At 68.8% G+C, this 115343-nt stretch carries 96 protein-coding genes, 3 tRNA genes and 1 pseudogene (2 of these 100 cut by a window edge); 60 read left to right on the forward strand and 40 right to left on the reverse strand.

All coding sequences use genetic code 11. The features are described 5' to 3' along the window. The 3 genes from ACFOES_RS05360 to purM form a co-directional block, all read right to left on the reverse strand. Nucleotides 1–25 carry the 5' end (the start) of a sigma-54-dependent Fis family transcriptional regulator gene (locus tag ACFOES_RS05360; protein WP_377832164.1) on the reverse strand. 1517 nt of this gene lie to the left of the window's left edge, so only the first 25 of its 1542 coding nucleotides appear in the window; the start codon lies at nt 23–25; the stop codon falls past the left edge of the window. Nucleotides 26–669: 644 nt separating this feature from the next. After that, a complete protein-coding gene (purN, locus tag ACFOES_RS05365; RefSeq protein ID WP_377832166.1) occupies nt 670–1260 on the reverse strand; it encodes a phosphoribosylglycinamide formyltransferase in 591 nt (196 codons plus the stop codon). Next, entirely contained in the window at nt 1257–2303 is a 1047-nt protein-coding gene (gene purM, locus ACFOES_RS05370) for a phosphoribosylformylglycinamidine cyclo-ligase (RefSeq protein ID WP_377832167.1), read from the reverse strand. Before purM ends, purN begins: the two co-directional genes overlap by 4 nt. A gap of 116 nt (nt 2304–2419) precedes the next feature. On the opposite strand from purM, the gene ACFOES_RS05375 reads away from it, so the two are divergent. Next, nucleotides 2420–2496, forward strand: a tRNA-Ile gene (locus tag ACFOES_RS05375). A 204-nt stretch (nt 2497–2700) separates the two neighbouring features. Here the strand turns inward: ACFOES_RS05375 and ACFOES_RS05380 are convergent. Continuing rightward, nucleotides 2701–3486 (reverse strand): alpha/beta family hydrolase, encoded by a 786-nt coding sequence (locus ACFOES_RS05380; protein ID WP_377832168.1) that lies wholly within the window; start codon nt 3484–3486, stop codon nt 2701–2703. Nucleotides 3487–3691: 205 nt separating this feature from the next. Between ACFOES_RS05380 and ACFOES_RS05385 the strand changes: the two genes are divergently transcribed. After that, nucleotides 3692–4345 carry an SOS response-associated peptidase gene (locus ACFOES_RS05385; RefSeq protein WP_377832169.1) on the forward strand — a complete coding sequence of 218 codons (654 nt, stop codon included), beginning with the start codon at nt 3692–3694 and terminating at the stop codon, nt 4343–4345. A 5-nt stretch (nt 4346–4350) separates the two neighbouring features. Here ACFOES_RS05385 and ACFOES_RS05390 read toward each other — a convergent pair whose 3' ends face one another. The 4 genes from ACFOES_RS05390 to ACFOES_RS05405 are packed head-to-tail and all read right to left on the reverse strand — an operon-like array spanning nt 4351 to nt 7645. Continuing rightward, nucleotides 4351–5049: a glycosyltransferase family 2 protein gene (locus ACFOES_RS05390; RefSeq protein ID WP_377832170.1), complete on the reverse strand. Its 699-nt coding sequence runs from the start codon at nt 5047–5049 to the stop codon at nt 4351–4353. After that, nucleotides 5046–5618, reverse strand: a complete 573-nt coding sequence (locus ACFOES_RS05395) for a DedA family protein (protein ID WP_377832171.1) — start codon at nt 5616–5618, stop codon at nt 5046–5048. The genes ACFOES_RS05390 and ACFOES_RS05395 overlap by 4 nt, the downstream gene beginning before the upstream one ends. A 10-nt stretch (nt 5619–5628) precedes the next feature. Then, nucleotides 5629–6771, reverse strand: coding sequence for a ceramide glucosyltransferase (locus ACFOES_RS05400; protein ID WP_377832172.1), 1143 nt, complete (start codon nt 6769–6771; stop codon nt 5629–5631). A 1-nt stretch (nt 6772) separates the two neighbouring features. Further along, entirely contained in the window at nt 6773–7645 is an 873-nt protein-coding gene (locus tag ACFOES_RS05405) for a UDP-2,3-diacylglucosamine diphosphatase (RefSeq protein ID WP_377832173.1), read from the reverse strand. Between the two features lie 455 nt (nt 7646–8100). Between ACFOES_RS05405 and ACFOES_RS05410 the strand changes: the two genes are divergently transcribed. After that, nucleotides 8101–9447, forward strand: a complete 1347-nt coding sequence (locus ACFOES_RS05410) for an efflux RND transporter periplasmic adaptor subunit (RefSeq protein WP_377832174.1) — start codon at nt 8101–8103, stop codon at nt 9445–9447. Beyond that, nucleotides 9444–12536, forward strand: a complete 3093-nt coding sequence (locus ACFOES_RS05415; protein WP_377832175.1) for an efflux RND transporter permease subunit — start codon at nt 9444–9446, stop codon at nt 12534–12536. Before ACFOES_RS05410 ends, ACFOES_RS05415 begins: the two co-directional genes overlap by 4 nt. Before the next feature lie 223 nt (nt 12537–12759). On the opposite strand, the gene ACFOES_RS05420 is transcribed toward ACFOES_RS05415, so the two are convergent. From ACFOES_RS05420 to ACFOES_RS05430, 3 genes are read right to left on the reverse strand one after another with little or no spacing between them, the layout of a single operon-like run. Further along, nucleotides 12760–13491 (reverse strand): GntR family transcriptional regulator, encoded by a 732-nt coding sequence (locus ACFOES_RS05420; RefSeq protein WP_377832176.1) that lies wholly within the window; start codon nt 13489–13491, stop codon nt 12760–12762. A 10-nt stretch (nt 13492–13501) separates the two neighbouring features. Continuing rightward, nucleotides 13502–14662, reverse strand: a complete 1161-nt coding sequence (gene argE / locus ACFOES_RS05425; RefSeq protein WP_377832177.1) for an acetylornithine deacetylase — start codon at nt 14660–14662, stop codon at nt 13502–13504. Nucleotides 14663–14667: 5 nt separating this feature from the next. Further along, a complete protein-coding gene (locus ACFOES_RS05430; protein WP_377832178.1) occupies nt 14668–15867 on the reverse strand; it encodes a M24 family metallopeptidase in 1200 nt (399 codons plus the stop codon). A gap of 197 nt (nt 15868–16064) precedes the next feature. Between ACFOES_RS05430 and ehuB the strand changes: the two genes are divergently transcribed. The 10 genes from ehuB to ACFOES_RS05480 all read left to right on the forward strand — a co-directional run bounded on the left by ehuB (nt 16065) and on the right by ACFOES_RS05480 (nt 25973). Then, on the forward strand, nt 16065–16910 hold the full coding sequence (gene ehuB / locus ACFOES_RS05435; RefSeq protein ID WP_377832179.1) for an ectoine/hydroxyectoine ABC transporter substrate-binding protein EhuB: 846 nt from the start codon (nt 16065–16067) through the stop codon (nt 16908–16910). Nucleotides 16911–16999: 89 nt separating this feature from the next. Further along, nucleotides 17000–17665, forward strand: a complete 666-nt coding sequence (gene ehuC, locus ACFOES_RS05440) for an ectoine/hydroxyectoine ABC transporter permease subunit EhuC (RefSeq protein WP_377832180.1) — start codon at nt 17000–17002, stop codon at nt 17663–17665. A 3-nt stretch (nt 17666–17668) separates the two neighbouring features. Continuing rightward, a complete protein-coding gene (ehuD, locus tag ACFOES_RS05445; RefSeq protein WP_377832181.1) occupies nt 17669–18340 on the forward strand; it encodes an ectoine/hydroxyectoine ABC transporter permease subunit EhuD in 672 nt (223 codons plus the stop codon). Beyond that, nucleotides 18340–19155: an ectoine/hydroxyectoine ABC transporter ATP-binding protein EhuA gene (gene ehuA, locus ACFOES_RS05450; RefSeq protein WP_377832182.1), complete on the forward strand. Its 816-nt coding sequence runs from the start codon at nt 18340–18342 to the stop codon at nt 19153–19155. The genes ehuD and ehuA overlap by 1 nt, the downstream gene beginning before the upstream one ends. Nucleotides 19156–19297: 142 nt before the next feature. Further along, nucleotides 19298–20305 (forward strand): hydroxyectoine utilization dehydratase EutB, encoded by a 1008-nt coding sequence (gene eutB, locus ACFOES_RS05455; protein WP_377832183.1) that lies wholly within the window; start codon nt 19298–19300, stop codon nt 20303–20305. After that, the gene (locus ACFOES_RS05460) at nt 20295–21281 is read left to right on the forward strand and encodes a cyclodeaminase (RefSeq protein ID WP_377832184.1); all 987 of its coding nucleotides are present in this window, start codon (nt 20295–20297) and stop codon (nt 21279–21281) included. The genes eutB and ACFOES_RS05460 overlap by 11 nt, the downstream gene beginning before the upstream one ends. A 3-nt stretch (nt 21282–21284) precedes the next feature. After that, nucleotides 21285–22415 (forward strand): M24 family metallopeptidase, encoded by a 1131-nt coding sequence (locus tag ACFOES_RS05465; protein ID WP_377832185.1) that lies wholly within the window; start codon nt 21285–21287, stop codon nt 22413–22415. Further along, a complete protein-coding gene (locus tag ACFOES_RS05470; RefSeq protein WP_377832186.1) occupies nt 22405–22878 on the forward strand; it encodes an Lrp/AsnC family transcriptional regulator in 474 nt (157 codons plus the stop codon). Before ACFOES_RS05465 ends, ACFOES_RS05470 begins: the two co-directional genes overlap by 11 nt. A 211-nt stretch (nt 22879–23089) precedes the next feature. Further along, entirely contained in the window at nt 23090–24565 is a 1476-nt protein-coding gene (locus ACFOES_RS05475) for an NAD-dependent succinate-semialdehyde dehydrogenase (RefSeq protein WP_377832187.1), read from the forward strand. Nucleotides 24566–24599: 34 nt separating this feature from the next. Then, nucleotides 24600–25973 carry an aspartate aminotransferase family protein gene (locus ACFOES_RS05480; protein ID WP_377832188.1) on the forward strand — a complete coding sequence of 458 codons (1374 nt, stop codon included), beginning with the start codon at nt 24600–24602 and terminating at the stop codon, nt 25971–25973. A 98-nt stretch (nt 25974–26071) separates the two neighbouring features. Here ACFOES_RS05480 and ACFOES_RS05485 read toward each other — a convergent pair whose 3' ends face one another. Then, a complete protein-coding gene (locus ACFOES_RS05485; RefSeq protein ID WP_377832189.1) occupies nt 26072–30991 on the reverse strand; it encodes a hypothetical protein in 4920 nt (1639 codons plus the stop codon). A gap of 170 nt (nt 30992–31161) precedes the next feature. Further along, a complete protein-coding gene (locus ACFOES_RS05490) occupies nt 31162–33153 on the reverse strand; it encodes a sensor histidine kinase (protein WP_377832190.1) in 1992 nt (663 codons plus the stop codon). Nucleotides 33154–33205: 52 nt separating this feature from the next. On the opposite strand from ACFOES_RS05490, the gene ACFOES_RS05495 reads away from it, so the two are divergent. From ACFOES_RS05495 to ACFOES_RS05530, 8 genes and pseudogenes are all read left to right on the forward strand, one after another. Beyond that, nucleotides 33206–33820, forward strand: a complete 615-nt coding sequence (locus tag ACFOES_RS05495) for a response regulator (RefSeq protein WP_377832191.1) — start codon at nt 33206–33208, stop codon at nt 33818–33820. 39 nt (nt 33821–33859) lie between these two features. Then, a complete protein-coding gene (locus ACFOES_RS05500; RefSeq protein WP_377832192.1) occupies nt 33860–34207 on the forward strand; it encodes a TraR/DksA family transcriptional regulator in 348 nt (115 codons plus the stop codon). A 434-nt stretch (nt 34208–34641) separates the two neighbouring features. After that, nucleotides 34642–35131, forward strand: a pseudogene (locus ACFOES_RS05505) (transposase); the annotation flags it as partial. A gap of 458 nt (nt 35132–35589) precedes the next feature. After that, nucleotides 35590–36858 carry an ABC transporter substrate-binding protein gene (locus ACFOES_RS05510; RefSeq protein ID WP_377832193.1) on the forward strand — a complete coding sequence of 423 codons (1269 nt, stop codon included), beginning with the start codon at nt 35590–35592 and terminating at the stop codon, nt 36856–36858. A 153-nt stretch (nt 36859–37011) separates the two neighbouring features. Next, nucleotides 37012–37878 carry a branched-chain amino acid ABC transporter permease gene (locus ACFOES_RS05515; protein WP_377832195.1) on the forward strand — a complete coding sequence of 289 codons (867 nt, stop codon included), beginning with the start codon at nt 37012–37014 and terminating at the stop codon, nt 37876–37878. Next, a complete protein-coding gene (locus ACFOES_RS05520; RefSeq protein WP_377832196.1) occupies nt 37878–38834 on the forward strand; it encodes a branched-chain amino acid ABC transporter permease in 957 nt (318 codons plus the stop codon). Before ACFOES_RS05515 ends, ACFOES_RS05520 begins: the two co-directional genes overlap by 1 nt. Continuing rightward, nucleotides 38831–39580, forward strand: coding sequence for an ABC transporter ATP-binding protein (locus tag ACFOES_RS05525; RefSeq protein ID WP_377832197.1), 750 nt, complete (start codon nt 38831–38833; stop codon nt 39578–39580). The genes ACFOES_RS05520 and ACFOES_RS05525 overlap by 4 nt, the downstream gene beginning before the upstream one ends. Then, a complete protein-coding gene (locus ACFOES_RS05530) occupies nt 39577–40299 on the forward strand; it encodes an ABC transporter ATP-binding protein (RefSeq protein WP_377832198.1) in 723 nt (240 codons plus the stop codon). The genes ACFOES_RS05525 and ACFOES_RS05530 overlap by 4 nt, the downstream gene beginning before the upstream one ends. A 429-nt stretch (nt 40300–40728) precedes the next feature. Here ACFOES_RS05530 and ACFOES_RS05535 read toward each other — a convergent pair whose 3' ends face one another. The 11 genes from ACFOES_RS05535 to pdxH all read right to left on the reverse strand — a co-directional run bounded on the left by ACFOES_RS05535 (nt 40729) and on the right by pdxH (nt 55114). Further along, the gene (locus tag ACFOES_RS05535; protein WP_377832199.1) at nt 40729–41106 is read right to left on the reverse strand and encodes a hypothetical protein; all 378 of its coding nucleotides are present in this window, start codon (nt 41104–41106) and stop codon (nt 40729–40731) included. Nucleotides 41107–41500: 394 nt separating this feature from the next. Further along, nucleotides 41501–45178: a vitamin B12-dependent ribonucleotide reductase gene (locus ACFOES_RS05540; RefSeq protein ID WP_377832200.1), complete on the reverse strand. Its 3678-nt coding sequence runs from the start codon at nt 45176–45178 to the stop codon at nt 41501–41503. Between the two features lie 565 nt (nt 45179–45743). Beyond that, on the reverse strand, nt 45744–48980 hold the full coding sequence (locus ACFOES_RS05545; RefSeq protein WP_377832201.1) for an efflux RND transporter permease subunit: 3237 nt from the start codon (nt 48978–48980) through the stop codon (nt 45744–45746). Next, nucleotides 48973–49947, reverse strand: coding sequence for an efflux RND transporter periplasmic adaptor subunit (locus ACFOES_RS05550; protein WP_377832202.1), 975 nt, complete (start codon nt 49945–49947; stop codon nt 48973–48975). The genes ACFOES_RS05545 and ACFOES_RS05550 overlap by 8 nt, the downstream gene beginning before the upstream one ends. A gap of 388 nt (nt 49948–50335) precedes the next feature. Then, nucleotides 50336–51244: a LysR family transcriptional regulator gene (locus tag ACFOES_RS05555; RefSeq protein WP_377832203.1), complete on the reverse strand. Its 909-nt coding sequence runs from the start codon at nt 51242–51244 to the stop codon at nt 50336–50338. Between the two features lie 9 nt (nt 51245–51253). Continuing rightward, nucleotides 51254–52282, reverse strand: a complete 1029-nt coding sequence (locus ACFOES_RS05560) for a YeiH family protein (protein ID WP_377832204.1) — start codon at nt 52280–52282, stop codon at nt 51254–51256. Between the two features lie 205 nt (nt 52283–52487). Then, nucleotides 52488–52718, reverse strand: a complete 231-nt coding sequence (locus ACFOES_RS05565; RefSeq protein WP_377832205.1) for a tetratricopeptide repeat protein — start codon at nt 52716–52718, stop codon at nt 52488–52490. 499 nt (nt 52719–53217) lie between these two features. Continuing rightward, nucleotides 53218–53294: transfer RNA gene (locus tag ACFOES_RS05570), tRNA-Pro, on the reverse strand. An 89-nt stretch (nt 53295–53383) separates the two neighbouring features. Further along, a complete protein-coding gene (locus ACFOES_RS05575) occupies nt 53384–53851 on the reverse strand; it encodes a DUF192 domain-containing protein (RefSeq protein ID WP_377832206.1) in 468 nt (155 codons plus the stop codon). Beyond that, entirely contained in the window at nt 53848–54387 is a 540-nt protein-coding gene (locus tag ACFOES_RS05580; protein ID WP_377832208.1) for a cold-shock protein, read from the reverse strand. Before ACFOES_RS05580 ends, ACFOES_RS05575 begins: the two co-directional genes overlap by 4 nt. Nucleotides 54388–54508: 121 nt before the next feature. Next, nucleotides 54509–55114 (reverse strand): pyridoxamine 5'-phosphate oxidase, encoded by a 606-nt coding sequence (pdxH, locus tag ACFOES_RS05585; RefSeq protein WP_377833008.1) that lies wholly within the window; start codon nt 55112–55114, stop codon nt 54509–54511. A 176-nt stretch (nt 55115–55290) separates the two neighbouring features. Between pdxH and fabI the strand changes: the two genes are divergently transcribed. The 7 genes from fabI to trpE all read left to right on the forward strand — a co-directional run bounded on the left by fabI (nt 55291) and on the right by trpE (nt 62636). Then, complete coding sequence (gene fabI / locus ACFOES_RS05590) at nt 55291–56133, forward strand: enoyl-ACP reductase FabI (protein ID WP_377832209.1); 843 nt, start codon at nt 55291–55293, stop codon at nt 56131–56133. 35 nt (nt 56134–56168) lie between these two features. After that, nucleotides 56169–56765 carry a LysE family translocator gene (locus tag ACFOES_RS05595; protein ID WP_377832210.1) on the forward strand — a complete coding sequence of 199 codons (597 nt, stop codon included), beginning with the start codon at nt 56169–56171 and terminating at the stop codon, nt 56763–56765. Between the two features lie 7 nt (nt 56766–56772). Then, entirely contained in the window at nt 56773–57279 is a 507-nt protein-coding gene (gene gpt, locus ACFOES_RS05600; protein ID WP_377832211.1) for a xanthine phosphoribosyltransferase, read from the forward strand. A gap of 47 nt (nt 57280–57326) precedes the next feature. Further along, on the forward strand, nt 57327–57785 hold the full coding sequence (locus ACFOES_RS05605) for a DUF2127 domain-containing protein (RefSeq protein WP_377832212.1): 459 nt from the start codon (nt 57327–57329) through the stop codon (nt 57783–57785). 178 nt (nt 57786–57963) lie between these two features. Beyond that, nucleotides 57964–59142, forward strand: a complete 1179-nt coding sequence (locus ACFOES_RS05610) for an aminotransferase (RefSeq protein ID WP_377832213.1) — start codon at nt 57964–57966, stop codon at nt 59140–59142. A 67-nt stretch (nt 59143–59209) separates the two neighbouring features. After that, the gene (locus tag ACFOES_RS05615) at nt 59210–61114 is read left to right on the forward strand and encodes a peptidylprolyl isomerase (RefSeq protein WP_377832214.1); all 1905 of its coding nucleotides are present in this window, start codon (nt 59210–59212) and stop codon (nt 61112–61114) included. Between the two features lie 10 nt (nt 61115–61124). Further along, nucleotides 61125–62636 carry an anthranilate synthase component I gene (gene trpE / locus ACFOES_RS05620; RefSeq protein WP_377832215.1) on the forward strand — a complete coding sequence of 504 codons (1512 nt, stop codon included), beginning with the start codon at nt 61125–61127 and terminating at the stop codon, nt 62634–62636. Between the two features lie 71 nt (nt 62637–62707). Here trpE and ACFOES_RS05625 read toward each other — a convergent pair whose 3' ends face one another. Further along, nucleotides 62708–64576, reverse strand: a complete 1869-nt coding sequence (locus ACFOES_RS05625) for a divergent polysaccharide deacetylase family protein (RefSeq protein ID WP_377832216.1) — start codon at nt 64574–64576, stop codon at nt 62708–62710. A gap of 206 nt (nt 64577–64782) precedes the next feature. On the opposite strand from ACFOES_RS05625, the gene ACFOES_RS05630 reads away from it, so the two are divergent. From ACFOES_RS05630 to ACFOES_RS05710, 17 genes are all read left to right on the forward strand, one after another. After that, the gene (locus ACFOES_RS05630) at nt 64783–65364 is read left to right on the forward strand and encodes an anthranilate synthase component II (RefSeq protein ID WP_377832217.1); all 582 of its coding nucleotides are present in this window, start codon (nt 64783–64785) and stop codon (nt 65362–65364) included. After that, nucleotides 65361–66380, forward strand: coding sequence for an anthranilate phosphoribosyltransferase (gene trpD, locus ACFOES_RS05635; protein ID WP_377832218.1), 1020 nt, complete (start codon nt 65361–65363; stop codon nt 66378–66380). Before ACFOES_RS05630 ends, trpD begins: the two co-directional genes overlap by 4 nt. A gap of 116 nt (nt 66381–66496) precedes the next feature. Next, complete coding sequence (gene trpC, locus ACFOES_RS05640) at nt 66497–67309, forward strand: indole-3-glycerol phosphate synthase TrpC (RefSeq protein WP_377832219.1); 813 nt, start codon at nt 66497–66499, stop codon at nt 67307–67309. Further along, nucleotides 67309–67788, forward strand: coding sequence for a cyclic pyranopterin monophosphate synthase MoaC (gene moaC, locus ACFOES_RS05645; protein WP_377832220.1), 480 nt, complete (start codon nt 67309–67311; stop codon nt 67786–67788). Before trpC ends, moaC begins: the two co-directional genes overlap by 1 nt. Further along, nucleotides 67785–68972: a molybdopterin molybdotransferase MoeA gene (locus ACFOES_RS05650; protein ID WP_377832221.1), complete on the forward strand. Its 1188-nt coding sequence runs from the start codon at nt 67785–67787 to the stop codon at nt 68970–68972. The genes moaC and ACFOES_RS05650 overlap by 4 nt, the downstream gene beginning before the upstream one ends. A gap of 121 nt (nt 68973–69093) precedes the next feature. Continuing rightward, on the forward strand, nt 69094–70908 hold the full coding sequence (locus ACFOES_RS05655) for a sensor histidine kinase (RefSeq protein WP_377832222.1): 1815 nt from the start codon (nt 69094–69096) through the stop codon (nt 70906–70908). Then, entirely contained in the window at nt 70905–72134 is a 1230-nt protein-coding gene (locus ACFOES_RS05660) for a sigma-54-dependent transcriptional regulator (protein ID WP_377832223.1), read from the forward strand. Before ACFOES_RS05655 ends, ACFOES_RS05660 begins: the two co-directional genes overlap by 4 nt. A gap of 14 nt (nt 72135–72148) precedes the next feature. After that, complete coding sequence (locus tag ACFOES_RS05665) at nt 72149–72700, forward strand: carboxymuconolactone decarboxylase family protein (RefSeq protein ID WP_377832224.1); 552 nt, start codon at nt 72149–72151, stop codon at nt 72698–72700. A gap of 357 nt (nt 72701–73057) precedes the next feature. Then, nucleotides 73058–74068, forward strand: coding sequence for a TRAP transporter substrate-binding protein (locus ACFOES_RS05670; protein ID WP_377832225.1), 1011 nt, complete (start codon nt 73058–73060; stop codon nt 74066–74068). An 80-nt stretch (nt 74069–74148) separates the two neighbouring features. Continuing rightward, nucleotides 74149–74886 (forward strand): TRAP transporter small permease, encoded by a 738-nt coding sequence (locus ACFOES_RS05675; protein WP_377832226.1) that lies wholly within the window; start codon nt 74149–74151, stop codon nt 74884–74886. A gap of 2 nt (nt 74887–74888) precedes the next feature. Beyond that, nucleotides 74889–76283, forward strand: a complete 1395-nt coding sequence (locus ACFOES_RS05680; protein WP_377832227.1) for a TRAP transporter large permease — start codon at nt 74889–74891, stop codon at nt 76281–76283. Nucleotides 76284–76380: 97 nt separating this feature from the next. Then, on the forward strand, nt 76381–76887 hold the full coding sequence (gene hpaR, locus ACFOES_RS05685) for a homoprotocatechuate degradation operon regulator HpaR (protein WP_377832228.1): 507 nt from the start codon (nt 76381–76383) through the stop codon (nt 76885–76887). A gap of 124 nt (nt 76888–77011) precedes the next feature. Then, nucleotides 77012–79051, forward strand: coding sequence for an oxidoreductase (locus ACFOES_RS05690; RefSeq protein WP_377832229.1), 2040 nt, complete (start codon nt 77012–77014; stop codon nt 79049–79051). A 43-nt stretch (nt 79052–79094) separates the two neighbouring features. Beyond that, on the forward strand, nt 79095–80165 hold the full coding sequence (locus ACFOES_RS05695; protein WP_377832230.1) for a pyridoxal-phosphate dependent enzyme: 1071 nt from the start codon (nt 79095–79097) through the stop codon (nt 80163–80165). After that, nucleotides 80162–81313 carry a M24 family metallopeptidase gene (locus tag ACFOES_RS05700; protein WP_377832231.1) on the forward strand — a complete coding sequence of 384 codons (1152 nt, stop codon included), beginning with the start codon at nt 80162–80164 and terminating at the stop codon, nt 81311–81313. Before ACFOES_RS05695 ends, ACFOES_RS05700 begins: the two co-directional genes overlap by 4 nt. Before the next feature lie 2 nt (nt 81314–81315). Further along, a complete protein-coding gene (locus ACFOES_RS05705; protein ID WP_377832232.1) occupies nt 81316–82122 on the forward strand; it encodes a maleate cis-trans isomerase family protein in 807 nt (268 codons plus the stop codon). Nucleotides 82123–82221: 99 nt separating this feature from the next. Then, nucleotides 82222–82740: a CAP domain-containing protein gene (locus ACFOES_RS05710; protein WP_377832233.1), complete on the forward strand. Its 519-nt coding sequence runs from the start codon at nt 82222–82224 to the stop codon at nt 82738–82740. A gap of 125 nt (nt 82741–82865) precedes the next feature. On the opposite strand, the gene ACFOES_RS05715 is transcribed toward ACFOES_RS05710, so the two are convergent. Beyond that, a complete protein-coding gene (locus tag ACFOES_RS05715; protein ID WP_377832234.1) occupies nt 82866–84191 on the reverse strand; it encodes an ATP-binding protein in 1326 nt (441 codons plus the stop codon). A gap of 137 nt (nt 84192–84328) precedes the next feature. Between ACFOES_RS05715 and ACFOES_RS05720 the strand changes: the two genes are divergently transcribed. The 11 genes from ACFOES_RS05720 to ACFOES_RS05770 all read left to right on the forward strand — a co-directional run bounded on the left by ACFOES_RS05720 (nt 84329) and on the right by ACFOES_RS05770 (nt 95041). Next, the gene (locus tag ACFOES_RS05720) at nt 84329–85270 is read left to right on the forward strand and encodes an MBL fold metallo-hydrolase (RefSeq protein ID WP_377832235.1); all 942 of its coding nucleotides are present in this window, start codon (nt 84329–84331) and stop codon (nt 85268–85270) included. Between the two features lie 82 nt (nt 85271–85352). Next, nucleotides 85353–85427: transfer RNA gene (locus tag ACFOES_RS05725), tRNA-Asn, on the forward strand. Between the two features lie 158 nt (nt 85428–85585). Continuing rightward, nucleotides 85586–86692, forward strand: a complete 1107-nt coding sequence (locus ACFOES_RS05730) for a DUF429 domain-containing protein (RefSeq protein WP_377832236.1) — start codon at nt 85586–85588, stop codon at nt 86690–86692. Nucleotides 86693–86764: 72 nt separating this feature from the next. Further along, on the forward strand, nt 86765–87922 hold the full coding sequence (locus ACFOES_RS05735) for a hypothetical protein (protein ID WP_377832237.1): 1158 nt from the start codon (nt 86765–86767) through the stop codon (nt 87920–87922). 433 nt (nt 87923–88355) lie between these two features. Next, on the forward strand, nt 88356–90119 hold the full coding sequence (locus ACFOES_RS05740; RefSeq protein ID WP_377832238.1) for a peptidase M14: 1764 nt from the start codon (nt 88356–88358) through the stop codon (nt 90117–90119). 266 nt (nt 90120–90385) lie between these two features. Continuing rightward, complete coding sequence (locus ACFOES_RS05745) at nt 90386–91321, forward strand: DnaJ C-terminal domain-containing protein (RefSeq protein WP_377832239.1); 936 nt, start codon at nt 90386–90388, stop codon at nt 91319–91321. Continuing rightward, nucleotides 91318–91656 carry a hypothetical protein gene (locus ACFOES_RS05750; RefSeq protein ID WP_377832240.1) on the forward strand — a complete coding sequence of 113 codons (339 nt, stop codon included), beginning with the start codon at nt 91318–91320 and terminating at the stop codon, nt 91654–91656. Before ACFOES_RS05745 ends, ACFOES_RS05750 begins: the two co-directional genes overlap by 4 nt. 157 nt (nt 91657–91813) lie before the next feature. Next, the gene (locus tag ACFOES_RS05755; RefSeq protein WP_377832241.1) at nt 91814–92125 is read left to right on the forward strand and encodes a hypothetical protein; all 312 of its coding nucleotides are present in this window, start codon (nt 91814–91816) and stop codon (nt 92123–92125) included. 145 nt (nt 92126–92270) lie between these two features. Beyond that, nucleotides 92271–92606 carry a hypothetical protein gene (locus ACFOES_RS05760; RefSeq protein ID WP_377832242.1) on the forward strand — a complete coding sequence of 112 codons (336 nt, stop codon included), beginning with the start codon at nt 92271–92273 and terminating at the stop codon, nt 92604–92606. Nucleotides 92607–92732: 126 nt separating this feature from the next. Next, nucleotides 92733–93461 (forward strand): hypothetical protein, encoded by a 729-nt coding sequence (locus ACFOES_RS05765; protein ID WP_377832243.1) that lies wholly within the window; start codon nt 92733–92735, stop codon nt 93459–93461. Beyond that, nucleotides 93458–95041 (forward strand): type IV secretory system conjugative DNA transfer family protein, encoded by a 1584-nt coding sequence (locus tag ACFOES_RS05770; RefSeq protein ID WP_377832244.1) that lies wholly within the window; start codon nt 93458–93460, stop codon nt 95039–95041. The genes ACFOES_RS05765 and ACFOES_RS05770 overlap by 4 nt, the downstream gene beginning before the upstream one ends. 73 nt (nt 95042–95114) lie before the next feature. Here the strand turns inward: ACFOES_RS05770 and ACFOES_RS05775 are convergent, their stop codons facing one another. The 9 genes from ACFOES_RS05775 to ACFOES_RS05815 all read right to left on the reverse strand — a co-directional run bounded on the left by ACFOES_RS05775 (nt 95115) and on the right by ACFOES_RS05815 (nt 106803). After that, a complete protein-coding gene (locus ACFOES_RS05775; protein ID WP_377832245.1) occupies nt 95115–98951 on the reverse strand; it encodes a KGGVGR-motif variant AAA ATPase in 3837 nt (1278 codons plus the stop codon). A gap of 6 nt (nt 98952–98957) precedes the next feature. Beyond that, on the reverse strand, nt 98958–99992 hold the full coding sequence (locus ACFOES_RS05780) for a hypothetical protein (RefSeq protein WP_377832246.1): 1035 nt from the start codon (nt 99990–99992) through the stop codon (nt 98958–98960). Beyond that, entirely contained in the window at nt 99985–100641 is a 657-nt protein-coding gene (locus tag ACFOES_RS05785; RefSeq protein ID WP_377832247.1) for a hypothetical protein, read from the reverse strand. The genes ACFOES_RS05780 and ACFOES_RS05785 overlap by 8 nt, the downstream gene beginning before the upstream one ends. An 89-nt stretch (nt 100642–100730) precedes the next feature. Further along, entirely contained in the window at nt 100731–101918 is a 1188-nt protein-coding gene (locus ACFOES_RS05790; RefSeq protein ID WP_377832248.1) for a hypothetical protein, read from the reverse strand. A 380-nt stretch (nt 101919–102298) separates the two neighbouring features. Then, nucleotides 102299–103018 (reverse strand): SDR family NAD(P)-dependent oxidoreductase, encoded by a 720-nt coding sequence (locus ACFOES_RS05795; RefSeq protein ID WP_377832249.1) that lies wholly within the window; start codon nt 103016–103018, stop codon nt 102299–102301. After that, nucleotides 103011–103583 (reverse strand): DUF3833 family protein, encoded by a 573-nt coding sequence (locus tag ACFOES_RS05800; protein WP_377832250.1) that lies wholly within the window; start codon nt 103581–103583, stop codon nt 103011–103013. The genes ACFOES_RS05795 and ACFOES_RS05800 overlap by 8 nt, the downstream gene beginning before the upstream one ends. A 27-nt stretch (nt 103584–103610) precedes the next feature. Beyond that, nucleotides 103611–104768 carry a class I SAM-dependent methyltransferase gene (locus ACFOES_RS05805; protein ID WP_377832251.1) on the reverse strand — a complete coding sequence of 386 codons (1158 nt, stop codon included), beginning with the start codon at nt 104766–104768 and terminating at the stop codon, nt 103611–103613. After that, nucleotides 104768–105526 (reverse strand): DUF1365 domain-containing protein, encoded by a 759-nt coding sequence (locus tag ACFOES_RS05810; RefSeq protein WP_377832252.1) that lies wholly within the window; start codon nt 105524–105526, stop codon nt 104768–104770. The genes ACFOES_RS05805 and ACFOES_RS05810 overlap by 1 nt, the downstream gene beginning before the upstream one ends. After that, nucleotides 105523–106803, reverse strand: coding sequence for an NAD(P)/FAD-dependent oxidoreductase (locus tag ACFOES_RS05815; RefSeq protein ID WP_377832253.1), 1281 nt, complete (start codon nt 106801–106803; stop codon nt 105523–105525). The genes ACFOES_RS05810 and ACFOES_RS05815 overlap by 4 nt, the downstream gene beginning before the upstream one ends. 149 nt (nt 106804–106952) lie before the next feature. On the opposite strand from ACFOES_RS05815, the gene ACFOES_RS05820 reads away from it, so the two are divergent. After that, a complete protein-coding gene (locus ACFOES_RS05820; protein WP_377832254.1) occupies nt 106953–107612 on the forward strand; it encodes a sigma-70 family RNA polymerase sigma factor in 660 nt (219 codons plus the stop codon). A gap of 2 nt (nt 107613–107614) precedes the next feature. After that, nucleotides 107615–108256: a ChrR family anti-sigma-E factor gene (locus ACFOES_RS05825; RefSeq protein ID WP_377832255.1), complete on the forward strand. Its 642-nt coding sequence runs from the start codon at nt 107615–107617 to the stop codon at nt 108254–108256. 6 nt (nt 108257–108262) lie between these two features. Here ACFOES_RS05825 and ACFOES_RS05830 read toward each other — a convergent pair whose 3' ends face one another. Together ACFOES_RS05830 and ACFOES_RS05835 are read right to left on the reverse strand one after the other, a co-directional pair. Beyond that, nucleotides 108263–109069 carry an ion transporter gene (locus tag ACFOES_RS05830; protein ID WP_377832256.1) on the reverse strand — a complete coding sequence of 269 codons (807 nt, stop codon included), beginning with the start codon at nt 109067–109069 and terminating at the stop codon, nt 108263–108265. Between the two features lie 172 nt (nt 109070–109241). Continuing rightward, nucleotides 109242–111392 (reverse strand): DEAD/DEAH box helicase, encoded by a 2151-nt coding sequence (locus ACFOES_RS05835; protein ID WP_377832257.1) that lies wholly within the window; start codon nt 111390–111392, stop codon nt 109242–109244. Nucleotides 111393–111597: 205 nt separating this feature from the next. Between ACFOES_RS05835 and ACFOES_RS05840 the strand changes: the two genes are divergently transcribed. After that, nucleotides 111598–112761, forward strand: a complete 1164-nt coding sequence (locus tag ACFOES_RS05840; RefSeq protein WP_377832258.1) for a M20 aminoacylase family protein — start codon at nt 111598–111600, stop codon at nt 112759–112761. 19 nt (nt 112762–112780) lie between these two features. Here ACFOES_RS05840 and ACFOES_RS05845 read toward each other — a convergent pair whose 3' ends face one another. From ACFOES_RS05845 to ACFOES_RS05855, 3 genes are all read right to left on the reverse strand, one after another. After that, a complete protein-coding gene (locus ACFOES_RS05845) occupies nt 112781–113494 on the reverse strand; it encodes a methyltransferase family protein (protein ID WP_377832259.1) in 714 nt (237 codons plus the stop codon). Nucleotides 113495–113666: 172 nt separating this feature from the next. After that, nucleotides 113667–114815 (reverse strand): lipid-A-disaccharide synthase, encoded by a 1149-nt coding sequence (gene lpxB / locus ACFOES_RS05850; RefSeq protein ID WP_377832260.1) that lies wholly within the window; start codon nt 114813–114815, stop codon nt 113667–113669. After that, nucleotides 114812–115343, reverse strand: the 3' portion of a protein-coding gene (locus tag ACFOES_RS05855; RefSeq protein ID WP_377832261.1) for an LpxI family protein. 296 nt of this gene lie beyond the right edge of the window; 532 of the gene's 828 nt are visible here — the last part of the coding sequence; the start codon falls outside the window, past its right edge; its stop codon occupies nt 114812–114814. The genes lpxB and ACFOES_RS05855 overlap by 4 nt, the downstream gene beginning before the upstream one ends.

Consider the following 115343-nt stretch of genomic DNA (forward strand, 5'->3'; position numbering starts at 1 on the left):
GGGCGGAGGTCAGCGGCAGCAGCACCTGTTCGACATCCGACACCAGCAGGGTGCCGCCACCGGCCGCGACCACGCTTTCGAGGGGACCGAGATGGCTGACACCGTCGCCCAGCCTGTCGGCGAAGCATTCGGCGCGCTGGCGGATTTCGCCTTCCTGGAGTCGCAGGACCGGGCGCGAGACGTCCGGGACGAGATGGTAGAGGTCTTCGCACCGCCTCCAAGACGCGGCCAGCAGAGGATGCGGGGGTTTCCGTCCAAGCGGGCCGCCGTTGCCATGGAGCCGTGCCATTCGATGCCCTCCCTGCAGACGCCCTGCCCCCTGCGGACGCGCGGGGACATGCCCGCCCGAAACCGTTCCGCACCGCCGTCCTGGAGCCAAGGCGGGTTGGCAGGCGCGGCTCAGGCTAGCATATCGCCGGCGCGGGTGCATGGATTTCCGGAGCCTCCGGGCCAAGCGGCGCAACCCGGAGCAGATCGGTCCCGGCCGGACCGATCACGATCGCCGGCCGCTCGATGCGACTGCCGGGCGCGGCCCTTCGCGGTGCGGCCGCAGAGGCGGATCGCCCGGGCGCCCGCAGGATCAAGGCCCCGGCACGGCACGGAAACGACGGCCTGTCCTTCCGCTTGGCGCACGCTGCCGGGGCGCCGGCGACAGCGTGCCGGCCCGCGCTAGGGCAGGTAGACTGGCGTCCGGTCGCCCGCGGCGTAGCGGCGCAGCACCGCCGGATAGAGCTTGTGTTCCTGCTCCAGCACCCGGGCGGCGAGCATCTCGGCGGTGTCTCCGGGCCGCACCGGCACCCGGGCCTGGCCGAGGATCGGGCCGCTGTCGAGCACCGAGGTGACCTCGTGCACGGTGCAGCCGGCCTCGGCATCGCCGGCGTCGATGGCGCGCCGATGGGTGTGCAGGCCGGGATATTTCGGCAGCAGCGAGGGGTGGATGTTCAGCATCCGGCCCTCGAAACGGGCGACGAAATCCGGCGTCAGCACGCGCATGAAGCCCGCCAGGCAGACGATGTCCGGCTCGGCCGCCAGCAGCGGCTTGAGCAGCTCGGCCTCGAACGCCGCCCGGTCCTTGCCGAAGGGCCGGTGATCGACCGCCGCGGTCGGAATGCCCATCGCCGCGGCCTTCTTCAGGCCGCCGGCCTGCGGGTCGTTCGACAGCACCAGCACCGGCCGCGCCGGGTGATCGCCCACCATGCTCTCGGCCAGCGCCACCATGTTGGAGCCGCCGCCCGAGATCAGGATGGCGACGCGTTTCACAGAAGCGCCCCGCTGTAGCGCACGCCCTCGCCTTTCACGATCTTGCCCAGCCGCACCACCTGCTCGCCTTCGGCCTGGAAATGCGCCGCCAGCGTGTCGGCCCGGTCGGCGGCGACGACCGCCACCATGCCGATGCCGGCATTGAAGGTCTTGAGCAGCTCGGCCTCGTCGAGCTGCGCCCCCTCGGCCAGCCAGCGGAAGACCGGCGGCAGGTCCCAGCTATCGAGGTCGATCTCGGCCCCCAGCCCCTCGGGCAGCACCCGCGGCAGGTTCTCGGTCAGGCCGCCGCCGGTGATGTGGGCCAGCGCGTGGACGCCGCCGGCGCGGAAGGCGCCGAGCGCCGACTTGACGTAGAGCCGGGTCGGCGTCAGCAGCACCTCGCCCAGCGAGCCCTGGGCGAAGGGCGCCGGCGACTCCCAGCTCAGCCCGGCGCGCTCGATCACCTTGCGCACCAGCGAGAAGCCGTTGGAATGGACGCCCGAGGAAGCGAGGCCGAGCAGCACGTCGCCCTCCTCGACCCCGGCCGGCAGGTCGTGGCCGCGCTCCATCGCGCCGACGGCGAAGCCGGCAAGGTCGAAGTCGCCGCCGTGATACATGCCCGGCATCTCGGCCGTCTCGCCGCCGATCAGGGCGCAGCCCGAAGCGGTGCAGCCCTCGGCGATGCCCTCGATCACCGCCGCCGCCTGGTCGAGCTCGAGCTTGCCGGTGGCGAAATAGTCGAGGAAGAACAGCGGTTCGGCGCCCTGGCAGACGAGGTCGTTGACGCACATCGCGACGAGGTCGATACCGACCTGGCCGACATGGCCGGTGTCGATGGCGATGCGCAGCTTGGTGCCGACGCCGTCGGTCGCCGCCACCAGCACCGGATCGGCATAGCCGGCGGCCTTGAGATCGAACAGCGCGCCGAAGCCGCCCAGCCCGGCCATGGTGCCCGGCCGCGCGCTGCGCTTCGCCGCCGGCTTGATGCGTTCGACAAGTTCGTTGCCGGCGTCGATATCGACCCCGGCCTCGGCATAGGTCAGCCCGGATTTCTTGCTGGTCATGGCGGCCTCGCGGATGGTTTGCGCCCGTCTAGACGATCGCCGCCCGCCGCGCAACGCTCCGCGACGCATCGCGACCGCTTGACCGCCCCGTCCGGTCTGCTAGGGATTGCGCGGCCGGGCCTGTAGCTCAATTGGTTAGAGCAGGGCGCTCATAACGCCTTGGTTGGGGGTTCGAGTCCCTCCGGGCCTACCAATTTGCGGATCGAGCGCGAGAATTTGCCGGCTCTGCCCGGGCGTCGCCTGGCCGTCAGGATGGCCGGCGGCCACGGCAGGCGGCATCGGCTGGAAGGCATGACGCGGCCCCCGAAGACCGGGGGGCACGCCGCCCCAGTCAGCCAATCGGCCCCGCGTCGTGATTTCGACAGCCTTCCTGTTCAGGGCCGAGCCCGGCTCCCCGTCACTCTTGCGGCGGAATTATCCCGCGGCCCAGGACCGGCGGACCGCCCGCGAGCTGCAGAAACCCGGCGATCCTCTCGACGACGGTCCGAAACTCATCGGCCACGGCGCCCTCGTAATCATGGCCGGCATCGACGAATTCGACCGAAACGCAGGGCGACATCCGGCAACGCCCGGCTTCCGCCGCTCCGCCATAGGCATCCTGACGGCCCTGGATGATCAGGAAAGGCGTGTCCAGCGTCGCCAATGGCAGGGTTCTCGCCGCCTCGCGCCTTCGCTCCGGATGCTTGAACGGATAGCCGAAGCAGACAACGCCCCTGAGTGCCGGCATCGGTTCGAGCTGGGCCGCGATCCGGCCGCCGAAGGAATGCGCCAGGACGAATATCCGCGTCTCCGGGCCGAGGCCGTCGGCAAACCGTCGCACGCTGCGGGCACAGAGCCGGGCGGTGACGGCCTCTTTCGACAGCCGGTTGAGGCGGCCGGGCGCAAATCTGAACGGGCGCAAGCCAAGGCTGGCAAAACGCCAGAGCCAGTTGTGAACGGCACCGACCCGGCGTCTGGCGGCGCTTTGCTCCACCTCCATGGCTGGCGGGAGGGCTCTCCTGAAACGCCCGTCCGGATCGAAGCCGAACCGTTCGACAGCCATGCCCCGTTCCTGCAGCGCCCGGATCACCCCGTCCAGCTGCGGCGATTTCTTCGCAGTGTTCTGGCGCCCGATGACGATCAGGACATCTCTGCCGCCGCTGTCCGAACCGGCCCTGTGCGATCGCCCCGCATCCGTGTCCATCACTGCCGCCCCGAACAACCCTGAACCAAGTACCGCCGCCATGATACACCTGCCACGTGCAGCTGCCAGCGCGAGAGTGGCTCCGGAACGGGTGACCACGCGGCATCAAGGCGCAAGGGCGGTTGCGGAGACTGCCGCGAAGGCGGAGCATCGCAGGCAGACGCTCGGCAATTCGGAGAGGCGAAAGGGCGATATGTGCGGACGGATGACCCATGCCGGGCTGACCTGGCGCCAGCTCTGGAACTGGCTGGAATACGGCATCGCCCCCGACGTGCTCGACATCCCGACCAGCTACAACGTGCCGCCGACCGCGCCCGTCCCGGTCATCTTCCGCCAGGACGGCCAGCCGCGGGCCGCGTTGGCGCGCTGGGGGCTGATCCCGGGCTGGTTCCGGAAGGAAACGCGCGAGTGGCGGGCCGCGACCTTCAACGCCCGCTGCGAGGACGTGGCCGGCAAGCCGACCTTCCGCGGCGCCTATCGCCACGGCCGCTGCCTGGTGCCGGCCTCGGGCTATTACGAATGGCAGGCCGGCCAGGACGGCAAGCAGCCCTACTACATCCACCCTGCCGGCAACGCGCCGGCGCTGCTGCTGGCAGGGCTGTTCAGCTCGGTCCGGCTGCCGGATTACGACGGCCTGACCTGCACCGTGCTGACCGAGGCGGCGCGGCCGGAGCTGGCCGGGATCCACGGCCGCACGCCGCTGATGCTGTCGCGCGACGGGGCCGAGGCCTGGCTCGACGGCGCCGAGGTCGAGGCGGTCGAGCGCCTGCCCTCGGCGCTGCTGGACTGGCACCGGGTCGGCCGCGCCGTCGGCTCGGTGCGCAACGACGATCCCGAGCTGATCGAGCCGCTGGCCTAGGCCCCCTACTCCGCCGGCACGTAGCCGACGCGCCGCGCCCGCATGGCGAGGATCTGGCCGACGATCTTCTGCGGCGGCACGGTGCGGAAGATATCGCCCATCATCTTCACATCGGCCCAGATCCCGCGCCACAGCCCGTATTTGGCGTTCTTGTACGGGCTCTTGACGCCGTTCCAGCGGACGACGCAGATCCGGGCCCGCCGGCGCAGGGCGATGGCGTTGAGATGGACCTCGAAGCCGAATTTCGGCAGCACGTCCAGTGCCGCCATCCCCTCTTCCAGCAAGCTGCGCGGCAGCACCCGTTCGCCCGAGATGTAGTCGATCCCGATCAGGTGCCACAGCCTGGGGGCGTTGTCGCGCAGGCTGATCGTCATGTCGGCCTGACCGTGGCGCACCGGCCGGGCCAGCTGGCTGATATGGGCCGGGGTCAGCCCCTGGAGGTCGCCGTCGATCAGCATCAGCAGCGGCGAGGACGCCGCCGCGATCCCGGCGGCCAGCGCCCCGGTCTTGCCGCGGTTGGGGTCGAGCCGGATCAGCCGCACGCCCTCGATCCGTTCGACCACCTCGGCCGTGCCGTCGGTCGAGCCGTCGTCGACGACGATCACCTCGGCCAGCTCCGGGTGGCCGGCGACGGCGCGCAGCACCGGCACGATCCGCGCCGCCTCGTTATAGACCGGGATGATGCAGGAAACCGCTTGCGTCATGTCCAGCGCCTCCGGTGACGGACGACCCACCAGATGCCGCCGAGGATCAGCAGGATCAGCAGCAGGATCGAGCCGCGGAAGATCCAGCCGTCGATCGCGGTATAGGCGAAGCCCAGCGAATAGCCGATGACGGCGAAGAACAGGCTTTTCGGCACCGTGCCCAGCAGGTTGTACCACAGGAACAGGCCGAAATTCATCCGCGAGGCGCCGGCGGCGACCAGCACCAGCATGCCGGCGGAATGGGTCAGCTTGCCGATCACCAGCGTCCGGCCGCCGCGATAGCGGAAATGCGCCGTCAGCGCCTCGAGCCGGTCCTCGGACAGGCCGATCCGGTTGAGCCAGCGCGCCGGCAGGAAGCGCGGTCCGGCCCGGCCGAGCTCGTAGAAGATCGCGTCTCCGACCAGGTCGGCCAGCACCACGACCACGAAGACGGCATAGATGTCCATGTAACCCAGCCGGGCCAGGTAGGAGGCAATCACCGTGACGATCGGCCCTTCCAGCACCGCGATCGGCGCCAGCAGAAGCAGGCCGTGCGTCTGGATCAGGTGAATGACCGTGTCGAGCCCCATGGGACCGCCCTTATTCCGAGGCCGCCGGGGTCAGTCCCGTCGCGTCGGCCTTCGCCATGTGGTTGCCGCGCCAGGTGAAGTCGCGCCCGGCCCAGGCTCCGACCCAGAGCGCCGGCACCATCAGGTCGCGCAGCAGCCAGGCGGCGATGTCGCGCGGACCGGCGGGCCAGCCGGCGCTGCGGGTGAAGAGCCATTCGGCCCCATACCAGAGCACCAGCCCGAGAGGAAGGGCACCGGAGGGCACCGCCCCGAGCGCGACCAGCGCGGTCAGCGCCAGCGCCGGCGGCAGCGCGCCGGTCAGGACCTCGGGGGCGAACAGCAGCGGGAAGCCCAGCCGCCGCACCTTGGCCCAACGCAATTGCCGGCTCCAGACCTCGGCCAGCCGCTTGCGGCCGATCGGCTGGGCGAAGGGCCGCTGCGCCACCCGCACCTTGAGCCCGGCGCCGCGCACCAGCTTGGTCGAGGCGACATCCTCGGCCATCTCGGCCCCCAGCCGTTTCAGCCCGCCGCCGCTCTCGAGCACGTCGCGGCGCCAGAACAGCGTCTTGCCCTGGGCATAGCCGTTGCCCAGCTCATCCGCCGCCAGCTGCCAGCGCGCCTGGTAGCTGTTGAGGAAGCCGGCCTCGAGCGCGGCGGCGAAACCTTCCGGGGCGCTGCCATAGGCCGGCGACGACACCAGCCCGGTGCCCGGGGTCCACACCGCCAGCAGCCGGTCGAGGTAATCGGCGGGCAGCAGCAGGTTGCTGTCGGCCATCACGATCCACTCGGCCCGGGCGGCGTTCCAGCCCTTGACCACGTTATTCAGTTTCGGGTTGCCGCTGATCGCGTCGTCGCCGGTCAGCAGCCGCGCCGGCACCTGCGGGTGTTCGGCGATCAGCCGCTCGACCAGCGGCACCACCGGGTCGTCGGCACGGGCGGCGCAGAAGATCACCTCGTAGTCGGGATAGTCGAGGCGGAAGGACGAGCGCAGCGTCTCCTCGACATGGTTCTCGAGCCCGCAGACCGGCCGCACCAGCGTGATCGGCGGCCGCGCCCCCGAGGGGCTCTCCGGCGCCGCCCGGCGCAGCCGGCGCCCGACCAGCGCGATGCTGGCCAGATGCACGGCAAGGGCGGCGATGCAGAACGCCGCGAGGAAATACGTCATCCAGCTCATCCTAAGTCGCCATCGGCGGGGCGTCCTCGGCCTCGCCCAGCCGCCCTTCGGCGGGCAGTGCGTCGTCCTCCAGCCGCCAGCGCAGCAGCTGCAGCCCGCCATCGGCATTCTCGGCGATGGCGGTGAAACTGTCGATCCAGTCGCCGCAATTGGCGTAGATCACGCCGAAATCGTTGTGCAGCGCCGGCTTGTGGTAATGGCCGCAGATCACCCCGTCCTGATCGTAATCGGCCGCCAGCCGGGCGAGCCGCTTCTCGAACCGGTTGCCGTAGCGGATCAGGGTGTTGAAGCGCAGGATCGCCCGCTCGATGAAGATCAGCTCGTCCATTCCCAGCAGCCGACGGACCCGGTTGACCAGGTTGCTGGTCCCGCGCAGCAGCCCGTCGGCCTGCGCCGCCATCCGCGACAGCCAGCGCGCCCGGCGCATGAAGACGTCGCAGCAATCGCCGTGCAGCACCAGGTAGCGGCGGCCGTCGGCGGCGATGTGGAACGCCTGTTCGGTCACTTCGATGCGGTCGAAATAGGTGCCGTAGTGGCGCCGGAAGAAGGCATCGTGATTGCCCGGCAGGTAGACGATGCGCGCGCCCTCGTCGGCCCGCGCCATCACCGCCTGGATCACCGCGTCATGGGTCGGCGTCCAGTTCGAGCCCATCGGCTGCCAGTTGTCGAAGATGTCGCCGACCAGGTAGATCGTGTCGGCGTCGTTGTGCTCGAGGAATTCCAGGAAAAGATCGGCACGGCAACCGCGGGCGCCCATGTGCAGGTCGGAGACGAAGAGGCTGCGATGGTGGCGCCGCCCGTCCGCGCGCCGCGTCCCGGGCGCCCTGGCCGGGGCCGTGTCCTCCGGGGCCTGCCTGTCCGATGGGTCCGACATGTGATCTTTCACCGCGAAACTTCCTTGCCTGCCGCAACGATGCTGCATTGCGGCACGATTGTCCATTACCTCATGCGCCACACGATTTTGTGACCATCGCGGGTGGCGCCACCAGAAGCGCGAAAGGCGTCCGGGCCTGCGGCGCGCCTGCAACAATCGTTCCAGTCCGAACCTGTCGCTTCGCTGACGCCGGTGCCCTGCGGCACCGCTTCGCCCTAAGCCATCCGTCCTCTCCGCAACCGCTTCGCGCGGCCGAGCTCTCTTCACCTTGGCAGGTGGCAAGGGTTTGTTTCAACCAGATGACGGCTTCCTCACAAATCTGTAATCTTTTCACCCAGGCCGAAGCGCGGGCCGGACGGCGCTTTCCCGGCGCAGTGGCCGGCTGTGACACATTCGCGCTTTTCGTTTCACGATCCCGTGCTTAGCCTGATCCCGTCGCGTCGAATGGAGTCGTCATGTCCCGCCTGATTTCCGCCCTGGGCCGCAGCCTTGCGGTCGCCCTGCCGGTCGCGGCCGGCGTCCTCGCCATCGCCTATGCCGGCGCCCTGCGCGGCGCGCCCGAGACCAAGGAGCGTAGCCGGCCGCCGACGCCCGTACGCGTCGTCACCCTGGCGCCGGTGCCGATGGTGCCGCGCGTTTCGGGCTACGGCACGGTCGCCCCGGCGCGGGAATGGCGCGCGGTCGCCCGGGTCGAGGGCGCGGTGCGGGAGACCTCGCCGCTGCTGGCCAACGGCGATCTGGCACCCGAGGGGACGGTGCTGCTCAAGATCGACGATACCGATCTCAGGCTGTCGCTGGCCCAGACCGACGCCCAGATGAAGGCGCTCGACGTCAAGGACGAAACCCTGAAGGCGACGCTGGCGATCAACTCCGCGGATCTGGAGCTGGCCCGGGCCGAGCTGGCCCGCCAGCAGGACCTGCAGAAGCAGGGGGTGACGACGCAGGCGGCGCTGGACCAGGCGCGGCGGGTCGTGCTGGCGGCGCGGGCCAAGGTGACCGAGGTCGAGAACCAGCTCAAGCTCAACGATGCCGAGCGCGACGTGCTGACCGCGCAGCGGGCGACGGCCGAGCGCAGCCTCGAATTCACCACCGTCACGGCGCCCTACGACCTGCGCATCGGCACCGTCTCGGCCGAGGTCGGGCAATATGTCAGCCGCGGCTCGGTGCTGTTCACGGCCGAGGGCACCGACGCCGCCGAGATCACCGCGCAGTTCCCGATCGGCCGGATGGGACCACTGGTGCGCTCACTGGGTGACGGCAAGACCGTGCTCGACCTCAAGGCCAGGGTGCGGCTGCCGGCGCCGGGCCATGACGTGACCTGGGACGCCAGCGTCGAGCGGGTCGCCGAGGCCATCGACGCCAGGACCCAGAGCGCCAATATCATCCTGCGGGTCGATCAGCCGCAGGCCCAGGCCGCGGCCGGAACGCGGCCGCCGCTGCGGCGCAACATGTTCGTCTCGGTCACCCTGAGCGCGCCGCCGCGACCGGTGCTGGCGGTGCCGGCCGAGGCCGTGCAGGGCGGCTCCGCGCTGGTGGTGACGCCGGAGAACACCCTGGCGCAGAAACAGGTCACGGTCGCCTACACCGTCGACGGCATCGCCGCGATTTCCGGCGGGCTCGAGGAAGGCGACAAGCTGGTGGTGACGGATCCGTCGGTCGCCGTGCCGGGCATGCAGGTCAAGCCGGTCGAGGACACCGAGCTGGCGCAGCGCATCGCCGCGCTCGCCAAGGGCCAGCCCCTCCCGGCCAAGGATGCCAAGCCCGGCAGCAAGGCCGGCAAGGGCGGGAGTGCCGAGGAATGATCCGCCTGTTCGCGGCCCATCCGACCGCCGCCAATATCCTGATGCTGGCGCTGATCGGCCTCGGCCTCGCCGCCGTGCCCGCGCTGCAACGCGACACTTTTCCGGTCGTCGCGCCCTCGGATGTCGAGGTCCGCATCGCCTATCCCGGCGCCTCGCCGGCCGAGGTCGAACGCGGCATCTGCATGGTGGTCGAAGACCCGATCCGGGCGGTCGAGAACCTTGACGAGCTCACCTGCCAGGCGCGCGACAACCTCGCCCTGATCACCGCGACCATCGTCGAGGGCGCCGACATGGACCGCTTCTCGTCCGACGTCAAGGCGGCGGTCGAGGGCGTCACCGGCCTGCCCGACAAGGCCGAAGATCCGGTGGTCCGGGTGGTCGAGCGCACCGCCGCGGTCGCCTCGGTCGCCGTCACCGGGCCGAAGGATCCGGCCACGCTCTACGCCTATGCCGACCAGCTGGCCGAGCAGTTCAAGCGCGACCCGGCGATTTCTCAGGCCAGCGTCGCCGGTTTCTCGGACCGAGAGATCGCCATCGAGGTCTCGGCCGCCGCGCTCGAGGCGCACGGCCTGACCATCGCCGACGTCTCGGCGGCGCTGGCGCGCGGCAGCCTCGACATGCCGGCGGGCACGCTGGAAGGCCCCGGCGGCGATGCCTTGATCCGGTTCTCGGGCGAGAAACGCAGCCCGGCCGAGTTCGCCAAGCTGCCGATCACCGGCTCGGCCCAGGGCGGCGAGGTGCTGCTGGGCGATGTCGCGACCATCACCACCCGCTTCAGCGACCCGCACGAGGCGTCCTATTACGACGGCAAGCGTGCCGCGATCATCAACGTCACCAAGACCGCCAGCCAGGACGCGCTCAAGGTCATGGCGGCGTTGCAGAAGCAACTGGCGACCGCCCGCGACCAGGCGCCCGAGGGCATCACCCTGTCGATCTCGCAGGACAGCACCCAGAACATCGTCGACCGGCTGCGGATCATCACCAGCAACGGCATCCAGGGCCTGGTGCTGGTGCTGGTGGTGATGTGGCTGTTCTTCGGCTTCCGCTTCTCGTTCTGGGTGGCGATGGGGCTGCCGGTGTCGTTCCTCGGCACCGTCTTCGCGATGCAGCTGCTGGGGCTGACGATCAACATGATCACCATGGTGGCGCTGCTGGTCGCCATCGGCCTGCTGATGGACGACGCCATCGTGATCTCGGAAAACATCGTCCGAAGGCGGCAGCAGGGCGAAAGCGGGCTCGAGGCGGCGGTCAACGGCGCCCGGCAGGTCGCGCCCGGCGTCACCGCCTCGTTCCTGACCACGGTGATGATCGTCGGGCCGCTGGGGCTGATGGCGGGCAAGATCGGGGCGGTGCTGAAATTCCTGCCGATCGTGCTGGTGATGACGCTGATCGTCAGCCTGATCGAGGCCTTCTTCATCCTGCCCAACCACCTGCATCACGCGCTCCGGCACGACCGCCGCCCCGGCCTGGTCACCCGCGCGGTCAATGCCGGTTTCGACGGGCTGCGCGACCGGGTCATCGTGCCGATCGCCCGGGCGGCGCTGAAGTTCCGCTATTTCACCCTCGGCATCGCCCTGTTCCTGATCCTGGTCTCGCTCGCGCCGTTCTCGGGCGGGCTGATCAAGTTCCAGAGCTTCCCGACGCTGGAAAGCGACACCGTCGAGGCGCGGCTGCTGCTGGCCCAGGGCGCGCCGCTGGATCTGACCCGGCAGCGCGTCGCCAAGGTCGAGGCGGCGCTGAACAAGCTCAACGCCGAGGAGACGCCGAAACAGCCGGGCGGCCAGCCGCTGGTGGAGAGCATCACGGTCTCCTACGGCGTCAACGCCGACGTGCCGGAAACCGGGCCGCACATGGCGACGGTGAGCGCAAGGCTGCTGCCGGCGGGCGTGCGCTCGACCAGCGTCACCGACGTGCTCGACCAGTGGAAGAAGCTCACCGGGCCGATGCCCGACATGGCGGCGCTGCGCTTCACCGACAAGGAGCGCGGCGTCGGCGGCAAGCCGATCGACATCCGGCTGCAGGGCCCGGATCTGGCGACGCTGGAAACCACCGCCCGCCAGCTGCGCGGCTTCTTCCGCGAATTCGACGGCGTCCGCGACGTCACCTACGACCTGCGGCCGGGCAAGCGCGAATATGTCGTCACCCTGCGCCCCAACGCCGCCACCGCGCTGGGCGTCAGCGCCCAGAGCGTCGCCGGCCAGCTGCGCGCCGCCTTCCGCGGCGATACCGGGCTGCAGGTCCAGGACGGGCTGGGCAAGCTCGACATCGTCGCCCGGCTGACCGCGCCCGACCGCAACACCGCCGCCGATATCGACCGGATCCGCATCGCCGGGCCGGACGGCGCGCTGGTGCCGCTCTCGGCCGTCGCCGACGTGACCGAGACCCGCGGCTATTCCTCGATCACGCGGATCGATGGCGCGCGCACGGTGTCGGTGACCGGCTCGATCAACCCCGCCGTCGCCAATGCGCGCGAGCTGATGGCGGCGATGAAGACCGACTTCCTGCCCAAGCTGGCCGAGACCCATCCCGAGATCCGGGTGGTCGTGGTCGGCGAGGCGAAGGACACCGCCACCACCGGCAGTTCGCTGGGCAAGAACCTGTTGCTGGGCCTGATCGGGGTCTATTTCATCCTCGCCTTCCAGTTCCGCAGCTTCCTCCAGCCGATCGCCGTCTTCGTCGCCATCCCGCTCGGGCTGATCGGGGTGATGTGGGGCCACATGGCGCTGGGCATGCAGCTGTCGCTGCCCAGCCTGGTCGGACTGGCGACGCTGGCCGGCGTGGTGGTGAACGACTCGATCCTGCTGATCGCCTTCATCAAGGAACGGTTCAATGCCGGCGGCGAGATGATCGCCTCGGCCGAGGAGGCCGTGCGCGACCGGTTCCGGGCGATCTTCCTGACCTCGCTGACCACCGTCGTCGGCCTCGGGCCCCTGCTGTTCGAGCAATCGACCCAGGCCCAGTTCCTGCGCCCGATCGTGGCCAGCCTCGCCTTCGGCCTGTCCGGCGCGACCCTGCTGGCGCTGTTCGTGACCCCGGCGGTCTTCGCCATCCTGCACGACCTGCGGCTGATCAAGCGCGAGGAGGAATAGAGGCAGGCATAGGTTGCGGCGCGCTAACGGCGCGGAATCAAGGCGTAGCCGCCGCGCAGCGCCTGCCCGTCCCGGCGGGCTGGCGCTTTGGGGGCCGCGCGCCGACCTCTGGTAGAAGAGGTATATGGCACCATAAAGCGCCCCGCTCGGGCATCGGCCCGCCAGCCCACGGCCAGGCGCCGCACGGCTTGCGTTGCGCGAGGTGAAAGCGCCGGCAACCGCCCTACCCCGCCCCCTCTCCCCCTTCCGCGTTCTGGCGCATGCGGGTGAAGCTCATCGAGATATGGGCGCGGTGGATATGGGCGGCGGCCTCGAGATCGCCGATCCGCAGCGCCCGGACGTAGTCCTCGATCTCGTGGTCGAAGATCTGCATCTCCTCCAGCAGGTCGATGCGCCGGGCCGAGACCGATTGCAGCCAGATCCGGTGGGTCTGGTAGTAGAGCCGGCGGCTGATCTCGCGCAGCGGCTCGTTCGCGGTCAGCTGCATATGCGCCTCGAAGAAATCGATGTTGAGCTGGGCGAAGGCGCGGGCGTCGGGCTGGGCGACCAGCGCCCGGGCCCGGTCGACCAGCGCCTCGAACTCCGCCACCATCGCCGGGCTCGGCGGCACCGGGTCGAGCTTGCCCGGCAGCTCGGCCAGCGCGGTGCGCAGCCGGAAGACCTGGGTCAGCTCCTCGATATCGACATCGGTCACCAGGGTGCCGACGCCATGGACCGACTGCACCAGCCCCTCGGTCTCGAGCCGGCCCAGCACCCGGCGCAGCGGCGTCCGGCTGACGCCGAATTCCCGTGCCACCGCCTCTTCCGACAGCCGCGCGCCGGGCGGGTAGTCGAGCAGGCAGATCCGGGTGCGCAGCTCGCGATACATCCGCTCGAACCGGCCGCGCACCCCCGTCCCGGCCGGATCGGCGCCCGCCGGGGCGGGCTCGAAGTCACCGGATGTCGCGTCGGCCATGTCTTTCTCCCTAGCGGCCCAGCCGGTCGCCCAGCCTGTCGAGCATGTCGAGGCACTGGCCGAGCTGGGCGATGTCGATGAATTCGTCGGGCTTGTGCGCCTGGGCGATCGAGCCCGGGCCGCAGACAACGACCGACATGCCGAGCTGCTGGAACAGCCCGGCCTCGGTGCCGAAGGGGACGACATCGACGCTGTTGCCGCCGGTCAGCTCGGTGACCAGGTCGCGCGCGGCGCTTTCCTCCATCGGCTCCAGCCCCGCCACCTCGCCGATCACCTCGGTGACGATCTCGGCATCGGGGCTGACCGCGCGCATCGCCGGCAACAGCTCGTCGGCGATGAAGGCCTCGAGATCGGCCTTGACGAACTCGGCATCGCCGGCCTGCACCGGCCGCATTTCCCAGTCGACCTGAGCCTTGCCGGGGATGACGTTATGGGCGACGCCACCGATCAGCGCGCCGGTATTGATCGTGGTCCAGGGCGGATCGAAGCGGCTGCCCTTGGGCACCCGCGCCTTGAGCTGCTCCTTGAGCTGGAGCAGCCGGCCCACGTAGCGCACCGCGTATTCGACCGCGTTCACCCCGCTGTCGGGGCCGGAGCCGTGGCCTTCCAGCCCGGTGAAATGGGTCGAGTATTCGCAGCAGCCCTTGTGGCCCTCGATGATCCGCATCTCGGTCGGCTCGCCGATGATCGCTATGCCGGGGCGGATGCCGCGATGGCGCAGTGCCTCGACCAGCGCCTGGGCACCGAGGCAGCCGACCTCCTCGTCATGGGTGAAGGCGAAATGGATCGGCCGGTCGCGCACCTTCTTCGCCAGTTCCGGCGCCATCGCCACGGCGGCGGCGATGAAGCCCTTCATGTCGCAGGTGCCGCGGCCGTAGAGGCGGCCGGCATCGATCGCCATCTCGAACGGATCGGTGCTCCAGTCCTGATCGGCCACCGGCACCACGTCGGTATGGCCCGACAGCACGATGCCGCCATCGACCTCGGGCCCGATGGTGGCGAACAGGTTGCCCTTGGTGCCGGTATGGTCGAGGAACAGCTCGCAGCGCGCGCCCGCCGCTTCAAGCTGCTCGGTCAGGAAGGCGATCATGCCGAGGTTGGTATCGGTCGAGATCGTCGGGAAGGCGATCAGATCCCGCAGCAGGGAGATCGTGTCGTCGAGAGGTGCCACGTCCGTCAGTCCTTCACAAAGAGCTTGCGCTCGATATTGCACAGTGCCTCCGCCGGACCCTCCTCGCGGATCAGGATGGTCTCGGTGGTCTCCAGCCCCCAGTCGTCTTGCCAGAGCCCGGGCATGGAATGGAAGGTCATGCCCGGTTGCAGCACGGTCTCGTCGCTGGCGCGCAGCGAGATCGTCCGTTCGCCCCAGTCCGGCGGATAGGAGAGACCCACGCCATAGCCGCAGCGCCCCTCGCGCTCAATCCCCGCCTTGCGCAGCGCGGCGTTGAGCGCGTTGGCGATGTCACAGGCGCGGTTGCCCGGCCGCGCCGCCTCGATCCCGGCCGCCAGCCCCTCGGCCTGGGCCGCGGCGGCGTCCAGCATCTTCTGCGGCGCCGGGCCAAGATGCAGCGTCCGGCACAGCGGTGCGTGGTAGCGGCGGTAGCAGCCCGAGAGTTCGAAGAAGGTCGCCTCGCCCCTCTGCAGCGGCGCGCCGTTCCAGGTCAGGTGCGGCGCGCTGGCATCCGGCCCCGAGGGCAGCAGCGGCACGATTGCCGGGTAATCCCCCCAGTCCGCGCCGACACCGTTAGCCGCCGCGGCGTTGATCGCCGCCACCAGCTCGTTCTTGCGCAGCCCGGGTTCGGCGGTGGCGATCGCCGTCTGGACGATGTGTTCCGAGATCCTGGCCGCCTTGCGGATGAAGCCGATCTCCTCGGCCGACTTCACCGCCCGCTGCCAGTTCACCAGCGCCGTCGCGTCGACCAGCGTCGCCTCCGGCAGCGCCGCGTCGAGCACGGCATGGGCCCTGGCCGAGTAGTAGTAGTTCTCCATCTCGACGCCGATCCGCGCCCGCGCGCCGCCGATCCCGGAGAGTTGATGGCCGAGGTCCTCCATCGGGTGGCAGTCACTGGCCTGGATGTAATGGTCGCCATAGCCGCGGATGTTGTCATGCGGCATCCAGACGGTGCGCCGCGCGCCGCCGCAATCCTGCATCCGGCCCCACCAGAGCGGCGGCCCGTCGGGGCCCAGAATCACCCCCTGGTGGACGTAGAAGGACCAGCCGTCATAGCCGGTCAGCCAGGCCTGGTTCGACGGGTCGGTGACGAAGAGAATCTCGATCCCGGCGCGCTCCATTGCGGCGCGGGTCAGGGCGATGCGACGGTCGTATTCGGCCGGGCTGAACGCGGCGGGGCCGAACGGGGCGGGCGTGATGTCCATGCTGGGCGTACCTTCGCTGGATGACGTTATTGTATACAACGGTGCGCAAGCCCTTTGCGACACCGCCTAGGCCCTTGCGTTTCAAGCGAGAATGCAGCGCATGTTTCTTGACAGATGAGGGAATCACGTGCTGTTGTGCACAACATGAGAAAGCACGCGCCAAGCGTCAAATGATTTCATCCACAGGGAGCCACGACATGAAGAAGACCTTCCTCAAAACCCTTGCCGTTGCCGGGGTCGCGCTGGGCGCTTCGGCGGCCATGGCCGTCGCCGGGCCGCTGATGGACCGCATCGACAGCGGCAAGTCGATCCGCATCGGCTTCGCCAACGAGGTGCCCTGGGCCTATCCGGGCGACAACAACAAGCCGCTGGGCTTCGTCAACGCCTATGCGATCGGCGTCCTGCACAAGATGGGCTACACGAATATCGAGCCCGTCGTCACCGACTGGGGCGGGCTTATCCCCGGCCTGCAGGCCAACCGCTTCGACGTCATCACCGGCGGGATGTACATCCTCGGCACCCGCTGCAAGAACGTCACCTTCTCCGAACCGATGGCCAAGGTGGCCGACGCTTTCATCGTGCCCACGGGCAACCCCAAGGGCGTGGGCAACTATACCGACATCAAGGACAAGAACCTGATGATGGTGACCGGCGCCGGCTATAACACCATCGAACAGGCCAAGAAGGACGGCGTCAAGGACAGCCAGATCATGGCCGTTCCGGGCCCGACCGAGATCCTCGCCGCCGTGAAGGCCGGCCGGGCCGATGCCGGCGCGGGCACCTTCTTCACCTCGCAGGCCCTGGCCGAGAAGTCGGGCGGCGCGGTCGAGGTGACCGATCCGAACAAGATGCCGGACGACACCAAGAACTGGGTCGGCATCGGTTTCCGCCACGCCGACGCGGATTTCGTCAAGAAGTTCAACGCCGCGGCCAAGGACTACCTCGGCTCGCCCGACATGATGAAGGAGGTGGCGCAATACGGCTACACCAAGTCGGTGCTGCCGGACGACCACAGCACCGACTGGGTCTGCCAGCATCGCTGATCTGCTGATCTCCTGACAGTAGGACGGGCCGGTTTCGCGGCCCGTCCGGACCTCCGGACATCCCCTCGGACAGCAGATCGGAAACGCGTATGTCCTATGGAAGCTTCCTGGCCGAGCAAGGCTCGCGCTTCGTCGACGGCACGCTGATCACCGTCGGGCAGTTTTTCCTTGCCGCCATCGTCGCCATCGCCCTCGCCCTGCTGGCCGGGTTGATGAAGTTGTCGCGCAACTGGCTGCTCAAGGGCGTCGCGGTGGTCTATATCGAGATCTTCCGCGGCACCTCGCTGCTGGTCCAGCTCTACTGGATCTTCTTCGTCCTGCCGCTCTTCGGCCTGACGCTGGAGAAGTTCACCGCCGGTTTCGTCGCCGTCGGCATGAACCTCGGCGCCTACGGGGCCGAGCTGGTGCGCGGCGGCATCCAGTCGGTGCCCAAGGGACAGTGGGAAGCCGCCTATGCCCTGTCGATGTCGCCGGCCAAGCGGATGTGGCGCATCATCCTGCCGCAGGCGCTGATCAACATGCTGCCGCCCTGGGGCAACCTGCTGATCGAGCTGCTCAAGGGCACCGCGCTGGTGTCGCTGATCTCGGTCACCGACCTGATGTTCCAGGCCAAGCAGATCAACGGCACCACCTTCCTGTCGGCCCAGGCCTTCGGCACCGCGCTGATCATCTACTACGTGCTTGCCCGGCTCTTGCTGACGCCGGCGGTCCGCACCCTCGAGCGTCGGCTGCGCAGCAAGCTGGAGAGGGCCTGAGCCATGGGATTTCACTGGGACTGGGTCTTCACCTGGCAAATCCTCCCCCGGCTGGGCTGGGCGACGCTGAACACGCTCGCCGCTGCCGGCTTCGGCTATGCCATCGCGCTGGTGCTCGGGCTGATCTTCGCGCTGGCGCAGCGCACGCCCTCGCGCGCCGTCACCTTCACCGTGCGCGAGGCGGTCGAGTTCGTCCGCTCGACGCCGCTGGTGCTGCAGATCTTCTTCGTCTTCTATGTCGGGCCGCAATTCGGCATCCGGCTGAGCCCCTGGGTCGCCGGCATGATCGCCATCGGCCTGCACTACTCGGCCTACCTGTCCGAGGTCTATCGCGGCGGGCTGGAATCGGTGCCGGCGGGGCAATGGGAGGCCTGCACGGCGCTGAACATGTCGACCCGCGACACCTATTTCCGCATCATCATCCCGCAGGCGCTGCCGCCGTCGCTGGCGGGGATGGGCAACTACCTGGTCGGCATCTTCAAGGACACGCCGATGCTGTCGGTGATCGGCGTCGCCGAACTGATGCATACCGCCAACGCGATCGGATCGGAAAACTACCGCCACCTCGAACCCTACACGATGGTCGGGCTGATCTTCCTGGCCATCTCGCTGCCGACGGCCGGGCTGATCCGGCTGTTCGAGGGCTGGGTGCGACGCAAACTGGGGATGAGATGATGGAAGACATGTCCGCCTACCCGCTGCGGCTGGAAGGCCCCGACGTGCCGATGGTGCGCTTCATGAACGTCACCAAGCGTTACGGTTCGCTGACCGTGCTCGACAGTCTCGACCTCGACATCTCCGAGGGCGAGATGGTGACCGTCATCGGCCCCTCGGGCTCGGGCAAGACCACCGTGCTGCGGATGCTGATGACGCTCGAGACGATCAATGGCGGCGTCATCTATGTCGACGGCAAGCCGCTGACCCACATGGAGAAGAACGGCACCCTGGTGCCGGCCGATCCGCGCCACCTGCGCCGGGCGCGGGCCGATATCGGCATGTGCTTCCAGCACTTCAACCTCTTTCCCCACATGACCGCGCTGCAGAACTGCATGGAGGGGCCGGTGCAGGTGCTCGGCCTGCCCAAGGCCGAGGCGCGCGCGCGGTCGGAGGAGCTGCTCGATATGGTCGGCATGATCGACAAGAAGGACCAGCACCCGGCCCGGCTCTCGGGCGGCCAGCAGCAGCGGGTGGCGATCGCCCGGGCGCTGGCGATGCGACCGAAGGTGATGCTGTTCGACGAGGTGACCTCGGCGCTCGATCCCGAGGTGATCGGCGAGGTGACCAACGTCATCCGCAAGCTGGTGAGCGAGCACAACCTGACCATGCTGATGGTCACCCACCAGATGGGCTTCGCCCGCGACATCTCGGACCGGGTCTGCTTCTTCTACCAGGGCAAGATCGAGGAGCAGGGCCCGCCGGAAGAGCTGTTCGGCAACCCGCAGCGCGAACGGACCCAGCAGTTCCTCAGCGCCGTCAAGGAAGCCGGCTGACCCGGCGCCGGGGCGGCCCGCCCTGCCCCACCCCGGTTTCGCCCGGCGGCGCAGCCGGGCGGCGCCAGTTACCCGCGTTCCGCTTGCCCAGTGCCCATTCCGTCCCTCGCCCGGCACAGGCCGGGCTCAACCGAGTCCCCCCATGACCGTCACCCTCGCCGACATCTATTCCGCCGCCCATGCCATCGCCGGCGTGGCCGACCACACCCCGCTCGTCCCCTCGCCCTACATGAGTGCCAGGATCGGCCGGGATTTCCTGCTCAAGCTGGAAACCTGCCAGCCGATCGGCGCCTTCAAGCTGCGCGGGGCGATGAATGCCGTGATGGCCCAGCCCGAGGGCACCACCGGCGTCACCTGCTGCTCGACCGGAAATCACGGCCGCGGCGTCGCCTATGCCGCCGCCCGCCGCGGCATGCGGGCGGTGATCTGCATGTCGGAACTGGTGCCCCGGGCCAAGGTCGACGGCATCCGCGCACTGGGCGCCGAGGTCCGGATCAGCGGCCGCAGCCAGGACGATGCGCTGGCGGAGTCGCAGCGGCTCTGCGCCGCCGAGGGGCTGGTGGAGATCTCGCCCTTCGACGACCCGCTGGTGATTGCCGGGCAAGGCACGATCGGGCTGGAACTCCTTGCCGCCCGGCCGGACATCTCGACACTGCTGGTGCCGCTTTCCGGCGGCGGGCTGGCCGCCGGCGTCGCCGTCGCCGCCAAGGCGATCAAGCCCGATATCGAAGTGATCGGCATCACCATGGCGCGCGGCGCCGCGATGCAGGCCTCGATCGCCGCCGGCAAGCCGGTCGAGGTTCAGGAGGTGCCCAGCCTCGCCGACTCTCTGGGCGGCGGCATCGGCCTGGCCAACAAGCTGTCCTTCCCGCTCTGCCGCGCCTTGCTCGACGGCATCGTCCTGGTCAGCGAAGAGGAAATCCGCGACGCCATGCAGGTCCTGTTCCACGAGGACCGGATGGTGGCCGAGGGCGCCTCGGTCGTCGGCCTTGCCGCGGTGCTGGCGGGCACGCTGCCCCCGGCGCAAGGCCCCGTCGCCACCATCGTCACCGGCCGCAACCTCGACATGGCTCAGTTCGCCCGGATAATGACCGGTCAGGACGTGCAGCTTGGGGACTATCTGCTGAAGGGCAAGAGCTATGGCGCATGACATCCGCATCCTCACCGAGGCCGAGCTGCGTCAGGCGGTCGGCCTCGACCTCACCCTGATCGACGTCATCGAGAAGGCTTTTGCCGCGCTCGCGTCCGGCACGGTGGTGATGCCGCCGATCCTGTCGATGGAGCTGAAGCAGGCGCATGGCGAGGTCGACGTCAAGACGGCCTATATCCCGGGCTTCGACGGTTTCGCGATCAAGGTCTCGCCCGGCTTCTTCGACAATCCCAAGCTGGGCCTGCCCAGCCTGAACGGGCTGATGATCCTGTTCTCGGCCAAGACCGGGCTGGTCCAGGCCGTGTTCCTCGACAACGGCTATCTCACCGACCTGCGCACCGCCGCCGCTGGCGCCGTCGCCGCCCGCCACCTGGCGCCGAAGACGGTCGCGACCGCGGGGGTGATCGGCACCGGGGTGCAGGCGCGGCTGCAGATGCAGGCGGCGCATCTGGTGCGGCCGTTCCGGGCCGTTCTGGTGCATGGCCGCGACATGGAGAAGGCCCGCGCCTGCGCCGAGGATCTCGCCGCCAGCCTCGGCATCGCGGCCGAGGCCGTCGTCGACCCGGCCGAGCTGACCGCCCGCTCCCAACTCGTCGTCACCACCACCCCGGCGCGCAGCCCGGTGCTGCGCGCCGAGTGGCTCCATCCCGGGCTGCATATCACCGCCATGGGCTCGGACCAGGCCGGCAAGAACGAGATCGAGCCCGCCGCCCTCGCCGCCGCCGATCTCTATGTCTGCGACCGGGTCAGCCAGTGCGAGACGCTGGGCGAGCTGCGGGCGGCAATCGAGAGCGGCGCCTGGACCACGGGCACCCCGCCCGAGCTGGGCGCCGTCATCGCCGGCGCCGCCGCCGGACGGCAGCGCGAAGAGGACATCACCATCTGCGATCTCACCGGCACCGGCGCCCAGGACACGGCGATCGCGACCCATGTCCTGACCATGCTGGGCGCGGCCGGCACCCTGATCCGGGCCTGAGCCATGTATCGCAACCCGTTCAGCGATGCCGAGCTCGACCGCCGTCTCGCCGCTGTCCGCGCCGCCATGGCGCGGCGCAGGCTCGACATGCTGCTGCTGTCGAGCCCCGAGAACATCTTCTATCTCACCGGGCTCGACCACTGGGGCTATTTCGCGCCACATCTGCTGATCGTGCCGGCCGCGGGCGAGATGACCCTGATCACCCGCGCCATGGAGGCGGTGACCATTGCCCGCCAGGTCCGCAACGCCCGCTTCCTCGGCCATTCCGACAGCGAGACCGCGATCGCCAAGGCGGTGCCGCTGCTGGCCGGGGCCGGGCGGCTGGGGATCGAGGCGCAGTCGGCCGGGTTCAGCTACGCCGCCGGCCAGGCGCTGAGCGCCGCCCTGCCCGACCTGCCCGACCTGCCCCTGGAAGATGTCTCGGGGCTGATCGACCGGCTGCGGCTGGTGAAGTCGGCCGAGGAGCAGGCGCTGATGCGGCAGGCGGGCAAGGTGTCCAGCGCGGCGATGGCGGCGGCGCTGGAGGCGCTGGCGCCCGGCGTGCCCGAGCGCGAGGTCGCCGCCGCCTGCAGCGCCGCGATGATCCGCGCGGGGGGCGATCCGCCCGGCTTCGGCCCCTTCCTGCGGCCGGGCCGGCGGCTGGCCGAGGAACACACGACCTGGGGCGACAGCCGCTACCGGGGCGACGACCGGGTGCTGCTCGAACTCGCCGGCTGCGTCGGCCGCTACCATGCGCCGATGGGCCGGCTGGTCCATCTCGGTCCGATGCCGGACGCCGATGCCGCGATGGCGGAGATCGCGCACACGGCCTTCGACGCCGTGGTCGCGGCGCTGACCCCCGGCGCCAGGGCGCGCGAAGTCTACGGCGCCTGGCAGGCGGTGGTGGACGCCGCCGGCCTGCCGGAGTATCGACGCCATCACTGCGGCTACGCCGTCGGCATCGGGGTGCCTCCATCCTGGACCGGGGGCAATTCCGTGACCGGGCTGCGCCACGACAGCGAGATGGAGATCGAGACCGGCATGAGCTTTCACATCCTGTCCTGGTTCACCGAGACCGGGCGCGGCGAGTTCTTCACCTCGGATTGCGTGCTGCTCGGCCCGAATGGCGCCGAGGTCCTCACCCATGCGGCTTGACGCCCGCGACATCGCGATCCTGCGGGTGCTGACGCGCGAGGGCCGGATCACCAAGGCGGCGCTGGCGGCGCGGGTCGGCCTGTCGCCGACGCCATGCTGGGAACGGCTGAAGAAGCTCGAGGATGCCGGGCTGATCGAGGGCTACCGCGCCGAGATCAGCCTCCGCAAGCTCGGCCCCCACGTCACCGTCTTCATGGCCGCCGAGCTGGCCGACCACACCGCCGCCCGCTTCCGCGCCTTCGAGGACGAGGTCAGGCGCCGCGACGAGGTCGTCGCCTGCTGGGCCCTCGGCGGTGGCTTCGACTACCTGGTCCAGGTCGTCACCCGCGATATCGACGCCTATCAGCGCCTCGTCGACGAGCTGCTCGAGGCCCGCATCGGCCTCGCCCGCTACTTCAGCTATGTCGTGACCAAACCGGTCAAGGGCCCGGCGGTCCCGCCGCTCGACCTGCTGCTCGGCTAACACTTTCTGTCGGCTCAAATATCCCGGGGGAGTCCCGGACCCGGTCCGGGACGGGGGCAGCGCCCTCTGCCTGCCCCCTACCCGCCAGCCGCCAGAACAATCCTCTGCCATGGCTTGCCCAACCAGAGGAATCCTCTGCCAGGCACCGCCCCTTTGGTCACATCTGCTGCCCCATCCGATACATCCTCTGGCCAGCGATCCGGAGGAGACCATGACCGAAACCGCCCTTTCCCTGCGTGCCGAGATCACCGACAAGCGCCTGCTGCGCAGCTTCTCCTATATCGGCGGCAAGTGGTGCTCGGCCGCGAGCGGCGCGGTGATCGCGGTGACGGATCCGGCCAGCGGCGACTACCTGGGCGAGGTCGCCAGCCTGTCGGCCGAGGAAAGCCGCCGCGCCGTCGATACCGCCAGCGACGCCTTCCCGGCCTGGGCCGCGCTGCTGCCGCAGGAGCGGGCGGCGCTGCTGCGGCGCTGGTTCCGGCTGATGGAGGAGAACCGCGAGGACCTCGCCCGGATCATGGTGCTGGAACAGGGCAAGCCGATCTCCGAGGCGCGGGGCGAGATCGACTATGCCGCCAGCTTCGTCGAGTTCTATGCCGAGGAGGCGAAGCGGCCGAACATCGAGGGCGTCACCAGCCACTTGCCCGACGCCGAGATGGAACTGTGGCGCGAGCCGGTCGGCGTCGCCGCCCTGATCACGCCGTGGAACTTCCCCACCGCGATGCTGACCCGCAAGGCCGGGGCGGCGCTGGCCGCCGGCTGCACCGTGGTCGCGCACCCGTCCTCGGAAACCCCGTTCTCGGCCCTGGCGCTGGCCGAGCTGGCCGAGCGCGCCGGCCTGCCGCCGGGCGTGTTCAACGTCGTCACCGGCAAGCCCGCGACCGTGGTCGAACCCTGGACCCAGGACGCCCGCGTCCGCGCCCTGTCCTTCACCGGCTCGACCGAGATCGGCCGCCTGCTCTACCGCCAATGCGCTGACACGGTGAAGGTCCTGGTCATGGAGCTCGGCGGCCACGCCCCGGTGCTGGTCTTCGCCGATGCCGATCTCGACAATGCCGTGGCCGAGACGATGAAGGCGAAATTCGCCACCTCGGGCCAGGACTGCCTCGGCGCCAACCGGATCTTCGTCGAGCGCCCGGTCTACGACGCCTTCTGCGAGAGGTTCGCCGCCGCCACCCGCGCCCTGAGCGTCGGCAGCGGCATGGACGACCCGGAGATCGGCCCGCTGATGAACGGGAAGGCCGTCGAGAAGCAGCAAGCCCACGTCGCCGACGCGCTGGAAAAGGGGGCGCGGCTGATGTGCGGCGGGCGCCGGCACGAGCTCGGGCCGCTGTTCTTCCAGCCGACCGTTCTGGCCGACGTGCCCGAGGACGCCCTGATCCTGCACGAGGAAACCTTCGGCCCCGTCGCCGCGCTCGTCCCCTTCGATACCGAGGACGAGGCGATCGCGCGGGCCAATGCCACCGAATACGGCCTCGTCGCCTACCTGCACAGCCAGGACCCGCGCCGGATCTACCGGGTCAGCCGGGCGCTGAGCTTCGGCATGGTGGCGGTCAACCGCACCAAGGTGACCGGCGCGCCGATCCCCTTCGGCGGAATGAAACAGTCGGGCCTCGGCCGCGAGGGCGCGCGGCTGGGAATGGAGGCCTTCACCGAGGTCAAATATGTCTGCCGGGACTGGGCATGAGCCGCCGGCCGCGAAACAAGCAAGGAGACGCGACATGCTGAGAAACGACCAGCTCGAACAATGGGATCGGGAGAACTTCTTCCACCCCTCGACCCACCTGGCCCAGTTCGCCCGCGGCGAAGGGGCCGAGCGCGTGGTCCGCACCGGCTCGGGCGTCTATATCGAGGATCGCGACGGCAACAAGCTGCTCGACGGCTTCGCCGGCCTCTACTGCGTCAATGTCGGCTATGGCCGGCCCGAGATCGCCGAGGCGATCGCCGAGCAGGCGCGTGAACTGGCCTATTACCACGCCTATGTCGGCCACGGCACCGAGGCCAGCATCACGCTCGCCAAGATGATCCTCGACCGGGCGCCGAAGAACATGTCGAAGGTCTATTTCGGCCTCGGCGGCTCGGACGCCAACGAGACCAACATCAAGCTGGTCTGGTATTACAACAACATCCGCGGCCTGCCGCAGAAGAAGAAGATCATCTCGCGCTGGCGCGGCTATCACGGCTCGGGGCTGATGACCGGCTCGCTGACCGGGCTCGAGCTGTTCCACAAGAAATTCGACCTGCCGCTGGCGCAGGTGATCCATACCGAGGCGCCCTATTACTACCGCCGCCCGGACCCGGCGATGACCGAGGAGGCCTTCAGCGCCTGGTGCGCGGCCGAGCTGGAGCAGCTGATCGAGCGCGAGGGCGCCGACACCATCGCCGCCTTCATCGGCGAGCCGGTGCTGGGCACCGGCGGCATCGTGCCGCCGCCCAAGGGCTACTGGGACGCGATCCAGAAGGTGCTGAAGAAATACGACATCCTGCTGATCGCCGACGAGGTGGTGACGGGGTTCGGCCGGCTGGGCACGATGTTCGGTTCGGACCATTACGGCATCGAGGCCGACATCATCACCATCGCCAAGGGCCTGACCTCGGCCTATGCGCCGCTGTCCGGCTCGATCGTCTCCGACAAGGTGTGGAAGGTGCTGGAACAGGGCACCGACGAGAACGGCGCCATCGGCCATGGCTGGACCTATTCGGCCCACCCGATCGGCGCGGCGGCGGGCGTCGCCAACCTCAAGCTGATCGACGAGCTCGGGCTGGTGAAGAACGCCGGCGAAACTGGCGCCTACCTGAACGCGGCGATGCGCGACGCGCTGGGCGATCACGCCAATGTCGGCGAGATCCGCGGCGAGGGCATGCTCTGCGCCATCGAGTTTGTCTCGGACCGCGACAGCCGGGCGGGCTTCGAACAGCCCGGCAAGGTCGGCCCGGCCCTGGCCACCGCGCTCCTGCAGCAGGACAACGTCATCGCCCGGGCGATGCCGCAGGGCGACATCCTCGGCTTCGCCCCGCCGCTCTGCCTGAGCCGCGACGAGGCCGACACCATCGTCGCCGCCACCGTCAAGGCGGTCAAGACGGTCCTCGGCTGAGGAAGCTGCGCCCAAGTCGCGGCGCGGATCGACGGGCCTGACGATCCGCGCCTCCTGCGGGCCGCCCCAGATACCGGGGCGCCCCGCAATCCCAAGGCTCAGAGGATGTGAATATCGGCGGCAAGGCCGTCGAGATTGGCCACGCCCTCGAGCGTCAGCACATTGCCGTGGCCGAAATCGAAGACCACGTCGCTGCCGGCATCCTGCGCGAACTGCGACACCAGCTGCTGCGCCGTGAGGGTCCCCGACCACAACGCGGGATCGAAGCTCAGCGCGTCCACGCCCTTGCCGTAATCGGTCACGCTGTCCCGGCCGAAGCCCGGGGTGAAGACGAAGCTGTCGGCGCCGCCGCCGCCGGTCAGCCGGTCGTCGCCCAACTGCCCGACCAGACGATCCGCCCCCTTGCCGCCGAACAGCCGGTCGGCGCCGCCGCCGCCGTACAGGCTGTCATTGCCCAGCCCGCCATAGACGGTGTCCTGTCCCGCCACGCCGCCCTGGCCGGTATCGAAGAACAGGTCGTTGCCGGCCCCGAGATTGGCCAGATCGCGGCCGTTGCCGCCTGTCGCCCGGTCGTTGCCGTCCCCGCCCAGCAGCGTGTCGGCACCGTCGCCCCCGAACAGCGCATCGTTGCCGAGCCGGCCGAGGATCAGGTCGGCCCCGGCGCCGCCGTGGAAGACATCATTGCCGCCGCCGCCCTGGACGGTGTCGTTGCCGGCACCGGCAAAGACCGTGTCCTGCCCCGGCGCGCCGCCCTGACCGCTGTCCTGGTACAGGTCGGCACCGGCGCCGAGATAGGCCAGGTCGCGCCCGTCGCCGCCGGCGACCGTATCCGCGCCGGCCCCGGACTCGAGGGTATCCGCGCCGCCCTCGCCGAACAGCGCGTCGGCGCCGAGCCGGCCGAGGATCAGGTCGGCCCCGGCGCCGCCATGGAAGACATCGTTGCCGCCGCCGCCCTGGACGGTGTCGCTGCCTGCACCGGCAAAGACCGTGTCCTGCCCCGGCGCGCCGCCCTGGCCGTTGTCGTGGAACAGGTCGGCGCCGGCGCCGAGATAGGCCAGGTCGGGACCGTTGCCGCCGCTGACGGTATCCGCGCCCGCCCCGGCAAGCAGGTGATCGGCCCCGGCGCCGCCCTCCAGCCGATCGTCGCCCCCGGCCCCGACCAGGCTGTCGCCGCCGATGCCACCCTGCAGGGTCTCGGCCGCCGCCGTGCCCTGGATCGTGTCGTCGCCGATGCCGCCATGGACCTGCTCGATGTTCAGCAGCACGCCGCGATAGCTGTCGGTGACGGTTTCGAAGGCCAGGTCGGCGCTGTGATCGGTGGTCGAGACATCGCGGCTCAGGTCGTCGGCGCTGTTGGCGAATTGCGGCTGCGCCTCGAGCACCAGCTCGGGGCTCAGCATGACGCCGTTGACCAGCCGGTCCTCGCTGGTGCCGGTATCGGCCCAGACCGGCACCTCATGCGGCAGGTCGGCGCGATAGGCACCGAGCGCGAGGTCGAGCAGCACCGGCCCGTTCAGCGTGCCGAGGTCGAGCAGGTCGGTGCCGGCGCCGCCGTCGAGCGTCGAGTCGCAGATATCCAGCACCAGCGTGTCGCTGCCGGCGCCGCCGTCGAGGCTGTCCGCGCCGGCGCCGGCCAGCAGGATGTCATCGCCGCGGCCGCCCGCCAGGATATCGTTGCCGCCGCCGCCCGCCAGCACGTTGGCACCATCGCTGCCGCTGATTGTGTCGTCGCCCTTGCCGCCGATGGCGGATTCGATGCCGGTGAACTGGTCGGAACCGTCGAGGAAATAGGCCCTGCCGTTGTCGAGCTCGATCCGGACGCCGCCGAAATCCGCCGCCGCGGTGCCGCCGTAGGCGTCGGTCGGGGTGGCGTTGGCGTAGGAGACGGTGTCGTTGCCGGCGCCGCCGTCGAGGATGTTGGAACCGCCACCGCCATGCAGCAGGTCGTCGCCGGCGCCGCCGTGCAGCGTATCGTTGCCCGCGCCACCATAGAGCTGGTCGTTGCCGCCCCGCCCGTCGAGGCTGTCGCTGCCGCCCCGCCCCGCCAGTTGCTCGGCCGCGGCCGAGCCCAGCAGCGTGTCGCTCAGGCTGTCGCTGCCGATCACCGCCTCGATGCCGCTCACCGTCGCGTCGATGCCGTTGATGTCGCCCGGCGTGGCCAGGATGCCCGTCGCCAGGTCGAGCGTCACGCCGCTGGCGACGTTGCTGGCGAAGTCGAGCGACAGCAGGTCGTGGCCGGCACCGCCATGGAGCGTGCCGTCCATCCGGCCGATATCGAAGATGTCGTTGCCGGCATCGCCCGCGATCAGGTGGCCGCCGCCCGAGGCCTGGACATGCAGCGTATCGTTGCCGGCGCCGCCATGCAGGCTGCCGTTCAGGCTGAGCCCGAGGTAGTCGTCGCCGCCATCGCCGAAGAACGCGGCCGAGGGATTGCCGTCATTCGAGGTCGAGCGCACCAGCCGGTCGTCGCCCAGCCCGCCATGGACGGTCACCTGCTCGGTCCCGCTGAGGTAATACTCGTCGTTGCCGTCGCCGAGGAAGATATGCCCGGTGTGGTACATGTTGGCGCCGAAGACGAGGCCGTTCAGGGCCGGCGGCGACGGCTGATCGCTGCCCAGCCCGTTGACCTGGGCGGTGGAATAGGCCCGCATCTGGGTCGTCGCACCGAAGCCGTTGCGGATCGACCAGCGCACGTCGTCGAAGTTGCGCAGATCGAGCGTCGCGTCGGAGCCGCCGCCGTCTATATACGAAGTTGCCCCGGTGACGAAAATCGTGTCCTGGCCGCCGCCGCCATTCACGTTATGGGCGCCGCCGCTATAGATCAGGTCGTCGCCCTGGCCGCCGTCGATGGTGACGTCGCCGGCGGCGACGCCCGGCGCGGTCTCGGCGCCCCAGATGGTGTCGTTGCCGTCCGAGCCGGTGAAGACCTCGATCCCGGTCGCGTGGTCGCGCGCCAGCACCGAGGTCCCGTCTGCCGACAGATGCGCGATGGTGCCGCTGCCGACATGGAGGCGCAGCGCGCCGGAGCCGGTGACGGCCGGGCGCGTCGGCTGCCAGTCCCAGTTGACCTCGTTGCGCAGGTAGTAATCGGAATAGATCAGCCGGTCGGTGCCGGCGCCGCCGTCGTAATGGTCGCCGCCCGGCGCCGGGGTGCCGCTGCCGAGGAAGGTATCGCTGCTCTCGCCGCCGGTGATCGTGTCGGCCCCGTCGCCGCCGATGAGGAGGTTCTTGCCGGCGCCGGCGGTGATCCGGTCATTGCCGCCGGCGCCGTCGATGTAGTCGTCGCCCCCTGCCGTGGCGAAGGTATTGCCGTGGCCGTCGCCCTTGAGCACCACATCGCGGTCGTCCTTGACGATGACGTTCTCGATCCCGCTCAGCGTGTCGCGGCTGTCGCCGTCCCAGGCGGTTCCGGCAACAAGGTCGACCGTGGTCAGCGCGTTCGAGGACGGGTTGTCGGGGTAGTACCAGGTGTCGCTGCCGGCGCCGCCATCGACGTGATCGGCGCCCTTGCCGCTGGTGATGATGTCGTCGCCGGCGCCGCCGTTCAGCGTGTCGGCCTGATCGCTGCCGCGGATCGTGTCATTGCCGCCCAGCCCGTTGATCTCGACCGCCGCGGCGGCGGCGAAGAGGAAATCCGCGCCCGCGGAGCCGTTCAGGGTCGGACCGGTGGCGGTGTGGACGCTGTCGAACAGCTGGGCCCGGGTGAAGCTCGCGTCCCGGAAGACGAAGATCTCGACATGGTCCGCCGTCTCGTAGCCGTCGCCGCCGCCGTCCTTCTGGTGGAACACCACCGGCCCGCTGCCGGCATCGCCGCTATAGGTGAAGTCGAGGAAATTGCCGTGGAAGACCAGCCGGTCTGTGCCGTCGCCGCCGTCGACGGTGTCGTTGCCGGCGCTGGCGATCAGGATGTCGTCGCCGGCGCCGCCATGCAGCGTGTCGTCGCCGCCGCGCCCGTCGAGCACATCGTGCCCGGCGCCGCCGGTCAGGGCGTCGTTGCCGTCGGTGCCGATCTGGAACGGTCCGGTGTTCCCGGGGTTGAGCGGATCGAGCCCGTCTAGCCCGAGCGCGGCGAGGAAGTCGTTCAGGTCGGCGCTCAGGCCGGAAGCGTCGATGAAATGGTCGAGCTGGCCCAGCATGGCGCCCAGATTGGCCTCGAGATTGACCAGCGCGTCGGGCGATGGCAGCAGGTCGGCCATCTTGTCGGCAAAGCTGTTGAGCAGGCCGGTCAGGCCGATATGGTCCGAGATCCAGTTCAGCACCGGGTCGACGGTGATCTTGAAGATGAAACCGACCGCGTCGAGCACCGGCTCGATCGGCTTGAGCAGGTTGTAGGCCGCGGTCAGCGGCGAGGCGATCGAGGACAGCGAGGCGGCGATGGCGTTGAAGGACGAGGCGGTGCTGATCGCCGCCTTGAACCAGGCCGGTCGCATGTCGCCGAGGAAGGTCTTCAGCCCGGTGTCGAGATCCTCGTAGCTGGTGTTGAGCCCGTCCAGAACGGTGTTGAGCGGCGAGACGGCGCTGTCGATCGCGGCCTCGATCGGATCGGCCGGGCTACCGACCAGGTCGAAGCCGGTGATCAGCGTGTCGACCGTCTGGTGATAGCCATCGGTCTTGTCCTTGGCGGTCTCCAACCCGTCGCTGATCTCGCCCAGCTTGGTCTCGGTCTGGTCCAGCTTGTCGATGATCTTGTATTGCTCGACCTTGTCATTGATCTTGGTGACCTTGTCGAGCGTGGCGTCGACGACGTCGTCCATTGCGTTCAGCGCGGTCTTCATCGCCCGCGCCGGCAGTTTCAGCGGACCGGCCTTTTCAAGCAGTTTCAGGGTGAACAGCTCGGCCCGGATCGAGTCCTTGTAGTCGCGCAGGTTGTCTTCCAGCTCCTTGCTCAGTTCGAGCGCGTCCTTGGCGTCGCCGGCGGTCTCCTTGAGCGTATCGACCTTGCCCTGAAGGTCGTCGAGATTGCTCTCGGTGCGAACGAGGTTGGTCCTGAAATCGACGAGATCCTGGCCCGTGGTCATAATGCGCTCCCTGAAATACCGTCACCACGGCCTCCGCGCATTGCTGCGCCCCGGCCCCCTCCCGGACCGTTGCCGCAGCCGTTGACGCTACGGAAACCTACCCTGCAGGCGTAGCACGGCCCGGGCGGCCGGCCTATCAGGTGATCACCCCATTCACGCGGGTGCGGGACTTACGCCGGCACAGCCGCCGGCGGCAGGGTGACGTAAAGGCTGGTGCCGCCGGCGCGCGGCCGGATCAGGCCGAAATCCAGCCCGTGCGTGGCCGCCATCTCGCGCAGGATCGACAGCCCCAGCCCGGCGCCCGCCACCTCGGGCCGCAACCGGACCGAGCGGCCGATGGCGGCGTCGAACTCGGCCTGGCTGAGGCCGGGGCCGGTATCGTGGACCTCGAGCCGCAGCGCCCCGCCGCGCCGCCGCACCCCGATCAGCACCGTGCCGCGCTCGGTGAACTTGATCGCGTTCGAGACCAGGTTCGAGACGATCCGCATCAGGTCGAGCGGCGGCAGCCCGGCGCAGGCGTGGCACGGGACATAGCGCAGCCGCAGCCCCTTGGCCTCGGCATCGGGCAGGAACATCTCGTGCGTCCGGGCCAGGATGTCGTCGATCCGGGCGACCTCGGGCGCGGCACCGTCGGCCAGATCCTGCCGCGCCGCGTCGAGCCCGCCGCTGCCATGGGCCTGAAGCTCCTGTCCGATCAGCTGTTCGAGATAGCGGAAGGTTTCCTCGACATCCGGGGCGGCCGCCGTCTCTTCCCGCGCCGTCTCCCGGCCCGAGACCAGCGCGTTGACATGCAGCCGCAGCGCGTGCAGCGGCGTGCGCAGGTCGTGGATGGCGTCGGCAAAGCGGCGCTCGTGGCTGCGCGACAGCTCGACCGCCAGCCCGTAATCCTGCTCCAGCTCGCGCAGCCGGCGCGACAGGTCGAGATTGTGCCGCGCCTCGCGCAGCGATGCCTCCAGCGCCACCTGCCGGGCGCGCTTGAGCTGGTTGATGCGGTCGAGGATCGCCAACCCCATCATCGCCGCGTCGACGACGATCACCAGCCGCATCGAGTCGTATTGCAGTTCGGCCGAGATCTCGATCCCGAGCCAGTGCCGCGCCGTCATCAGCGCGCTCGAGATCACCGCCCCGCCCCAGGCCAGCACGTAGAACCGCACCTCGCGCCAGCGCGTCCGCGCCGCCACCAGCCCCGAGACGGTGAACAGCGCGATGCTCAGCGTTGCCACCAGCACCATCCATTTCTTGATCATCTGGGTGTCGACCACCAGCGTCGCGACAATCATCGCCAGGGTCAGGGCGATGACGCCCAGCAGCAACTTGTCCATCACCGGGTGATGGATGCGAGTGAGCAGGAACTGGCGGGCGAAATTGGCGCCGAAGACGATGATGCCGCCGCCCAGAACCAGCGAGGCGAAGCCGTTGAACAGCGGTGCGTTGGGCCAGAGGTAGCGAAAGGCGTTGCCGTCGCCATGCATGATGAACAGCAGGCCGCTGACCGCATAGGCGCCATAGGCGGCGAAGATCGACTGCCCGGTCACGCCCCAGGCCACCAGCGCGGCGAGGATCAGGAACATCACCATGCCGTAATAGGTGAAGTTCTTGGCCGTGCGGGAGGCGGCGAACCGCTCGAAGCCCGCCGCCGTTTCGAGCACCGCGTTGAGCTGGGACGAACCGCCCGACCAGTAGCGGAAATAGAGCGTGGTGGCCTGCCCCGGCGGCAATTGGAAGGCCGTGACCAGTTCGGGATAATCGACCTGGCGGGCCGAGAACGGGCTTTCGGGGGTGAGCCTTTCCAGCGTCGTGATGCTGCCGTCGGGCGCCACCTGGTAGGCCGCGTAGCTCTGGAAGAAATTGACGTCGAGCCGCAGCCGCCAGTCCCGCACCGCCGCGCTGTCATTGACCAGCGGCAGCCGCAGCCAGATGACGTCAGGGGTATAGCCGAAATCCGGCGCGCTGCCCTCGACGGGCTTGAATTCCCCGGCGCGGGCGGCGGCGACGGCCCGGGCGATGCCCATCTGCCGGCCCGGATCGCGCAGCGCGGTGAAGGCGCGGGTCATGGTCTCGGCGGGCACCGCGCCAGAGATCGCCAGCGCCCCCTGCGCGGCAATTGCCGCAGCGGCAAGCCACAGATAGACTGCGATCAGCGCCAGGATGCGTTTCACCATCGTCCTGGTGTCCTTCCGCCTCTGACCTACCGCCCCGGGGGCCCGCGACCGGATGAGCAAGACTGTCCTGATTGCCGACGATCATGCCTTCACCCTCGACGGCATGCAACGCGCGCTTTCCGCCGCCGGGCTGGAGGTGCTCGAACCGGTCACGGGCGGGCTGGCGGCGATCGCCCGGGCCAAGGCGCTGCAACCGGATGTCGCGGTGCTGGATTTCGCCATGCCGGATGCCACCGGGCTCGAGGTGACCTTCGAGATCCGGCGCTGGTCGCCCGCCACCCGCTGCGCGATCCTGACCGGCAACACGGCGCCGGGGGCGTTGGCCCGGCTGATCGCGGCCGGCCTTGACGGGCTGTTCCTGAAATCCATGTCCCCGGACGTGGTCGTCGCCGGCATCGCCCGGGTGGCGGCGGGCGAGACGGTGATCGCCGAGGAGGCGCGGCGGCTGGCGGCGGCAAGCGCGGCGGCGCCGCGCCTGTCCGAGCGCGAGACCGAGGTGCTTTTCGGCATCGCCAAGGGCCGCACCAATGCCGAGATCGCCGACAGCCTGTCGATCAGCCCGAAGACGGTCGAGAGCCACCGCGGCTTGCTGATGAAGAAGCTCGGCGTGCGCTCGACCGCGGCGCTGCTGGTCACCGCGATCCGGCTCGGGCTGATCGCCCCGTAGGGGCTTGCACCGCGCCGCGCGCTCTGCTGCACTGCCGCCATGAGCGATCCGAGCCCCGAAGAGTTGCGCGCCCGCTACTGGCCCCGGCTGACCGAGGAACTGGCGGGGCTGCGTACCAGTTCCAGCGAGACCAGCGCCGACCGCAAGCCGGTCGAGCTCGACCAGTCCAGCGTCGGCCGGCTGTCGCGGATGGACGCGCTGCAGCAGCAGGCGATGGCGGCGGCGCAGGACGCCCGCCGCCAGGGCCGGATCCGCGCCATCGCGGCGGCGCTCGAGCGGCTGGAGGAGGACGATTTCGGCTGGTGCGAGGATTGCGGCGAGTTCATCGGCGAGGCCCGGCTCGACCTCGATCCCTGCCTCACGCGATGCGTGAGCTGCGCACGATAACCGAATGGCTTTTGTTCCATAAAGCAAGCCGTCGCAGGAGATCTGCGGCGCCTCCTCCCAGGCTCTTGCGCCCTTCGGCAGAGTTCCTCCCGAGGCCCGGAGATTTCCCCTTGAAACCAATGTTGAATTATGGCTTCGCAGCAAGGTTTTCCGAATTCGGAGCATGGCTTCTCCCGTTCTGGGGATCGACAGGCACAGACCACGAAGAAGGACCCGCGATTGCGGGCCCTGCATCAAGAATCCAGAGGATCATGCTTCTTCACGCGGCTTCGCTTCGGCTTCGCTTCCTGGCGGCTCTGGATCGTGCTTTCCCTTGAGCAGGTTGAGATCGGCCGATGCGATACGGTCACCGGCCCGTATTCCGGGCCGGTCGTTGGACAAGGTCAGGAGCGTTCTTCGGCCGAGCGCTCGATCTGGTCCAGCACCTCGTGGAGACCCGCTGCAGGCAACGGCGGAAGGCCCACGTCGCCCTGGACACCGCGACCGGGACATTCGCGCAGTCGAGGTCACCTCGAGCCGCCATGGTGACAGCCCTCTGCTGCCCGAACTGCTGGCGCAAATTCCCGAGGAGGAACAGATCGCCACCGTCACCGGGGATGGCGGCCATGACACGCGACGATGCCACGCCGCCACCATCGAGCGCGGCGCCCGAAGGGTCGCGCCTGGAAAGAAGACTGTCCCGCGGCAAGGGCGCGAAGCGAGTTCCTGCGCGCGCTGCGACACCTCGGCAGGGCATTCTGGAAGAAGTGGGGGGGGCCCATGACCTAAAGCCGCGTCGAAGCTCAGATGCGCTGCCTGAAGCTTTGCCGCGAGCGGATCCTGCGACGAGCTCCCAACCGCCAAACCGCCGAAATCCAAATCCGCATCGCCATCATCAATCGCTTCTCGGCCATCGGCAGGGCCGAGATCGAGGGCGTCACCTGAACGCCCAGTGGAAAGGAGCCCTTCGTGCCGGTGGACGAATTGCACGACATCGCCGATCGGCGCTGCACAAGACAGTTCCGTGCCAGGACGCCCCGACCTCCTTGCCTTGCTCTCTGGCCCCAAAGCGGTGGAAAAGCCGGCCTCACCCCATCAGGTTCACTTTTCAAACCAATTGGACCATTCACGATCACGGCATTTTCTGATCACGAACTCTCACGTTTTAGCGATTTCGGGTGAAAAGAAGCCGTAAATTGGACCTATTTCCCCGCCCTGTTCAAAAGATGACTGGATCGAGTCCGAAATCTGGGTATCCATCGATTCGGGGAGGAGAAGACCAAATTGGCCAGTCGAATTGACCAATTGGCGTATCTCCACACCGGGATGCGACCGCATCGCCGCGAGAGGAGCGTGGCCCAGCGGCCCATTCAAATGGAACCGCAACTCCAGGTGAGGACAATATGACAGGGAATGATAATTCGTCGAAATTCAGCCGGCGCACACTTCTGAAGGCCGGCGCCGTGATCGGCACGGCGCAAATCGCATCGCCCTTCGTGCAAATGGCGCGGGCATCAGACGTGGTTAAGATCGGGGTCGACAACCCGGCGACCGGCACCTACGCGGCTCTGGGCAAGAACGAGCATATCGGCATGCAGATGGCGGCCGACCAGATCAACGCCAAGGGCGGGATCCTGGGCCGCAAGGTCGAGCTTCTGTTCGAGGACTCGACCAGCGGCGATGCCGGTGTCGCGGTGCAGAAGGCGCGCAAGCTGATCGACCGCGACCAGGTCGACTTCCTGATCGGCAATATCAACTCGGCCCTCGCCCAGGCGATCGCCAACGTCGCCAACGAGAAAGGCGTGTTCCATGTCGTGCCCGGCGGCCATACCGACTCGGTGACCGGCTCGAACTGCCACTGGAACACCTTCCGGGTCTGCAACACGACCCAGACCGAGGCCAATGCGGTCGCCTCGGCGCTGGTCAAGAAAGCCGGCAAGAAGTGGTACTACCTGACGCCCGACTACGCCTTCGGCCATACCCTGCAGGCGGGCCTCGAGGCGGCGGGCAAGAAGCTCGGCGTGACCAAGGTCGGCGGCGACCTGACGCCGCTGGGGACCACCGACTTCTCGTCCTACCTGATCAAGGCGCAGGCGGCGAACCCGGACGTCATCATCTTCCTGCAGGCCGGTGACGACGCGGTCAACGCACTCAAGCAGGCGGTGCAGTTCGGTCTCGACAAACGCTTCCACCTCGCCGGTGCGCAGCAGGAGCTCGAAGTGCTGTGGGGCCTGCCGCCCGAAGCGCGGGTCGGCACCTGGGTGTTCGAATGGTATTGGAAGCAGGCCAAGGTCACCGGCGTTGATGCCTTCGTCGCCGAGGCGCGCAAGCGGTCCGGCGGCCACGTACCGACGGCACGGACCTATTTCGGCCATACCTCGATCTGGACCTGCGCGCTGGCGGCGCAGAAGGCCGGCTCGCTCGACGCGGTCAAGATGGCGAAGGCGATGCAGGACTTCCAGCTGCCGCCCGAGGTCTCGATGATGCCCGACGGCGCCTATTATCGCGGCGGCCAGAACCAGATGATCGGCGATCTCTATGTCGGCCATGCCCAGTCGAAGGGCAGCGACGATCCCGACGATCTGTTCGTGGTCGACCAGGTCGTCGATGGCCGCAAGGTCTCGCCGACCCTGGCCGAGACCATGTGCCACCAGGACTGGCCGCACGCCTGAGCCAAGAGGCGCGGACCACACCGTGCCCGGCCCTGCCGGCGAACCGGGGGACACCCGGTCGCCGGCGTCTTCCAGCATCTCAACGCCTGCGCGCCCGGCGCGCTGAATTCTCCGCTGACCGAGGCCGGCGGACTACGGGAAAGCCATGCAAGCATGACTCAACTCATCCTCTTCAACATCGCGAACGGACTGATCATCGGCGCCTTCTACGCGCTGATGGCGATCGGCCTGTCGCTGATCATGAGCCTGTCGGACGTGATCAACTTCGCCCATGGCGGGTTCCTGGCTATCGGTGCCTACATCGCCTACACCCTGTCGCCCTATGTCGGCTTCTGGGGCGGGGTGCTGCTGGCGCCGGTCATCACCGCCGCGCTGGGACTGATCGTCGAGAAATTCCTCATCAGCCGGGTCTATGGCCGCGATCCGCTCTACAGCCTGCTGCTGACCTTCGGCCTGGCCTTCATCTTCGAGGACGCCACCCGCGTCATCTGGGGCGCGCAGAGCGTGCCCTACCAGGTGCCGGGCTGGCTGATGACGCCGCTGAACCCGAATTACTTCTTCCTGACCGGCTACCGGCTGCTGATGATCGCCCTCGTCGCGATCGCCGTCGGCGGGCTGTTCTGGGTCATGAACAAGACCCGGCTGGGCCTGCGCATCCGCGCCGGCACCCTGGATCTCGAGACGGTCTCGGTGCTGGGCGTCAACGTCCGGGTCCTGCGCAACCTGAACTTCGGCATCGGCATCTACCTCGCCGGCCTCGCCGGGGTGCTGGCGGCGGGCCAGCTCGGGCTGCAGCCGACCATCGGCTCGTCGCTGATCATGCCGAGCTTCGTCGCGATCATCATCGGCGGGCTGGGCAGCCTGCTGGGCACGCTGCTCGGCGGCCTGCTGATCGGCGTCGCCTCGGGCATCACCGCGGTCTTCCTGCCCTCGGGCACGGAAGCGGTGATGTACGTGATGATGGCGGCGGTCCTGCTGGTGCGGCCGCAGGGCCTGCTGGGTGAGGAAGGGCGCTTCTGATGCTGAAGATCGATCTGAAGAAACAGGGCCACAGCATCGTGGTCTGGGCCCTGCTGCTGACCATGCCCTACTGGATCAACGCGGTCGGCGGCTATACCGAGCTCGGCACCCAGGTGGTGGTGATGGGCCTGGCCGCGATGTCGCTGAACTTCCTGCTCGGCTATACCGGCGTGCTGTCCTTCGGACATGCCGCCTATTTCGGCCTCGGTGCCTACGGCGTCGGCATGACGATCCGCTACCTCGTACCCTCGACCGGGCTCGGGATGCTGGTCGGCACCGGCGTCGGCGCGCTGGCGGCGGCGCTGATCGGGCCGATGATCGTGCGGCTGCGCGGCGTCTATTTCGCCATGGTCACGATCGCCTTCGCCCAGGTCTTCTACTTCATCGCCTTCCGCTGGAACAACGTCACCGGCGGCGATGACGGGCTGACCAACTGGACCCGGCAGCAGATCCACCTCGGCGTCGCGACGCTGGACATCCAGCACCAGCCGGTCACCTTCTACTACTTCGTGCTGGCGATCTTCGCCCTGGCCGTGGCGGCGATGGCCTTCCTGCTGCAGTCGCCCTTCGGCCGCACCCTGATCGCGATCCGCGAGAACGAGCGGCGGACCCGGTTCCTGGGCATCAGCGTCAACTTCCACATCTGGACCTCCTGGGTGATCTCGTGCTCGTTCATGGCGCTCAGCGGCACGCTCTATGCGCTGCTGAACAACTTCGTCGACCCGCGCGCCCTCTACTGGACGCAATCGGGGGTCTTCGTGATCATGTGCGTGCTGGGCGGCATGCGCTCGTTCTGGGGACCGCTGGTCGGTGCGGCGATCTATGTCGTGCTGCAGGACTACCTGTCCAGCGCCACCCCCAACTGGATGTCCTTCATCGGCCTCGTCTTCGTCATCGCGGTGCTGTTCTTCCCGCGCGGCGTCCTGGGCATCATTCGGCGGAGGAGCGTGGAATGAGCTTTCTCAAGATCGAAAACGTCTCGCGGCACTTCGGCAGCCTGGTCGCTGTCGACGGCGTCACGATGACGGTGGAAAAGGGCGAGTGCCGGGCGGTGATCGGACCGAACGGCGCCGGCAAGACCACGTTCTTCAACCTGATCACCGGCATGCTCGACCTGACCTCGGGCCGGGTGCTGCTCGAAGACCAGGACCTGGCGGGCATCAAGCCCTCGGCCCGGGTGCGGATGGGCATGGCGCGGACCTTCCAGATCACCGAGATCTTCCCCGACCTGTCGGTGCGCGAGAACATCCGCATCCCGGTCGAGATCGCGGCGGGCCTGCACCTGGCGCCGAAGATCCCGGCCCGGCTGCAGGCGCCGATCCGCGAGCGGATCGACGCACTGCTCGAGGAAGGCGGGCTGACCCGGATCGCCGGCCGCTATGCCGGCGAGCTCAGCCATGGCGACCAGCGGGCCTGCGAGATCATGATGGCGCTGGCGCTCAACCCGCGGCTTCTGCTGCTGGACGAGCCGACCGCCGGGATGGGTGACGATGAGACCCACGCCGTCGCCCGGCTGATCAAGCGCATCCATGGCGACCAGAACCTGACCATCGTGCTGATCGAGCATGACATGCGCGTGGTGTTCAACCTCGCCGACAAGATCACCGTGCTCGAACAGGGCCGGCCGCTGGCCGAGGGCACGCCGGCCGAGATCACCGCCAACGCGGAGGTTCAGGCCGCCTATCTGGGAGGGGCCGCATGACCGATTACGCATTGATCGCCGAAGGTCTGGAAACCTATTACGGCAAGAGCCACATCCTGCACGGCGTCAGCCTGAAGGTCGAGGAAGGCAAGATCACCACCCTTCTGGGCCGCAACGGCGCCGGCAAGTCGACCACGCTGCGCAGCCTGGTCGGGCTGACCCCGGCGCGCGAGGGCCATGTCCAGATCTTCGGCAAGGACACGACGCGCAAGCCGCCCTACGTCATCGCCGAGATGGGGGTGGGCTTCGTGCCCGAGGGGCGCAAGATCTTCCCCAACCTGACGATCGAGGAGAACCTCAAGGTGCCGGCCGACCGGCCCGGCCCCTGGACCATCGACACGATTTACGACCTGTTTCCCCGGCTCAAGGAGCGGCGCGACAACAAGGGGCGCCAGCTTTCGGGGGGCGAGCAGGAGATGCTGTCGATCGCCCGGGCGCTGCTGCTGAACCCCAAGCTCTTGATCCTCGACGAGCCCTCGCAGGGCCTCGCCCCCCTGATCGTGCGCGAGGTGTTCAACATCATCGTACGGATGCGCGACCAGGGCATGTCGGTGCTGCTGGTCGAGCAGAACGTGCGCATGAGCCTCGAGGTCGCCGACCATGCCTACGTCCTCAACGACGGCGAGATCGCCTTCGACGGCACCGCGGCGGAGCTGTCGGCCGACGAGGACCGGTTGCAGTCGCTGGCCGGGGTCAGCGCCGAGACCTGGGACATCTGAGCCCCGGGTAACCTGAGACCCGGGCAACCTGAGACCCGGGCAACCTGAGACCCGGGCAGGCCGCACCGGCCTGCCCCCTCCCCTGCGATCCGATCCCGCGCCAGCGGAACAGGCCGTCGATAGGGCTTGTTGCACAAAGCGGTGAGGAGGACTCGCTATGCGACTCCAGTGCGCTGGAGCATGTGTCATGCCGAAGCGCGCGCGCTCCCGCTCTCGCATGACGAACTGGTCCGCCCCCAACGCCGCGCTGCGCCGAGCGAGGGCTACACCGCATCGGGCCAGCCCCCCATGCACCAAGGGGGGGCGGTTCTCGACGCCTATAGCCGGTGTGTGGCCGAGGTCGCGTTGAGGCGGAGCGCCATGACTGCGCACCCTGCGCATTCTGCGGGCCCTCCTCGATGATCTGAGGGGGCGCCGGGCAGGCCCCCGTCAGCCCCGGAATGCCGACAGGAACAGCATCTCGCCGATCTTGATCGCGGCACCGAGCACGGCGGCCAGGGCGATGAGGATCGGACCCCAGCCGAAATGCCAGGCGGCGACGCCGAAGGCGCCGGCCCAGCCGGCGACCAGAAGCGGGCGCAGCCTCGTGGTGTTGAGGAGGAGGATCGCGGCGAAGCCCAACGCGATGCCGGCGGCGCCCGCGGCCAGCGGGTTCGCCAGGAGGTGGAGGTAGGTCATGTAGCCGATGAACACCGCCGCGCCGGCAATCTCTATGAACAGCAGGAAGGGGTTCGGGGTCTTCGCGACACTGTTGGGCGCAGGGCTGCCGGTGGCGGTCGGACGGGGGATGTGTTGCTCGGCTGACATGGGGTTTCCTTGGCCTGTAGCGCCTGTCACGGGCTACAGGTGCTGCGGTCGAAGCTCAAGGCCTTGGAGGCCGGGGCAGCACGGGGCGGCCACCTTGGGCACCCGGCGCCCTCTGGTCGTGCCCGAGCGGGCCAATGAGCGCAGGAGCCTCGACTTCATGCCAGACGCCTTCACTGACGGGCGTCGGTTCCGCGTGACGTGCTCCGCTTGGCGGCCGCGCCCAGGGCCGTTCGCGCAAAATACTCGCCTCGGCAAAGTCAAGCGGGGTCCGGCACTGCCGGACCCCGCGGAAATCATCGCTCAAGCCATTCGGGAGATCCCTTGCCCCCAAACCGGGAGACCTTTGCCCGATTCGGGAGAAACTACGCCCGGAGGGACAGCCCTGGCCCGGGCCTCAGCTGCAGCCCGAGGTCGCGCCGCAGGTGTTGCACTTCATGCAGGTGCCGTTGCGGACCAGCGTGTAGTTGCCGCATTCGCCGCAGGGATCACCCTCGTAGCCCTGCATCTTGGCCTTGGTGCGGGCGTCCATCGACACCGTGCCGGAGGAGACGGCGGTGGAGCCGCTCACCCCGGCCTCGGGCACCAGCGTCGCCAGCGCCGCCGACGGGTCCGCGGCGCCGGCCAGCGCCGTCGCGCCCATGCCGCCCTGCAGCACCACCAGTTCCTGCGGCACCCGCTTGCGCAGGTAGCCGGTCGAGCTGATCTGCTTCAGCACCTCGAGCGATTTCGACGCCGCGCTGTCGCTGACCTCGGCAAGGTTGGGCTGGCCCTCGTCATGGCCGCCGCCGAGGTCGTCGAAGGTGGCGCCCGACGGCTTCACATGGGCCAGGTCGGTGCGGTCGAGATAGGACACCGCCAGCTCGCGGAAGATGTAGTCGAGGATCGAGGTCGCGTTCTTGATGCTGTCGTTGCCCTGCACCATGCCCGCCGGCTCGAACTTGGTGAAGGTGAAGGCATCGACGAATTCCTCCAGCGGCACGCCGTATTGCAGCCCGACCGAGACGGCGATGGCGAAGTTGTTCATCATCGCCCGGAAACCGGCGCCTTCCTTGTGCATGTCGATGAAGATCTCGCCCAGCGAGCCGTCCTTGTATTCGCCGGTCCGCAGATAGACCTTGTGGCCGCCGACGATGGCCTTCTGGGTATAGCCCTTGCGCCGTTCGGGCAGCTTCTCGCGGTGGCTGCGGACGATCTCCTTGACCACCACCTTCTCGACGATCTTCTCGGCCAGCACCTGCGCCTTTTCCTGGGCCGAACCGGTGGCGAGGATTTCCTCGGCCTCCTCGTCATCCTCGACCAGCGAGGCGGCGAGCGGCTGGCTCAGCTTCGAGCCGTCACGGTAGAGCGCGTTGGCCTTGATGCCGAGCGACCAGCTGAGCTCGTAGGCCGCGAGGCAATCCTCGATCGTCGCCGAGTTCGGCATGTTGATGGTCTTCGAGATCGCTCCCGAGATGAAGCTCTGCGCCGCCGCCATCATCTTGATGTGGCTGTCGACGGACAGGTAACGCTTGCCCTTCTTGCCGCAGGGGTTGGCGCAGTCGAAGACATGGTAATGCGCCGGGTCGAGATGCGGCGCGCCTTCCAGGGTCATGGTGCCGCAGACATGGTCGTTGGCGGCCTCGATCTGGGCCCGGGTGAAGCCGAGGTGGCGCAGCAGGTCGAAGCCCGGATCGTTCAGCTTCTCGGTCGGGATGCCGAGGGTCTGGGTGCAGAACGCCTCGCCCAGCGTCCACTGGTTGAAGACGAAGCGGATGTCGAAGGCCGAGGGCAGCGCCGCCTCGATCTTCTCGAGCTCGCGCGGGCCGAAGCCGTGGCCGATCAGCGCCGTCGGGTTGATGCCCGGGCAGTTGCCGATGCTGGCATGGCCGACGGCATAGGCGATGATCTCCTCGATCTGGGCCGAGCCGTAGCCGAGGCTTTCCAGCGCCGCCGGAACCGAACGGTTGATGATCTTGAAGTAGCCGCCGCCGGCGAGCTTCTTGAACTTGACCAGCGCGAAGTCCGGCTCGATCCCGGTGGTGTCGCAATCCATCACCAGCCCGATCGTGCCGGTCGGCGCGATGACCGAGACCTGGGCGTTGCGATAGCCGTGGCGTTCGCCCAGCTCCAGCGCCTCGTCCCACGAGGATTTGGCAAGCGCGACAAGGTCTTGGTCGGGACAGTTCGCGTGGTCGAGCGGCACCGGCTTGACCGCCAGATCCTCGTAGTTCCGGGTCTCGCCATAGGCGGCGCGACGGTGGTTGCGGATCACCCGCAGCATGTGGCGGGCGTTGCGCGAATGGCCCGGGAAGGCACCCAGCTCGCCCGCCATCTCGGCCGAGGTGGCATAGGCGACGCCGGTCATGATCGCGGTCAGCGCGCCGCCAAGGGCCCGGCCCTCGACGCTGTCATAGCCCAGCCCCATCGTCATCAGCAGGCCGCCGATATTGGCGTAGCCGAGGCCGAGGGTGCGGAAATCGTAGGAGAGCTGGGCGATTTCCTTCGACGGGAACTGCGCCATCAGCACCGAGATTTCCAGCGTGACGGTCCACAGCCGGGTGGCATGGACGAAGGCCTCGGCGTCGAACTTGCCGCCCTTGTAGAAGGTCAGCAGGTTCATCGAGGCCAGGTTGCAGGCCGTGTCGTCGAGGAACATGTATTCCGAGCACGGGTTCGAGCCGCGGATCGGCCCGTCCTCGGGGCAGGTATGCCAGCTGTTGACGGTGTCGTGGAACTGGATGCCCGGATCGGCGCAGGCCCAGGCGGCGTGGCCGACCTGATCCCACAGCTCGCGCGCCTTGACGGTCTTGGCGACCTTGCCATCGGTGCGGCGCAGCAGCTCCCAGTCGGCATCGTCCTTGACCGCCTTGAGGAAGGCGTCGGTGACGCGGACCGAGTTGTTCGAGTTCTGGCCCGCGACGGTGACATAGGCTTCGCTGTCCCAGTCGGTGTCGTAGGTCGGGAACTCGATGCTGTCATAGCCCTGGCGGGCGTATTGCAGCACCCGGTTGATATAGGTCTCGGGGATCATCACCCGCTTGGCGCTGCGGATCGCCTCCTTCAGCCCGGGATTGGCGGCGGGATCGACCGCGCCCTCTTCCGAGCCGTCGAAGGCACGGATGGCGGCGAAGATCTTGTTCAGCTCCTGCTCGTGCATCTTCGAGCCGGCGACGAGGCTGGCCACCTTCTGCTCTTCCTTCACCTTCCAGGTGACGAATTCCTCGATGTCCGGGTGATCCATGTCGCAGATCACCATCTTGGCGGCGCGCCGGGTGGTGCCGCCCGACTTGATCGCGCCGGCGGCGCGGTCGCCGATGCGCAGGAAGCCCATCAAGCCCGACGACTTGCCGCCACCCGACAGCTTCTCGCCCTCGGCGCGCAGGCTGGAGAAGTTGGTGCCGGTGCCAGAGCCGTATTTGAACAGCCGCGCCTCGCGGACCCAGAGATCCATGATGCCGCCGTCGCCGACCAGGTCGTCGGCCACCGACTGGATGAAGCAGGCATGGGGCTGCGGATGCTCGTAGGCGCTGTCGGACTTGGTCAGCTTGCCGGTCTTGTAGTCGACGTAATAGTGGCCCTGGCTAGGCCCGTCGATGCCATAGGCCCAGTGCAGGCCGGTGTTGAACCACTGCGGGCTGTTCGGCGCCGCCATCTGCCGGGCCAGCATCACCCGCATCTCGTCGAAATAGGCGCGGGCGTCCTCCTCGGTGCTGAAATAGCCGCCCTTCCAGCCCCAGTAGGTCCAGGCGCCGGCGAGACGGTCGAAGACCTGCTTGGCGCTCGACTCGCCGACATAGCGGTCGTCCTCGGGCAGTTGCTCCAGCGCCTTGGTGTCGGGCACCGAGCGCCACAGGAATTCCGGCACGCCCTTCTCGCGCAGCTTCTTGAGCCGCGCCGGCACTCCGGCCTTGCGGAAATACTTCTGCGCCAGCACGTCCGAGGCGACCTGGCTCCAGCCCTGCGGCACCTCGACCGAGTCGTTGCGGAAGACGACGGTGCCGTCGGGATTGCGGATCTCCGAGACGGTCGTCGTGAAGTCGAGCGCCGCGTAGGCGTCCTGGCCGGCCGTGGTGAATTTGCGATCGATCTTCATCTGCCCTGTCCTTCCAAAACCTGCTTGCCCCAAGCCGCCTTGGCCTTCTGGCGCGCGCGGCACTGTCCCGGCAGGGGGCGAGAAGGACGTCGGAACCGGTGACGGTGCGCAATGCCACCGCCTGCCAGGGCGATCTGAGCCGCCTGAAAGGTGTTAGGTTCGTCCCGTTCCGCCCCGCCACTATATATTGTGGCTTACTGGGTCAGCCCACACAAACTGACGTGGAACGCGGGCATGGGTCAACGGGAAAATTTGCACTACCCACAGGATTTTTCAGTTGACCGGGCGCAGGGCACATCTAGGGGGTAGCCGCCGAATGATTCATTTTCGTGACGGCCCCCGCCCGGGCCCGGCGCCCGCCCCTTCCCGGCATCGGCGGAAAATGCGTTGCTATGGTATAGGTTTAGCGAAATCTGTTGAAAAACAACGTGAAGCCCGGGCGCGCCCGGACGTGGCACCGCGGCCGGCCCGGGCCGCCCGGCCCGCTCTCCAAGCCGCTGTTGCGAAAAGAAAACGGCGCGCCCGGTCAGGCGCGCCGCAAACTAGATGTTGTGTCGTTTCTGCCTCAGGTCTTGAACACCCGGTAGATCGCCGGGATCACCAGAACGGTCAGCAGAGTCGAGCTCAGCAGGCCGAACAGCAGCGAGATCGCCAGGCCCTGGAAGATCGGGTCGGACAGGATCACCACCGCGCCGATCATCGCCGCCACAGCGGTCAGCAGGATCGGCTTGAAGCGGATCGCCCCGGCCTCGAGGATGACCTCGGTCATCGGCTTGTGCTCGTGATCGCCGTGGCGGATGAAGTCGACCAGCAGGATCGAGTTCCGCACGATGATCCCCGCCAAGGCGATGAAACCGATCATCGAGGTCGCCGAGAACGGCGCGTGGAACAGCCAGTGGCCGGCCATGATGCCGAGGAAGGTCAGCGGGATCGGCGTCAGGATCACCAGCGGCAGCCGGAACGAGCCGAACTGCGCCACCACCAGGATGTAGATGCCCAGCAGCGCCACGCCGAAGGCCGCGCCCATGTCGCGGAAGGTCACCCAGGTGACTTCCCACTCGCCGTCCCACAGCAGGGTGACGTGGCTTTCGTCATCGGGCTGGCCGTGCAGGCTGACCACCGGTTTCTCGCCCGGCGCCCAGTCCATCTTGTCGAGCGCCTTGTCGACCGCGATCATGCCGTAGAGCGGCGCTTCGAAGCTCCCGGCCAACTCGCCCGTCACCATCTCGGCGAAGCGGCCGTTATGGCGGAAGATCGGGTAGCTCGCCTTCTCCTCGTGCACGTTGACGACGTCGCCCAGTTCGACCACCCCGCGCGCGCCCGGAAGCACGTTGGCCGGGATCGGCGTTGACAGGAAGGCCTGGTCGATCGTCTTCTCGCCCTTGTCGCGTTCGATGGTGATCGGGATCGGGGTGCGCCCGGCGCCGCGATGCGAATAGCCGACCGTCTCGCCGCCGTTCAGGATCGCCATGGTGTTGAACACGTCCGATTCCTGGACCCCGTAGAATTCGAGGTTGTCGGTCGAGATCGTCGCCCGCAGCCGCCGCGGCTGGTTGCGGAAGCTGTTATCGACATCGACGATGAACGGCACCGACTCGAACGCCTTCTGGATCTTGCGCGCCGCGTCGCGCCGGATCTCGGGCGTCGGTCCGTAGACCTCGGCCAGCAGGGTCGAGATGACGGGCGGGCCCGGCGGCGGTTCGACCGTCTTCAGCGTCGTGCCCTTGGGCATGTCGATACCGGCGATCATCTTGCGGATCTGCAGCGCGATCTGGTGGCTGGTCCGCTCCCGCTCGCCCTTCGGCGTCAGGTTGATCTGGACGTCGCCCTGGTTGGGATCGGCGCGCAGGTAGTAGTGCCGGACGAGACCGTTGAAGTCGAACGGCGTCGCCGTGCCGGCATGGGTCTGGGCCGAGATCACCTCGGGCAGGCTCAGCACCTTGTCGGCGACCTGCTGGGCCACCGCGTCGGTCGCCTCGACCGACGCCCCGGCCGGCAGGTCGATCACCACCGAAAGCTCGGACTTGTTGTCGAAGGGCAAGAGCTTGACCGTCACGTCCTTGGTGTAAAGCAGGCTGAGCGAGCCGAAGGACAGCACCACGGTGACCAGCAGGAAGGTCAGGCTGCGCGCCTTGGTCTTCAGGATCGGCCGGGCGACCGCGGCATAGACCTTGCCCAGCCCGCCGCCGGGATGACCGCCATAGGTGTCGTCATGGGCGTGATCCTTCATCGGCGCCTTGCCGGCGATCTTGACCATCAGCCACGGCGTGATGATCACCGCGACGAAGAAGGAGAAGATCATCGCCGCCGAGGCGACCGAGGGGATCGGGCTCATGTAGGGCCCCATCAGCCCCGAGACGAAGAGCATCGGCAGCAGGGCCGCGACCACGGTCAGCGTGGCGACGATGGTCGGGTTGCCGACCTCGGCCACCGCCTCGACCGCCGCCCGGACGCGGTTCTTCTTCGGATCCATGCCCCAGTGCCGGGCGATGTTCTCGATCACCACGATGGCGTCGTCGACGAGGATGCCGATCGAGAAGATCAGCGCGAACAACGACACCCGGTTGAGCGTGTAGCCCATGATCCAGGCCGCGAAGAGCGTCAGCAGGATGGTGACGGGAATGACGATCGCGACGACGATCGACTCGCGCCAGCCCACCGCCAGCAACACCAGGCCGATGATCGACAACGTGGCGAGGCCGAGGTGGAACAGCAGCTCGTTGGCCTTCTCGTTCGCGGTCTCGCCATAGTCGCGGGTGACCTTGACATTGACCGTGTCGGGGATCAGCGAGCCTTCCAGGCTGTGGACCTTGTGCAGGATCTGGTCGGCCACGATGACGGCGTTCGATCCCGCCCGCTTGGCCACCGCCAGCGTCACCGCCGGTTCGCGGACGATCTTGCCGTCGGGCCCCTTGGAAACGTTCGAGACGATGTGGTCCGAGGTGTCGGGCACGAACTCGATCTTGGCGACGTCGCGGACATAGACCGGCCGGCCGTCGCGCGAGGTCAGAAGCAGGTTGCCGATCTCGGCCGAGGTGGTCAGCGTCTTGCCGGCGACGAGGTCGATCTGCTGGCCATGATCGCGCACCTTGCCGGTGTTCAGCGACCGGTTGGCGCCCTGCACCTTGCCTGCCAGCTGCTGCAGCGTGATGCCGTAGAGCGCCAGCTTCTCGGGATCGGGGTCGACGCGGATCGCGTCGGGCGCGTCGCCGACAAGGTAGGACAGGCCGACATTGTTGATCTTGGCGACCTCGGTGCGCAGCTCGCGCGCGATCCGGGTCAGGTCGTTGGCGCTGACATGGGCGCCGTCCTTCGGCGTCAGGGTCAGCGAGACGATGGCGACATCGTTGATGCCGCGGCCGACGATCAGCGGTTCGGGAATGCCGACCGGGATGCGGTCGAGATTGGCCCGCACCTTGTCATGGACGCGCAGGATCGCCGCGTCGGCCGAGGTGCCGACCTTGAACCGCGCGGTGACCATGGCGTAGTCGTCGCGGGTCGAGGAATAGACGTGCTCGACTCCGTCGATGCCCTTGACGATGGTCTCCATCGGCTCGGTCACCAGCTTGACGGCGTCGGCCGCCTTCAGCCCCGGGGCCTGGATGTGGATGTCGACCAGGGGGACCGAGATCTGCGGCTCCTCCTCGCGCGGCAGCGTCATCAGCGCCACGATGCCGACCGCCAGCGCCGCGATGATGAACAGCGGCGTCAGCGGCGAGCGCACGAAGGCCTGCGTCAGCCGGCCGGCGATACCCAGCTTGACGGGCGTCTCCAGCTCGTCGTTGGTCTCGATGTCACTCATTGCCGGTCACCACGCGATCGCCGGCGCTCAGACCGGTCAGGATTTCAACCATGTCGACGCCGTTCACCTTGTCGTGGCTGCCCGGCACCACGGTCCGAAGCACCTTGTCGCCCCCTTCCATCACCTCGACATAGTCGAGCCCGAGGCGGGTGGTGACGGCCGTGGCGGGAACCATCAGCGCCTGGCGCTTGCCGACCGGCAGCCGGACCAGCACCCGCGCGTTGACGAAGCGGTCGGGCAGGTTCTTGACCTCGACATCGGCACTGACGCGGCCGCCCTGGATCAGCGGATAGATCTTGGCCAGGTGGCCCTCGGCGGTGCCTTCCGGCGTCTCGATGGTGATCGCGTCGCCCTGCTCCATGAAGGCGGCGTGGCGTTCGGGCACGGCGAGGCGCAGGAAGAAGCCGCCGCCGCCCACCGTCGCCACCGCCTCGCCCGGCATGATCACCGAGCCCTTGGTCACCGGCACGGTCAGGACGCGGCCGGCGATCGGCGCCAGCACCTGGCCCTCGGCCGCCTGCTGGACGATGACCTGGCGTTGCGCCTGGGTCGAGGCGATCTGGTTGGTCAGCACGTCGACCTGGGTCCGCAGCTGGTCGAGCCGCTGGGTCGTGGTGACGCCGCGGCTGAGCAGTTCCTCGCCGCGGGTCAACTCGGTCTTGGCATTGCTCAGCTGGGCCTGCAGCGCGTGGAGCTGGGCGTCGATCGAGTTGAGCTGGTAGGTGATCTTCTCGTCGACGATCTCGCCGATCTTCTGGCCGGCGGTGACCTGGTCGCCCTCGGTCACGGTCAGGTCGACCAGCGTGCCGCCGATTCGGGCCCGGGCGGGCACCTGGTCGCGGGCCTCGATCTGGCCGTAGACGGCCTTCCAGTCGGTCACTGTCACCGGCTCAATCGGTGCGGGATCGGCCGCCTGTGCAATCAGCGGCACGGCGGACAGGGCAAGAGCGGCCAGAAGCGATCGCATGATGTCGTCCTCTCAATACTGCGGGCCCGAGGCGCCGCATTGGCGTCTTTCATATTCGTGTTCGTGAATATGTATTCAGTCCACCAATTGCAACCCTTCGAATATCCGCACTGTCATCACGTTTCGGGCCCGTGCCGGCGACACCACAGTCCACCCGGCCCCGGCGCCCGCATTTCGGCCAGACTGCCTCACATCGGGCACACTGCACATTGATTTGTCGCAAAGAAATGTTTTCGGCAGCGCGATTAGACCGGATCGCAGGCCTTTAGCAAGCCGCCCGGCCATCTCTGCCGCCGCCGCGGCGCAGGCCCCGCCCGCTCGCCGTTTCGGCGGGACAAGACCTTGTCGATCAAAGGAAACAAACTGTTTCCGCGCAGCACGACCCGGCTCAGTCGCCGGAGTTTCCCGCCGGTGGCGCGACGCGCTCACGCAGAAGTGCCGCGAAGGCGCGGGCGGCGTGGGTCTCGTGGCGCTCGCGGTGGCGCAGCAGGCGGAAGCGGCGCACCAGCGGCGGGAAGGGCAACCGCACTAGCTCGCCCGCGGCAAGGCTGGCCTCGACCACCAGATGCGACAGAATCGTCGCCCCGCCGCCCGCCGTCACCGCGCTGCGCACCGCCTCGTTCGAGGTCAGTTCCAGCCGGTCGGCCAGCGCCGCCGGGTCGAGCCCCTGCCCCGACAGCGCCTCCTCCATCGCAACCCGCGTGCCCGAGCCCGGCTCGCGCAGGACCCAGGTCCCGGCCAGCAGCGCCGCCCGGTCCGGCGCCGCCTGCGTCCAGGCATGCCCCGGCGCGACGACGAGGTACATCTCGTCGCCCGGCAGCGTCTGCTCTTCCAGCTGCGGCGCCGCCACCGGCCCCTCGGCAAAGCCCAAGTCGGCCCGCATCTCGGCGACCTCCTCGGCGACCTGCTCGGAATTGCCGATGGTCAGGTGCAATTCGATCCCCGGATGGCGGCGATGGAATTGCAGCATCAGCGGCGGCAGCCAGTAATTCGCCAGGGTCTGGCTGGCCGCGATCTGCAGCGCGCCGGTCTTCAGCCCGGCCAGATCGTCCAGCAGCCGTTCGGCGGCGGCGGCGCGGGCCAGCACCGCCTTGGCCTCGGGCAGGAACCGCCGCCCCGCCTCGGTCAGGGCGATGCGGCGGCCGACGCGTTCGAACAGCATGGCGCCATGACGCATTTCCAGCGCCGCCACCGCCGCCGAGGTGGCCGATTGCGTGAGGTTGAGCGCCTCCGCGGCGCGAGTGACATGCTCGCGCTCGGCCACGGCGATGAAGATGCGGAGCTGTTCCAGCGTCATGGCATCCTCTTACGCCTGCCCCGTCACCAGCACCAGAGCCAGCGCGAGCGCACCGATGAAGATCCAGGCGGCGGCGCCAAGGATCAGCGGCCGCAGCCCCATCGCCTTGAGCTTGCGGATGTCGGTCTCGAGCCCCATCGCCGCCAGCGCCACGGCCAGCAGGAACTGGGTCAGGATGGTGGCATCGGCATGGACCGGCGCCGGCACCATCCCGGTCGAGGCGACCAGCACCATGCCCAGGAAGCCGATCACGAACCACGGCATCGGCGCGGCCTGGCTGCTGCCCTGCCCGGTGGCACCGCGCGCGGCCCAGCGGCCCAGGACGATGACGACGGGGGCCAGCATCAGAACCCGGGTCAGCTTGGCGATGGTGGCGAAATCGCCGGCCTCGGTGCCGCGCTGGTAGCCGGCGGCGACGACCTGGGCGACCTCGTGGATCGAGGCGCCGGCCCAGAGCCCGTAGCCATGCGCGCCCAGCGGCAGCAGCGCCCCCAGCATCGGGTAGAGCACCATCGACAGGGAGCCGAAAACGGTGACGCAGGCGACGGCATAGGCGACATCCTCGTCACCGGCCTGGGTCACCTCGTTGGTGGCGATGACGGCCGAGGCACCGCAGATCGAGGTCCCGGCGGCGATCAGTTGCGCCAGCCCGGCCTCGACCCCGAGACGGCGGCCGAGCCAGGTGGTGAAGGCGAAGGTCGAGACCAGCGTCACCGCGATCAGCGCCCCGCCCATCGGGCCGACGGCGGCGACCTGGCCCAGCGTCAGCTGCAGGCCGAGCAGCACGATGCCGGCGCGCAGGATCCGGCGCAGGCTGAACTTGACCCCGGCCTTGGCCGCGGTCGGGGTGTCGATGACGTTATGCACCGCCATGCCGATCAGGATGGCGAGGATCAGCGGGCTGAGCGCGCCGAAGCCCGGCAGGTGGTGCAGCGCGAAGGCGATGGCGCCGATGGCGCCGGTGAGCAGAAGCCCCGGCCACAGCCGCGCGGCAGACGCGGCGGGCGGGGTGGATTGGGTGAGATCAGCGTCGGACATGACGGTTCCTTTCCTTGACGCCACCTGATCTAGGCCGATCCAACCTACCAATATAACGGATTGTTTTGCTCATTTCGTTCGATGATTTCGAATGATCGGGCGTGGGGGCGCTCCCCCAGGACGCGTCGCGCCGGCGAAATGCCTCGTCGGGCGGAAATGGTCGGGTTGCGGGAATGGTCGGGACGGCGAGTCTGGAACGCACGACCTACGGTGCCCCATGCGTGAAGGCCGACCCGAGGTTGTTGCAGCCAAGCGCGCTGCCCGCATTGCAGGACTTGCGGAGCAAAGTCACCGCCTTGGCAACATCGCGCCGCACGCCCTTGCCATCCGCATAGGCCGCGCCGAGATTCACGCAGCCCACCGCGTCCCCGGCGGCGCAGTCCTTGCCATAACTTGCAGTAACCGTCGTCAACGCCGAAAGCGCAATCGCGACCATGGTGGGGAGCCACCGAACCACTAATTTCCGCACTCGCAATACCTTCCTCTGTCCCGTCACGGACAAACGTACATCCCCGCCAGTCATAGGCGCATCGGTCGCGCCGCCCAAATGCCCTACCTCGGCTCTCTCCTAAAGCTTCTTCAATCGGCCGGACGAAGCGCTTCTGTCCGAGGCTTGCACGCGGAAGGCTGAAATCCCCAAGCCCATCCATCGAACCCCGCGTTCACATGTCTGTCCAGAGATGCACACGGGATTGTTATTTTCTCTGGGTTTTCCGGCAACTGGCGTTGCACCGCGCGCCTTCGCCTCGTCGCGCTTGGCCGGCAGGACGCCGTGGCGGTACTAGCCTCAACGACGGCAGCCGTGCGCCGTAGACAAGTACCGGAGTGGGACAGATACCGTCGGTAATCAGGCTGCTTTTACACAAAATCTGTAAACAGAATCCGCTTTTGTAAACCGTCTGACGCCGGAAGATGCCATAGAAGCCAGCAAGACTTGGTCGGGGCGGCGAGATTCGAACTCACGACCTACGGTACCCAAAACCGTCGCGCTACCAGGCTGCGCTACGCCCCGACGGCGGCCTGTCTAGCCGGGAATGCCGGCGGAGGAAAGAGGCCGCGTGCGCCTCGTCCCGCCGTGCCTCCGCGCGCCGTCACCGATGCTCAGCGCCCACCGCAGGGCCAGGCGACGACGGCGGGATCGAAGCCGGGATGGCGCATCACCGTGCCGGGGCCGATGCCGAGTTGCGCCGCCAGCCCGCCATTGATCTCGAGCACCGCCTGCACCTTGTCGCCGCCCGGGATCAGGCGCTCGTCGCCCGGCCGGGCCATGGCCTTGAGCCGGGTGACGCGGCCACGGCGGTCGGCGAACAGGATATCGAGCGGGATCAGCGTGTCCTTCATCCAGAAGTTCACCGCGCTCGGCCGCGGATAGAGGAACAGCATGCCGGCGCCGGACGGCAGATGCGCCCGGTTCATCAGCCCGCGCTGGCGCGCCGCCTCGGTCGTCGCCAGTTCGACCTCGAAGCGCACCACGCCCTTGCTGCCGCGCAGCTCGACGCGGTCGGGCCGGCACTCGGCCCGGGCGGCCAGCGGCACCAGCACAAGCAGCGCCGCGAGCCAGGCCCTCACTCGGGCTTGTCCTCGCGCAGCGCCGCCTCCCACGATGTCACCTGGGTCGCCATGCGGCCGCGCTTGCCCTCGATGATGCGCAGCCCGATCGCCTCGCCGGGCTGGAGGTCGGCGAAGCCGGACAGGCGCAGCACCTCGACATGGATGAAGACATCCTCGGGCCGGCCGAAGACGTTGGCGAAGCCGAAGCCCTTGCCCTTGTCGAACCATTTCACCCGCGCCGGCTCCAGCGGCTGGGTGGCCGGATCGGCCATCTGGTTGCCGCTGAGATCGTCGAGCATCGGCTGGCCGACGCCCTCGGGCGGCTCGATCGCCAGAACCTCGACCGCCTGCGCCCCGCGCTGGGTTTGCTGAACCCGCACCGTGATACCGGCCCCGTCGGCCACCGAGCTCTGCCCGAAATTGCGCAACACATTGGCGTGAAGAAGGATATCGGGCCCGCCATCGTCCGAGACGATGAAGCCGAAGCCTTTCACCAAGTCGAACCACTTTACCCGACCATGCACCTCTTGCAGGGCCTTATCATCATCGGTCATTCTGTCGTCGCTTCCCCGATTTTTCTTGTTAGCCCCCGCCGCGTGTTGTCTCTATCAGAGTTACCATTTCAAGCACAAAACGCGTGCGGCAGAAAGACTTGCATTTCACGAAGCGCGAGTTTCAAGGGTTTAGCCGCTGAATTTTCCACGCATCGTCGATATTGTCGCGGCGCCAGCGGAACCGATCATGCAACCGGAAGGCACCATCGGCCCAGAACTCGACCTCCAGCGGGCGAATGCGGTAGCCGCCCCAGAAGGGCGGGCGCGGCGGATTCGCCCCCTTCTCCGCCGTGACGCGCGCGACCTCGGCCATCAGGGCCATGCGCGACGATAACGGTTGCGACTGCTTCGACGCCCAGGCGCCGAGCCGGCTTTTCAGCGAGCGCGAGGCGTAATAGGCGTCGGCCTGCGCCCCGGCGACGCGCTCGGTCAGACCGCGCACCCGGATCTGGCGGCGGAGACTCTTCCAATGTAGCACGAAAGCGGCCTTTCCGGCGCCGTCAATTTCATGCGCCTTGGCACTGCCGTAATTGGTGTAGAAGACGAAGGCGTCGTCCTCGATCTCCTTGAGCAGAACCATGCGGACATTGGGCAGCCCGTCGGCATCCACGGTCGACAGCGCGATCGCGTTGGGATCGTTGGGCTCTTCCGCCTCCGCCGCGTTCAGCCAGTCCTGCGCGATCCGGAACGGATCGTCCCCGGCAAAGATCCCGCTTCTGTCCGCCATCCTGCTCTCCCCTCGGGCTTGCTTCGCATTTATTGTCATATTTCGATCAATCGGCCCGCGGGCAAGACCCGCGCGGCCCGCCCGGCGGTCCGGCGCCGATGCCGCTTGCTCTTGATGCCCGACGCATCATCGCCTACAGCACTGTGACACTGCACAGGGTGGTCGAGGAAAACCGAATGTCAATGCGGCTCATGGAAGGGAAGCGCGGCCTGATCATGGGGCTCGCCAACGACAAGTCGATTGCCTGGGGGATCGCCCGGGCCCTGGCCGACCAGGGCGCCGAAATCGCGCTGTCCTACCAGGGCGAGCAGCTCAAGAAACGGGTCGCGCCGCTGGCCGAGCTGATCAATGCCACCGAGATCGTCGAATGCGACGTCACCGACGAGGGCTCGCTCGACGCGCTGTTCGACCACCTCAAGAACGCCTGGGGCAAGCTCGACTTCGTCGTCCACGCCATCGGCTTTTCCGACAAGAGCCAGCTGCGCGGCCGCTATGTCGATACCACGCCGGACAATTTCCGCATGACGATGGATGTCTCGGTCTTCTCCTTCACCGCCGTGTGCCAGCGCGCCGCCGCGCTGATGACCGACGGCGGCAGCCTGCTGACGCTGACCTATTACGGCGCCGAGAAGGTGATGCCGCACTATAACGTCATGGGCGTCGCCAAGGCGGCGCTCGAGGCCTCGGTGCGCTACCTGGCCGAGGATCTGGGCAAGGACGGCATCCGCGTCAACGCGATCTCGGCCGGCACGATCAAGACGCTGGCCGCCAGCGGCATCGGCGATTTCCGCTATATCCTGAAGTGGAACGAGCTCAACAGCCCGCTGCGCCGCACCGTGACGCAGGAGGAGGTCGGCAAGTCGGCGCTCTACCTGCTGTCGGATCTGGGCAGCGCGGTGACCGGCGAGATCCACCATGTCGATGCCGGCTACCATACCGTCGGCATGAAGGCGGTCGACGCCCCCGACATCGACACCGTCACCGCACGCAACGGCAACGGCAAGACCGAAGGCGCCTGAGCCGCACCGGATTGGCGCCCGGGGGGGAGCGACAGATGAGCCTGACCAGCCTCATTGCCTTCAACATCGCCATCCTCGGCGCGCTGATCGTGCCCGGACCGGCCTTCCTGATGGTGCTGCGCACGGCGCTGACCCGCGGCCGGCGCCAGGGCATCGCCTGCGCCGCCGGGCTGGCCCTGGCCGCGACGCTGTGGAGCGCCGCCGCCCTGGCCGGTCTGACCGCCCTCTTCGCGCTGGTGCCCTGGGCCTATGCCGCACTCAAGATCGTCGGCGCGCTCTACCTGGGCTGGTTCGCGATCGCGCTGTGGCGCAATGCCGAGCGGCCGCTGCCGACCGCCCGGTCCGGGCGCAGCCGCGGCTTCCGGCTGGGGCTGCTGACCAACCTGTCCAATCCCAAGGCCGTGTTCTTCATCGCCGCGATCTTCTCGACGGTGCTGCCGGCCATGCCGCGGGGGGCCGCCGCGCTCGACCTGCTGGCCGACCATTTCGCGATCGAGCTGCTGTGGTATGCTGCCGTCGCGCTGATGCTGACCACGGCGCCGATCCGCGCCGCCTACCTTCGGGCCAAGGCCCGGATCGACCGCGTCTCGGCGGCCGTTCTGGCGCTGCTGGCCCTGCGAACCGCCACGTGAGGACACCATGACCGACCGCCTGCCGCACGAAAAAGGCTTCCACGTATCCTGGGATCAGATTCATCGCGACGCCCGCGCGCTGGCCTGGCGGCTGGACGGCCAGGGCCCCGATAACGGCGCCTGGCGCGCCGTCGTCGCCATCACCCGCGGCGGCATGGCCCCGGCGATGATCGTCAGCCGCGAGCTCGACATCCGCGTCGTCGACACGATCTCGGTCAAGTCCTACGACCACCAGAGCCAGAGCGAGGCCCGGGTGATCAAGGCGCCGCAGGCCGAGATCATGGGCGACGCCGGCGAGGGCGTGCTGGTGGTCGACGACCTGGTCGACACCGGCAAGACGCTGGAACTGGTGCGCAAGCTCTACCCCAAGGCGCATTTCGCCACCGTCTACGCCAAGCCGCAGGGCCGCGACATGGTCGACACCTATATCACCGAGGTCAGCCAGGACACCTGGATCTTCTTCCCCTGGGACATGGCGCTGCAATATGTCGAGCCCTACCGGGGCAAGGACTGAGGCGCGCCGCCATGCCGACGAAACACATGAGCCGATTGGCGGCATGGTTGCACGGCTCATTCCTGTTCGGCCTCGGCATGCAGGCGCTGATCGGCACCTCGCAGCTGCTGGCCGCGATCGTGCTTCAGATCGCCTGGCGCACCGACGAGCTGACCGAGCTGGCGAATTGGACCGGCAACGCGCTCAAAACCCAGACGCCCGACCCGATCGCCGCCTCGCTGCTGCGCCAGATCCATGACTTCTCGCTCCACCCGCAGACCTTCTGGTCGGTCTACCTGATCGGCCACGGGCTGCTGAACCTCAGCGTCGTCGCCGCGCTGCTGACAAAGAAGCCCTGGGCGCATCCGGTCTCGATGCTGGTGCTGGCCGGCTTCATCGCCTACCAGCTCGACCGCTACTGGCTGACCCATGCGCCGGTGCTGATCCTGCTCTCGGTCTTCGACTTCGTCGTCATCCTGCTGGTCTGGAACGAGCACCGGCAGCAGCGGCTGGCCGCCAAGGCCTAGCCGGCCGCCGCTCGCCTGGCCGGGCGCGTGCCGAGAGCGGCCGGGGGCTGTCTGCCCCCGGACCCCCGAGGATATTTCCGAGCAGAAAGTGAAGGGGCCGCAGGGCCCCGTTCTTAGGGCCTTTTCTGCGCTGTGGGGCGCTGCTAGGGTCGGGCCGATTTTGCTTAGAGAGGTCCCGATGCTCCAGCCGCTGAACCCGCGCATGGCCGCCACCTTCGCCCCGCCGGTGATGGAGGCGCGGCGCTGGCTTGAAGGGGTGGCGTTCCCGGCGGACCGGCCGCTGATCAATGTCAGCCAGGCGGCGCCGGTCGAGCCGCCGCCGCCGGCGCTGCGCCAGGCCATCGCCGAGGCGGCGCTGAACGAGGACGCGGCACATCTTTACGGCCCGGTGCTGGGCATGCCCGAGCTGCGGGCCGAAGTCGCCAGCCAGTGGTCGGCGGCCTATGGCGGCGAGATCGCGGCGGGCCAGGTCGCGATCACCTCGGGCTGCAACCAGGCCTTCTGCGCCGTGCTGGCGACGCTGGCGGGCGAAGGCGACGAGGTCATCCTGCCGACACCGTGGTACTTCAATCACAAGATGTGGCTCGACATGAGCGGGGTGAAGACGGTGCCGCTGGCCTGCGGCGACGGGCTGGTGCCCGACCCCGAGGCGGCGGCGGCGCTGATCACCGACAGGACCCGGGCGATCGTGCTGGTCAGCCCGAACAACCCGGGGGGAGCCGAGTATCCGGCCGAGGTCATCCGCGCCTTCCACGATCTGGCGCGGGCGCGCGGCATCGCTCTGATCGTCGACGAGACCTATCGCGATTTCGACAGCCGCGACGGCCGGCCGCACGACCTGTTCGCCGATCCCGACTGGGGCCAGAGCTTCATCCATCTCTATTCCTTCTCGAAGGCCTATCGCCTAACCGGCCACCGCGTCGGCGCCATCGTCGCCTCGGCGGCACGGCTGGCGGAGGTCGAGAAGTTCCTCGACACGGTGGCGATCTGCCCCAACCAGCTCGGCCAGCGCGCGGCCTTGTGGGGGATGCGGAACCTCGGCCAGTGGCTGGCCGGCGAGCGGGCCGAGATCCTCGACCGCCGGGCGGCGATGATCGAGGGCTTCCCGCGGCTCGACGGCTGGCGGCTGCTGGGCTGCGGCGCCTATTTCGCCTATGCCGAGCACCCGTTCGAGATCGCCTCGGACCAGGTGGCGCAACGGCTGGTGCGCGAGGCCGGCGTGCTGATGCTGCCCGGCACCATGTTCCAGCCCGCCACGGCGGCGGAGGGCGCGCGCCAGATGCGCATCGCCTTTGCCAATATCGACCGGGCCGGCATCGGGCAGCTCTTCACGCGGCTGGAGGGGCTGGCGATCTGATCGCTTGCTCCCCTGCCCCGGACCTTTTACAGACATCGCACAGGCACGAACCGCGGAAGGCATCCACATGGCGCGCAAAGCGAAACCGGGCAAAGCCAAGAACAACCGGGCGACGGAGGCCGAGGAGGCGCCGCGCAAGAAGCGCAAGGCGGGGGACGTCATCGTCTGGATCATGCTGGCGATGATCGTCTTCGGTCTCGGCGGCTACGGGGTGACGAATTTCGGCGGCGGCGTGCGCAAGATCGGCAGCGTCGGCAATGCCGAGATCTCGACCGACGACTATGCCCGCGCCCTGCGCCAGGAGCTGCAGGCGATGTCGGCCCAGACCGGCAAGAACATCACCATGCAGCAGGCCCGGCAGATCGGGCTGGACCAGCAGGTGCTGGGCCAGCTGGTGACGACGGCGGCGCTGGACGACGAGGACGCCAAGCTGGGCATCTCGGTCGGCGATGCAAGGCTGCGCCAGGAGATCACCGGCATGTCCTCCTTCCAGGGCGCCGACGGCAAGTTCGATCCCGAGACCTACCGCTTCGTGCTCAAGCAGAACGGCCTGACCGAGGCCGGCTTCGAGGCCAAGATCCGCGACGAGCTGGCGCGCGGCCTGCTGCAGGATGCCGTCGTCTCGGGCTTCGCGGTGCCGAAACCCTATGTCGACACCCTGATCTCCTATATCGGCGAGCGCCGCGGTTTCGAGACGCTCAAGCTGACGCCGGCCGACCTGGCGACGCCGGTGCCGGCGCCGACCGACGACCAGCTTCAGGCCTATTACAAGGATCACCCCAAGACCTATACCAGCCTGCGGGCCAAGCGCATCACCTATGCCGAGCTGCTGCCCGACATGCTGGCCAAGACGGTCAAGATCGACGACAAGGACCTGCGCGCCCTCTACGCCAAGAAGAAGGCCGACTACGTCAAGCCCGAGAAGCGGCTGGTCGAGCGGCTGGTCTACCCGGACCTCGCCAAGGCCAAGGCGGCCAAGGCCAAGCTGGACGTCGGCGAGGCCAGCTTCGAGCAGCTGGTCAAGGCGCGCGGGCTGGAACTGTCCGATATCGACATGGGCGACGTCACCAAAGGCGAGCTCGGCAAAGCCGGCGACGCGGTCTTCGCCGCCAAGCAGGACAGCGTCATCGGCCCGGTCGAGACCGACCTCGGCCCGGCGCTGTTCCGCATCAACGGCGTCATCGCCGCCCAGACCACGACCTTCGACGAGGCCCGGCCCGACCTGCTGGTCGAGCTCCAGACCTCGAAGGCGCGCGACCTGATCTCGGGTCAGATCGAGCATCTCAACGACCTGCTGGCGGGCGGCGCCACGCTCGAGGATCTGGCCAAGGAAACCGACATGACGATCGGCCAGATCGACTATACCGCCCAAACCACCGACGGCATCGCTGCCTATTCCGCCTTCCGCAAGGCCGCCGACAAGGTGACCAAGGACGACTATCCCGAGATCATCCAGCTCGACGACGGCGGCGTCGTCGCGATCCGGCTCGACAAGGTGGTCGAGCCGGCGCTGATCCCCCTGGCCAAGGTGCGCGACAAGGTGGCGGCCGACTGGAAACGGGACGCCACCGACAAGGCGCTGATGGCGCGGGCCGACGAGATCAAGAAGGCGGTCGCCGCTGGCGGCAAGCTGACCGATTTCGGCACCGTCGACGTGCAGGACCCGATCGAGCGTTCCGGCTATGTCGCCGACGCGCCGCAGGGCATGATGGCGGGCGTGTTCAAGATGAAGAAGGGCGCGGTCGAGGCGTTCCAGGGCGCCCAGACCGTCTGGCTGGTCGACCTGACCCGGGTGCTGCCGCCCGACGAGACCAACCCGGACCTGGAGAAGGCGCGGACCCAGCTGGCCGACCAGGGCAGCCAGGGCATCGCCAACGACGCCTTCCAGCTCTTCGCCACCGCGCTGCAGCGCCAGGCCGGCATCCAGATCAACCAGGCGGCGGTGAATGCCGTCAACGCCCAGTTCCACTGAGGGGGCCGACGTGGCGCTGATCCCTTCCTTCGAGGCGTTCGAGGCCGGCTGGGCCGAGGGCCGCAACCAGGTCGTCTACACGCGGCTGGCGGCCGACCTGGATACGCCGGTCAGCCTGATGCTCAAGCTCGCCGGGGCCCGCAAGCACAGCTTCATGCTGGAAAGCGTCACCGGCGGCGAGGTCCGCGGCCGCTATTCCGTGGTCGGGCTCAAGCCCGACCTGATCTGGGACTGCCGCGGACCGCAAAGCCGGATCAACCGCCAGGCCCGGTTCGACGACGACGCCTTCGAGGCGCTGCCCGGCGCGCCGCTCGACACCCTGCGGGCGCTGATCGCCGAAAGCCGGATCGAGATGCCGGACGAGCTGCCGGCGATCTCGGCCGGGCTGTTCGGCTATCTCGGCTATGACATGATCCGGCTGGTCGAGCATCTGCCCAACGTCAATCCCGACCCGATCGGGGTGCCCGACGCGGTGATGATGCGGCCCTCGGTGGTCGCGGTGCTGGACGGGGTCAAGGGCGAGGTGACGGTGGTCTCGCCGGCCTGGGCCGGTTCCGGCCTGTCGGCCCGTGCCGCCTATGCCCAGGCGGCCGAGCGGGTGATGGACGCCGTGCGCGACCTCGAACGCGGCGTCGCCGGCGAGAGCCATGACCTGGGCGAGGCCGCGCCGCTGGGCGAGGCCGTCTCGAACTTCGCCAAGGAGGATTACAAGGCGGCGGTCGAGAAGGCCAAGGAATACATCCGCGCGGGCGATATCTTCCAGGTCGTGCCGTCGCAACGCTGGGCCCAGCGTTTCCCGCTGCCGCCCTTCGCGCTCTACCGCTCGCTGCGGCGCACCAACCCGTCGCCCTTCATGACCTTCTACAATTTCGGCGACTACCAGATCGTCGGCGCCAGCCCCGAGATCCTGGTCCGGCTGCGCGGCGGCGAGGTGACGATCCGGCCGATCGCCGGCACCCGCCCGCGCGGCGCGACGGCGGAAGAGGACAAGGCGCTGGAAGAGGACCTGCTGGCCGACAAGAAGGAACTGGCGGAGCACCTGATGCTGCTCGACCTCGGCCGCAACGATGTCGGCCGGGTGGCGAAGATCGGCTCGGTCCACCCGACCGAGAAATTCATCGTCGAACGCTATTCCCACGTCATGCACATCGTCTCGAACGTCGTCGGCGAGATCGCCGAGGGTCAGGATGCGCTCTCGGCGCTGCTGGCCGGGCTGCCGGCGGGCACGGTTTCGGGCGCGCCCAAGGTGCGGGCGATGGAGATCATCGACGAGCTGGAACCCGAGAAGCGCGGCATCTATGGCGGCGGCGTCGGTTACTTCGCCGCCAATGGCGACATGGACATGTGCATCGCCCTGCGCACCGCCGTGGTCAAGGACGAGACGCTCTATATCCAGGCCGGCGGCGGCGTCGTCTATGACAGCGACCCCGAGGCGGAATACCAGGAGACGGTCAACAAGGCCCGGGCGATCCGCCGCGCCGCCGAGGACGCCGGCATCTTCGCCGGCCGCGGCAACCGCTAGGGTCTCCGCTCCCGGGGACCCGTCTTTTCTCTCTGCTTATGGGAAGCGCGGCGCCGGATCGGCGCCGCCGCTCAGGGCCGCATCGCCGCGGTGACCGGGGCCAGCGCGACCTCGCGGGCGCGGCGGTCGCCGGCCCACATCTTCAGCCCGTCCAGCGTATCCGGCCGGGTATGGCCGACGACGACCACCCGGCCCTCCTGCGCGGCGCGGAAGGCGGCGCGGTCGAGATAGCGGGTGATGGTCGAGGCGTTCTCGCCCTGGGCGTCGAGCTGGCGGTAGATCCGCGCCGCCGGCACCCCGGCGCTCTGCGCCACCTGGTTGGCGGCGTTGAGGCCGCGATCGTAGGTTACCAGCCCGAGCCCGTCATCGGCCAGCAGCGTAACCACCTTCTGGGCCATCCCGCGATTGGTCTCGAAACCGCCCCGGGCGATGTCCAGTATCCCGACCGCCTGCGGCAGCGCCTGGCGGTAGCCGCTGATGGTGGTGGCGAGATCCGAGGCGGTGGCGCCGGCCGGCAGGCCGCGGGCCAGGATCAGCACCTCGTGGCCGCCGGCGCGGTAGAGCCTGGCCGCGTCGGCCGCGCCGGCCATCGCCGGGTCGATGGCGAAGGTGACGGGCAGGTCGAGCGCCGCCAGCGCCTTGCGATCGAGCCCCCTCGAACCGTCGTCGATCAGGATGATGGCATAGACCGGCCGGCCCTCGGGATTGTCGAAGGCGACGGCATTGCGTTTCACCGGGGTCTCGGCCCCCTCGCCGCCGGCCGGCAGTTTCGGCTGGCCGATGGTTTCGGCGGCGGCGGGCGGGCCGGTCGAGGCCTCGGGCGCCGGGGCGGTCTCGGCGCCGCCGATCGTCGGCAGGCGGCCGACCTTGACCCCGGCGGTCGGGGCGAAACCGGGTTTCGGCGCGCCCGGCACGCTGGGCATGCCCTCGGCCCGCGGCAGCGTGCTGGCCCCTTTGCCGCCCATGTCCGGCGCGGCATCGGCCATCGCCTCGGGCGGGGTCTCGGCCGGGGTTTCGGTGGGGGTCTCGGTGGGAGTTTCGGCGGGAGTTTCGGCGGGAGTTTCGGCCGGGGGCTCGCCGGGCTTGGCGGCCTCGGCCCCCTTGGCCCCGTCCGCCGGCGCCGCCTCGGGCGCGGGCGTCGTCTCGATCTGCGGCACCGTCTCGGGCGCCTGCTCGGCAGTGGCGATCCGCGGCGCCGCACCTTGCGACGGCGTCTCCGGCGCGGGCGCCTCGGCCGTCGTCTCCGGCGCCGGGGTCTGCGCCTCGGCCCCGGTATCCGGGCTTTGCGGCGCCTCGCGGCCGGCCGCGACCTGCGGCGGTTGTTGCTGCTGTTCCGGGGCGCTGTCGGTTACCGGGACCGGCGGGCTGGCCGGCGCTGCCGCCCGCTGCGGCGCGGCCTCGTCCTTGGGCCCCTGCGGCGCGGCCTCGGCCTGCGGCGCGGCCCCGGGCGTCGGCGCGGCCGGCGCCACCGTCCCGGGCCGCCCCGGCGCCGGGGCGGCACTTTCGGTGCGCGGCAGGCTCTCGGCCTCGGGCGCGGCGGGCGGCACTGCCTCGGCGCCCTGCGGCACCGGCGGCGCGATCCCGGCCGCGACCTCGGGCGCGTTGCCCGCCGGCGCCGGCGCCGGCGGCGCCTCGGCCCCGGCACTGTCGACCCCGGGCCGGGCCGCCGAGGCGGTATCGGCGGCCGGCGGCTGCGGGCTGGTCTCGGGCGGGACCACTGGGCTGACGCGCTCGGCCTCGGGCGCCGTTTCGGGCGACGGCAGCACCGGGTCGGTCTCGGGCGGCGGCTTGGCGAATTCCGAGCCGCGCGGCACCTCGACGCTGGCCGTCTTGGGCTGCATCCCGCGCACCGGCGGCAGCGCCAGTTCCGAGACCGCGGCCAGCACCAGGCCCGAGACCACGATCCCCGCCAGAACTCCGGTTCCGAATCCCCTGCCCAATCGCACCTCCTGCAGCACGTTTCGCCTGTCCCGGCTTTCTTTCGCGCCCGGTTTCCGTCCCCGGCACGGCGGGCTTGCCCTTGACCCCGGCGCGCGGCTCTGACCATGTATAGCGCGACAAATGACGGGGTTCATCCCCTTTCGACATCGGGCCCGGGCCGCGCGCGGCGGCAGGCCGTACGACAACACCCGCGACGGGGGCCGCCATGCTGCTGCTGATCGATAACTACGACAGTTTCACCTACAACCTGGTGCATTACCTGGGCGAGCTGGGCGCCGAGGTCGTCGTGCGCCGCAACGACGCGATCGAGGTGCAGGAGGCGATGGCGATGAAGCCCGCCGGCATCGTGCTCTCGCCCGGTCCCTGCACCCCGAACGAGGCCGGCATCTGCCTGGCCCTGACCGCCGCCGCCGCCGCGGCGCGGCTGCCGCTCCTGGGCGTCTGCCTCGGCCACCAGAGCATCGGCCAGGCCTTCGGCGGCAAGGTGGTGCGCCATTCCGAGATCGTCCATGGCAAGATGGGCGACGTCCATCACAACGGCCAGGGCGTCTTCGCCGGCCTGCCCTCGCCCTTCAAGGCGACCCGCTATCACAGCCTGGTAGTCGAGCGCGCCAGCCTGCCCGAGGTGCTCGAAGTCACCGCCTGGCTCGAGGATGGCACGATCATGGGCCTGCGCCACCGCGAGCTGCCGATCGAGGGCGTGCAGTTCCACCCCGAGAGCATCGCCTCCGAACACGGCCACAAGATGCTGCAGAATTTCCTCGACCAGATGAAGGTGCCGGCATGAGCGACGGAATGAAAACTTACCTCAACGTCGCCCCCGACCGGCCGCTGACCCGCGACGAGGCCGAGGGCGCCTTCGAGCTGCTGTTCGAGGGCGAGGCGACGCCGGCGCAGATGGGCGGGCTGCTGATGGCGCTGCGCACGCGCGGCGAGACGGTCGAGGAATATGCCGCCGCCGCCGCGGTGATGCGGGCGAAATGCAACAAGGTGCGCGCGCCCGCGGGGGCGATGGACATCGTCGGCACCGGTGGCGACGGCAAGGGCACGCTGAACATTTCCACCGCCACCGCCTTCGTCGTCGCCGGCGCCGGGGTGCCGGTGGCCAAGCACGGCAACCGCAACCTGAGCTCGAAATCCGGCGCCGCCGATGCCCTGACCGAGCTTGGCATCAACGTGATGATCGGCGCGGATGTGGTTGAAAAGGCGCTGGAAGAGGTCGGGATCGGCTTCATGATGGCGCCCATGCACCACCCGGCGATGCGCCATGTCGGCCCGGTCCGGATCGAGCTCGGCACAAGGACGCTGTTCAACATCCTCGGCCCGCTGACCAACCCCGCCGGGGTCAAGCGCCAGCTCACCGGCGCCTTCACCGCCGAGTTGCTGCGGCCGATGGCCGAGACGCTGGCCGCGCTCGGGTCCGAGAAGGCCTGGCTGGTCCATGGCGGCGACGGCACCGACGAGATCTCGATCGCCGCGCCCTCCAAGGTGGTCGAGCTCGACGCCGGCAAGATCCGCGAATTCGAGATCGCGCCCGAGGAGGCCGGCCTGCCGGTCCATTCCTTCGACGCCATCCTCGGCGGCACGCCGGCCGAGAACGCCGCCGCCCTGCGCGCGCTGCTCGACGGCGAACAGGGCGCCTATCGCGATGCCGTGCTGCTCAACGCCGCCGCCGCCCTGATCGTCGCCGGCCGCGCCGGCAGCCTGCGCGACGGCGTCGGCATCGCCCGCGAAGCCATCGATTCAGGCGCCGCCAAGGCCAAGGTGACGGCGCTGGCCGCCCTGACCAGCGCCGCCGGCTGAGTGCCGGTGGACTTGCTGGCGGATTTTCTGTCCGCGAATATCCCGGCGGAGCCCGAAATGGGCGGGGGCAGCGCCCCCGTCTTCCCTTCGCCCCGCCCGCGCGCTAGGTAGAGCCCATGAGCACCATTCTCGACAAGATCAAGGCCTACAAGCTGGAAGAGGTCGCCGCCCGCAAGGCCGCGCGGCCGCTGAGCGCCGTCGAAGAGGCGGCCCGCAATGCCCCGGCCCCGCGCGGCTTCGCCAATGCCCTGCAGCAGGCCTCGAAAACCGGCTATGGCCTGATCGCCGAGATCAAGAAGGCCAGCCCCTCCAAGGGCCTGATCCGGCCCGACTTCGACCCGCCGGCCCTGGCCCGGGCCTACGAGGCCGGCGGCGCGACCTGCCTGTCGGTGCTGACCGATACGCCCTCGTTCCAGGGCGCCGACGCCTACCTGACAGCGGCGCGCGAGGCAGTCAGCCTGCCGGCGCTGCGCAAGGATTTCCTCTACGATCCCTACCAGGTCGCCGAGGCCCGGGCGCTGCATGCCGATTGCATCCTGATCATCATGGCCAGCGTTTCCGACGCCCAGGCGGCCGAGCTGGAAGACGCCGCCTTCGGCTGGGGCATGGACGTGCTGGTCGAGGTCCACGATGCCGAGGAGCTGGCCCGGGCAAGCGCACTGAAATCGCCGCTGCTCGGGGTAAACAACCGCAATCTCAAGACTTTCGAGACCACGCTTGAGACGACGCGCGAACTGTCGAGACTGGTGCCGCCGGGCCGCACCCTGGTCGCCGAAAGCGGGTTGTTCACCCCGGCCGACCTTGCCGACCTCGCCCGATACGGTGCGCGCTGCTTCCTGATCGGCGAGAGCCTGATGCGGCAGGACGACGTCGCCGCCGCCACCCGCGCCCTGCTCGCCAACCCCGTCCCCGCAACCGGAGCCGCGTGATGGCCGAACTGACCCATTTCGACGCCGAGGGCCGGGCCCACATGGTCGACGTCTCGGACAAGCCGGTGACGTCGCGCATCGCCGTGGCCAGCGGCGCCGTGCTGATGTCGGCCGAGACGCTGGCGCTGATCGCCGAGGGCCGCGCCGCCAAGGGCGACGTGCTGGGCGTGGCGCGGCTGGCCGGGATCATGGGGGCCAAGAAGACCTCGGACCTGATCCCGCTCTGCCATCCGCTACCGGTCACCAAGGTCTCGGTCGACCTGAGCTGCGACGCCGCGCTGCCGGGCGTGCGGATCACCGCCACGGTCAAGACCACCGGCCAGACCGGGGTCGAGATGGAGGCGCTGACGGCGGTGTCGACGGCGGCGCTGACGGTCTATGACATGGTCAAGGCGGTCGAGAAGTCGATGGTCATCACCGAGATCCGGCTCGACCTGAAAGACGGTGGTAAATCGGGACGTTACGAGGCAAAGAGATGATTTCGGTCGAGGAGGCGCTGAGCAAGGTTTTCGCGCTCGTCGCGCCGCTGGAAACGGAAACCGTGCCGCTGGCCGAGGCCGCCGGCCGTGTCCTTGCCGCCCCCGCCGCAGCAAGGCGCGACCAGCCGCCCTTCGCCGCCTCGGCCATGGACGGCTATGCCATTCGCGGCCTCGACGCCAAGCCGGGCGACAGCTTCACCGTGATCGGCGAGGCCGGCGCCGGCCATGCCTTCGACGGCAGCGTCGGGCCCGGCCAGACCGCGCGCATCTTCACCGGCGCGCCGCTGCCCGAGGGCGCCGACCGGGTGGTGATCCAGGAGGACGTGACACGCGACGGCGACCGCATCATCCTGGGTGACAAGCTGGACGCGGGCACCAATATCCGCCCCGCCGGCGGCGACTTCCGCGCCGGCGATCAACTGACCGCGCCGCGCCGGCTGCGGCCCGCCGAACTCGCCCTGCTGGCGGCGATGAACGTGCCCGAGGTGCGCGTCACCCGCCGCCCCGTCGTCGCCATCATCGCCACCGGCGACGAGCTGGTGATGCCGGGCGAAACCCCGCGCGCCGACCAGATCATCGCCTCGAACAACTTCGCGCTCAAGGCGATGGCCGAGGCCGCCGGGGCCGAGGCAAGGATGTTGCCGATCGCCCGCGACACCGAGGCCGAGCTGCGGCTGGTGCTGGACATGGCCGCCGATGCCGACCTGATCGTCACCATCGGCGGCGCCTCGGTCGGCGATCACGACCTCGTCGGCAAGGTGGCCGGGGAAATGGGGCTCGACCGCGCCTTCTACAAGATCGCGATGCGGCCGGGCAAACCGCTGATGGCCGGCAAGCTGAACGGCGTGCCGATGCTTGGCCTGCCGGGGAACCCTGTTTCGTCAATCGTTTGCGGCCATATCTTCATGCTGCCGGCGCTGCGGGCGATGCTCGGGCTGGCGGCCGAACCGGCGCCGCGCGCCCGCGCCGTGCTGGCCGAGGACATCGCCGCCAACGGCCCGCGCGAGCATTACATGCGCGCCCGGCTCGACAGCGCCGGTGACGGCCTGCCGCGGATCGCGCCCTACGCGCGGCAGGACAGCGCCCTGCTGCGGCTGCTGACCGAGGCCGACGCGCTGCTGCTGCGCCCGCGCCAGGACGGGCCGCGCAAGGCCGGCGAGATCGTCGAATACCTGCCGCTCTGAGCTTTCCTGGCCGCGAAAAAACTCCCCGCCGGAGGCTGCCGTCCCTTCCGTCCGCGCCGGCCACTGGCCAAGCGCCCCGGCGCTTCCTAGAGTTGGGCGATAACCAACGAGGCCGCCGCCGATGGCGCATCGCAGACAGACGAGCCGCGCGCTGATCCTGACGCTCTACCTGGTGCTGGTCGCCGGGCTGTCGGGCGCGATCGGCTGGGTCGCGCTCGGCGACGGGCTGAACCGGCTGACCGAGCGGGCGCGGGCCGACCTGTCGCTGGCCTCCGACCGGCTGACCGGACAGCTTGCCCGCTTCCGCCAGCTCGGCGCCCTGCTGGCCGACCACCCGACGCTGAAGCCACTGGTGCTGACCGGCCGCGGCGACCGGGCGGCGGCGGAGCGGCTGCTGCTGGCGGCGGCGGATCGCTCGGGCTCGGACGATATCCTGCTGCTGGGCCCCGACGGGCGGGTGCTGGCGCGCGCCCACGACCATCCCGGCGCCCCGGTCTCCTATGCCGATGCCGGCTATTTCAGGCGCGCGCTGCAAGGCGCGACCGGCTTTCACCACGGGCTCGAGGGCAGCCCGCCGCGGCGCATCTTCACCTATGCGGTGCCGGTCTTTCCCCATGGCGGACCGGCGGCGGGCGCGGTGGTGCTGCGCGTCGATGCCGAACGGGTCGAGGCCAATTGGCGCGGCGCGGCCCAGACCGTCTATTTCACCGACGCCCTCGGCGTCGTCTTCGTCTCGAACCGCGACGAGCTGCTCTATGGCCGCGGCGCCCCGGCCGCGCCCAGCCGGGCCGCGCGCGACCTGACCTATCCGGCGGGGCTGACCACCGGCCTGCCCGCGCATGACAGCTGGAGCGTCGGCGGGCACGAGCTGTGGTGGCTCGCCGGCGGGCGCTACCTGCCGCGGCTGGCGCTGCACCTGACCCGGCCGCTGCCAGTGGTCGAGATGCAGGGCAATATCCTGATCGATGCCGGCCCCGCCCTGCGCATGGCCGGGCTGCAGGCGGCGGTGGCGGCGGCGCTGTGCCTGATCTTCGGCGCGGTGCTCTTCGCGGTGACGGAACGGCGCCGGGCGCTGGCGCTGCAGCTCGAGACCGAGGCCCGGGCCAAGGCCGAACTCGAGGACCGCGTCGCCGCCCGCACCCGAGAGCTGTCGGACGCCGTCACCCGGCTGCGCGAGGAGGTGATCGAGCGCCAGGAGGCCGAGGCGGCGCTGAAGAAGGCGCAGCAGGACCTGATCCAGGCCGGCAAGCTTTCTGCCCTGGGCCAGATGTCGGCCGGCATCAGCCACGAGCTGAACCAGCCGCTGATGGCGATCCGGTCCTTCGCCGAGAACGGCGCCGCCTTCATCGACCGCGGCAGGCCCGAGGCGGCGGCGGCGAACCTGGGCCGGATCTCCGACCTCGCCCGGCGCATGGGCCGGATCATCAAGAACCTGCGCGCCTTCGCACGGCAGGAGGTCGAGGCGATCGCCGATGTCGATCTGGGCGCGGTCATCGCCGCCGTGCTCGAGATGATCGAGGCGCGGATACGGCGCGACGGCGTCAGCCTGCATTACGCGCCGCCCGACGGCCCGGTCTGGGTCCGCGGCGGCGAGGTCCGGCTGCAGCAGGTGGTGCTCAACCTCGTCTCCAACGCGCTCGACGCGATGCAGGCCGCCCCGACCCGCCGGCTCGAGCTGACGCTGGAACCGGCCGGCGACCGGGTCCGGCTGCGGGTGCGGGACAGCGGTCCCGGCATCGCCGACCCCGAGCGCATCTTCGACCCGTTCTACTCGACCAAGGAAGTCGGCGCGTCCGAGGGCATGGGGCTGGGCCTGTCGATCTCCTACGGCATCGTCAACAGCTTCGGCGGCAGCATCAGCGGGTGCAACCGGCCCGAGGGCGGGGCCGAGTTCACCATCGAGCTGGCGGCGTCGACGGAAAGCGAGGCGGCATGATCGACACGGTTCTCCTGGTCGACGACGACCGCGCGGTGCGCGAGGCGCTGGGGCAGACGCTGGAACTGGCCGATCTGCACCCGATCCTGGCCGGCAGCACGATCGAGGCCAAGGACCATGTCAGCCCCGATTTTCCCGGCGTCGTCGTCACCGACATAAGGATGCCGGGCAAGGACGGCTTCGCCCTGCTCGACCACATCCGCGCCGTCGATCCCGACCTGCCGGTGATCCTGCTGACCGGCGAGGGCGACATCCCGATGGCCGTGCGCGGCATCGGCGCCGGCGCCTTCGACTTCCTCGAAAAGCCCTGCGCCCCGGCCGACCTGCTGGCCGTGATCCGCAAGGCGCTGGCCTCGCGCGCGTTGGTGCTGGAAAACCGCCGGCTGAAACGGGAGCTCAAGGCCGGCGACGCGGCGGCGCGGCTGATCTTCGGCCAGTCGCCGCAGGCGAGCGAACTGCGCGAGCGCATCCGCACCGCCGCCCGCGCCGGGACCGAGGTGCTGGTCACCGGAGAGCCCGGCACCGGCATTCCCAAGGTGGCCGAGGTGATCCACCTCGTCTCGCCCGCGGCCCGCCGGCCCTTCGTCAAGCTCTCGGCCGCCTCGGTGACGCCCGAACTGCTGGCCCAGGCCTTCGAGCAGGCCGGGGACGGATCGCTGTTTCTCGACGAGATCACGGGGCTGAGCCCGGCGGCGCAATTCGCCCTGCTCGAACTGCTCGAGGCCGGCGGCGGCGCCCGGCTGCTGGCCGGCAGCCAGCGCGACCTGGCGGTCGAGGCGCAGGAGGGGCGGTTCCATTCCGACCTGACCCTGAAGCTCGACGCGATGCGGGTCCGGATCCCGACCCTGCGCGAGCGGCCCGAGGATATCCCGGTGCTGTTCCGCCATTACGTCGCCCAGGCCTGCGAGCAGGCCAACCTGCCGGTCCCCGAGATCACCGAGGAGGTGACGGCGCGGCTGCTGGCGCAGGACTGGCCCGGCAATGCGCGGGCGCTGATGAATGCCGCGATGCGCTTCGCGCTGGGGATCGACGAGGACGACGGAGAGGCCGAGGACGGCGGTCTGGTCGAGCAGATGGCGCGGGTCGAACGCTCGCTGCTGGAACAGGCGCTGCGCCGGCACGGCGGCAATGCCAGTTCCGCCGCCCGGGCCTTGCGGCTGCCGCGCAAGACCTTCTATGACAAGCTCGCGCGTCACGGGATTCGCCCGGAGGCGTTCCGCAGCTAGACAGATTTCAGGCCATGACCGCCCCGCTCGATCTTCCCCCGCTTGCCGATGCCGACTGGCCCGAGGAAGCCGCCGCCCTGCGCGCCGGTTTCGCCGGCCGGCTCAACGTCTACCGCGTCATGGCGCATCACCCGGCGCTGCTGAAGTCCTGGCAGACTTTCCGCAACCATGTCGTGCGCGAAACCAGCCTCGGCGCGGCGCGCAGCGAGGTGGCGATCCTGCGCACCGGGGTGCGGCTCGAGGCGCCCTACGAATGGGCCCACCACGTCGTCCGCGGCCGCGATGCCGGGCTGAGCGACGCCCGCATCCGCAGCCTGCGCGGGCCGCTGTCGGGGATGTCCGCCGAGGACGCGGCGATCGCCCGCGCGGTCGACGAGCTGATCGACGATGCCTGCCTGTCGGCCGGGGCCCAGGCCGAACTGGCCGCGCTGGTCGGGGTCGCCGGGGTCTTCGACGTGATTGCCACGGTCGGGCATTACCGGGTGCTGGCCTGTATCCTGAAAAGCTTCGGCACGCCGATCGACGACGATATCGCGGCGGCACTGGCGGCACAGCCGATCGACTGAGATCCGTTCGGCCGCATGGCCTTGCCGGCGGCAGGCCGGGCGGCAAACGCCCGTTTGCGCCACGCGCCTCTCGCCCCGCTGCGCCCGTGCAATGCGCAGGGCGGGCCAGTCCGGCCTGTGCCAGTTTCCGCCCATACCGGCCCGCAAGCCGTGCGGTTTTCCGCACATGCTGCAGCATCCAGCCCCCGTATGGCACGCGATTTCACGGCACAACTGACTGTTATCTCGCGATTTTCCAAACCAGCCCGCGACAGGTGCAACATTCCGTTGATCACGGCGTGAGCCCGCGCATCCTGTTGCCCGGGCGCCGCGAAGACGCGCGCCGTAGCATAACCGGTATCTCTGGGAGGAGTTCCAATGAAGTTCCTGACCGCCGCGGCCGCCGCCGCGCTGCTCTGCCTGTCCGCCGTGCCGTCGCTGGCCCAGTCCTCGGCCTGCGACCCGGGCGAGACGGTGATCAAGTTCAGCTTCGTCACCAATGCCACCAAGCATCCCAAGGGCATCGCCGCCCAACTCTTCGCCGACCGTGTCAACAAGGAGATGAACGGCAAGGTCTGCGTCGAGCTCTACCCGAACTCGACGCTTTACAACGACGACCAGGTGCTTGAGGCGATGCTGCAGGGCGACGTCCAGATGGCCGCGCCCAGCCTGTCGAAATTCGAGGCCTTCACCAAGAAGTTCCGCATCTTCGACCTGCCCTTCATGTTCAAGAACATCGCCGCCGTCGACGAGTTCCAGAACTCGGCCGCCGGCCAGAAGATGAAAGGCTCGATGGAGCGCCGCGGCCTCAAGGGGCTGGAATTCTGGCATTCGGGCATGAAGCAGTTCTCGGCCAACAAGCCGCTGCTGCTGCCTTCGGACGCCAAGGGGCTGAAGTTCCGGGTCCAGCCCTCGGACGTGCTGGTGGCGATGATCCAGGCGATCGGCGGCTCGCCGCAGCCGATGGCCTTCTCCGAAGTCTACGGCGCGCTGCAGACCGGCGTCGTCGACGGCCAGGAGAACACCTGGTCGAACATCTACGGCAAGAAGTTCTACGAGGTGCAGGACGGCATCACCGAGACCAACCACGGCGTGCTCGACTACCTCGTCGTCACCTCGTCCGATTTCTGGGACGGGCTGCCGGATGACGTCCGCGCCGAGCTGACCAAGATCCTGCATCAGGTGACGGTCGAGCGCAACGCGGCCGTGACCGAGGTCGAGGCCAAGAACCGGCAGAACATCCTCGATGCCGGCGCCACCATCCGCGAGCTGACGCCGGTTCAGCGCCAGGCCTGGGTCGACGCGATGAAGCCGGTCTGGAGCAAGTTCGTCAAGGATGTCGGCCAGGACAACATCGACGCCGCGCAGGCGATCAACGCCAAGCACTAAGCGCCCGCAAGAGGCAGGCGGGGCGGCCCGGTGCGGCCGCCCCGCGATAACGACAAGAATAACAACATGGGGGGAGAGAGATGAACGAGCCGGACTATCCGCCGCCGGAGCGCGACTCGAAGACCAGCTTCCGCGGCTTCGAGGCCAACGCCATCGCGGCGATCCTGGGTCTGATGACCCTGATCACCTTCGCCAATGTCTTCGTGCGCAAGTTCTTCAACACCCAGCTCGCCTATGATTTCGAGGCCGCCACCGGCCTCACCCTGCCGCACACCATCCTCTGGGCGCAGGAGGCGACGCTGATCCTGTTCGCCTGGCTGGTGATCTTCGGCGTCAGCCACGCCTTCCGCATCACCGCCAACCTCGGCGTCGACGCCGTCTCGGCGATGCTGCCCCATCGCGGCCAGCGCGTCCTCGCCCTGATCGCCGCCTTCGCCAGCCTCGCCTATGCGCTGCTGCTGATGAAGGGCGCCTGGGATTACTGGGCCCCCTTCGCCGGGCTGCCGCCGACCTCTGGCCAATGGTTCCCGACCGGGCTCGACAGCCATGCCCGCGACCGCGCCTTCTACATCACCGAGCAGATCCCGATGCCGCATTTCCTCGACTTCCTCGCCGGCTGGATCAACCAGGGCGAGGAATGGGACAAGCTGCCCCGCGTCATCCCCTACCTGATCCTGCCCCTCGGCGTCGCGTTGATCCTGTTCCGCATCGCCCAGGCCACCGTCGCGATCCTTCGCGGCGAGCGGATGAGCATGATCGTCAGCCACGAAGCCGAGGACGCCGTCGAAGACGTCGCGGCGCTGAACCGGGAGGGCTGAACTTGGCCATCGCACTTCTTTTCGCCGGGGTCGTCACCCTGCTGCTGCTCGGCGTGCCGATCGCGGTGACGCTGGGCCTGTCGTCGATCGTCTTCCTGCTGACCCAGAGCGATACCTCGCTCGCCTCGGTCGCCCAGACCTTCTACCAGGCGATGCAGGGCCATTACACGCTGCTCGCCATTCCGTTCTTCATCCTCGCCTCGTCCTTCATGTCGACCGGCGGGGTGGCGCGGCGGATCATCCGCTTCTCGATCGCCTGCGTCGGCCATCTGCACGGCGGGCTGGCCATCGCCGGCGTCCTCGCCTGCATGATGTTCGCCGCCCTGTCGGGCTCGTCGCCCGCCACCGTCGTCGCCATCGGCTCGATCGTCATCGCGGCGATGCGGCAGATGGGCTACACCAAGGACTTCGCCGCCGGGGTGATCTGCAACGCCGGCACGCTGGGCATCCTGATCCCGCCCTCGATCGTCATGGTCGTCTATGCCTCGGCCACCGACGTTTCGGTCGGGCGGATGTTCCTCGCCGGCGTCATCCCCGGGCTGCTGGCCGGCACCATGCTGATGGTCGCGATCTACGCCATGGCCCGGGTCAAGAACCTGCCCAAGGGCGAATGGCAGGGCTGGAGCGAGATCTGGGCCGCCTTCCGCGAAGCGGTCTGGGGCCTGTTCCTGATCGTCATCATCATGGTCGGCATCTACGGCGTCCCCGGCCTGACCGACGCCATCTTCACGCCGACCGAGGCCGCCGCCGTCGCTTCGGTCTACGCCTTCGTCATCGCCACCTTCGTCTATCGCGACATGGGGCCGCTGGCCGGCCGCGACGGCGCGGCGCCGATCCCGCTCCACCGCAAGCCCTCGGCGCTGATCACCGCGCTGTTCCATGCCGACACGCGGCGGACCCTCTACGACGCGGGCAAGCTGACCATCACCCTGATGTTCATCATCGCCAACGCGCTGATCCTGAAACAGGTGCTGACCGACGAACAGGTGCCGCAGCAGATCGCCCAGGCGATGCTGTCGGCGGGGCTGAACCAGATCACCTTCCTGATCGTGGTCAACGTCATCCTGCTGATCGGCGGCCAGTTCATGGAGCCCTCGGGCCTGATCGTCATCGTCGCGCCGATCGTCTTCCCGATGGCGGTCTCGCTCGGTGTCGACCCGATCCATCTCGGCATCATCATGGTGGTCAACATGGAGATCGGCATGATCACCCCGCCGGTCGGGCTCAACCTCTTCGTCACTTCGGGCGTGGCCGGGATGCCGATCATGCGGGTGGTCAAGGCCGCCCTGCCCTTCCTCGGCATCCTCTTCCTCTTCCTGATCCTCGTCACCTACGTGCCCTGGCTCTCGACCTGGCTGCCGACGATGCAGTTCGGGCCCGAGACGGTGGCGCATTAGTCCCCCACTATCCCGCCGGTCCGCCTGCGCCGGCGGGATAGTTCCATTTGAAAATACCCGCCGCCGATGCTAAGCAGGCAGCGGGGAGGACAGCGACATGGCCCAGGACGGAGAGACGGTTCTGCGCGGCTTCGAAAGCGCGCTGCCGATCGCGCTGCTGCGGGCGCGCGAGGCGACGATGCGGCGCTTCAAGGGTCATGTCGATGCCCATGGCCTGACCCTGCCGCAATGGCGGGTGATCCGGGCGCTGGCCGATGGCGGGCCGATGGACGCCCGGACATTGGCCGAGCGTTGCGTGATCCTGCCGCCCTCGCTGACCCGGATCTTCCGCGCGCTGACCGAGAAGGGGCTGATCGCGACGGTCAAGACCTCGGATGCGCGGCGCCATGCCGTCAGGCTAACCCCGGCCGGCGCGGCGCTCTACGCCGAGATGGCCGAGACCTCCGAGGCGATCTATGCCGAGCTCGAAGCCGCCTTCGGCTCCGAGGAGATGGCGACGCTGCTCTCGCTGCTGACCCGGCTGCGCGAAACCGCCGAGGCGCTGCCGGTCTCGGGCTCCGAAACCGCCTCCGGAACCGAGCCCGGGCCCGTCCTCGAGGACTGATCGGCGCGGAAATCGCCCCCGCCCGCTGTCGGGAACCTTGCGACCGATGTCGCCTATGGGGCAGCCTGCCCGGCAACAGGCCGGGAGACTGGCCCGGTCCGCCACTGTCCGAGGGAGGCCGCCGATGGGCTCGAACGATCCGCTCCTGCAACCCTACCAGCTGGGTCCCCTGACCCTGCGCAACCGGATCATGACCACGGCGCACGAACCCGCCTATCCCGAGGACGGCATGCCCAAGGCGCGCTACCGCGCCTACCATGCCGAGCGCGCCCGGGCCGGCGTCGCCATGGTGATGACCGCCGGCTCCGCCTCGGTCTCGCGCGACAGCCCGCCGGCCTTCAACAACATCCTCGCCTACAAGGACGAGGTCGTCGGCTGGATGAAGGAGCTGGCCGACGAATGCCACGGCCATGGCTGCGCGGTGATGATCCAACTCACCCACCTTGGCCGCCGCACCGGCTGGGACAAGGGCGACTGGCTGCCGGTCGTCTCCTCCTCCCACGTCCGCGAACCCGCCCACCGCGCCTTTCCCAAGAAGATCGAGGATTGGGACATCGAGCGCATCGTCGGCGACTATGCCGATGCCGCCGAACGCATGGCCGAGGCCGGGCTCGATGGCATCGAGCTGGAATGCTACGGCCACCTGATGGACCAGTTCATCTCGCCGCTGACCAACACGCTGGAAGCGCCGTGGAACGGGCCGTTGGAGAACCGGATGCGCTTTGCCATGCAGGTGCTTCAGGCGATCCGCGACCGGGTCGGCGACCGGCTGCTGATCGGCATGCGCTATACTGCCGACGAGGTCGTCAAGGGCGGCATCTCCGCCGAGGAAGGCCTTGAAATCGCCAGAACTTTCCAGGCCTCCGGCCAGGTCGACTTCCTCAACGTGATCCGCGGCCATATCGGCACCGATGCCGACCTGACCGACGTGATCCCGGTCCAAGGGATGAAATCGGCGCCGCATCTCGACTTCGCCGGCCAGGTCAAAGCGCAGATCGACCTGCCGGTCTTCCACGCCGCCCGCATCCCGGACGTCGCCACGGCGCGGCATGCGGTGGCCTCGGGCAAGCTCGACATGGTCGGCATGACCCGCGCCCACATGGCCGACCCGCATATCGTGCGTAAGATCGTCGAGGGCCGCGAAGACGACATCCGCCCCTGCGTCGGCGCCACCTATTGCCTAGACCGCATCTACCAGGCCGGCGACGCCTTCTGCATCCACAACCCCTCGACCGGCCGCGAATTGAGCCAGCCGCACGAGATCGCCCCGGCCTCTGAGCGTCGGAAGGTGGTGATCGTCGGCGCCGGCCCCGGCGGGCTGGAAGCGGCGCGTGTGGCCGCCGAACGCGGCCATGCCGTGACCGTGTTCGAGGCGGCGGACGCGCCCGGTGGCCAGGTCAGGCTGGCGGCGCAGAATGCCCGGCGGCGCGAAATCCTCGGCATCACCGAATGGCGCATGGCGCAATGCGCCGCCCGTGACGTCGCATTCCGCTTCAATACCTTCGCCGAAGCCGATGACATCACGTCGGAAAACCCGGATGTCGTGATCGTCGCCACCGGCGGCCTGCCCGATACCGAAGTTCTGGAAGACGGCAACGAGCTCGTCGTTTCGGCCTGGGATCTCATTTCCGGCGACGTCAAGCCGGGGCAGAACGTCCTGATCTATGACGATGCCGGCGATCATTCCGCGCTGCAGGCGGCCGAGGTCGCCACCCAGGCCGGCGCGCGCGTCGAGGTGATGACTCCGGACCGCACTTTCAGCCCGGAAATCATGGGCATGAACCTCGTTCCTTACATGCGCGAATTGCAGGACAAGGAGGTGACGTTCACCGTCACCTACCGGCTGCGCGCGGTCCGCAAGGCCGGCAACGAGCTCGAGGCCGTTATCGGCAGCGACTACATGCCGGTCGAGAAACGGCGGCGCTTCGACCAGGTGGTGGTCAATCACGGCGTGATCCCGCTCGACGCGCTCTATTTCGACCTCAAGCCGCTGTCTTCCAATCTTGGCGCCGTCGATTACGATGCCTTCATCGACGGCCGGCCGCAGGTGCTGAAGCCGAACCCGGAGGGCCGTTTCCAGCTCTTCCGGATCGGCGACGCGGTCTCGTCGCGCAATATCCACGCGGCCATCTACGACGCCCTGCGGCTGGTGCGAGTCATATGAGATTTCAAGGCCCTCCGGGGCGATCCTGATCCACGGAGGAAAGATGGAGATCCTGCTCAACCCGCATCGCGGCCGCGGCCTTCCCGAGTTGCGCGCCGGCGGATTGCCGCGCCCGGTGGACGACGCATCGGAAGTCTCGCGCCGGCTGGCGCAATGTCCGGTGGCGGCGAAAACGCCGCTGCGCGATCTGTCCGAAATGGCAGCGGAAACCGGCATCGCCAAGCTGTGGCTGAAGGACGAGAGCGGCCGCATGGGGCTGGGCAGCTTCAAGGCGCTCGGCGCCGCCCATGCCATCGCCCGGGAGGCGGAGCTGAGTGGCGCCGAGGATCTGCGCACGGCTCTCGCGGGACGTTCATTTGTCACCGCAAGCGCCGGGAATCACGGCCTTTCTGTCGCCGCCGGGGCGCATGTCTTTGGCGCCCGTGCGGTCATTTATCTGGCCGAGACGGTGCCCGAGGCCTTCGCCGACCGGCTGCGCGCCAAGGGCGCCGAGGTCCGCCGCGACGGCGCGGTTTACGAGGACAGCATGGCCGCCGCCGCCCGCGCCGCCGAGACCGAGGGGATGACCTTGCTCTCCGACAGTTCCTGGCCCGGCTACTGGGAGCTGCCGCTGCGGGTGATTGAGGGCTACCTGCAACTTGCCGCCGAGGCGGCCGAGGAGCTGCCGGAGCCGCCGACCCATGTCCTGCTGCAGGCCGGCGTCGGCGGTCTGGCCGCCGCAGTTGCCGCCTTCGCCCGTGCCCGCTGGGGCGCGGCGCCGAAAATCGTCGTCGTGGAGCCGGCTTACGCGCCGGCATTGATCGAAAGCATCCGCGCCGGGAAGATCGTGACCAGCGCCGGCCCGGTGTCGACCATGGGCCGGCTCGACTGCAAGGACCCGTCGCTGCTGGCGCTGGCCGGCCTGGCCGAGGATGCCGACGTCTTCGCCACGATCGGCGAGGAGGAGGCGCAGGCGGCGGTCGAGAAGCTGGCGACGCTGGGCCTGGCCACCACGCCCTCGGGCGCCGCCGGCCTGGCCGGGCTGCTGGCCGCCGGGCCGCGACACGCGGCGCTGGGGCTGGGGCCGGACTCGCGCGTCCTCGCCATCCTGTCGGAAGGAGCCGAGGCCCCATGAGCGGCTTTCCGGAATCGGAATATCGGCGCCGGTGCAAGACGTTGCAGGGCGGCATGAAAGCGTCCGGCCTGGACGCGCTGCTGGTCACGACCGAGGCCGACCTGCGCTATCTCACCGGTTTCCTGACCCGGTTCTGGGAAAGCCCGACCCGGCCCTGGTTCGCCGTCCTGCCCGCCAAGGGTGCCCCGATCGCGGTGATCCCCGGCATCGGCGCCGAGCTGATGGCGACGACCTGGATCGCCGATATCCGGACCTGGCCCGCGCCGCGGCCCGGGGATGACGGCGTCGGCCTGCTGGCCGAGGTGCTGGCCGGGCTGGTCCCCGCAAGCGGCGCCGTCGGTCTGCCGATGGGGCCCGCCAGCCAGCTGCGGATGCCGCTGGCGGATTTCAAAACCCTGCGCCACCGGCTCGCGCCGCGCCGCTTCGCGGATGCCGCCGGGCTGATCGCCGATACCCGCGCCATCAAGTCCGAACCCGAGATCGCGCGCATCCGCGAAATCTGCGCCATCGCCGGCCGCGCCTTCGACCGGGTGCCCGGTTTCGCCACCACGGGCACGCCGCTGTCCCGCATCTTCCGCGAGTTCCAGATCGCCCTGCTCGACGAGGGCGCCGACTGGGTGCCCTATGTCGCCGGCGGCGCCGGGCCGGGCGGCTATGGCGACGTCATCTCTCCGGCCAGCGACCGGCCGCTGGCGGCGGGCGACGTGCTGATGCTGGATACCGGGGCCGTGAAGGCGGGCTATTTCTGCGATTACGACCGCAACTGGAGCGTCGGCAAGCCCGCCGCTGAGACCGCCGCCGCCCAGGCCCTGCTGCACGCGGCGACCGAGGCCGGTCTGGCCGCCGCCCGCCCCGGCGCCACGGCCGCCGATGTCTTCCACGCGATGCAACGGGTCATCGCCCGGGCCGGGGAGGCCGGGGCCGGCGGCCGGCTCGGCCACGGGGTGGGGATGCAGCTGACCGAGGGCCTGTCGCTGACCGCCGAGGACCGCACCGAGCTGCGTCCCGGCATGGTGATCACCCTCGAACCCGGTATCCAGATCGGCCCCGGCCGGATGCTGGTGCACGAGGAAGACATCGTCATCCGCGACGGCGCGGCCGAATTGCTGACGCCGCGCGCGCCCGCCACCTTGCCCATCCTGAGCTAGCCATGCCCCTGCCCTATACCCTCACCGCCCCGATCGGCAGCCGCGCCCGGCTCGGCCTGATCGTGCTGCAATCGGACGAGACCATCGAACCCGACCTGCAGCTGCTGTTCCCCGAGCGCGACATCGCGCTTTACACCGGCCGGGTGCCCTCGGGCGCCGATGTCACGCCCGAGACCCTGGCGGCGATGGCAGAGGCCCTGCCCGCCGCCGCCCGCTTGCTGCCGCCCTCGATCTCCTTCGACGCCGTCGGCTATGCCTGCACCTCGGGCGCGACGGTGATCGGGCCGGAACGGGTGGCCGCGCTGATCTCGGGCGCCGCCAACGCGCCGCGCGTCACCAACCCGCTGACCGCCGCCATCGCCGCGATGCGGGCGCTGGAAGTGGGCCGGATCGGCTTCATCTCGCCCTATATCGAGGAGGTCTCGGCAGCGATGCGGGCCCGGTTCGAGGCTGCCGGGATCATGATCGCCGCCTTCGACGGCTACGGCATCGCGACCGAGGCGGTAGTGGCGCGGATCGACCCCGAGTCGACGAAGGCGGCGGCGCTGGACATGGGCCGGCGGCCCGAGATCGAGGCGCTGTTCCTGTCCTGCACCAACCTGCGTACGCTCGAGATCATCGACGCGGTCGAGGCCGAACTCGGCAAGCCGGTGGTCAGTTCGAACCTGGCCCTGGCCTGGCACATGGCGCAACTGGCCGGGCTTGGGGCCCGGCCGGGCCTGCCCGGGCGGCTGATGCGGCTGGCGGCGGAAGAGAGCCGCGCGCCGATCCGGCTGCCGCCGGGCTCGCCGCCGATCGCGGCCCCCTGAGCCCGGAAAAGCGCCGCTTTTACGGGCTTGTGCATTGCACCCGCCGGCCCGGCTGATACCTTGCGCACGCCTTGCGATCACGGGTGAGGGAGAGAAAGCATGGTCAATCGCCGTTTCCGCAACCGTCCCGGCGGCCGCCGGGCACTGCGCGCCGGCCTGCTGGCGCTTGGCGTTGCCGCCCTGCCCGCGGCGGCCCTGGCCGCCGACAGCTGCGCCGTTCCGGGCAACCTGGCCCAGTTCCGCGCCCAGATGCTGGCCGGGATCAACAAGAAGCGCGCCGAGAAAGGCGTGGCGCCGCTGACGGTCGACAAGCGGCTGCAGGACGCGGCCCAGAGCCAGGCCTGCGACGACGCGGTCAAGGGGATCTATTCGCATATCGGCCTCGACGGCTCCAAGCTGCCCACCCGGCTCAAGCGCCGCGGCTACCCGGCCGCCGGGGCGCTGGAAAACACCGGCATGGGCAATGACGACGCCGCCCGCATCGTCGCCTTCTGGATGACCTCGCCCTTCCATCGCGGCAACATGCTGAACCCGAAGGTGAGCCAGGCCGGCATCGGCCGCGCCCGCGGCAGCAATGGCAACGATTTCTGGGTGGTGGATTTCGGCCGCGGCAAATAGCCGGCGCGCGGCCTGGCCGGCGTCGCGGCGGGGGGCTGTCTGCCCCCCTGCCCCCCCCGAGGATATTTACGAGCAGAAAGTGCGGCGCTGGTTTTCTGCTCGAGCCTCGCCGCGCCCGGCAGACCCTAACGTGCCAGCAGCAACTCGGCCTTCAACCCGCCCAGGCTTTCGCTTTGGCCCAGGTTGAGGCTGCCGCCATGGATGCGGGCGGTGTCGGCGGCGATGGCGAGGCCGAGGCCGACGCCGCCGCCGCCGTCCTGGTTGCGGGCCGCGTCGAGCCGGGTGAAGGGGCGCAGCGCCTCCTCGCGGCGTTCCGGCGGAATGCCGGGGCCGTCATCCTCGACCACGATCCGCACCATCCGCTCGGTCACCACCAGCCGGACCTCGACCCTGCTGCCATGGCGCGCGGCATTGCCGACGAGGTTTTCGAGCGCCCGGGCGGCGGCGCGCGGCCGCAGCATCGCCGTCGCCCCTTCGGGGGCCTCGACCGAGACCAGCGCCACCTCGTGGCCGGCCCGGCGCGCGTTCTCGACCGTCTGGCTCACCAGCGCGACAGGATCGGTTTCCTCCGGCGCCTCGGTCGCCTCGTCGCGGGCGAAGGCGAGGAAACCGTCCAGCAACCGCTCCATGTCGTCGACATCGCGCAGCATCGGCCCCGCCGCCTCCTGGTCGTCGAGCATCGACAGGTCGAGCTTGAGCCGGGTCAACGGTGTGCGCAGATCGTGGCTGACCCCCGACAGCATCAGCGTCCGCTGCTCGATCTGGCGCTCGATCCGTGCCCGCATGTCGACGAAAGCGCGCCCCGCCGCCCGCACCTCGTTGGCGCCGCGCGGCCGATAGGGCACCGAGCGGCCCTTGCCGAACTCCTCGGCCGCCGAGGCCAGCTTGGTGATCGGCCGCAACTGCCGGCGCAGGAAGAAATAGGCGATGACCGTCATCAGCACCGAGGTCAGGATCATCAGCACCAACAGCTGATGCGGGTTCGAGGCGGTGACGCGGTCGCGGATGAAGGTGACCCGCATCGGCCCGTAGCGCGTGCCCAGCAGCACCGTGACCAGGCCCCGGTCGCTGGTCAGGTCGACGCCGCGGACATCGCCGAAGCGCTTGTGCAGGGTGCGAACGACCTGGCGCCCCGACAGGTCGTAGAACCAGCGATGCTCTCCGACCGGGCCGTCGGCGGGCAGCACCACGGTCATCTCGAGCGGGCCCTGCAGCGCCGACAGCTTCTCGCGCGCGGCGGCCAGGCTGCCGGCGGCGTTCACCTGGCGCAGCAGATAGGACATCTCGATGACGATATTATTGGTCATCTGCCGGGTGACGCCCTCGAAATGGCGCTGGATGAAGACGACGGAAACGACCAGCTGGATCGTGACGATCGGCACGATCAGGATCAGGGCGGCGCGGCCGTAGAGGCTGCGCGGCGGAAGACGTCGGGGCCAGCGCGGTTTCATGGCGGCGAGCCTATGCGGCATCCGGGCCGGGGGGAACCGGTTTCCGCATCCAGGCCGGTTGCACCGGCGCCGGAAATGCCGCAGCGTTCGGGCGAGAGCCGCGGGCCCCTGCCCGCCCGATGCAGGAGCCCGCCGCGATGAGCGCCCCCGATCCCGTCAACGATCCCGCCACCGATCCTCTGGCCTTCGATCCGCCCTGCGGCATCGCCGAAGAGATCGCCCCCGGCCTGCGCCGCCTGCTGGCGCCCAACCCTTCGCCGATGACCTTCCGCGGCACCAACACCTACCTGCTGGGCCACGGCGCGGTGGCGGTGATCGACCCGGGTCCGGCGCTCCCGGCCCATAGGGACGCGATCCTCGCCGCCCTCGGTCCGGGAGAGCGCGTCAGCCACATCCTCGTCACCCATTCCCATCTCGATCACTCGCCGCTGGCCCGGCCGCTGGCCGCTGCGACCGGCGCCCCGGTGCTGGCCTACGGGCCCAGCGATGCCGGCCGCAGCGATGTCATGGCCCGGCTGGCGGCGGCCGGCGATCTCGGCGGCGGCGAAGGCGTGGACACCGCGTTCCGGCCCGACGCATTGCTCGCCGACGGCGCCCGGGTGGCGGGCGACGGCTGGGAGCTCGAGGCGCTGTGGACCCCGGGCCATTTCGGCAACCATCTGTGCTTCGCCTGGGGCGACGCGGTCTTCACCGGCGACCTGGTGATGGGCTGGGCGACCTCGCTGGTCTCGCCGCCCGACGGCGATCTCGGCGCCTTCATGGCCTCGCTCGACCGGCTGGCCGCGCGCGGCGCCTCGGTGCTCTATCCCGGCCACGGCGCGCCGGTGACGCAGCCGGCGGCCCGGATCGCCGAGCTCATCGCCCATCGCCGCGGGCGCGAGGCGCAAATCCTCGCCGCGCTCGCCGACGGCCCGGCGGCGACCGCCGACCTGACGCGACGAATCTATACCGAGGTGCCGGCCGCCCTACTGCCCGCGGCCGAGCGCAATGTTTTTGCGCATCTCATTGATCTGACGGAAAGAAATGTCGTCTCCCCCGAGGGCAGACTGAGCGTTTCCGCTGTTTTCCGACGGCTGTGAGGGGGGCGGCGGAAAGAATGCGAATTTTGTGACAAAACCCTCTGGACGCCCCCGATTCAGCCCGCTATATACCGCCCCGTGTTCCGGCGTAGCTCAGCGGTAGAGCAGTTGACTGTTAATCAATTGGTCGTAGGTTCGATCCCTACCGCCGGAGCCAAAATCCCCTAGAGTTCATGGCAAGAGCCCGCCTTCGCTTGCAGGTTTGGCGAAGCGGTGGTGGTGCGGCTTTCCGTTTTGACAGCCGCTCGGGGTTCTCATCTCGACCTGTCTCCGCGTAATCTGCCCCAAGTGCCTGTGCATTGCGGGGGGACGGTCATGGCAACCATGCAGGATGCGATCATCTTCGGGTTCGACTCGGCCTGGACCGACAATCCAAGAGCGCCGGGAGCGATCTGCGCCATCCGCTTCGATACGGCGGGGCAATCGACGCTCCTGGAACCACGGCTCGTCTCTTTTTCAGACGCCCTCGCTTTCATCGAAGCCGAACGGCAGGGCTACGCATTCAGCCTCGTTGCGCTCGATCAACCCACCATCGTTCCGAACGCCCGAGGCAGTCGTCCTGTCGACAAGGTTGCCGCCTCCCTGATCTCCTACATCGGCGGCGGCGTGCAGCCGGCCAATCGGGGAAAGGCCACGATGTTCGGGGAAGACGCTCCGGTCTGGAAATTCCTGTCCGCACTGGCGGCCCGGCAAGATCCGCGCGTGGCGCAGACCGAGGAGGCGGGGCACTTTCTGATCGAGGTCTTTCCTGCGCTTGCCCTCCCTGCGCTCGGGCCCAGTTTCGCTCGCAGGCTCGGCGCGCCGAAATACAACCCGGCCAATCGCGGGAAGTTTCGCCTGGAGGACTGGAGGGCGGTCTCCAGCGCCGTCGCCAAGACAGCGTCGTCTCTCGACCTCGCCGGTCTCGCGCAGTGGGCCGATCAGATGCAGGCGCTTGAGAAGCCCGGGAAGGCGGATCAGGACAGGCTGGATGCCGCAATATGCGCGCTGATCGGCCTGCTCTGGCGGGAAGCGGGCCAGCCCTCCGCGATGCTCGGAGATCTCGAAACCGGCTACATGATCACCCCCCTCTCCGGCGCCACGCGGCACCGCCTTGAGCAGGCCGCCTTGGACAAGCAGGTTGATTTCCTAGCGCCGCTGCAACAGAAAACTCTCGGAAACTGGCGGCGTACTAGAGCACCTTACCGGCCCGCTCCCCTCTACAAGGACTATTCTCGCCGCCGTTCGCCAGACGCGGGCATCTCTGCCACGTGCATGAACGCTGGGATGGCCGAGAACAACGGACAGCGGTGGGGCAAGCCTGTTTGCCCTGCTGAAAGGTCGGGGCGCCCGGTCATGATGAGGTCTGAACGCGCCTCGGTCCCGCCTACATTTCGGCGTTGCCGCGAGTGCAACCCACCCCCAGAGGCAGGAAATACTTGATTGGCGGACGATATCAGGTCATCTTGGTAGGATTGTTTTGCCAAGATCCTAACATCACCGGAGGAATGTCTGGTGTATTTTTTAAGACTGTCATACATCTCCCTATTCTCATTCTTTATTTTTCTGTCCTGCGCTTCCAATCCCTATTATAATTGGGACATCATAGGATATACCGCTGCCGCATACAGCTACGAAGGCGTCACCGGCCCGCAGATGAGCCGCGAGGCATTCCTCGATCTTCGCGGCACCGTACCAAAGACCAGAATGGCTGAACTGACGACCGGTTCTTCATATCGGGAGATCGTCGCCCAGGAGCCAGGAGCCCTTGAGCAACAACTGCCTTTCTACTCGATCAGGGTGGTGTATGTCGGCCTTACCTGGGGGCTCGGAAATATCGTTGGATCATTTTCGCGCGCGACAATACTTGTTTCTGCAGCCGCCGCGGCGTCGATTGTGTTCATGTTTGGGCTCCATTTCTTGCGCTACCAAAGCAAACTGGTTTTCGTTCTGGCCCCTCCGTTAATCGCCTTCACCGGCGCACGCTCTCTTGGAACACTCAGCACTGCTGACGGCGTCGCCGCGCTCGGTGCGATTGGCCTTTTGCTTGCGGTTATGAACAAGCGTTGGTGGACTTCGTTTGTCCTCCTGGCGGCCATGCCTTTTTTCAGAACCGACTTCCTGTTGCTTTCGATTGTTTGTGGCGCATATATCCTTCTCAAGGAGAAGAAAGTGCAAGTTCTAGCCCCGGTCTTGTTGTCTATTATTTCCTACTTTGCCATCAATTTCTACTTCCACAACTATGGCTATCTTACAGTCTTCAATTTCACCCTCATCTCATCTGCCAACCCCTACCCGGCCTCAATGCCGATATCCACGGATTGGATTGATTACCTAAAAGCATATTACCATGGTAGCGGACGCCTTGTTTTTTCAACAGGGTTCTATCTTCTGGCTTTTTCCGGAGCCCTTGTGGCGATTTTGAATTATTCAACCTATCGCAGTCGGGAAGCCGAATCCTTGCCTGAGGCTACCATGCAGATCGGGCGCGGCGGCCTTTCTGATATGTATCTGATTTCATCGCTTTTTGTCTTTTTCCATTTTTTGCTGTTTCCGGCCGCGGCCTGGCGGAATTACTTTGTTGCCGTTTGGGTGGCGCTGGCTGTCGTGTTGAAAATCCTCGACATCAGCTTGGGAGGAAGAAGGCTGATTGCCCGCCCGGTATCCCGTTGAACAGATGCCGGAAGAACGAGCCTTCAGCCACCAAGCAGGCCACTGGACTTCTCCGGCTCTGGTGGACAGCGAACCCCGCCACCGGGGAGACCTGACACGGCAGCGATACGCAGCGAGGCGTTCAAACGCGATCTGCTTCGTGACTTGATGCTACGGCTCTCCGGCGCCACGCGGCACCGCCTTGAGCAGGCCGCCCTGGCCAGAGATGTCGACTTCCTGTCGCGACCCTGTTGAAAAACTTCGGCGACCTGGCCGCGTCTCGACTGGCCCTCAAGGCTTCGAAGCTGGTAGGCTGCCGGGAAGGCCTCATGCTGCTGGCCGCCCCCTGCCACCCTTTGCGCGAAGTCTTCACCGCTTGCGACGATACAGGATCATGACGCGCCGGAACCACGCCAAGGCCGATGACGGCTGGCTGATCGCTCGGGTCTCGTAGATGGAACTCTTCGACCGGAGCTATCGGCGCAGCCTCGATCTGCTGGTTGAGGATCTCCTGGCGCGCCACGCCGCCGGCGACCGGCCCGGCCTGGTCGAGGCCTGGCTGTTCGAGGATGCCGGCGCCCGGCGCGCCGCCGAGTCCCGACTGGCGGCTGCGGGGATCAAGGCGCGGCTCCGAAGCGCCCTGAAGCCGCTCGTCTGCTGGGCGCTGGAAGACCTCGATCGCGAGGGGCTTCGCAGCCTCGACATCCATTACCCGCGCCATGCCGCGGCCCCGGAGCGGCGCTTCCTGCTCGAAGCCTGGCCGCTGGCGGAACTCCTGCCGGGGGTCGCCGTCCGGTTTCACCCCGCCCCCGTGATGGAGAGGCCGTCCTACGAGGTGATCCTCGGCCGCGGCGACGGGACCGCGGAATGGGTCAGCGTCGCCGCGCCGAACCGGTTGCACGAGGATACTGGCGGCGGGGTGAGCCTGTCGCCGACCGGCTGGCTGCGCAGCACCGACGCCAGCGGCCGGGTTCGGCAAGATCGCCGGCTGCAGACCGAGGTGGAAACCCTGTTCGCCGACGGGATCGCCGCCCTCGCCGCCCGTGAATGGGGCAGCGCGACGCCCTATTTCGAGCAGCTGTCGATCCGGGCCGATCTGCCCGCGGCCGAAACCCCGCTGGCACATGGCAGCGAGGTTCTCAGCCTGCAGGAGGCGCTGCACGAGGATTTCTACTTCTCCACTCTCGAGTTCCTGCAACGCCGGGCCGGCGTGACGCCGGGCGACCGCACCCATCGCCCCGGCCAGATCGTGCCCGCTATCCGGCAGGCGCCCGTGCCCCGGCTGACCATCACCCTGCAACCGCTCGACCGCGCCGACGCGGAGGACGCGGACGGCGCGCCCCAGCCGCTCGCCACGGCCGCGCGGGCGCTTCCCTTCACCCAGATCCTGACCGAGATCGACCGGATCGCCGGCACGCCTTTCGCGGCGAGCTCCCGCGCCGGGCGGCCGGTCGCCGGGCGCTACCGCAGGGGCACCGACCCGGCGGTGATCCTCAGCGCCGGGCAGCACGCCAACGAGACCTCCGGCGTCGTCGGCATCCTGCGGGCGGCACGCGAACTCGACCAGCGGCCGCAAAGCCATTTCGCGCTGATCCCGCTCAAGAACCCCGACGGCTACGCCCTCCACCGCCGGCTGGCGGCCGACAATCCCTTCCACATGCACCACGCCGCCCGCTACACCGCGATGGGCGACGACCTGATGGCGCGGCAGCAGGAGCCCCTGCTCGAACGCGCCGCGGTGGCCGAGGCGTGGCGCCTGTCGGGGGCGGAGCTGCATGTCAACCTGCACGGCTATCCCGCGCATGAATGGCTGCGGCCCTTCTCCGGCTACCTGCCGCGCGGCTTCGAGGCCTGGACGATCCCGAAGGGTTTTTTCCTCATCCTGCGTCACCGCGCCGACCGGCAGGCGCGGGCCGAGAGGCTGCTGGCCGGCGTGACCGAGCGCCTGGCGGCGATCCCGGACCTGATGGCGTTCAATCGCAAACAGCTCTCGGCCTTCGAGGCCTATGCCGGGCCGAGCGGGTTCCGGATGGTGAACGGCTTTCCCTGCCTCGTGTCCCCGGAGGCGGAGACGGCCGAAGGTCCGGCGATGACCCTGATCACCGAGTTTCCGGACGAAACCGTCGAAGGCCCGGCGTTCCGCTTCGCGCATGACATGCAGACCGCCGCCGCGCTTGCCGCCTATGCGGCGCATCGGTCGGCGCTGGCGGGCGACTGAGGCACAGGCTGAGGCCGAGAGAGCAATCGCAATCAGACCGCAGCTCCGTTCGCCAACCGCCGGTCCTGCGTTTCGCCAAGTCCGCTCTTGTCCCGTCCCTGCCATTGGCGGGCCTCGCCGCGCGCAACTGCTCTCTCCGAGCTGACCATCGACGGGGCGCGCGCAGCGACATCCCGTTTCCGGCGCCGGCGGGATCTGCTGTCCGGTTGCGACGCGGCCCGGATGGCGTTCTACTTCGCCGACAAGGACTCAAGGGCGGAAAAGCGATGAGCGAAGACCCCTATGACGTGCTCGGCGTGGCGAAGACCGCCAGCGCGGCCGAAATCAAGAAGGCCTACCGCAAGATCGCCAAGGAAAGCCACCCGGACCTGCACCCCGGCGATGCCGCCGCCGAGGCGCGGTTCAAGGCGGCGGGCACGGCCTTCGAGCTTCTGAAGGATCCCGAGACGCGGGCCCGCTACGACCGCGGCGAGATCGACGCGAGCGGGCAGGAGCGCCCGCAGCGACGCCAGCGTTACTACCGCGACTTTGCCGAAGACGCGGGCAATCCCTATCGCCAGGGCCCGCGCTACGAAGGCTTCGGCGACGAGGCCGACATCTTTGCCGAGTTCCTGCGCCGCCAGGCCCGGCAGGGCGGTGGCGATTTCAGCAGCCACGCCTTCCGCGCACGCGGGGCGGACGCCCATTACGCACTCGAGGTGCCGTTCCTGACCGCCGCGACCGGCGGGGCGATGCGGATCAGCCTGCCCGGCGGCGGCGATCTGGAAGTCAAGATCCCCAAGGGCGTCGCCGACGGCCAGACCCTGCGCCTGCGCGGCAAGGGCGGGCCGGGACAGGGCGGCGGCGCGACCGGGGACGCCTATGTCACGCTCTCGGTCCGGCCGCATCCGGTGTTCAGGCGCGCGGGCGACGACATCGCGATGACCCTGCCGATCACGCTGGACGAGGCGGTGCTGGGCGCCAAGGTCGAGGTGCCGACGATCGCCGGGCCGGTCAAGGTGACGGTCCCGAAGGGCGCGACCGGCGGCCAGGTTCTGCGCCTGCGCGGCCGGGGCATCGCGGCGCCGGGCCGCGCGGTGGGTGACCAACTGGTCGAGCTGAAGATCGCCATGCCACAAGAGGTCGACGACGACCTTGCGCGGTTCATGGAGGAGTGGCGCAAGACGCATGGCTACGATCCGCGCAAGGGGGGGAAGGCATGACCGAGAGAACCGGCTTCCTGTCCGAAGAGGAAATGCTGGCCGCCGTTGCCCGCCTCGACCGCCCCCGCCTTGCCCGCTTCGTCCGGGCCGAGGTGATCCGCCCCGCGGAGGCCGGCGGCGGGCGCATGGTCTACCGGCAGCTGGACATCGCGCGGATGGAGCTTCTGTGCGATCTCTGCGACGATTTCGATCTCGACGACACGGCCCTGGCGGTCGTCATGGACCTGGTCGATCAGCTTCACGGCACCCGCGGCGACCTCGTCGCGCTGATGCGGGCCCTGGCGGAAGAACCGCAGGAGGTACGGGCGCGGGTGATGGCGCGGCTCACGCGCTGAGCCGGGCGCCGCCGCTGCCTTGGGGATGTTCCGCCGATGCCCGCCGCGCGCCTGACCTGCTGACGACGGCGGCTCCGCCGGCAACCGGCGACGCCGTTTCGGACAGGCCCTGAAGATGCTATGCTGGCCGTGCATCGGATCTTGAGGGGAGGAAAGAATGCAGCCCGAACTCGCGACCCGCCGGCGCCTGCTGCGCCTGACCTTTCAGCGTTACATCGAGGCAGACAGGGAGTGGCGGGAGGCCCTGCTCGAAATGAAGAGCTGGTTCCCGAAATTCGCCGCGCCCCATGGCGGCGCGATCGGCAACCCGGGATCGCGCGTGCGCAGGGTCTATGACGCCCGGGCACGCGCGCTGCTTCAATTCGAAGCCGCGCAGGCGAAATTCGAAACGGCGAAGCGGAGGCTGGCCGAGCGCGAACGTCACAACGCGACATGCGTGCTCGCGATTGCCCGCCTCGAAGCTCCCTGAGGCGCTTGTTGGCGCCCTGCCCGGCGATCCGATGAGGTAAACGGCGGCGGGACGGAACAGCCGCGGCAAGTCGGTGGCGCCCGGATCGGGCGGGCAAGCGGCCCGACCGGTTCTCCGGCCCGACTTCACAAGTGAGAGCGCCAGGATGCTGGTCCTTTTCGTTTGCACCGCCAATCGGCTCAGGAGCCCGACCGCGGCGGCTCTGTTTCGCGACTGGCCGGGCATCGAGGCCCTCTCCGCCGGAACCGATCCCGCAGCGCCGAGGCCGCTGACCAGGGAGCTCGTGGCCAGAGCCGACGTGATCTTCGCCATGGAAGCGCATCACCGCGAGCGGATTCGCAGGAAGTTCAAGAACCGCCCGCCCGATGACCGGATCATCACGCTGCACATCCCCGACGCGTTCGAGCGCGACCAGCCGGAACTGATCGTCCTGTTGGAGCAAAGGGTCACGCCGCGGCTGAGATCGCTACTGCGCGTGTGAGCGGCCCGGGCTTCTCGGGCCTCGGGCTTGGGCTCGGTTTCCCGGCACCAATCCTCTTGGTGATCAGGCCCCGGGTGGGTAACCTGTTCACCAAGGCATTTTGACACGACTATTTGGCTGCACCGCATGATCCAGTTTTCCGAAGAATACCCGTCAGCGTTCATCCTGCCGCCGCCGATCCCCGCAAGCTGGGCGGCCCTCGACCCCGAAACGGCCGCGCTGCTCGTTCAGCGCCTGTCCGAGACCGCCGATTGTCTTCCGGCCGAGGCGGTGGCCGAGGCCCTGCGCCTTGCCCCGCTCGATTTCTTTCCCGGCTGGGTTCTCTGCGACCTGCAGGCGGCCATGGCAGACCCGGCAGTCGGCAAGCCGCCGCGGGCGCTTTACAGCCTGCTCTATGGCCCGGACGGCTTCACCTCGCTCGATGGCAATTCCGCGGCGATCCATGAACATATCGCATTGCACGGGCTCGATCTGTCCTCCGAGGCGCAGCAGGCGGGCTACCTGCGCTTCTTCTGCCAGTTCGTCCGCGGTCCCCAGGGCCCCTTCGCTACCGTCGATGACCTCTCGCGGCTGCGCGTGAGCGAAGAGGCGCCCGGACAGCGTGCCCGGCTCACCGAGGCGTTCCAGCCGCTGCAACTCGTTGCGACCGAGGCAGATGCCGCCGTGTCCGACGCTGTCGCGACCGTGCATTACGCCGACACGCTGTTCTTCGCCCGCTTCCGGATCATGGCGGATGGCAGGGTCGAGATGCTCGACGACGAACCGCGGGCGGAAGACGTCGCGGCCGAGCCGAGGGTGCTCTACGTCGACAATCACCGCTTCCCCGACCTGCCCATGACGGAGACCGTGGAATGAACCGCACGCTCCCCTTCCCGGATACCCGTCCGCTGGCGGCGCAGAGCGCCCTGTCGCTGCCGCCCGAAGTCGAGCGGCCCGGGCTGCTTGTCGGCTGGTCGCTGGAAGAGTCGCACCGCAAGACACCGGTCGGCTTCAGCTTTGGCGACGCGCTGCGCAGCCCGGAGACCGGCTTCGTCGACCCGATCCTGATGGAGGCCGAGGGCCACCTGATGACGATCGCGCCGACCGGGGCGGGCAAGGGCGTCGGCTGCATCATCCCGGCGCTGCTGCGTCACGAGGGGCCGGCCATCGTCATCGACCCGAAGGGCGAGAACGCGATGGTGACGGCCCGGCATCGGCGCGAGATGGGGCAGGAGGTGATCGTGCTCGACCCGATGGGCGTCACCGATCTTCCCGGCGCGACGCTCAACCCGCTCGACCTGATCGAGCCCCGCAGCCCCACCGGGGTCGACGATGCGGCGGTCGTCGTCCAGGCGCTGTTGCCCGACGACCTGGGCGACATGCGCAACCGCTTCTGGGTCAGCCGGGCCCGGCAGCTTCTGCTCGCGGCCGTCCTGCATGTCGTCACCGACCTGCCCGAAGAGAAGCGCAGCCTGGCCACGGTCCGCGCCCTGATGGGCTCCGTCGCGGGCGCGCCGCAGGAGGTGCAGCGCATCTTCCGCAAGTCCCGCCACCCGGAGGTCCGGGCGATCGCCGGCAATCTCTCGATCGCGGCGGCGGAAACGCTCGGCGGCATCATCTCCTTCGCCCAGGACGGCATCGACTTCCTGCGCGGGCCCAGGCTCCAGGACGCGGTCAGCGCCACCTCGTTCGATCTGGACAAGATCACCCGCGGCGATCCGGTCACGCTCTACCTCGTGCTGCCGCCGCACATGCTGTCGAGCCACGGGCGCTTTCTGCGGCTGTGGATCAGCAGCCTGGTGACGCTCGTGATGCGCCGGCGCCGGCGGCCCAGGCAATCCACCCTCTTCATCCTCGACGAGGCCGCGCAACTGGGCACCCTGAACGAGTTGCGGACCGCCATCACCCTGCTGCGCGGCTATGGCCTGCAGACCTGGAGTTTCTGGCAGGACCTGAGCCAGCTGCAACTGCTCTATCCGCACGACTGGCAGACGATGATCAACAACTGCGCCGTGCTGCAGGCCTTCGGGCCGAACACGCAGCAGGCCGCGGGCGAGATGGCACGGCTGCTCGGCTTCCTGTCGGCCTCGGAATTCCTGGCCCTGGAGGCGGACGAGATGCTCTTGCAGATCGCCGGCGACGAGGCGGTGATCGCGATGCTGCCGAACTACCTGCGCGATCCCGCCTTCGCGGGCAAGTTCGACGAGAACCCGCTCTTCGACGACGACCGCGACCCGGTTCCCGAGCGCGAGATCGACCGCACCTACCTGCGCCCCGCGCGCAAGGTCCGGAAGACCAAGCCCGAGGCGGCGGCCGGGGAATGCGGGCCCAAGCAGCGCAATCCGGTCGACGAGGTGCTCTCGAAGATGATCCGGGACAAGCTCGACGAACGTCTCGCGGAGCAGGCCGGGCGGTCGGCGGAAGCCGGCAGGGATACCGAGGAAGGCCCGCCGTGAGCGGCGCAATCCTGGCATCGGACTCGCGCCGTGACTGGCGCCGACCTGCCCCCTTCGCGTCCGAACCTGCGCGTCAGCTCTGGTCGGGGCTCACGCCGCAAAAGTCGAATACCCGGTCGTAGAACGCAAGCCGCTCGGGTCCGTTTCTTTCGACGTCGAGGTCACGGTGACGCAGGGCCCGGGCGCGCAGGTTCTCCGCATCAGCTCCGGCGCCGCCACAATGCAACAGCAGCGCGCAGGCCTGGGCGATGGGTTCGCAGGCGGCAAGTTCGATCTGGCGGATGAAGGGATCGCGCTCTTCCCCGCCGGCGCAGTCATAATCGTCGAACGAGACCTCGATCACCTCGCGCAGGGCGGTTTCGGCCTTGTCGGCATCGCCCGAGCGACCGCGCCGCAACAAGGTTTCGGCATAGAGCAGCCGGAGGTTGGCGCGTTCGAGGCGATAGGGGCTGGGGAATTCGTCGCCGCGAAAGACCCCGAGGCTCTCCCACGGCATCTTCAGCGCCTCGGCAAAACGCAGATCGCCGTAGGGAACGGCGCTCTGGGCCATCGCCCCGTCATAGGCGTCGAGGAGGAGATCGGGCACAGTCACCGGGTCACGCCCGGTCAGGAGATGGATCAACTCGCGGCGCATCTCGAGAATGGCCTGCATGCGCCGGATCCGGGGGCTGCGCCGGCCATCGTCGGTGCTGTCGAGAAGGGCCGCGATATCGGCCAGGGCCGCCTCCGGTTCGCCGCAGGCCAACGCCACCTCGCTCAACTCGTCGCCAAGCCGCCAGTCAGTGCTTTTCGCCGCCCCGATGAGCCCGGTTTGCAGCAGCTGGTGACTCCGCCAGCAAGCTTCGCTCTGCCGGGCCTGGTCCAGCCGCCCCATCTTGGCCTGCGTCGCGGTGCGCCAGCCATACTCGATCAGGGGATAGTCATAGATCGGCGGCCAGCCGGCATCCTCCGCGGCGCGGGCCTCGAACCACCGATCCATCATCTGGCAGGCGTCGCGATAGTCCCCGCGCTGGAGACGCAGGCTGACGCGCCACCATTCGTATTGATGGACCGCATCGGCGCCCGACTTCTCGCGCGCGAAGGTTTCGAAGGCCTCGACGTCCTTGTCGCGGATCGGGCGCCCGAGCTTGTCGCTGGTGACGATGATCGAGCGGCTGAAATTGCGGATCCGCGGATCGTCATCATTCTGCGGACCGGCGCGACGCAGCTGTTGCAGTCCGATCCGCGCCGCGATGTTGGCGATCCGATCCGCGCCAAGCTCCTCGGCGAGGGTAACGATATCGTCGCAGAGATTGGCCAGAAACTGCGCCGCCTCTGACTGGTCGGAGCCGGGGCGGAGGCCACGCGCATAGCTCTCGACCTGAGCCCAGAGGGTTTCGAGGCGATCGAGGAGGTGGGGAAAGCTCTCCGAGTATCCCGCGACCAGGGTCTCGAGGTAGTTCGCCCGGAGAGCGGCGAGTTCGCGCAGCCGGCGGCTGCCGGGGTCGGCGGCGGCGGCGGCGCGCTGCGCCCCCCGGGAGACTTCAGACGCCCGCTCCGCGAGCGTCCGGCCCTCTGTGTCGGAGAACGGATGCGCCACAGCCAGCGGCCCCATGTCGAGGGCGCGCAGGGTCAATCGCGCATGGGCGATCGTGCCGACATAGGCAGACCATTGCTCGACCTGCGGCAAGTAGCCGACGTCCCCGGCCCCCTCCCCGTCTGGCGCTTCGGGCGCGATCCGCATCAGTTTCTCGAAGGCGCTGTCGATGCAGTGCCGCGCCTGGCGCGCAATCCGCTCCCGCGGATCGGCGGTGGCCTGCGCGATCCGCACCATCGCGATGCCCGGCGCGACGTCGCGCAGGAAGTCGAAGCTATTCACGTTCGTCAGTTGATCCGGCGCGTCGGGGGTGAAGGGGCTCTCCAGAGTGGTCGCGAGCTGTTCCAGCAGATCGTCGAATTCGGCCGCGCCCGGCCCTTCCCGCAGGGCCAGCTTGAAAGCGGCCAGGTTCTGGGCGAGGCGAGCCGCCTCGCATTGGCCCCCGGGCATCGGGGCCCTGAGCGCCTTCAGCACCTCTTTCGCCTCTGTCACCTGTTCGCCCAGTTCGTCGAAATGCTGCCGCCAGGCCGCGCCGGCCTCCGCCCGCCTGTCGCCGCCGAAGGGCAGCTCGATCGCTTGCCGGGTCATCGCCTTGGCAGCGCCGCGAAGCTTGCTCACGACTATTTCGGGCGCCCGCGATTCAGGCTCGGCGACATCGCCCCTCGGCGTCATCGGCTCTGGCGGTTCCCCGAACTCGAACAGCCCTTCCCCGAGGTCGATGGGCAGGATGCCGAGATGCAGCTCGGCGGCGAGTTTCCGTATCGCCTGCCGTGAGCGCCCGGCCCGATCAGGGACGTCGCCCCCTGCCTGCTCCTCGAACAGCTGCGACAGCCGCTGTCCGATCTCGAGCCGGCACAGCGCCCGCGGACCGATCTGCATCTTGTCGAGTTCATCCAGGGCATCCTCGAGGTCCCTGGTCCGGTCCCCGGCAGTTGCGCTGGCATCCGTTTTCGACCGCCAGGCCTCCTTTTGGGGATCGAAAAGCCTCGCGCCGGAATTCGCCGCCGGCCGGCGGGCGTGGCTTGCCTCACCGAGCCACGCGGAGAGCGCATCCCCATCGGAGAGGACCTCCTTCAGGGCGTCGACGATCTTCGCGGCGATGACAAGCGCCGGTTTCGGGCCTTCCGATGCGCTTTCGGCGGCGATGTCGAAGCTGCGCACGACCGACCAGTCCTTGAAGAGCGCTTCCTTGTCTGAGTCCGCGTCGCGGTAGAGCTTCCCCTCCGGGGCATCGGGCACAAGCGCGTTCAGGAATTTGAAGAAGGCCGCCTTGTAGTCGCCGAGGGCCTCGGCGTAGGCCTTGCCGGAGGCCTTGGCGCCGTCCTCACCCGGCTGGTTCTCGGGGTTGTCGCGGGCGAAGATCAGGCTGTCATCGCGCTGCAATTCCTCGAAGAAGGGCAGTTCGTGAAACAGTGGATCGCGCGCGCCCTTGCCGTCTTCGGCCTCAAAGCCGGGCAGCATTCGCAGGGCGGCTTTGAGAAAGCTGCGTTTCGCTTCCAGTTCGCTCTTTCTTTCGTGGCTGCCGCTGCGGGAGCCGGCGCTGTCGCTGTCGACCCGCTTCGACAGCAGCAGGTGATTGCGCGCCCCCTTCCGCGTGAAAGGCAGGGGCTCGGAGAACACCGGCAGCATCCGCAACACACCGTCGAGAGATTGCATTGAGAAGGTGCTGACGGTCACCACGTCGGTGGCAAGCGCGCGCACGAGAAAGACCGAGGCCGTGTTGTAGCCCGTCCGCGCGTCGATCAGGATGTGGTCGTAGACCTCCTGATCCAGCATCGCCTGCCGCAAGGCGCGCAGGAAATCGCCGCCGTCCTGGCGTGTGAAGAAGTAGGTCCAGTCGAAATCCACGATGCCGGCGACATAGCCCCTCGGCCCCCATTCCCCCGCGGTCGCCGCCGATTGCGAACCCGGGCCGAGGAGGCGGATGCAGCCGTGGCCGTCGCGGTCTGTGTGGGGGCTGCGAATCTCGGTGAGGTAACGCTCCGGTCCCGGGGCGGTCCGATCGGGATGAAGGCGGCCGTCCTTGGCGAACAGCGCCTCGGTGAGTTTCTCGGCGAATTCCGGATCGGTGGCCTCCCCCTCGGCTCCGCCCTTGTCGCGGAAGAGCTCCAGCAAGCCCTTCGCCTCGCGCCATTGGGCGTAGGTCGGCCGCTCGGGCCCGTCGAAGAAGTCGCCCACCCCCGGCGCTTCGAGATCGGCGTCGATGATCAGCACGTTCTTGCCCTTGATCGCGAGCGCCGCCGCGATATTGGCCAGCAGCAGGGACCGGCCGGCACCTCCCTTGAAGCCGTAGAAGGCAATGATGCGGCGCTCGCTCCGGTCGTCATTGGTCATGGCGGTTCACTCCGTCCCGACGGCGAGCCGGGCATCAGGGTCGCGAGAGCCCTTGGCAAACAGAAAAAATGCCCGTTTACCCCATTCAGAAAGACTCTGCCGCCATTCAGAAGTTTCTGAGTCCGAATTGACCGGCGCGTCGTATATGGCCCACAGGCAAAGCCTCATCTCCTGCGCCCCACTATTCCACGGAGGTGGGCGGCGCAGGGTCACGATCCGACCGACAAAAGTACTGCCACCCAATTCGATCTGCGGATTATCCTCGGCGCCCTCAGGAGCGGGGCTGAGCATCAAGATCCCCTCCTGCTTAGACAGAGCAGACTTGGCCGTTTTCTTGAGCGTGTCCTCATCCGATGCCGGTGCGATGATAAGATTGAACTCGCCCTTTATTGTCGGCACAACTACATTTACATTGCCGAGACTTTGGAACTTTGTGAAAAGCCCGTGCTTCGCAACGACTTCCTCCAGCATTCTCTTGAGCGATCTGGCTTTGCCCGCCGCGCTTCCTGGCAAGATACGGATCTTTGCGACATTAGGCGAATTTTCAGGCGCGATTTCCTCGATAGTCGCCATGAGATTATTGTAGGGTTCAAATAGGTGCTTTCCGCAATTGAAGTACTTCTCCACGCCCGCGATTTCCGCGGCGGCTTTCTCATCACCGTAACCCCGAGCCACCAGCATAATCGGCGAGTCCGCGGCAAACAGCTCCGGCTTTCGCTCCGGCTCCTTTCCTTTCAGCGCCGCAGTCGTGCACCAGATATACCATGAAAGGAGATTGTTATCATACCAGTCGCGCACAAGATTTTCGTAAGATTCCTGCTCATCTTCGCTCTCATTCAGATCCACGATATGGCAGATTGGACAAGCGGATTCGATCTCCTGAGTGCGAGACAGTTCGCCATTGCGTGAAGGGATGAAGGTAGGTTGCACGCAAACTTTCTCTTTCCCCTCATCATCTTCAAGTTTATCCTCGATGAACACCCTCAAGAGATCTGGGGCGCTACGTTCAGAAAAATATGCAAGCTTTATGTAATTAACCATTGCGCAAATCACCGATTGGCCATTTTTTCTCGCACTCCGAAAGATGATCATTTAAAATGGCATCGCCACACCTCTGACGCCGCTCTCGAGTCTCTTTGGAGCGACCGTCTGTTATGCAATCCCCTATATTGCCAATTTCCCACAACAAACGCTGCAAATCCCGGACGTGCTCAGGAAAATGACCCAAGCCTTTGATCAGTTCTTCCTCCATCGCATCGGCCTTTTTTTCTAATGAGTCAAGTTTTGCGTTCCAAGTTTCCTGGTCCGCATCGATGTATTTCTGGAAGCTAGTGCTGCAAGACGTTTTTAAAACTTTAAAAGCGGTCTCGATCTGGCGTCTTGCGGTGGACTTCAGCTCTTTGACCGCCATTTGCTCCTTCCGGTGCGACAGCATGAAACCCACGGCAGCGAAGACGAAGCCGAGGAGCGTGGCGAGCCAGCTCTGGATGCTGATCAGCAGTTGGCGGTCGTCGCCGCTATCCACCTGGACCGAAAGAAGCGGCCATCCCGCGCCCGAAGTCGCGGCGCCGGCAGGCGGATTCTGCGGGAAACCCAAGTAGGGCAGCGCGAAGTAGACCGCCAGGGACAGCGCGAAGACGCAGATCGAGGAAAGCAGGGCCAGACCCACGAAAAGCAGCACCAGACCCATGAACCATAGTACCGCGTTCCAGAGAAGGCCCAGGCCCTTGTGTACCACGTTCGGGAGAAGGCCCAGGCCCTTGCGGCCGCTGCCGCCGCTCAATACTCGCGCAACGCCGCGACCTCGGCGCCCTCCCCAAGAAGCGGTTCGTCATCGTCCATGCGCACCTCGCCGGTCGGAGAGACGGCAAGGCGGGAGCGAAACAGCGCCCCGCTATAGAGAATAGGAGCGGTGTAGATGCCTTCGCCCTGAAGCGACAGACTGTCGAACTCGGGATCCGAGATCGTCTCGAGCTTGGCGCGGGCCTTGTCGGCGATGCCTCCCGCCTCGTCGTTCAACGCGGCCAGCAACTGCTCGCGCAATCGCCTTGTCAGGACGCGAAATGCCCCCTTTTCACCGCGCACGATGGTCATGAAATAGTCGAAATACGCCGCTTCGTTGCCGGTCAGCCAGAGCGGCGTATCGTGGTTGAGGCGGTGAATCTCGGCGCTCGCGAAATCATAGCTCCGCGCGATCCAGTCGGCGGTCTCGCCCGCCTCCTCTTCGCCGCCCTGCTTGCTGAGGCTGAAGAGCGCGTCCCAGTCGGCATCGTCGTCGTCGCCCCGGCAGCCCACCCAGGCAAGCGTGACCCCCGGCAGGAAGTCGAGTGCGCTGAAGGCGACCCGCCAGGGCGATGCCGGCGTCGCACCCGAGAAATCCGCCGGGAGCGCGGCGGGAAGATCCGCCTTTGCCAATTCCTGCAGGATCGCCGCGCTCCAGGCGGCGTGCTGCGCCTCCTGCGCATCGAAGGCGGCCCAGCAATTCTCAGGCTTGAACAGATCGGAAAACTGGAACGGCCGGTCCGGCGCGTTCAGCCATCTCGGTCGCTTCAGGAAGGGCCCCTTGCGATGCGGCCGCGGCGCGCGGAAGCCGAGCACTTCGTCGACGAGGCTCTGCTCCGGTGGAACCGGGCCGTCGGCCGAGGGCACCACCAGCGCCGCCACCTTGTCGAAGGTCTCGGCATTGCGCCGCATCTCCCCGGCGGCAGAGTCGTCCTGCGCCCCGAGCGTCCGCAGCAATTCAGCGGTCTCGCGCAGCAAATGCGCGGCGAGTTCGGCAGATGATGCCACAGCCCCCACTCCACTCATGAACGGCACCACCGCGCCGCCAGATGACGGCACCGCTGTCACGCCGAGAACCCTTCTGATCGCACGAATGTTACCAGAAATGAGCGAACCGGGAAAGTATCGGAAATAAAGTGTCGAAAATTTGCTGCCACCGGATGGTCGCGCGAGGAATGCGCCCACCGCTCCCGCGCCGGCGGAGCGCGGCCGTGCTGCCAGGATCCGCCCGCCGCTGACCGATGCCGGTTTCCACGGGCTCGAGCTGGAAGGCGACCGGGAGAGCACCGAGATCCGCTTCGGCAGCGAGCCTCCGTCCGGCGCCCGGTCCGGCCTCCGGGCGGACCGTGAAACTGATGCACGCACGCCTGTTCTGAACCTGCCGCCCGCCGCAGGTCCTTGCGGCGGACGGAAAGGATGAGCGAAACACTTGCGCTTTTCGATCCGGCCAGCCCGGCCCCTTCCGGCAACCCGATCCCCGATGAACCGAGCCTTGCGATGCCCGCCGGTCCGGCCTGCATTGCCGGGCCGGTGCAGGGCATCTCTCCGTCCCGTGACGCGGCGCTTCAGAACAGGGCCTGGAACAGTCGCAGCGGCAGATGGCGCCCGAGCTGGAACAGGGTCGAGAACGGCGCCGGGAAGCTGGTCGAGAAGCGCCCGGAGCGGATCGCGCGCAGGGTCCGGGCCGCAGCCCGTTCGGGCGTCATCAGCTGCGGCATGCGAAAACCGTTCTGGCGTGTCAGCCGGGTGTCGATGAAGCCGGGATTGACCAGTTGCACCCGGACCCCGGTGCCACGCAGGTCAGCGCGCAGGTTCTCGCCCAGATGCATCAGCGCCGCCTTGCTGGCGCCGTATCCGATGGCGCCGGGCAGCCCGCGAAACCCGGCCAGAGAGCCGATCAGCACGATGCGGCCGGCGTCCCGTGCCAGCATCCCCGGCAGCACCGCGCCGACGACCCGCAGGGCGCCGAGGAAATTCGCCTCGGCCATCGCCACCGCCACCCCCGTCTCCCAGTCATTGGCCGACATCGGCTGGTAGGCGCCGACAGAGTAGACGAGGCCGTCGACCCTGCCCGCCTGCTCGGCCGCCCGGGCGACCGCGGCCGCATCGGTGACGTCGACCGGGAGCGCGCGGGCGTCGCGCAACTCCCCGGCCAGCTCCTGCAGCCGGGCCGCGTCGCGGGCCGAGAGCGCCAGCGCGGCGCCCTCGGCGTCCAGCGCCCGGGCCAGCGCCCGCCCCAGCCCCTCGCTGGCGCCGACGATCCACCAGCGTTCCGGCTCAGCCATCGCAGTTCCCCGCCACGTCCCCAGGCCGCATCGTCGCCACCAGTTCTGCCAGGGTGACGCCGAAGCGGCGCATCTGCGAGCGGTTCATGACCGTGCCGTTCGGCATCAGGTAGAGCCAGTCGGTGACGTCGAGGACATGCCCGCCCGCTTCTTTCGGCAAGCGGAGTCGATAGCGCAGATGCAGGGTGGCGCCGCGGATCACGCCCCGGCCGTCGCCGAGGATATCCGGCGCGGTCGCGGTCAGGCGGCCGTCATTGTGCAGCACCAGGTCCCAGCGGCGCAGCTGGCTGCGGCCCGAGTCATAGTGGAACTCCTCGGTCAGAGTGCCCCGGGCGCCGTCCCAGCGCCCCTCCATCCGCATCACGAAGCGCGAGACGACGCGGCCGGTCGGGCCGAAGATCACGCCTTCGGAATCCAGCCGCCCGGAAAGGACCCGGGCCGGATCGAAGACAGGCGTGGTTTCGCCATAGCTGTCGGGGCGTTGCGCGGCGAAGCTGAAGCAGCTTGCCCGCAGCAGGACGAGGACCAGCAACGCGGCAAGCAGCAAGGTGACGGCGATCAGCATGGCGGTGCTCCGGCGGGGGCTGGACGGTCAGGCACGGGCCAGCTCGACCTGGACGACATCGGCCCGGCCGGTTGCGAAGCTGGCGGCGCAGATGCCGAGGTAATAGCGCCAGGTCCGCAGGAAGCTTTCGCCGTGGCCGAGGGCGCGGATGCGCGGCGCGGCCTTCTCCAGCCGCCGGCCCCAGTCCCGGCAGGTGCGGGCGTAATCGGCCCCGAAGGCGAAGCTGTCGCGCAGGCTCAGCCCGGCGCGGCGCGCCTGCGCGGCGACGGTCGCGTCCGACAGCAGCATCCCGCCCGGAAAGGTGTAGTGGCGGATGAAATCCGAGCGGCGGCGGTAGCCGGCGAAATGCGCGTCGGGCACGGTGATCGCCTGCAGCACGGCCCGGCCGCCCGGCACCAGCCGGTCGCGCAGGGTGGCGAAATAGGTCGGCCAGTAGCGCGCGCCGACCGCCTCGACCATCTCGATCGAGACCACCGCGTCGAACTTGCCCGAGCTGTCGCGGTAATCCTGCAGCCGGATCTCGGCCCGGCCGTCGAGCCGGGCATCGGCATAGCCCTTCTGGCTGGGCGAGATGGTGATGCCGGTGACCTGCCGGCCCTGTTCCGCCGCCCGCTCGGCAAAGCCACCCCAGCCGCAGCCGATCTCCAGCACCTGCTCGGCCGTGCCGATCCGGTCGAGGATGCGGTCGTATTTGCGCCACTGCGCCCGTTCCAGGTCGCTGTCGTCGGGGGCGTAGAGGCCCGACGAATAGGACATGCCGCGGTCGAGCCAGAGCTGGTAGAACTCGTTGCCGACATCGTAATGGGCGCGGATGTTGCGCGCCGCCCCGCGCCGCGAATTGGCCCGCAGCACCCGGTCGACGGCGCCCAGCCTGAGCCGCTGGAGCGGGCGCGGCGTGGCGGTCGTGCCCAGCCGGTCGAGGTTGCGCAGCGCCACGGTGGCGACATCCTCGACCGAGGAGCTGTCCCACAGCCCGGCGACATAGGCCTCGCCAAGCCCGATATCGCCGCGCGCCGCGACGGCGCTGGCGACCGACCAGTCGTGCAGTTTCAGCTCGGCCTCCGGCCCGGCATCGCCGAAATCGTGCCGCGCGCCCTCGGGCGTTATCAGGCGCAGCCGGCCGCGGCTCAGCCCGGCGCAGGCGTCGAGGAAATCCCGCTTCAGGCGGCGGGAGGCGAAGGGCATCATCGGCTGACCTCTTGTTCGGGGGGGATCGGTTTCGGACGGTAGGCGACGCCCTTGGCCTTCAGCCGCAGGGCGTGCCAGTAGATCAGCGCGAGGGTGCGCAGCGGGCCGAACGGCCGGCGCAGGGCGGCCGCCAGCAGGGCGTGGTCGGTCAGCGGCGCGCGCCGGCCCGACAGGGTGGCGACGACGCCTTCGCTGCCGTCGCGCAGGGTGATGGTGATGGCGATCAGGGCCGGGGTGACCTCGAAAGTGAAGCTGTAGGCGCCGGCGAGGTCCTGGAACGGCGAGACATGGAAGACCTTGCGCGCCTGCAAGCGGTCGCGCGCGGTGATCGGGGCGAAGCCGGGATGGGCGCAGAGGTAGCTGTGGCGCTCGCCGAAGGTGTTGTTGACCTCGGCGATCACCGCGACCAGCGCCCCACCGTCGAAGGCCAGCCAGAAGCTGACCGGGGTGAACCAGAGCCCGAGAAAGCGCGGCTGGGTCAGCAGGCGCAGGGCCAGCCCCCTAGGCGCCCCGGCCCCGGCCAGCACCTGCCGCGCCCAGGCCGCGCCGCGTCCGGCGCCGCGCGGGCCGCCATGCAGGCGGTCATCGACCGAGGCCAGGTTGACCCGGTTGCGCGAGAACAGCAGCAGGTCGCCGCCCGGCGCCGCCTCGGGGTCGAGCAGCAGGTAATCGACCCGGTGGCGGAAGCCGTGCCGGGTGGCGCCGCGCCGGGCGTGCGTCGTCTCGGCCCGCAGGATTTCCGGCCGGACATTCATGCCGGCACCCGGTCCAGCGCCCGGGCGATCCGCACCGCGCTGGCGAAGCCGTCCTCGTGGAAGCCGAAGCGCAGCCAGGCGCCGGCGAACCAGGTGTGGTCACTGCCGTTGCGGGCGGCGAGCCGGCCCTGCGCCCGCAGCGCCGCGCGGTCGAAGACGGGATGGTCGAAACTCACCTCGTCGTAGATCAGGTCCTCGCGCAGCGGACCCTGCGGGTTGAGGCTGACGAACAGCGGGTCGTCCTCGGGAATGCCCTGCAGCCGGTTCATCCAGTAGCTGACGCCGACCGCCGTCTCCTGCCCGGCCTGCTCGGCCCGGTAGACCCAGGACGACCAGCAGGCCCGGCGGCGCGGCATCTGGCCCGGATCGGCATGGAGGACGGCGCGGTTCGGGCGGTAGGCGATGGCGGAGAGATCGGCGCGCTCCTCGGGGATCGCATCGGCCAGCAGCGCCAGCGCCTGATCGGAATGGCAGGCCAGCACGACCTCGTCGAAACGCTCGGCCACGCCGCCCTCGGGCCGGACCTGCGCGCCTGCGGCGTCGCGTATGACCGAGCGCACCGGGCAGCCCGTCCGCGTCTCGACCCCCAGCAGGCGCAGCCGTGCCGCCAGCCGGGTGACGTATGCGACGCTGCCGCCCGACACCGTCCACCACTGGTGCTGGCCGCCGGGCGACAGCAGCGCGTGGTTTCGGAAGAAGCGCAGCAGGCTGCGCGCCGGAAAGGCGCCGACCTCGCCCGAGGGCGTCGACCAGATCGCGCCGCAGATCGGCAGCAGGTAGTGGCGGCGGAAGGCCGCGCCCAGCCCCAGCGCCGCGATCAGCTCGTCGACCGTCATGTCGTCGCTGACCGCCGCCGCCTCGGCCCCGGCGTTGAAGCGGGCGATGTCGCGCAGCATGCCCCAGAAGCGCGGCCGCGCCAGGTTGCGCCGCTGGGCGAACAGCCCGGACAGGTTGCGCAGCGCGTATTCCAGCCGGCCGCCGTCGAGGCTGACGCCGAAGGTCATGTCGCTGCGCTGCACCGGCACGTCGAGATCGGCGAACAGCCGGGTCAGGTGCGGGTAGTTGGCGTAGTTGAAGACGATGAAGCCGGTATCGACCGGCTGGTCGCCGCGCTTCCCGGCGATCACGGTGCGGGCGTGGCCACCCAGCCGCGGCGCGGCCTCGAACAGGGTCACGCGGTTCTGCGGCGCCAGCAGCAGCGCCGTCGCCATGCCGGCGATGCCGCCGCCGATGACGGCGATCCGGCGCGGTGCGGCCAGGGGGGCGTCGAAGGACATCTGCTCTCCTTGTCTCGGGCCCGGGTCATCTTCGTACCGGGGACAGTCCCACGCGCGGGTCTCGCGCGCGGTTACAGGAGGATTACGGAAAATGCGGACAATCGGATCACCCGGGTGATCCATTTCTTTTCCCGCCCCGTAGAGGATGTATGCTGGGAGAGATCGACACCACTCAGAAGCCGCGCCGCCGTGCCGCCCCGAGGGGCGCCCGGGCGGTGCCGGGCCGGGAACAGGCGGGCCAGATGGAGCCAGATCAGGCGCAGGACGGGCTATCGCCGCCGACGCAATGGCTGATCGCCGTGCGCGACCACCGCGACCGGGCGGCCTTCGCCCGGCTGTTCGACCATTTCGCGCCGCGGCTGACGGCGATGATGCTGCGCAGCGGGATGGGCCGGGCGATGACCGACGACCTGGTCCAGGACGTGCTGCTGACCGCCTGGCAGAAGGCCGAGCAGTTCGACCCGAGCCGGGCCCAGGCCGCGGCCTGGATCTACCGCATCGCCCGCAACCGCCAGATCGACGTGCTGCGGCGCGAGCGCCGGCCGGTGCCCGACGCGCTGACCGCCGGCGAGGAGACCGAGGCCGCGGACGCCGTCCAGGTCCTGGCGCTGGACCAGGAGGCGTGCCGGCTGCGCGACGCGCTCGGCCGGCTGTCCGAGGAGCAGCGTACGGTGATCGAGCAGTCCTTCATGGGCGACCTCACCCATACCGAAATCCGCCAGCGCACCGGCTTGCCGCTGGGCACGATCAAGTCGCGCATCCGGCTCGGGCTCGAGCGGCTGCGCCACGAATTGAAGGAACTTCGCTGACCATGTCGTCCGTCACCCACCATATCCCGGAGGACATCCTGCAGGCCTATGTCAGCGGCGCCCTGCCCCATGGCTTTGCCGTGGTCGTCGCCGCGCATCTGTCGCTCTGCGATGCCTGCCGCGCCACCGCCGAGGCGCAGGAGGCGGCGGCCGGCGCCGCGCTCGAAACGCTCGAGACCGTGGCGCCGAGCGCCGATCTGCGCGCCCGCACGCTGGCCCTGCTCGACGCCCCGCCGGCCGAAACCGGCGTGCCGGTCCCCGCCCCGTCGGGCATCTATCCCGGCGCGGTCATGGCCGAGCTGAAGAACCGGCCGCCGCGCTGGCGCAGCCTCGGCGCCGGCATCCGCCAGGACATCCTTAGCGCCGGGCCCGAGGGCTCGGTGCGGCTGCTCTACATCCCCGGCGGCAAGGCGGTGCCGGATCACGGCCATAACGGGCTGGAAATGACGCTGGTGCTGCAGGGCAGCTTCCACGACCATACCGGCCGTTTCGGCCGCGGCGACGTCCAGGTGGTGGAGAGCGACATCGAGCACACGCCGATGGCCGATGACGGCCCGCCCTGCATCTGCCTGGCGGCGACCGACGCGCCCTTGCGTTTCAACGCCCTCGTGCCGCGGCTGTTGCAGCGGGTGTTCCGGATCTGACCCGGTCTAGCCGGCGCGCCGCTGCTGCGGTCGGGCGTCTTCGGCCCGCTCTGCCAGCCGCCGCTCGATCGCCTCGAGCCGCGCCAGCACCTCGTCGCGATAGGCGTCGGTGCGCTGGTTGTCCTCCTCGGCATGGGCCTCCTGCATCGAGTTGACGATCAGGCCGACCAGCAGGTTCACCACGACGAAGGTGGTGAACATGATGAACGGGACGAAGAAGGCCCAGGCCCAGGGATAGACCGCCATCACCGGCCGCACGATGCCCATCGACCAGCTTTCCAGCGTCATGATCTGGAACAGCGAATAGGCCGAGCGGCCCAGCGTGCCGAACCAGTCGGGAAAGGCCTCGGCGAAGAGCTTGGTCGCCATCACGCTGCCGATGTAGAAGATCAGCCCCATCAGCAGGAAGACGCTGCCCATGCCCGGCAGCGCGGTGACGAACCCCTCGACCACCCGGCGCAGGCGCGGCGCGACCGAGATCACCCGCAGCACCCGCAGGATGCGCAGGGCCCGCAGCACGCTGAGCGTCTGCGCCCCGGGCACCAGCGACAGCCCGACGATGACGAAGTCGAACAGGTTCCAGCCGGCGCGGAAGAAGCGCGGCCCCTGCGCGAACAGCTTGAGGCCGAGCTCGGCGACGAAGATCGCCAGGCAGAGGGCGTCGAGGCCGCGGATCAGCCGGCCGGCGGCAGCCATCGCACCGGCCGAGGTCTCCAGCCCGAGCAGCACGGCGTTGACCAGGATCACGGCGATGATGCCGTTGCGAACGAGGGAGGTATCGAGCCGCGCCGCGACCCGCTGGCGGATGGTCATCAGAACTCCTTTTCCGATCACGTCCCCGCGATATGGTCGTGCCCTGGCCGGGCTGCAAGTTCCGAGCGCCGAAGCTTTTCCGGCCGGTGGCAGGCCGCGCTCCGCCACGACGGGACGAGCGCGCGCCCTGCCGCGCAGACCGGCGCCGGTCAGCCCCGGCGCCGCGGCGCGGTCACTTGCGCGGCCCCTTGCCGCGCGGCCCGCCCTTGCGCATCGGCGGGGCACTGCCACCGGAGCGCGGCCCTGCTTTGGCGCCGCGCGGCTTGCCGCCGCCGGTCTTCGGGCCGCCCGGCTTCGCGCCGCGGGCCCTGTCGGCACCGGGCCTGCCCGGCCGCGCCACCCGCTTGGACGGGTCCGAGGCATCGAAAGCCGGTTTCGTGGGCGCCGGCTTGGCCGCTGCCGGCCCGCGCTCCGCCGCCTTGGCGGGCTTGCGCGCCGTCTTCTCGGGCTTGTCGCCACCGCCGGCCGGCTTCGGCCGATCGAACTTGCCGCCCTTGCGCGGGGCGGGCCCTTCGGACCGGGGCTCGGATTTCGGCTTGCGGGCGGGTTTCTCCGCCGCCGGCGCCGGCCGCTCGCTGGCCGCGTCCGGACGACGCGGCGCGGGACGGGCGTCGCCCGCGTCCCGGGCGCCCTTGCGCGGGCCCCTGTCGTTCCTGTCGTTGCGGTCGTTCCTGTCGTTGCGGTCGTTGCGGCGCTCCTTGCGCTCCGGCCGGCCCCCCGGGCCTTTCGGCGCCGGCTCCGACAGCCCCTCGGGACGACCGTCGAGCTGGCGGATGCCGATCCCGTCCTCGAGCTGGCTGGCGCCGCCGAGCGCGGCCAGGAAGCCGGCGGTATCGCGCTCGGCGATCTCGACATAGGTCTCGTCGCGCTGGACCCGGATCGCGCCGATCGCGGACTTGTTGAGGTTCCCCGCCCGGCACAGCAGCGGCAGCAGCCAGCGCGCCTCGGCCCGCTGGTCGCGGCCAACCGAAAGCGCGAACCAGGTCCCGGGGCCGAAATCGGCGCGTTCCTTGGCCGGGGCCCGCGCGTCCGGCGAGCTGAGCTCCTCGGGCGCGGAATGGCGGCTGCGGTAGAGCGCCAGGTAGGCGGCCGCGACCTGCTGCGGGCTGTAGAGCGACAGCAGCGTCTCGGCGAATTCGGCCTGATCGGGACCGATCTCGTCTTCCCAGACCGGATCGGCCAGCAGCCGCTCGCGGTCGCGGGCCAGCACCTCCTCGGCCGAGGGCGGCACGGTCCATTCGGCGCTGATCTTGGCGAATTTCAGCAGCCGCTCGGCCTTCTTGACCGCCTTCGGCGGCACGATCAGCGCCGAGATGCCCTTGCGCCCGGCCCGCCCGGTGCGGCCCGAGCGGTGCAGCAGCGCCTCGGAATTGTTCGGCAGCTCGGCATGGACGACGAGGTCGAGATTGGGCAGGTCGATGCCGCGCGCGGCGACATCGGTGGCGACGCAGACCCGGGCCCGGCCGTCGCGCATCGCCTGCAGCGCGTGGCTGCGCTCGTCCTGGCTCAGCTCGCCCGACAGGCTGACGACCGACAGGCCGCGGTTCGAGAACCGGGCGGCAAGGCGGTTCACCGCGGCGCGGGTATTGGCGAAGACGATGGCGTTCTGGGCCTCGTGATAGCGCAGCACGTTGATGATCGCGGTCTCGGCATCGGCTTGGGCGACGCGCAGCGCCTGGTAGGCGATGTCGGCATGCTGGCTGCCGCTTTTCAGCGTGTTGATCCGCACCGCGTCGCGCTGGAACTGGCGCGCCAGCGACTCGATCATCGGCGGCACCGTGGCCGAGAACAGCAGCGTGCGGCGTTCCTCCGGCGCCTCGGAGAGCATGAATTCGAGGTCTTCGCGGAAGCCGAGGTCGAGCATCTCGTCGGCCTCGTCGAGGACGATGGCGCGCAGCCCGGTCATGTCGAGCGAGCCGCGGCGGATATGGTCGCTCAGCCGGCCCGGCGTGCCGACGACGATATGGGCGCCGCGCTCGAGCACGCGGCGCTCGTCGCGCATGTCCATGCCGCCGACGCAGGAGGCGACGCGGGCCCCGGCCTTGGCATAGAGCCAGTCGATCTCGCGCTTGACCTGCAGCGCCAGCTCGCGGGTCGGGGCGACGACGAGGGCCAGCGGCGCCGCCGCCGGGCCGAGGCGGCCGGCCTCGTCGAGCAGGGTCGGCGCGATGGCGAGGCCGAAGCCGACGGTCTTGCCCGAGCCGGTCTGGGCCGAGACCAGCAGGTCGGCCTGAGCGATCTCGGGGTCGGTGACGGCCTGCTGAACCGCGGTCAGGGTGTCGTAACCGCGCTCGGCCAGCGCATCGGAAAGGGTGGGTATCATGGTGGGATCGGTCCGTCAGATTGCCGCTCGGCACATGCTGCGCCGGATGGCGGTGCCGCGGAAGCGCCCTCTCTAACGCCAAAGCGGCGCGCTGTATATGCCTATTCTGCCGCAGCGCCGGCCCGGCGCTTGAATCCCCCGGGCCAACCGGCATAGCGTGGCGGCAGCCCGCATCCCAAGCCCAGACCCGGAACCAGGAACCGCCATGCAAATTCCCGCCCCCATTGCCGCCCATGCCGACGAGCTGACCGCGATCCGCCGCGACCTGCACGAACATCCCGAGCTCGGGTTCCAGGAGGTCCGGACCTCGGCCCTCGTCGCCGAGAAGCTGCGCGGCTGGGGCATCGAGGTGACGACCGGGATCGGCAAGACCGGCGTCGTCGGCGTCATCAAGGGCAACCGGCCGGGCCGCACCATCGGCCTGCGCGCCGACATGGACGCGCTGCCGATCGACGAGCAGACCAACCTGCCCTGGGCCTCGAAGACGCCCGGCGTGATGCATGCCTGCGGCCATGACGGCCACACCACGATGCTGCTCGGCGCCGCCCGCTACCTGGCCGAGACCCGCGATTTCGCCGGCACCGCGGTGGTGATCTTCCAGCCCGCCGAGGAAGGGCTGGGCGGCGGAAGGGCGATGATCGCCGACGGGCTGTTCGAGCGTTTTCCCTGCGACGAGATCTACGGCATGCACAATTCGCCCTATGACGCGCCGGGCAAGATCGGGGTCAAGCCCGGCCCGGCGATGGCGGGGGCGAATTTCTTCGACATCACCGTCACCGGCAAGGGCAGCCACGCCGCCATGCCCGAGGCCGGGATCGACGCGCTGATGATCGCGACCGGGCTGGTGCGCGAGCTGCAGACCATCGTCGCCCGCAACGTCGCGCCGACGACGCCGATCGTGCTCTCGGTCACCCAGATCCACAGCGGCGCGGCCTATAACGTGATCCCGGAAACCGCCGCCATCGCCGGCACCGTGCGCTATTTCGACAGCGCCGCGGCCGAGATGGTCTCAACCCGGATGCGCGAGATCTGCGCCGGCTTCGCCAAGGCGCATAACGCCGAGATCGCGGTCGACATCCGCAACGTCTTCGACGTGCTGATGAATGACGGCGAGCTGTCCGAGCGGATGATCGAGGCGGCGCAGGATCTGGTCGGGCCCGGGCAGGCCGGACGCAAGGACGGGCTGGTGATGGGCTCGGAGGATTTCGCCGACATGCTGCGCGTCGTACCCGGCGCCTATTGCACCGTCGGCCATGGCGGCGACGTGCCGCTGCACAATCCGGGCTTCGTCCTCGACGACGACATCCTGCCGCTGGGCGCCGCGCTCTATGCCCGCATGGTCGAGACCCGCGGCGCGGCGGCCGGCTAGCCGCCGGCCACCGGGGCGGCTACCACAGGCCGGGGATCAGCCGCCAGCGGGTCCGCCCCATATAGGCCGCGTAGCCGTTCAGGTTGCGTTCCAGGTGCTGCTCCTCGATCAGGATCCGGGTCGCCAGCATCGCCCCGACGACCCCGACCAGCGCCAGGCTGATCCAGCTGCCCAGCACCAGCGAGGCGCAGGCCTGGTAGAGCAGCGTGATCGAGTAGAAGGGATGGCGCACGACGGCATAGGCGCCGGAATCGACGACGTGGTGGTCGCGGCCGTCCTGGACGATGACGCAGGTGGTCAGGAACGGGTTCTCGCGCATGATCCGGTAGCCGATCCAGGTCGCCCAGGGAATGAACAGCGCCGCACCGACGCGCAGCCCCATCGGCACATGCGACCACCCTGCCCGGCCGCCGTCATAGCCGGCGACCGCCGCCCAAAGCAGCATCGTCAGGCTGTGAACCGGGACGAAGATGCGGTCGGCGAGCGGCTGGCCTCTGGGCGCGAGCCGCGTCCGCTCTTCGAGCAGGTCGGGATCGTGGATCAGAAGCCCGACCGCGGCCGGCACCACCGAGGCCATCACGATCGTCAGGAAGATCCAGCCGCCGGTCCAGTCATCGGTGCCCGCGGCACCGAACATGGCGCCGGCGAAGACCAGGAGTTCGGCGCCGAGGACGGCCGTGATCTTGATCGCGACGACGCGATCGACCGACTGCAATAGCCTCGCAACACTCATCCGATCCCTCACCGGCCGCCCGTCTCCGGCCCGGCCCGCCGACCCTGGCGGTCGGCCCTTCCATCCACGGCGAGAGATTTTCTTTGGCGCCTATTTCCGGCGGCGCGCGGTGCGCGGTCAAGATGGGCACCCGCTGACGGTCCCTCACATTCCGTTGAGCCGGATGCCGGGATCAGGCCCCGAGCGCCGCCAGCACCGAGCGGGCAGCGCGCAGGCCCGGCCGCTCGCCCCCCTTGCCCAGGTGCTCCATGGTCAGGGCCATCGCCGCCCGCTGCGCCGCGCGTTCCGGCCCGGGCTGCATCAGCGTCAGCAGCGCCGGCGCGATCCTGTCGGGCCGGCAGTCGGGGCCGAGGAATTCCGGCACCACCCGGCTATCGGAGACCAGGTTGACCAGCGTCACGGTGTCGATCAGCGCCTTGCGCTTCATGATCTGCCAGGTCAGCCAGTTGAAATCATAGGCAATGACCATCGGCACCGCATTCGCCGCCAGTTCCAGCGACACCGTCCCCGAGGCTGCCAGGGCGACATCCGCCGCGGCGAAACTGGCGCGTTTTTCGTCCGCCGCCTCGACGACCACCGGCGCGCCGGGCCAGCCGGCCGCGATCTCGCGCACCAGCGCGGCGACATGGCCGACGGTCGGGATCACCACCCGGGTCTCGGGCCGCGCCGCCAGCACCCGCGCCATCGCGGCGCCGAAGACCGGCCCCAGCCGCCTGACCTCGCCCCGGCGCGAGCCCGGCAGGGCCAGCAGCACCGGCGCCTCCGCCGCGATGCCGTGGGCGGCGCGGAAGGCGGCGGCCTCCTCGGCCCCGGCCAGCGGTTCGGAGACCACGGGATGGCCGACGAAATCGCAGCTCATGCCGGCGGCTTCCATGTAGGGCGGCTCGAAGGGCAGCAGGGCGAGGACATGGTCGACGACCTCGGCCATCTTGGCCGCCCGGCCGGGACGCCAGGCCCAGACCGAGGGCGCGACGTAGTGGATCGTCTTCTGTTCCGGGCGCGCGGCCCGCACGAGGCGGGCGACGCGAAGGCAGAAATCGGGGCTGTCGACGGTGATCAGCGCGTCGGGCGCCTGACGAGCGACCTCGGCCGCGGTCTGGGCGATGCGGCGCTTGAGATGGCGGTATTTCGGCACGATCTCGGCGATGCCCATCACCGACAGTTCCTCCATCGGGAACAGGCTCGCCATGCCCTCGGCCTGCATCAGCGGCCCGCCGATGCCGGTGAACTCCACCCCCGGCGCCAGTTCCTTCAGCCCGGCCATCAGCGCCGCGCCCAGCCGGTCGCCCGAGGCTTCGCCGGCGATCAGGAACAGCTTCATGGCTCGCGTGCCCAGAGGAACAGCCCCAGCCGGTCGGCCTCGGCGATCATCTGCGCCCGGTCGAGCAGCATGACGCCGCCCGCCTCCCAGGCGATGCCGGCCAGCCCGGCGGCCTCGGCCTTGCGCACCGTCTGCGGCCCCAGCGCCGGCAGGTCGACGCGGCGCTCCTGCCCCGGCTTGGGCGCCTTGTAGAACACGCCTTTCGCCCCTTTCGGATCGGGCCGCAGCTCGCCGGCGACATCGGCCACCCAGTCGAGCATCGCGTCGGTTCCCGGCAACGCCTCGACCGCCAGGCACAGGCCCTGCGCCACCACCGCCCCCTGGCCGACATCGGCAGCGCCGAGCGCGGCGACGATCGCGGCGGCGCGGGTGGCGTCGCCGGCATCGGCCTTGGACGGCTGGGCCGCGCTCAGCACGCCCGGCCCCGGCACCAGATCCGGGTCGAGCGCCTCGCTGCCGATGACGCGGAAACCGGCATCCTCGAAGATCGCGATCACCTCGCGCAGGGTGGCATCGTCGCCCGCCTGC

Source organism: Acidimangrovimonas pyrenivorans, from assembly GCF_042643245.1.
In the GTDB taxonomy this organism is placed as follows: domain Bacteria; phylum Pseudomonadota; class Alphaproteobacteria; order Rhodobacterales; family Rhodobacteraceae; genus Acidimangrovimonas; species Acidimangrovimonas pyrenivorans.

Coding starts and splice junctions, on each gene's coding strand:
- ACFOES_RS05705 (WP_377832232.1), top strand. CDS start 81,316: ATGCCCCTGCCCTATACCCTCACCGCCCCGATCGGCAGCCGCGCCCGG.
- ACFOES_RS05595 (WP_377832210.1), top strand. CDS start 56,169: ATGAGCCTGACCAGCCTCATTGCCTTCAACATCGCCATCCTCGGCGCG.
- ACFOES_RS05775 (WP_377832245.1), bottom strand. CDS start 98,951: ATGACCAATGACGACCGGAGCGAGCGCCGCATCATTGCCTTCTACGGC.
- ACFOES_RS05545 (WP_377832201.1), bottom strand. CDS start 48,980: ATGAGTGACATCGAGACCAACGACGAGCTGGAGACGCCCGTCAAGCTG.
- ACFOES_RS05715 (WP_377832234.1), bottom strand. CDS start 84,191: ATGAAACCGCGCTGGCCCCGACGTCTTCCGCCGCGCAGCCTCTACGGC.
- ACFOES_RS05720 (WP_377832235.1), top strand. CDS start 84,329: ATGAGCGCCCCCGATCCCGTCAACGATCCCGCCACCGATCCTCTGGCC.
- ACFOES_RS05810 (WP_377832252.1), bottom strand. CDS start 105,526: ATGAATGTCCGGCCGGAAATCCTGCGGGCCGAGACGACGCACGCCCGG.
- moaC (WP_377832220.1), top strand. CDS start 67,309: ATGGCCGAACTGACCCATTTCGACGCCGAGGGCCGGGCCCACATGGTC.
- ACFOES_RS05530 (WP_377832198.1), top strand. CDS start 39,577: ATGACCGATTACGCATTGATCGCCGAAGGTCTGGAAACCTATTACGGC.
- eutB (WP_377832183.1), top strand. CDS start 19,298: ATGACCGTCACCCTCGCCGACATCTATTCCGCCGCCCATGCCATCGCC.
- ACFOES_RS05755 (WP_377832241.1), top strand. CDS start 91,814: ATGCAGCCCGAACTCGCGACCCGCCGGCGCCTGCTGCGCCTGACCTTT.
- ACFOES_RS05465 (WP_377832185.1), top strand. CDS start 21,285: ATGTATCGCAACCCGTTCAGCGATGCCGAGCTCGACCGCCGTCTCGCC.
- ACFOES_RS05760 (WP_377832242.1), top strand. CDS start 92,271: ATGCTGGTCCTTTTCGTTTGCACCGCCAATCGGCTCAGGAGCCCGACC.
- ACFOES_RS05460 (WP_377832184.1), top strand. CDS start 20,295: ATGGCGCATGACATCCGCATCCTCACCGAGGCCGAGCTGCGTCAGGCG.
- gpt (WP_377832211.1), top strand. CDS start 56,773: ATGACCGACCGCCTGCCGCACGAAAAAGGCTTCCACGTATCCTGGGAT.
- ACFOES_RS05795 (WP_377832249.1), bottom strand. CDS start 103,018: ATGGCTGAGCCGGAACGCTGGTGGATCGTCGGCGCCAGCGAGGGGCTG.
- ACFOES_RS05765 (WP_377832243.1), top strand. CDS start 92,733: ATGATCCAGTTTTCCGAAGAATACCCGTCAGCGTTCATCCTGCCGCCG.
- ACFOES_RS05395 (WP_377832171.1), bottom strand. CDS start 5,618: ATGGGGCTCGACACGGTCATTCACCTGATCCAGACGCACGGCCTGCTT.
- ACFOES_RS05740 (WP_377832238.1), top strand. CDS start 88,356: ATGGAACTCTTCGACCGGAGCTATCGGCGCAGCCTCGATCTGCTGGTT.
- ACFOES_RS05710 (WP_377832233.1), top strand. CDS start 82,222: ATGGTCAATCGCCGTTTCCGCAACCGTCCCGGCGGCCGCCGGGCACTG.
- ACFOES_RS05805 (WP_377832251.1), bottom strand. CDS start 104,768: ATGCCCTTCGCCTCCCGCCGCCTGAAGCGGGATTTCCTCGACGCCTGC.
- ACFOES_RS05560 (WP_377832204.1), bottom strand. CDS start 52,282: ATGTCCGACGCTGATCTCACCCAATCCACCCCGCCCGCCGCGTCTGCC.
- ACFOES_RS05490 (WP_377832190.1), bottom strand. CDS start 33,153: ATGGTGAAACGCATCCTGGCGCTGATCGCAGTCTATCTGTGGCTTGCC.
- ACFOES_RS05380 (WP_377832168.1), bottom strand. CDS start 3,486: ATGGACACGGATGCGGGGCGATCGCACAGGGCCGGTTCGGACAGCGGC.
- ehuA (WP_377832182.1), top strand. CDS start 18,340: ATGGAAGACATGTCCGCCTACCCGCTGCGGCTGGAAGGCCCCGACGTG.
- ACFOES_RS05580 (WP_377832208.1), bottom strand. CDS start 54,387: ATGACCGATGATGATAAGGCCCTGCAAGAGGTGCATGGTCGGGTAAAG.
- ACFOES_RS05660 (WP_377832223.1), top strand. CDS start 70,905: ATGATCGACACGGTTCTCCTGGTCGACGACGACCGCGCGGTGCGCGAG.
- ACFOES_RS05550 (WP_377832202.1), bottom strand. CDS start 49,947: ATGCGATCGCTTCTGGCCGCTCTTGCCCTGTCCGCCGTGCCGCTGATT.
- ACFOES_RS05540 (WP_377832200.1), bottom strand. CDS start 45,178: ATGAAGATCGATCGCAAATTCACCACGGCCGGCCAGGACGCCTACGCG.
- ACFOES_RS05770 (WP_377832244.1), top strand. CDS start 93,458: ATGAACCGCACGCTCCCCTTCCCGGATACCCGTCCGCTGGCGGCGCAG.
- ACFOES_RS05430 (WP_377832178.1), bottom strand. CDS start 15,867: ATGGACATCACGCCCGCCCCGTTCGGCCCCGCCGCGTTCAGCCCGGCC.
- ehuD (WP_377832181.1), top strand. CDS start 17,669: ATGGGATTTCACTGGGACTGGGTCTTCACCTGGCAAATCCTCCCCCGG.
- hpaR (WP_377832228.1), top strand. CDS start 76,381: ATGGCCCAGGACGGAGAGACGGTTCTGCGCGGCTTCGAAAGCGCGCTG.
- ACFOES_RS05500 (WP_377832192.1), top strand. CDS start 33,860: ATGAGCGATCCGAGCCCCGAAGAGTTGCGCGCCCGCTACTGGCCCCGG.
- ACFOES_RS05745 (WP_377832239.1), top strand. CDS start 90,386: ATGAGCGAAGACCCCTATGACGTGCTCGGCGTGGCGAAGACCGCCAGC.
- trpC (WP_377832219.1), top strand. CDS start 66,497: ATGAGCACCATTCTCGACAAGATCAAGGCCTACAAGCTGGAAGAGGTC.
- trpD (WP_377832218.1), top strand. CDS start 65,361: ATGAGCGACGGAATGAAAACTTACCTCAACGTCGCCCCCGACCGGCCG.
- ACFOES_RS05525 (WP_377832197.1), top strand. CDS start 38,831: ATGAGCTTTCTCAAGATCGAAAACGTCTCGCGGCACTTCGGCAGCCTG.
- ehuB (WP_377832179.1), top strand. CDS start 16,065: ATGAAGAAGACCTTCCTCAAAACCCTTGCCGTTGCCGGGGTCGCGCTG.
- ACFOES_RS05565 (WP_377832205.1), bottom strand. CDS start 52,718: ATGGTCGCGATTGCGCTTTCGGCGTTGACGACGGTTACTGCAAGTTAT.
- ACFOES_RS05420 (WP_377832176.1), bottom strand. CDS start 13,491: ATGGCCGACGCGACATCCGGTGACTTCGAGCCCGCCCCGGCGGGCGCC.
- purM (WP_377832167.1), bottom strand. CDS start 2,303: ATGACCAGCAAGAAATCCGGGCTGACCTATGCCGAGGCCGGGGTCGAT.
- ACFOES_RS05815 (WP_377832253.1), bottom strand. CDS start 106,803: ATGTCCTTCGACGCCCCCCTGGCCGCACCGCGCCGGATCGCCGTCATC.
- ACFOES_RS05750 (WP_377832240.1), top strand. CDS start 91,318: ATGACCGAGAGAACCGGCTTCCTGTCCGAAGAGGAAATGCTGGCCGCC.
- ACFOES_RS05555 (WP_377832203.1), bottom strand. CDS start 51,244: ATGACGCTGGAACAGCTCCGCATCTTCATCGCCGTGGCCGAGCGCGAG.
- ACFOES_RS05400 (WP_377832172.1), bottom strand. CDS start 6,771: ATGAGCTGGATGACGTATTTCCTCGCGGCGTTCTGCATCGCCGCCCTT.
- ACFOES_RS05840 (WP_377832258.1), top strand. CDS start 111,598: ATGCAAATTCCCGCCCCCATTGCCGCCCATGCCGACGAGCTGACCGCG.
- ACFOES_RS05405 (WP_377832173.1), bottom strand. CDS start 7,645: ATGTCGGACCCATCGGACAGGCAGGCCCCGGAGGACACGGCCCCGGCC.
- ACFOES_RS05515 (WP_377832195.1), top strand. CDS start 37,012: ATGACTCAACTCATCCTCTTCAACATCGCGAACGGACTGATCATCGGC.
- ACFOES_RS05630 (WP_377832217.1), top strand. CDS start 64,783: ATGCTGCTGCTGATCGATAACTACGACAGTTTCACCTACAACCTGGTG.
- ACFOES_RS05655 (WP_377832222.1), top strand. CDS start 69,094: ATGGCGCATCGCAGACAGACGAGCCGCGCGCTGATCCTGACGCTCTAC.
- ACFOES_RS05650 (WP_377832221.1), top strand. CDS start 67,785: ATGATTTCGGTCGAGGAGGCGCTGAGCAAGGTTTTCGCGCTCGTCGCG.
- ACFOES_RS05535 (WP_377832199.1), bottom strand. CDS start 41,106: ATGTCAGCCGAGCAACACATCCCCCGTCCGACCGCCACCGGCAGCCCT.
- ACFOES_RS05480 (WP_377832188.1), top strand. CDS start 24,600: ATGCTGAGAAACGACCAGCTCGAACAATGGGATCGGGAGAACTTCTTC.
- ACFOES_RS05475 (WP_377832187.1), top strand. CDS start 23,090: ATGACCGAAACCGCCCTTTCCCTGCGTGCCGAGATCACCGACAAGCGC.
- ACFOES_RS05800 (WP_377832250.1), bottom strand. CDS start 103,583: ATGCTGATCGCCGTCACCTTGCTGCTTGCCGCGTTGCTGGTCCTCGTC.
- lpxB (WP_377832260.1), bottom strand. CDS start 114,815: ATGAAGCTGTTCCTGATCGCCGGCGAAGCCTCGGGCGACCGGCTGGGC.
- ACFOES_RS05845 (WP_377832259.1), bottom strand. CDS start 113,494: ATGAGTGTTGCGAGGCTATTGCAGTCGGTCGATCGCGTCGTCGCGATC.
- ACFOES_RS05675 (WP_377832226.1), top strand. CDS start 74,149: ATGAACGAGCCGGACTATCCGCCGCCGGAGCGCGACTCGAAGACCAGC.
- ACFOES_RS05390 (WP_377832170.1), bottom strand. CDS start 5,049: ATGACGCAAGCGGTTTCCTGCATCATCCCGGTCTATAACGAGGCGGCG.
- fabI (WP_377832209.1), top strand. CDS start 55,291: ATGTCAATGCGGCTCATGGAAGGGAAGCGCGGCCTGATCATGGGGCTC.
- ACFOES_RS05510 (WP_377832193.1), top strand. CDS start 35,590: ATGACAGGGAATGATAATTCGTCGAAATTCAGCCGGCGCACACTTCTG.
- ACFOES_RS05695 (WP_377832230.1), top strand. CDS start 79,095: ATGGAGATCCTGCTCAACCCGCATCGCGGCCGCGGCCTTCCCGAGTTG.
- ACFOES_RS05835 (WP_377832257.1), bottom strand. CDS start 111,392: ATGATACCCACCCTTTCCGATGCGCTGGCCGAGCGCGGTTACGACACC.
- ACFOES_RS05385 (WP_377832169.1), top strand. CDS start 3,692: ATGACCCATGCCGGGCTGACCTGGCGCCAGCTCTGGAACTGGCTGGAA.
- pdxH (WP_377833008.1), bottom strand. CDS start 55,114: ATGGCGGACAGAAGCGGGATCTTTGCCGGGGACGATCCGTTCCGGATC.
- ACFOES_RS05830 (WP_377832256.1), bottom strand. CDS start 109,069: ATGACCATCCGCCAGCGGGTCGCGGCGCGGCTCGATACCTCCCTCGTT.
- ACFOES_RS05785 (WP_377832247.1), bottom strand. CDS start 100,641: ATGGGTCTGGTGCTGCTTTTCGTGGGTCTGGCCCTGCTTTCCTCGATC.
- ehuC (WP_377832180.1), top strand. CDS start 17,000: ATGTCCTATGGAAGCTTCCTGGCCGAGCAAGGCTCGCGCTTCGTCGAC.
- ACFOES_RS05520 (WP_377832196.1), top strand. CDS start 37,878: ATGCTGAAGATCGATCTGAAGAAACAGGGCCACAGCATCGTGGTCTGG.
- ACFOES_RS05780 (WP_377832246.1), bottom strand. CDS start 99,992: ATGGTTAATTACATAAAGCTTGCATATTTTTCTGAACGTAGCGCCCCA.
- ACFOES_RS05415 (WP_377832175.1), top strand. CDS start 9,444: ATGATCCGCCTGTTCGCGGCCCATCCGACCGCCGCCAATATCCTGATG.
- ACFOES_RS05470 (WP_377832186.1), top strand. CDS start 22,405: ATGCGGCTTGACGCCCGCGACATCGCGATCCTGCGGGTGCTGACGCGC.
- ACFOES_RS05820 (WP_377832254.1), top strand. CDS start 106,953: ATGCTGGGAGAGATCGACACCACTCAGAAGCCGCGCCGCCGTGCCGCC.
- ACFOES_RS05410 (WP_377832174.1), top strand. CDS start 8,101: ATGTCCCGCCTGATTTCCGCCCTGGGCCGCAGCCTTGCGGTCGCCCTG.
- ACFOES_RS05700 (WP_377832231.1), top strand. CDS start 80,162: ATGAGCGGCTTTCCGGAATCGGAATATCGGCGCCGGTGCAAGACGTTG.
- ACFOES_RS05670 (WP_377832225.1), top strand. CDS start 73,058: ATGAAGTTCCTGACCGCCGCGGCCGCCGCCGCGCTGCTCTGCCTGTCC.
- ACFOES_RS05610 (WP_377832213.1), top strand. CDS start 57,964: ATGCTCCAGCCGCTGAACCCGCGCATGGCCGCCACCTTCGCCCCGCCG.
- ACFOES_RS05690 (WP_377832229.1), top strand. CDS start 77,012: ATGGGCTCGAACGATCCGCTCCTGCAACCCTACCAGCTGGGTCCCCTG.
- ACFOES_RS05665 (WP_377832224.1), top strand. CDS start 72,149: ATGACCGCCCCGCTCGATCTTCCCCCGCTTGCCGATGCCGACTGGCCC.
- ACFOES_RS05730 (WP_377832236.1), top strand. CDS start 85,586: ATGGCAACCATGCAGGATGCGATCATCTTCGGGTTCGACTCGGCCTGG.
- ACFOES_RS05825 (WP_377832255.1), top strand. CDS start 107,615: ATGTCGTCCGTCACCCACCATATCCCGGAGGACATCCTGCAGGCCTAT.
- ACFOES_RS05495 (WP_377832191.1), top strand. CDS start 33,206: ATGAGCAAGACTGTCCTGATTGCCGACGATCATGCCTTCACCCTCGAC.
- ACFOES_RS05485 (WP_377832189.1), bottom strand. CDS start 30,991: ATGACCACGGGCCAGGATCTCGTCGATTTCAGGACCAACCTCGTTCGC.
- ACFOES_RS05615 (WP_377832214.1), top strand. CDS start 59,210: ATGGCGCGCAAAGCGAAACCGGGCAAAGCCAAGAACAACCGGGCGACG.